Below are 90,868 nucleotides of genomic sequence, written 5' to 3' on the forward strand. Positions count from 1 at the left end.
GGTGGCGGCGGAGGTGGCGGCGGAGGGCGCTGACGGGAAAGGGGACGGGTGCAATTTCCTCTGGAAATTGCACCCGTCCCCAGCCGGCTAGCGCTTGCCGCCCAGCAGTCCGCCCAGCAGCCCGCGCAGGATCTGCCGGCCGATGCCGTTGGCCACCGTACGCGTGGCCGACTTGGCGGCGGCTTCGACCGCACCCTGGCGGCGCTTGGTGCCCCAGAGGAATTCCTCGAACCTGGATTTCTGCTCGGGCTCGGCTTTCGGCGCCGGGCCGCCTTGCTTCGCCGACGGCGTTGCGGTGGCGGCCGCCTGTTCGGCGCGCGCAGCCAGCATCTCGAAGGCCGACTCGCGATTCACCGCCGTGTCGTACCTTCCGCCCACCGGACTGCGTGAACGCACCAGCGCGCGCTCTTCGTCGGTGATCGCACCCATGCGGCAGCGCGGCGGGCAGATCAGAGCCCGTTCCACCGGCATCGGCACGGCCTTGGCCATCAGCATCGACACCAGCGCCTCGCCGACGCCGAGTTCGCCGATGGCCTTGGCGACGTCCACCTTCGGGTTCTGCACGAAGGTCTCGGCGGCCGCGCGCACGGCCTTCTGGTCGCGCGGGGTGAAGGCGCGCAGGGCGTGCTGGACCCGGTTGCCCAATTGGCCCAGCACTTCGTCGGGAATGTCGTCGGGATTCTGCGAGCAGAAATAGACGCCGACGCCCTTCGAACGGATCAGGCGCACCACCTGCTCGACGCGCTGGCGCAGCGCCGGCGGGCAGTCGTCGAACAGCAGGTGCGCTTCGTCAAAGAAGAACACCAGCTTCGGCACGTCCAGGTCGCCGACCTCGGGCAGCGTTTCAAACAGCTCGCTCAGCAGCCACAGCAGGAAGCTCGAATACAGGCGCGGGCGCAGGATCAGCTGGTCGGCCGCGATCAGGTTGATGACGCCGCGGCCGGACATGTCCTGGCGCATCAGGTCGGCCAGCTGCACGGCCGGTTCGCCGAAGAACTGCTTGCCACCGTCCTGCTCCAGGCGCAGCAGGGCGCGCTGGATGGCGCCGACCGACTGCGGGCTGACCAGGCCGTACTGTTTGGAGATCTCCGCGCGGTTCTCGGTGACGTGGTTGAGCAGGGCGCGCAGGTCGTCGAGGTCGAGCAGCAGCAGGCCATGGTCGTCGGCCAGCTTGAAGGCGATGTCCATCACCCCCGACTGGGTGTCGTTGAGTTCGAGCATGCGCGACATCAGCGGCGGCCCGACTTCCGACACGGTCGTGCGCAGCGGGTGTCCGAGCTTGCCGTACAGGTCCCAGAACACCACCGGGCTGGCTTCGTTCGTATAACCCTCGATGCCGATCTGCTGCACCCGCTGCGCGATCTTCTCGTTCATGGTGCCGGGCATCGCCAGGCCGGCGATGTCGCCCTTCACGTCGGCCATCACCACCGGCACGCCCAGGCGTGAGAAGCCTTCGGCCATCACCATCAGCGTGACCGACTTGCCGGTGCCGGTGGCGCCGGCGACCAGGCCGTGGCGGTTGCCGTACTTGCCAAGCAGGTGGACGGGCTGGTCGCCCTTGCCGATCAGGAAGTCGCTCATCCGGGTGGAGCTCCGCTGGGGGTTGGGTCGATTCTAGCCGCAGCCCGCGCCTTGCCGGCACGGCGCCCGGCCCGATAGGCTGCGCGCCTGATCCGCCTTGCCCGTGAGTCCCCGATGCCCCGTTCCCTGTTGCTGGCGGCTCTGCTGCTGTCGCTTTTCGCCGCCACCGACGCCGGGGCCAAGCGCACGCCCAAGCGGGTCGAAGTCCTGTACCAGGGGCTGGAGCAAGCCAGCGAGGCCTACCGTGCCGGCCTGGACCAGCTTCGCGCGGGCGAGACCGGGGCCGGCCGCGAGGCCATGCGCGAGGCCGCCGCGGCGCTGATGGACGGCGCCCGTCGCTGCGAGGACACGCGCGGCTGCGACGTCGAACGTTTCATCGGCGCCTATGACGCCCTGCTTCAACACGGCGCGACCCAGCTCGCCGGCGACGGCGAAGGGTTCGCCGCGCCGCGCGAGGCCGGTGCCAGCCAGGGCGAGGGCGGCGTGCTTGCGACCATGCCGGCTTCCGGCCGCGCGGTGGCGATGCTCAACGGCCGCGAGCTGCGCGAGGTGATCGAGCTCAACGAGCCGGTGCGTGCGGCCATGGCCGAGTGGCTGACGTGGATGCGCCCGCAGCTGATCACCAGCTGGGAGAACTACCAGCAGATGCGTTTCCTGATGTGGCCCGAATACGAACAGGCCGGCCTGCCCGAAGCGCTGCTGTTCGGCATCCTGGCCAAGGAATCCAACGGCCGCGTGCACGCGGTCTCGCGCGCGGGCGCCGCCGGGCCGATGCAGTTCATGCCGGCCACGGGCGCACGCTTCGGCCTGGGTTGGCGCGACGGCTTCGACACCCGCTACGACCCGCAGCTGGCCGCGCGCGCCAGCGTGCTGTATTTCAACGAACGTTTCGCCGAACTCGGCGACGACCTGGCCTTCGCGGTGGCCGCCTACAACGGCGGCGAGGGCAGGGCGCTGCGGCTCAAGCGCGAGGCCGGCGACAGGTCCTTCTGGGACCCGCAGGTCTACGGCCAGCTGCCGCCGGAAACCCGCGACTACGTGCCCTACGTGCTGGCCGCGGCCTGGCTGTTCCTGCACCCGGAGGAGTACGGCCTGCAGTTCCCGGCCGTGGACGGCGCCGCGACGGTGATGAAGCTGCAGGCCCCGGCCTCGATCTACCAGCTGTCGATCTGCCTGGGCGGCCCGCGCGATGGCTATTTCCGCGCCCTGCGCAACCTCAACCCGCGCTACGAACCGCACGCGGCGATCGCCGCCGGCACCGAGCTGCGCGTGCCCGTCGCCGTGCCGCCCGAGTACCAGGCCCATTGTGTCGCCGGGCCGCGCGCGCAGCTGGCGGCGAACCTGATGGCGGCCAGCAAGCCCACCGTCGTCGCGACCGCCACCCGCAAGCCGGAGCGCACCTACCGGGTGAAGTCGGGCGACACCCTCAGCGGCATCGCGCGCCGGCACGACTGCGAGGGCCCGGTCGCCCTGGCGAAGGCCAATGGGCTGCGGGCGCCCTACGTCATCCGCTCCGGCCAGCGCCTGAAGCTGGTCGGCTGCGGCTGAGGGCGCGGCCGGTTCACACGCGCGGCAACCGACGGCGCTAGGATCGGCTCAAAGACGCGGGGGACCCCCATGAGCCAGCGCCAGGATCCTGACGGCAGGCGCCTGCCGGTCAAGCTCGACAGCACCAGCAACGGCGAGTTCTCGCCGGTGCCGCTGGCGCCCGAACACCACCACGCCAATGCGCTGGCCCACGATCTGGCGGAACTGAATGCGCGCCGGCTCGGGGTGTCCCGGCGCAGCTTCCTGGTGTCTGCCTGCGGCGCCGCCAGCAGCCTGCTGGCGATGAACGCCGCCTACGCATCAGCCGGCAAACGCGGCGGTTTTTTCCAGGTCCCGGCCGAGGCGGCGCTGGAACCGGCCGCGGCCGAAGCAGCGGTTGCCGGCAACGAGTTCATCTTCGATGTGCAGGGTCATTTCGTGAATCCGACCGGTGCCTGGACCCGGGCGATTCCGGAGGGCGCCCGGCCGCTGTCGGGCTTCGGCACCGAGGGCTGCGCGGCGGCTTCGTTGGGCGGCCGGCTGGACCACCTGCAGTGCTTCGGCCCGGATGCCTTCCTGCGCGACATCTTCCTGGACTCCGACACCTCGCTGATGGTGCTCAGCTTCGTGCCGTCGACGCGCGAGGGCGAGCCGCTGACGATCGAAGAGGCGGCGGCGACGGCGGCGATCGTCGAGAAGATGGAGGGTACGCACCGGCTGTTCCTGCATGGGCGCGTGAACCCGAACCAGGCCGGCGACCTCGAGGACATGGACCGGTTGGCGGCGTCCTTCCCGATCAGCGCCTGGAAGACCTACACGCAGTGGGGCCCCAACGGCGAGCGCGGGTTCTGGATGGACGACGATGCCGGCCTGGCGATGATCGAGAAAGCGCGCAGGCTCGACATCCGCAACATCGCGATCCACAAGGGCCTGCCCTTCGGGCTGCGCAGCTACGAATACAGCACCTGTGCGGACGTCGGACGGGTGGCGAAGCGTTTTCCGGACGTCAATTTCCTGATCTACCACTCGGGTTTCGTCACCGACAAGGCGGAAGGTCCCTATGACCCGAAACGTGCCGACGGCATCGACGCGCTGGTGACGTCGGTTCGCGAGGCAGGGCTGGGCGAGGGCAGCAACGTGTATGCCGAGCTCGGCTCGACCTGGCGTTTCCTGATGCGCGATCCGGATTCGGCGGCGCATGCGCTGGGCAAGCTGCTGCTGCACCTGGGCGAGGACAACATCCTGTGGGGCACGGATTCGATCTGGTACGGCAGCCCGCAGGACCAGATCCAGGCGTTCCGGACCTTCCAGATCAGCGCGGAGCTGCGCGACAGGTACGGCTATCCGGAAATCACCCCGGCGATCCGGGCGAAGATCTTCGGCCTGAACGCACTGAAGATCTATCCGGTGGCCCGCGAGGTGCTGGACCGGCACCTGCGCGGCGACGCAGTGGCCCGGGCCCGCGAGAACTACCGCAACGACCCTGACCCGAGCTTCCTCACCCACGGCCCCCGCACCCGCCGCGAGTTCCTCAACTTCAAAGCCTGGGGCGGCTGAATCCCTGCCGCCTTTTCCCCTGATTTTGTCGGAGGGACTTCGGTCCCTGAGCTCCTGCCTTGCCCGCGTTCTGTAGGAGCGCCTTCAGGCGCGAATCTTTTGCCCTTGCCTTTCGGCAAGCAGTTCGGTCCGTGCTGAATTCGTCGGAGGCGCCGCCGCGCACGCTACGTCCTCGCCGCCCGGCCGGTCGCAAGCGTCATCCATGACCAGCTCACGGCCGGCCACTACGGACATCCTGTCCTCCGTTTCGTCGAGGACATAGCGTGCACGACGACGCTCCCACTTCTTCACGGGCCGCAGGTTGCAAGCCCGACGCTTTGCGTCGAAGAGCTTTGGCTTCGTCAATCGTCGGGGCGACTGCACGCTGCCTCCACCCGCGAAAGGGTCGCGAATCGCTCTGCTTGCCGAAGGGCAAGGGCAAAAGATTCGCGCCTGAAGGCGCTCCTGCAAAACGCAGGAGCGCCGGGGGAGGTCAGGACTGCAGGTCGTCCCAGCCGGGGCGGGGGGTGAAGCGGTCGCCGTGCCTGGCGGCCAGTTCCTGCAGGCGGGCCTTGAGCTTGGCCGCGCCGACCGCGCGGATGTGCTGGATCGGACCGCCGCGGAAGGGCGCGAAGCCGGTGCCGAAGATCACGCCCGCGTCCAGCAGGTCCGCGTCGGCGACCACCCCGTCGTGCAGGCAGCTCACCGCTTCGTTGAGCAGCGGCAGGATCAGGCGGTCCTCCAGGTCATCGGGCGCCGTGTAGTCGGCCGGCACCGGCGGTTTCACCGGCTTGCCGTCCTCCCACTTGTACAGGCCCTGGCCGTCCTTCTTGCCACGCTTGCCTTCTTCGACCTTGAACGCATCCGGAAGCGCCTGCCCGTGGAAGTCGGCCATGATCTTGCCAACCGAGGCGGCGACGTCGAGGCCGACGGTGTCCACCAGCTCGATCGGACCCATCGGCATGCCGAACTTCAGCGCCGCCTTGTCGATCACCGGGCCCGGGATTCCTTCCGAGAACGCGATGATCGCTTCCTGCATGTAGGGCGCCAGGATGCGGTTGACCAGGAAACCCGGCGTGCCCGCCACCGGCACCGGCAGCTTGTCGATCGCACGGCAGAAGGCCGCCAGGCGACGCTCGGTTTCTTCGGCCATGGCATCGTGCTGCACGATCTCGACCAGCGGCATCAGCGCCACCGGGTTGAAGTAGTGCAGGCCGGCGAAACGCGACGGGTCCTTGCGGCCCTCGCGCAGCTGCTCGAGCGGAATCGACGAGGTATTGCTGACCAGCAGCGCGCCCGGCTTCAGCGTCTCCTCGACCTTCGCGAACAGCGCTTGCTTGGCTTCCAGGTTTTCGAAGATCGCCTCGATCACCAGGTCGGCCTGGGCCACGCCCGCACCTTCCACGTCGGCCTTGAGGCGTTCGCTGGTGGCCTTGCGCCTGGCCTCGTCCTTGACCTTGCGCTCGAAGAGTTTGGCCGCGCGATCGAGCGCCGGCTGCACGTACTTCATCTCGCGGTCCTGCAGCGTCACCTCGAAGCCGCGCAGCGCGCACCAGGCAGCGATGTCGCCGCCCATCACGCCGGCGCCGATGACGTGCACCTTCTGGATGCCATGGTCTTTCCCGCCCAGGCTCTTGAGCCGGTCCATCAGGAAGAACACCCGCACCAGGTTATGCGCGGTCGGCGTGCCGGCCAGCTTCACCACCGACTTCGCCTCGGCCTTGAGCGCCGCGTGCACGCCCAGGCCGCCGCTGCGGCGCCAGGTGTCGATCAGTGCGTAGGGCGCCGGGTAGTGTTCCTTGCGCGCCTTGCGGGCGACCTGCTTGCGCATCTGCGGCGCCAGCAGCGCACGGGCCGGTCCGGTGTTCGTGGCCCAGGCCAGGAAACGCTGCTTGAACGGACGTTTGGTGCCGCGCTGGGCCAGCTTCACCGCCTCTTCGAGCAGCAGCGCCGGTTCGACCACCTTGTCCACCAGGCCCATGGCCCTGGCCGCCGACGCCGACAGGCTGCGGCCGGTCAGCATCAGGTCCATCGCCGCTGGCGCGCCGACCAGGCGCGGGGCGCGCACGCTGCCGCCCCAGCCGGGGTAGATGCCGAGCTTGATCTCAGGCAGGCCGATGCGGGTCTTTTCGTCGCGGCTGGCGATCCGGTAGCGGCAGGCCAGGGCGATCTCGGTACCGCCGCCCATGCAGTGGCCGTGGATCGCGGCGACGGTCGGGCAGCGCAGTTCGGCGAGTTTCTGGAACACCAGCTGGCCGTGACGGATCCAGGCTTCGGTCTGGCCCTTCGCGGCGATGTCCCCGAACCCTTTGATGTCGGCGCCGGGAATGAAGCCGGCGGCCTTGCCGGAAATGATCACCACGCCCTTGGGCGGCTCGAGCGCGATGCGCTCGACCATGGCCTCGAGTTCGTCGAGCACGGCGCGGCTGAGGGCATTGACGTTCTGGTCGGCGCGATTGAGCGTCAGCACCAGGATGCCGTCGGGGCGATTGTCGGCCTGCCAATGGGCGAGGCGAAGTCCGTCGAACATGGCGGGCTCCATACGTGGGAGTAGGGAAGGAAGCCCGTATCATCCCGGTGGGACCCCGGGGGGTCAACGCCGGTCGCGGGCCGGACGGAACTTTCCCGGGTTACGGATGTCCATGGAGCGGCCCGGATGGCCGCAGGAGCAGCGGCCCGGATGGGCGACAACGAACAGGACCTGGCCCTCGTCAAGCGTGTTCAGGCAGGCGACAACGCGGCGTTCGACCTTCTGGTGCGCAAGTACCAGCACCGGATCGGCGCCGTCATCTATCGCTTCGTGCCCGACCACGCCGAGGTCCAGGACATTGCCCAGGAGGCCTTCATCCGCGCCTATCGCGCGATGGCGGGCTTCCGTGGCGACGCCCAGTTCTATACCTGGCTCTACCGGATCGCCGTGAACACCGCCAAGAACCACCTCGCCGCCACCCGCCGCCGCCCGCCCACCGCCGACATCGCCGCGGAGGACGCCGAGCACCATGCCGGTGCCGGACGCCTGCACGACCACGACACCCCCGAGCACCAGCTGCTGCGCGAGGAAATCGAGCAGACGGTGACCGAGACCGTCGCCGGCCTGCCCGAGGAACTGCGCCAGGCCATCACCCTGCGCGAGGTGGACGGCCTGAGCTACGAAGAAATCGCCCAGCTGATGCAGTGCCCGATCGGCACCGTGCGTTCCCGGATTTTCCGCGCCCGCGAGGCCATCGATGCCCGCTTGCGCCCCCTGATGGATACAGAGCGAGTCCGCCCATGACCCCGCCCGACCAGAAACTGCTTGAAGACCTGTGCGCCTGGATCGACGGCGAACTGCCGCCGGACCAGGCCCGCTTCCTGGAGCGTCGCATCGCCAATGAACCGGCACTGCAGGCGCAGGTGGAGCGCTGGCAGCTCGCGTCGGCCAGCCTGCGCGGGCAGCCCCTGCGCCTGATGCCGGCGGGCATGGCGGAGCGCGTGGCCGCGGCGATTCGCGAAGAGCCGACCCGGCGCCCGGGCCATCGCTGGCCCTGGGCCGCGGGCATTGCGGCGGCGGTGCTGGGCCTGGCCCTGCTGCCGGGCCTGGTGGGGCAGGGCGGCTCGCCGGGCCTGCCGCCGGCGCCCGAGCTGGCGCGCAGCCAGGCGCCGCTGCCTCCCCTGGCCCTGGACGTACCGGTGGCCCGGGTTTCGCCGGTGCCGCGCCAGGACATCCGCGAACTGGCGGCCGGCATTGCCGACGAACCGTCTGCCCGCCCCTGGCCGCGATCGCCGCTGGAGCAGGGCGATCGCGCCGTGGCGTCCTACCTGGTCCGGCATAACGCCCTGATGGCCTCCGATGGCTTGGGCGGATTGCTGCCTTCCGTGGACGTCGTCGCCCACGGCCAGTCCGAGGCCGGGGCCGGCCGCGGGGACGGCGAACAAGACCGCCGGTGAAACGGGCCCTGCTGACCGCCACCCTGCTGCTGCTGGCGCCCGTCGCGCTGGCCTCGGCGGATGCCGCCGGCTGGCTGGCCCGGGTCGGGCCCGCGCTTCGCGGGCTCGACTACCAGGGCACGCTGGTGGTGGTGGCGGGCGGGCAGGTCGACACGCTGCGGGTTTTCCACCGGGTCGACGCGGGTCGCGAGCGCGAGCGCGTGGTCGCGCTGAGTGGTCCGCCGCGCGAAGTGATCCGCGACGGCAGCCGCGTCATGTGGATCGGCACCGGCAATGCCCCGGTCGCCTACGACATGGGGCAGGCGGGGCGCTGGAGCGAGGCGCTCGCCGTGTCCGAGGCCGCGGGGCTCGCCGGGTACCGCGCGCGACTGGGCAACGACGGCCGGGTCGCCGGCCATGCCGTGCAGCGCATCGACGTACTGGCCACCGATCGCTGGCGCTACGGCTACCGTCTGTGGCTCGAGAAGCGCAGCGGACTGCCGCTGCGCATGGACCTGCTCGACGGGGAGGGCCAGTCGATCGAACAGGTGGCCTTCACCGACATCCGCCTGGGCCGGCGGCCGGCCGATGCGGACCTGGTGCCTTCCGCCCCGGCTTCCGTGGAACCGGTTTCGAGCCTGCCGCCGGGCCGCAGCGTCCCCGCCCGCTGGAAGGTGCCGGTGCCACCGCCGGGCTTCCGGCTGCGCGCCGTGCGGCCCCTGCCCGACGAGGGGGCGCACCTGCTTTACAGCGACGGACTGGCCAGCGTGTCGGTCTACGTCGAACGCGTGGACCGCGGCCTGCGCGGGGAATCGCGCCGGCAGCGCGGCGCCGTCAACGTGCACTCGTTCTGGCTCGACGGCTGGCAGGTGCTGGCCATCGGCAAGGTGCCGGCGGCGACGGTGGACCGGTTCGCGCGCACCCTGAGGTCGGTGCCGGCGGATGGCTGAACGCGAGGCCGAGGTGGTCGGTGCCAGCGACCGGCGACTGTCGCTGCGCCTGCTCGGCAGTGCCTGCCACGGCTGCGCCGGCGGCTGCGGCGGGCGCTGCAGCCTGTTCGCCGGCGACGGTGGCGGGGATTTCGAACTCGAGGTCGACGACGTCGCCGGTTTTCCGCCCGGACGGCGCCTTCGCCTGCGACTGGACGACCAGGCCCTGCGCCAGGCCGCCTGGCGTGGCTACGGGCGCGTGCTCGCCGGCCTGCTCGCCGGTGCCGCGCTGGGCCAGGGGCTTGGGCTGGCCTGGGGACGCCACGCGGACCTGCTGACCCTGCTCGGCCTGCTGTCGGGAACTTTGCTGGTGGCGCGCTTTTCCAAGCCCCGCCTGCCCCGGCCCGAGATCCTCGCGGCCAGGGCCGAAAACCACTTTGATCCGGAAGGGAGAAACCGCCAATGAAAAACCCGATTCCGCGCGCCCTGGTCCTTGCGGCGGCGCTTGCGGCCGTGTCGCCTGGCCTGCTGGCGCAAACGCGTGATTCGGCGACCGCTGGCGAAACGACGCTGGAGGCGCCGGTCGTGAACCTGCCCGACTTCACCCGCCTGGTGGAGGCGGTCGGTCCGGCGGTGGTCAACATCGAGGCCACCAGCGGCGGCCGCGGTGGCGAGGACGACGAGCTGGCGCGCGAAGGTGCCGGGCCGACGCCCGAGCAGATGCCCGAGTTCTTCCGTCGCTTCTTCGGCCAGCCCGGCATGCCGGGCATGCCCGACCGTTCGCCGCGCGGCGGGATCTCGCAAGGCAGCGGCTTCATCATTTCCAGCGACGGCTACGTGCTGACCAACCACCATGTCGTCGACGGCGCCGACCGCATCATCGTGCGCCTGAGCGACCGCAACGAGCTCGTGGCTGAACTGGTCGGCTCCGATCCGCTGTCCGACGTCGCGCTGCTCAAGGTCGAAGGGCGTGGCCTGCCGGTGCTCAGGACCGGTGATTCGCGCAACCTCAAGGCCGGCCAGTGGGTGCTGGCGATCGGTTCGCCCTTCGGTTTCGAACATTCGGTCACCGCGGGCATCGTCAGCGGCGTCGGCCGGCGTTCGCTCGATCCGAGCCAGCAGTACGTGCCATTCATCCAGACCGACGTGGCGATCAACCGCGGCAATTCCGGCGGTCCGCTGCTCAACACCCGCGGCGAAGTCGTCGGCATCAACTCGCAGATCTTTTCCAACTCCGGCGGCTACATGGGCGTGAGCTTCGCGATCCCGATCGAGGTGGCGATGAACGCGGTGCGCCAGCTGCGCGAGACCGGCAAGGTGACCCGCGGCCAGCTCGGCGTGCGTATCCAGGACGTGGACCGCGAAAGGCTCAAGGAGCTGGGGCTGGACCGTCCCACCGGTGCCTTCGTCGATTCGGTCGAGAACGGCAGTGCCGCCGACAAGGCCGGCATCCGACCCGGTGACGTGATCACGCGCTTCAATGGCCGCGAAGTGCCGCGTTCGGCGTCGCTGCCGCCGATGGTCGGCGCGCTGCCGCCGGGCAGCCGCGCGACGGTGACGGTGGTGAGGGACGGCAAGGCGCGTGACCTGGTGGTCACCCTGTCGGCCCTGGACCTGGCGGCAGCCGGTGCGGCCGACCCGGCGGATCGTCCGGCGGCGCCGGACGCGGCGGCCAATCCGCTGGGCCTGGAGGTCGAGGCCCTGGACGCCGCGGCCCGCTCGGCGATGGGTCTCGGCGCGGGCGAGGGCGTGCTGCTGTCGCGCGTGACCGGCCTGGCCGCCCGCCAGGCCGGCCTGGCGCCTGGCGACGTGATCCTGCGGCTGGGCCAGCAGGACGTCGGCTCCGTGGCCGAGTTCGAAGCGGCGGCCAAGGGCCTCAAGACCGGCGACGAGGTCCGGCTGCTGGTCCGCAACGCCCGCAGCACCGGGTTCGTCAGCTTCGTGCTGCGCTGACGCCTTTGTCCCCCCGGCCGGCCCCCCGCGGGCCCGGCCGGGGGCGCTGTGCGATAATGGCCCGTTTATGGCCACGTACCGGTAACCCGACCGCCCCGCATGCAGCACATCCGCAATTTTTCCATCATCGCCCACGTGGACCACGGCAAGTCCACGCTCGCCGACCGCATCATCCAGCTGTGCGGCGGCCTGCAGGCGCGCGAGATGGAGGCCCAGGTGCTCGACTCGAATCCGATCGAGCGCGAGCGTGGCATCACCATCAAGGCGCAGTCCGTGTCGCTGCCCTATACCGCGAAGGACGGCGTCACCTACCAGCTCAACTTCATCGACACGCCGGGCCACGTGGACTTCAGCTATGAAGTCAGCCGCTCGCTGGCGGCCTGCGAGGGCGCACTGCTGGTGGTGGACGCGGCCCAGGGCGTCGAGGCGCAGTCGGTGGCCAACTGCTACACCGCGGTCGAACAGGGCCTGGAAGTGGTGCCGGTGCTCAACAAGATCGACCTGCCCACGGCCGACATCGACCGGGCCAAGGCCGAGATCGAGGCCGTGATCGGCATCGACGCCTCGGACGCGGTGGCGATCAGCGCCAAGACCGGCCTGAACGTGCAGGACGTGCTGGAGGCAATCGTCAAGCGCATCCCGCCGCCGAAGCCGCGCGACACCGACAAGCTGCAGGCGCTGATCATCGACTCGTGGTTCGACAACTACCTGGGCGTGGTTTCGCTGGTGCGCGTCATGCAGGGCGAGATCAAGCCCGGCGACAAGCTGCTGGTGATGTCCACCGGCCGCACCCACCAGGTCGACCAGGTCGGCGTGTTCACGCCCAAGCGCAAGCTGCTCGACAAGCTCGGCGCCGGCGAAGTGGGCTGGATCAATGCCTCGATCAAGGACGTGCACGGCGCGCCGGTCGGCGACACGGTCACGCTGGCCGGGGATCCGGCGCCGAAGCCGCTGCCGGGCTTCCAGGAAATGCAGCCGCGCGTTTTCGCCGGCCTGTTCCCAGTGGACGCCGACGACTACCCGTCGCTGCGCGAAGCGCTGGAAAAGCTGCGCCTCAACGACGCCGCGCTGCGCTTCGAGCCCGAGAGTTCGGAAGCCATGGGCTTCGGCTTCCGCTGCGGCTTCCTGGGCATGCTGCACATGGAAATCGTGCAGGAGCGCCTGGAGCGCGAGTACGACCTGAACCTGATCAGCACCGCGCCGACGGTCATCTACGAGGTGCTGGCCACCGACGGCAGCATCCTGCCGCTGGACAACCCGTCCAAGCTGCCGCCGGTCAACAAGATCGACGAGATCCGCGAGCCGATCATCCGCGCCAACATCCTCACGCCCGAGGAATACATCGGCAACATCATCAAGCTCTGCGAAGAGAAGCGCGGTCGCCAGATCGGCATCACCTACCTCGGTTCCCAGGTGCAGATCAGCTACGAGCTGCCGATGGCCGAGGTGGTGCTGGACTTCTTCGACCGGCTCAAGTCGGTGTCTCGCGGCTACGCCTCGCTGGACTACCACTTCGAGCGCTTCGAGGCGGGTCCGTTCGTGCGCCTGGACACGCTGATCAACGGCGACAAGGTCGATGCGCTGTCGCTGATCGTGCACCGCAGCCACGCCGACCGGCGCGGCCGCGAGCTGTGCGAAAAGATGCGCGAGCTCATTCCCCGGCAGATGTTCGACGTCGCCATCCAGGCCGCCATCGGCTCGCAGATCATCTCGCGCTCGACCGTCAAGGCCATGCGCAAGAACGTGCTGGCCAAGTGTTACGGCGGTGACGCCACCCGCAAGAAGAAGCTCCTTGAGAAGCAGAAGGAAGGCAAGAAGCGCATGAAGCAGGTGGGTCGGGTGGAAATCCCGCAGGAAGCGTTCCTGGCCGTGCTCCAGATGGACAACAAGTAGGCGGCCCCCGCCGCGAGGACTCCCGACGCGTGAAAATCGACCTTGCCCTGATCCTGACCTCCCTGGCCGCGCTGACCGGCCTGGTGTGGCTCATCGACCGCCTCGTCTTCGCCCCGAAGCGCCGCCTGATGCAGGGCGAAGGCGAGGAAGTGCACGAGCCGGTGCTGGTGGACTACGCCCGCCAGCTGTTCCCGATCATCTTCATCGTGCTGGTGCTGCGCAGCTTCCTGGCCGAACCCTTCCGCATCCCGTCCAGCTCGATGATGCCGACGCTGCTGGTCGGCGACTTCATCCTGGTCAACAAGTTCGCCTATGGCATCCGGTTGCCGGTGATCAACACCAAGATCGTCGAGGTCGGCTCCCCTGAGCGCGGCGACGTGGTGGTGTTCCGCTATCCGGGCATGGGGCCGGACGACCCGACGGCCGGCGCGGACTACATCAAGCGCATCGTTGGCCTGCCGGGCGACCAGATCACGTTCCGCGACCAGGTCCTGTACGTCAACGGCGAACCCGTGCCCAAGCAGGCCGCCGGGGTGTACGTCGGCTCGGGCCAGGGCCGGGCGATGACCGGCGCGACCCGGTTCGAGGTCGACCTCGACGGCCGAGTGCATGCCACCCTGGAAACCAGCCCGTTCTCCAGCCCCCGCGCCGAAGGCGTCTGGGAGGTGCCGGCCGGCCACTATTTCGCCATGGGCGACAACCGGGACCGCAGCGAGGACAGCCGCTACTGGGGCTTCGTCCCGGAGAAGAACCTCGTCGGCAGGGCGTTCGCGATCTGGCTCAACTGCGAGGGCTGGTTCTGCACCGGGGCGTTTGACTACACCCGGATTGGCGATACCATCCGCTGAATGGGGCAATCCCCGGGGGAGTGGACATGGTTAGCAAGCCGCGTGGCATGACATTGATGAGCTTCGTGATCGTCTTGGTGGTGGTGGGCTTCTTCGCCCTGGTCATCATGAAGCTGTTCCCGATGTACAGCGAGTACTACAACCTGACGAAGGTGATGGAGGAATACGCGGCGCAGCCGAACTCGGCCTCCAATTCTCCGCAGCAGCTGCAGAGTGAGCTCAACCGTCGCTTCGGCATCGCCTACATCGAATCGGTGGAGAAGGACGACATCAAGGTCATTCGCGACAAGGGCGTCAGCAAACTCAACATTGCCTACGAGAAGCGCGTCGCATTGTTCGGCAACCTCGACATCGTCGGCAAGTTCGACAAGACCGTGCAGCTCCAGGGCCGACCGGGCGAGTGACCGACCCGCTCGGCCACCGTTTCAGATCACCCGAACTGCTGCAACAGGCCCTCCGGCACCGCAGCGCCGGTTCGCCGCACAACGAGCGCCTGGAATTCCTCGGCGACGCCCTGCTCAACCTGGTCGTCGCCGAGGCGCTTTACGCACGCTGGCCCAAGGCCGACGAAGGCACGCTGACGCGCGCCCGCGCCAGCCTGGTGCGCGAGTCCTCGCTGGCCGAGCTGGCGCGCCGCCTGCAGCTGGGCGACCGGCTCGAGCTCGGGCCCGGCGAGATGAAGAGCGGCGGCCACCGCCGCGATTCGATCCTGGCCGACGCCGTCGAGGCCATCATCGGCGCCATCCATCTTGATGCCGGCTTCGAGGCCTGCCGGACCGCGGTGCTGGCCTGGTTCGAAACCTCGCTGGACGAACTGCCCACCGGCAAGGCCGAAAAAGACCCCAAGACCCGGCTGCAGGAATGGCTTCAGGGGCGCCAGCTGCCGCGCCCGAACTACCGCCTCATCGCCACCACCGGCGACGACCACGCGCGCGTCTTCCACGTCGCCTGCGAAACCACCGAACCCCCGCGCGAGGAAGAGGCCGAGGCCAGCTCCCTGCGTGCCGCCGAACAACTCGCCGCCGAACGCGTCCTGGCGACGCTGGAGCCCAAGTGACCCCCGCCGAATCCACTCCCTACCGTGCCGGCACCGTCGCCGTGCTCGGCCGCCCCAATGTCGGCAAGTCCACCCTGGTCAACGCCCTGGTCGGTGCCAAGGTCAGCATCGTCTCGCCGCGGCCCCAGACCACGCGCCACCGCCTGCTGGGCATCGCCAGCTTCGAGAACGGGCAGTTGCTGCTGGTCGACACCCCCGGCATCCACCGCGAACAGAAGCGGGCCATGAACCGCATGATGAACCGCGCCGCGCGCGGCGCCGTCGAGGGCGTCGATGCCGCCGCGCTGGTGATCGAGGCCGGCCGCTGGACCGAAGAGGACGCGCTCGCCTACGGCGCCCTGCATGCCGCCGGCGTGCCCGTCGCCCTGGTGGTCAACAAGGTCGACAAGATGGCGGACAAGACGGCGCTGCTGCCCTTCATCGCCGAGGTCACGCGCGAGCGCCTGTTCGCCTCGGTGCACCTGGTGTCCGCGCTCAAGTCCAAGGGTCTCGACGTCCTGGTCAAGGACCTGCTTTACCTGATGCCCGAGTCGGCGCCGCTGTACGGCGAAGATGAAATCACGGACCGCAGCGAGCGTTTCCTGGCCGGCGAACTGGTGCGCGAACAGCTGATGCTGCGCCTGGGCGAGGAGCTGCCGTATTCGACCACGGTGGAGATCGAGCGCTTCGAGGAAGACGGCGAGATGCTGCGCATCGCCGCCATCGTCTGGGTCGAGCGCGAGGGCCAGAAGCCCATCGTCATCGGCAAGGGCGGCGAACGCATGAAGGCCATCAGCACCGGCGCCCGCATCGGCATGGAGCGCCTGTTCGGCCGCAAGGTCTTCCTTGAGACCTGGTGCCGCGTGCGCGAGGGCTGGTCGGACGACGAGGCCGCGCTGCGGCGTTTCGGCTATTCGGACTGAACCATGCGCGTGCTCGCGCAGCCGGCCTTCGTGCTGCACGCGCGCCCCTGGCGCGAAACCAGCCTGATCGTGGAACTGCTGACCCGTGATCACGGCCGGGTCGGCGTGGTCGCGCGCGGCGTGCAGGGCGCCAGGCGCCATCCGCTGCGCGCCGCCCTGCAGCCGCTGCAGCAGCTTCGTGCAGATTTCCTGCCGCGCGGCGAACTGGCCCGGCTGCTGCAGGCCGAGGCCATTGACGCCGCGCCGCGCCTGGCCGGCGACGCGCTGATGGCCGCCTTCTACGTCAACGAACTCGTGCTGCGCCTGCTGCCGCGCAACGACCCGGCGCCCGAACTGTTCGAACGCTACGGCGAACTGCGTGCGCGGCTCGGCGAGAGTCCGGTCCTGGCCTGGGAGCTGCGGCGCTTCGAACGCGACCTGCTGGAACTGCTCGGTTACGGCCTGTCCTTCGAAGAAGGCGAGGACGGCGAACCGCTCGACCCGGCCGCGCGCTACCTGCTCGACGCCGAACGCGGTGCGCTGCGCGACCGCAGCCATGCGCCCGGATCGACCTCGGGCGCGGCACTGATGGCGCTGGCCCAGGACCGGCAGCCGCCGCCGGAGCAGTTGCAGGAACTGCGCGGCGCACTGCGCGGCGTGCTGGCCACCCACCTGGGCCCGACCGGGCTGAAGTCTTGGGGCCTGCTGTCCGAACTGGCGCGGTTGGGACGCGACTGAGCCCGCTCAGGCGCCGCCGAGCAGGCGGTCGCAGCACGCCTCGAAACGAAGCAGGGCAGGGGCATCCAGGGGCGCCGCGTGCAGGCTCCGGACCGCTGCCAGCAGGGGCAGGGCGCCGACGAAACCACAGCCGCCCTTGAGCCGGTGCAGGATGGCGCGGGCACCGGCTTCGTCGCCGGCCCGGCAGGCCTGAACCACCTGCCGTCGCTGGTCCGGAAGTTCTTCCAGGAACAGGTGGCGCAGTGTCTGCAGCGCGGCGGCCTGGCCGGCGACTGCGGCCAGGGCGGCGACCTCGTCCCAGGGCGGCAGCTGTTCCGGCGGCAGCAGCGCCGCGACGGCGGCGCGAAGTTCGGCCAGGGCCAGGGGTTTCGCCAGGATCCGCTGGAAACCGCGCGGCATCGCGTCCGGGTCGGCGCTCAGCGCCAGGGCCGGCGTGTGCAGCCCGCGGTCGCGCAGGCGGGCAAGGAGCTCATCGCCGCGCCCATCGGGAAGCTGCAGGTCGAACAGCCACAGGGCGTGCGTGCCTCGGGTTGCCAGCGCGTCGGCGTCGGCCACGTTGGTGGCCAGGTCCACGGCGGCCGGCAGCGGCAACAGGCCCGCCTGCAGCGCGGCCGCGCTGGCGGGGTCGTCTTCGAGCAGCAGCAGGCGCGGTGGCAAAGGCACTATGCTGGCCAGCATGCGGCGACCTTCCCGACTCGGCAAGTTCCTGTGCGGCGTGATGCTGGTGGCCGCGGTGCAAGCGGTGCCTGCCCGGGAGCTGCAGCTGCAGGTGGGCGCGGTGCGCAATGAAGCCGCCAGCCTAAGCGACGTCCGGGTCAGCCTGGACTGGCCGGACGGCGCGGCGACCGGTGAACTGGGCCTGGAAGCGGCGCGCCTGCAGGTGCCGTCGCTGGGCCAGGACCTGCGGGCGGTTCGCTGGCGCTGTCCGCTGGCGCGCGACGGGCAGGGCCAGTTGCGCTGCGAAGGGCCGGTGGCTGCGACGGGCGGCAGCGGTTCGCTGGCTGTGTCGTTCTCCGCGGCCAGCATCGACGCGGCGCTGGCGACGCAGGGCAGCGGCCTCGACTACGCCTGGCGCGCCGGCGCGCCCGACCGGCACCGGGTCGACCTTCGCGCGGTGCCCGTGGCCTGGCTGCGGGCCTTCCTGTCGACGCTGTGGGAAGACGGCCAGTGGACCGGTGGCCGCCTTGCCGGCAGCGTGACCGTGGTGACCGGCGATGCTCTCTCCGTCGATGCCGACCTCGCGCTCGCGGACGTGGGCCTGGAAACACCCGACGGCTGGCTGGCCGCCGCCGGCATGCAGGGCCGGCTGCAGGTGGATTACAACGGTGACGAACGACGGCCGCTGACCCGCGTCGCCTACACCGCGCGGGGCGGCGAGTTCCTCGTCGGCAACCTGTACGTGCCCCTGCCGGCGTCACCGGTCCAGGTGGACGTGGAGATGTCGCCGCGACCGGGCGGGGGCTGGGACCTGCCGGCCTTTTCCTGGCGGGACGAGGGCGTGCTGCGGGCCAGCGGCTCGGCGCGGCTGGGTGCCGGCAATGCGCCGACGGACCTCGACCTCAGGCTTGCCCTCGACGGGCTCGCGACCGCGCGCGAGCGCTACCTCAGCGGTTTCCTCGCGCCGGCCGGTTTTGCCGACCTGGTGCTCACCGGCGGACTGCAGGCGCGGCTTCGCCTCGTCGGTGGCGAGTGGCGCGCGATGTCGGTGGGCCTCGAACGCCTGAATGCCATCGACCCGCGCCAGCGCTTCACGCTGGCGGGCCTGCACGGCAACCTGCGCTGGAATGCCGGCGGCGAGGCCGCGCCCGGCGAGCTGGCCTGGGACAGCGCGGCGCTGTTCGGGATCGGACTCGGCCATGCCCGCCTGGGCTTCGACGGCGCCGGTGGCCAGCTGCAGCTGCGCGAGCCGGTGTCGGTCCCCGTGCTCGAGGGCCAGCTGCGCCTGGACCACCTGCGCTGGCAACCGCCCTCGGACGGGCAGGGCATCCGCTTTGCGCTGGGGGCGACCCTGCAGGACCTGGACCTGGGCAGCCTGTCCCAGCGCCTGGGCTGGCCGGACTTCGAGGGCAGCATCAGCGGCCGCATTCCGGCGGCCAGGTACCAGGACAACCGGCTGGCGCTGGACGGTGGACTGACCATGCAGCTGTTCGGAGGCTCGGTGGCCCTGTCGAGCCTGGAAATGGAGCGGCCCTTCGGCGTCGCGCCGACGCTGTCGGCAGACGTGGTGATCGAGGACATCGACCTCGAGCCGCTGACCGCCGCGTTCGGGTTTGGTTCGATCACCGGCCGGCTCGATGGCCGCATCGCCGGATTGCGCATGGTGGACTGGTCGCCGGTGGCCTTCGACGCCCGCCTGCAGTCGGATCCGGACTATCGCGGACGGCGACGGATCAGCCAGCGCGCGGTCGAGGACATTTCGAAGGTCGGCGGCGGTGGCGGGCTGATGGGCGGCCTGCAGGCGCAGGCCCTGCGGCTGTTCGACGACTTCCGCTACGCGCGCCTGGGCCTGGCCTGCCGGCTTCGCGACAACGTCTGCCAGATGGACGGCGTGGATTCAGCGGGTGATGGCTATACCATCGTGCAGGGAGCGGGCCTGCCACGCATCCAGGTGGTGGGCTTCCGCCGCCGCGTCGACTGGCCCACGCTGGTGGACCGCCTGAAGGCGGCCACCGAAGGGCAAACCCCGGTCATCCAATAGAGGACAAGACAATGGGCAAGAATCTCAAGCGGCGGCTGCTCGCGCCGATGCTGGCGCTGGCGGTGTTTGCGCTCGGTGCCTGCGTCACGATCAACGTCTACTTCCCGGCGGCCGAGGCCCAGCAGGCGGCCGAGGAATTCGTGGAAAAGGTGCTCGACGAGAAGGCCTCGGACGAGGGGAGTGAACCCCAGGCCTGGGTCCCGCCGGCGCGCCAGCGCTGGAGCCCGCTGAACCTGCTGGTTTCGCAGGCCCACGCTCAAGAGGCCGACATCACGATCCGCACGCCGGCCATCCAGGCGATCCAGGACCGCATGGCCGAACGCTTCCAGTCCGGACTGCGCCCGCATTTTGATACCGGCGCCCTGGGGTTCGGCAATGACGGCCTGGTGGTGCTTCGCGAGGCCGGCAAGGTGCCGCTGAAGGACCGGGTGGCGGTGAACCAGCTGGTGGCCGACGACAACCGCGACCGCAACGCCGTCTATCGCGAGATCGCGGTGGCCAATAACCACCCGGAGTGGGAAGACCAGATCCGCCAGACCTTCTCGCGCCAGTGGATCGCCAGCGCCCGCGCGGGCTGGTGGTACCAGGCCGCCGACGGTTCCTGGAAACAAAAGTAGGAGCGCCTTCAGGCGCGAATCCTTCCGGATCCGAGGGGTCCGGCAAGCACCCGGGGCGCGGATTTGCGACAATCCGCGCCCCTTTGTTTTCGGCATCACCCGTGGCCCGTACCCGTTTCAAGCAGCGTCCGCCCTTCGAAATCGAGATCACCGACCTGAGCCACGACGGCCGCGGGGTCGGCCACCGCGAGGGCAAGGCGATCTTCGTCACCGGCGCGCTGCCCGGCGAAACCGTGCGGGTCGAGCAGACCGGCCGCAACCGCCATTTCGACGAGGGCCGCACGCTCGAGCTGCTGGTCGCCTCGCCCGACCGCATCGAGCCGCGCTGCCCGCATTTCGGCACCTGCGCCGGCTGCGTGCTCCAGCACCTTGCCGAATCGCGCCAGATCGCCGCCAAACACGGCGTGCTGATGGACAACCTGCAGCGCATCGGCCACGTGGCCCCCGACCAGGTGCTCGAACCCCTGGTGGACGCCGCCTGGGGCTACCGGCGCAAGGGCCGCTTCTCGGTGCGCTTCGTGGAGAAGAAAGGCAAGACGGTCGTGGGCTTCCGGGAAAGCAACCCGCGCTTCGTCGCCGACCTGTCGGTCTGCCACACCGTCATCCCGGAAATCGGCGAGCGCCTGCCGGCGCTGTCGGCGCTGGTGGACAGCCTGGACGGCAAGCGCACGCTGCCGCAGATCGAGTTCATCGCCGGCGAACAGGGCGTGGCGCTGGTGTTCCGCCATCTCGAGCCGCTGTCGGCCGACGACCAGGCGCGCCTGGTGGCGTTCGCGAAGGAAACCGGATTCGCGGTGCTGCTGCAGCCGGGCGGCATCGACACGGTGAAGCCGCTTTGGCCGGAGCAGCTGGAGCTTTCCTTCGCGCTGCCCGACTTCGACCTGCACCTGGCCTTCCGGCCGCTGGACTTCATCCAGGTCAACGCCGGCCTGAACGACAAGATGATCCGGCGCGCGCTGGAGCTGCTCGATCCGCAGCCCGAAGACCGCGTGCTCGACCTGTTCTGCGGCCTGGGCAATTTCACGCTGCCGCTGGCGCGGCGCGCCGGCCACGTGGTCGGCGTCGAGGGTGACGCCGGGCTGGTGGCGCGCGCGCGCGAAAACGCCGACCGCAACCAGGTCGGCAACGTCGAGTTCCACGCCGCCGACCTCGCCAAGGACCTGGCCGGCGAGTCCTGGATGAAGGCCGGCTTCGACAAGCTGCTGCTCGACCCGCCGCGCGCCGGCGCCGCCGAGGTGCTCGCGCAGCTGCCGCTCAAGGGCATCCGTCGCATCGTCTACGTGTCCTGCCACCCGGGTTCGCTGGCGCGCGACGCCGGCTTCCTGGTGCGCGAGCGGGGTTACAGGCTCGTGGCGGCGGGTGCGATGGACATGTTCCCGCAGACCGCGCACGTCGAATCGATCGCGCTGTTCGAGAAATAGGCCATGGGCATCGAGATCGAACGCAAGTTCCTGGTCACCGACGAGCGCTGGCGCGAAGGCGCGACGCGCTCGGTGCGCATGGCCCAGGGCTACATCAACGACATGGCCGCGCTGCGCGACGCCCGGCAGAACGCCTCGGTGCGCGTGCGCATCGCCGGCGACGCCGCCTTCCTCAACCTCAAGTCGCGCGAGCCCGGCCACACCCGGCAGGAATTCGACTACGCCATCCCGGTGGCCGACGCCGAGGCGCTGCTGGCGCTGTGCGTGGGCGGGCGCATCGACAAGGTGCGGCACTACGTCGTGCACGCCGGCCACACCTGGGAAGTGGATGAGTTCGCCGGCGACAACGCCGGCCTGGTCGTGGCCGAGCTGGAACTTGCGTCCGCCGACGAAGCTTTCGAACGCCCCGCCTGGCTGGGCCGGGAAGTCACCGACGAGACCCGCTGGTACAACCTGGCGCTGGCCGAGCGCCCCTATTCGCGCTGGAACGCGCAGGAGAAAACCTGATGCTGGTGATTGGAATCGGCGGCCTGGCGCTGTCGGCTGAGGAACGGGAATGGCTGCAGGACCCGCGGGTGTCGGGCGTGATCCTGTTCAAGCGCAACTTCGAATCCCGCGCCCAGGCCGGCGAACTCTGCCAGGCCATCCGCGAGGCCGCGCCGCGTCCGCAGCTGCTGTGCGTGGACCAGGAAGGCGGGCGCGTGCAGCGTTTCCGCGAGGGTTATTCCGATTTGCCGGCGCTGGAAGGCTTCGGCCACCTGTACGCGACGGATCGGGACGCCGCGCTGGCCCTGGCCCGCGAGCACGCCTGGCTGATGGCCAGCGAGATCCTCGCCACCGGCCTGGACCTGAGCTTCGCGCCGGTCGTGGACCTGGGTCGCGGCAACCTGGCGATCGGCAACCGCGCCTTCCACGCCGAGCCGGGCATCGTCGCGGACTTCTGCCGCGCCTATGTCGCCGGCCTGCACGAAGCCGGCATGGCCGCGACCATCAAACACTTCCCGGGCCACGGCTCGGTGCTCGAGGACACGCACTTCGACGATGCCGTCGATCCGCGCCCGCTGGCTGACCTGCAGGCGCTGGACCTGGTGCCTTTCGCCGCCGGCATCGACGCCGGCGCCGAGGCGGTGATGATGGCGCACGTGAAGTACCCGGCGGTCGCGCCCGAACCGGCGGGTTATTCCCCGCGCTGGATCCGCGACATCCTGCGCCGCGACATGGGCTTTGGCGGCGTCGTCTTCAGCGACGACATCGGCATGGCCGCGGCCGAATCCGCCGGTGGCGTGAAGGCACGCATCGATGCCCACCTCGACGCCGGCTGCGACGCCGTGCTGGTGTGCACGCCGGCGCTGGTGGCCGATTCGCTGCAAGCGGTCGCCGATCGCGAGCCCGCGCCGGCCGGCCTGCTGGCGCCGCTGTTCGCGCGCCGGTTCCCGGCCTGGGAAACGCTGCTGGCGGAGCCGCGTTACGATGGGGCCCGCGCTGCGCTGCGAAGCATCGAGCAAGGAGTTGCCTGACATGTCCCACGACCTCGGGGCCGCGCTGGCCCGGTCCGACCTGCTGTTCGACCGGCAGGCGGTGCAAGCCGGCATCGAACGCATCGCCGGTGAAATCGACCAGGCCTATGCCGGCACACCCGGAGAGCGCCCGCTGCTGCTGACCGTGATGCACGGCGGCCTGCCGTTCGCCGCGCAGCTGGCGATGGCCATGAAGACGGACCTGCAGTTCGACTACCTTCACGCCACGCGCTACCGCGGCGCCACCCAGGGCAGCGGGCTGGAATGGCGGCACCGCCCGGCGACGCCGCTGCAGGGCCGGCGGGTGCTGGTGGCCGACGACATCCTCGACGAAGGCCATACGCTCAAGGCCATCCTCGACTGGTGCCAGGAGCAGGGGGCGGCCGAAACCCGGGTCGCGGTGATGGCGCTCAAGCGCCACGACCGCCGCGTCGCCGGCGTCGAGGCGCAGCACATCGCCGTCGAAGTGCCGGACCGCTACGTGTTCGGCTACGGCATGGATTATTACGAGCAGGGCCGCAACCTGCCGGGCATCTACGCGCTGAAGGATTGACCATGTCGGGCATCGACCTCGCCGTGATCGGCGGCACCGGCCTCTACCGACTCGCGGCGCTTGCCAACGTGCAGGCCGTCGAGGGCGACACACCCTACGGAGCGCCTTCCGGGCCCGTGCGCGTGGGATTGCTGGCAGGGCGCCGCGTGGCCTTCCTGGCCCGCCACGGCGAAGGCCATTCGCTGCCGCCACACCGGGTGAACTACCGCGCCAACCTGTGGCGGCTGAAGGATCTGGGCGCGTGCCGCGTGCTGGCCGTGAACACCGTCGGCGGCATCACCGACGCTTACGGTCCGCAGGTGCTGGGCCTGCCCGACCAGCTGATCGACTACACCTGGGGCCGCACCTCCAGCTTCTGGGACGGCGAGGGCGGCGAGGTGCTGCACGTGGACTTCGGCGACCCGTACACGCCGTCGCTGCGCGCCGACCTGCTGGCCGCGGCGAAGAAGGCCGGCGTCGCGCTGGTGGACGGCGGCTGTTACGGCGCCACCCAGGGACCGCGCCTGGAAACCCGCGCCGAAATCGCCCGCATGCGCCGCGACGGCTGCGACCTCGTCGGCATGACCGGCATGCCCGAAGCGGGGCTGGCCCGCGAGCTGGGCCTGGACTACGCCTGCCTGGCCATCGTCGCGAACTGGGCGGCGGGCTGCGGTGACGCCGCCGAGATCACGCTCGAGGAAGTGCTGGCCAACGTCGAGGTCGCCAGCGCCGGCCTGCCCGGCCTGCTCGAAGCCCTGCTGGGGTAATTGTCAGCCGTTTTGCCCTTGTTCATAATCGGGCCGTGCACGGGACCGAAACATCGGCACGCGGAGCACGACAGTTCCTACAGCATGTGAGGGCAAGACATGAGTTTCGGTACCGTGAAGTGGTTCAACGACGCCAAGGGTTTTGGGTTCATCGCCCCCGAAGACGGCAGCGCCGACGTGTTCGTGCACTATTCGGCCATCAGCTCGCAGGGATTCCGTTCCCTGCAGGAAGGCCAGCGGGTCAGCTTCGAGGTGGTGCAGGGCCCGAAGGGCTCGCAGGCGGCCAACGTCGTGCCGGCCTGAACCACGAGACAATGTTGCATCCGGAGCCCCGCCGAACGCGGGGCTTCGTTTTTAAGGGTGGCCATGAACCAGCTTGATATCGCCATCGTCGGTTATGGCAGCGGCGGCCAGGCCGCGGCCCTGGCGCTGTCGCGCGACGGCCACCGGGTGCAGGTGTTCGAGCAGGCGCCGGCGCTGCGGCCGGTCGGCGCCGGCTTCCTGCTCCAGCCCACGGGTCTGTCGGCGCTTTGGGAGCTGGGCCTGCTGGCGCCGGCGCTGGCCCTGGGCCGCCGGGTTGACCGCCTCTACGGTGAAAACGAAGCCGGCCGCGCGGTCATGGACATGGCCTACGCCGGCCTCGACCCACGCCTGTTCGGCCTGGGCCTGCAGCGCAACGCGCTGTTCGAACTTCTGCGCGACGCCTGGCCCGGCGCGGCCGGCGTGCACACCGGCGTGCGCATCCGCGCACTGGCACCGGGCGGTCGCGAACTGCTCGACGAGGCCGGGAGTCGGCACGGGCCCTACGACCTGATCGTGGCGGCCGATGGCGCCGCCTCCTGCCTGCGCAGCGCCGCAGGCGCGCCGCGGCTGGACCGGCCCTATCCCTGGGGCGCGCTGTGGTGCCTGCTGCCCGAAGGTGACTGGCCCTGGCGCGGCGAACTGCGGCAGCGCTATCGACGAGCCCGCGAAATGGCCGGCATGCTGCCTGTAGGCGCCCGCCCCGGCGATGCGACGCCACGCCTGAGCTTCTTCTGGAGCCTGCCGGCGGCGGCGCTGCCGGACTGGTCGCGCGAAGGGCTGCCGGCGTGGAAATCCCGGGCCACCGCGCTGTGGCCGGCGCTGGCCCCGATGCTCGAACCCATCGCGGACCCGGGCCAGCTGGCGCAGGCGCGTTACCGCGATGCGATTCCCGGCGCCTGGTCGCGCGGCCGCCTGGCCCTGCTCGGCGATGCCGCGCATGCGATGAGCCCGCAGCTGGGGCAGGGCGTGAACATGGCCCTGCTTGATGCCCTCGCCCTGCGCGACGCGCTGCGCGAAACCGCGAATGTCGAAGCCGCGCTGGCCGCCTACGGCGCCGGCCGGCGCCGGCACGTGGCGATCTACCAGTTCTGGAGCCGCTGGCTGACGCCGGTGTTCCAGTCCAAAGCCGACACCCTGGCCTGGCTGCGCGACCGCCTGTTCCTGCCGATGGGACGTCTGCCGGGCGGGCGCGGCCAGATGCTGCGCGTGCTCACCGGCACCCAGCGCGGCTGGCTGGGCCGCTACGGATTGCCGCCGGGTTTCCTCGACGCGCTGGACTGAACTCAGCCGGCCGCGGGACCGTGGTCGAACTGCAGGTGCGCCAGGTCGGCGTAAAGGCCGCCGCGCGCCAACAGTTCCGCATGCGTGCCCTGGGCGACGATGCGGCCCTGGTCCATCACCACGATGCGGTCGGCCTTGAGCACGGTCGCCAGGCGGTGCGCGATCACCAGGGTGGTGCGGCCGCGCATCAGGCGTTCGAGCGCCTGCTGCACGGCGCGTTCGCTCTGTGCATCGAGCGCGCTGGTGGCTTCGTCGAGCAGAAGCACCGGCGCGTCCTTGAGCAGGGCGCGGGCGATCGCCAGGCGCTGCTGCTGGCCACCGGAGAGGCGGGCGCCGCGTTCGCCCAGCTCACTGTCGTAGCCCTGCGGCAGCGCCGACAGGAACTCGTGCGCTTCGGCGCTGCGGGCGGCGGCTTCGATCTGGTCGTCGGTCGCCTCCAGGCGGCCGTAGCGGATGTTCTCGCGGGCGGTGGTGCCGAAGATCACCGGGTCCTGCGGCACCAGCGCGATCTGGGCGCGCAGCTGCACCGGCGCGATGTTCCGAAGGTCGTGGCCGTCGAGCGTGATCGAGCCGGCCTCGGGGTCGTGGAAACGCAGCAGCAGCTGCAGCACGGTGCTCTTGCCGGCGCCCGAGGGGCCGACCAGGGCCACGGTTTCGCCGGGCTGCAGCTCCAGGTCGAAATCCTCCAGCGCAGGGGCATCCGGGCGCGTGGGGTAGTGGAAACGAACGCCGCGCAGCGACAGGCGTCCCTGCACCGGCGTTGGCAGCGGTTCGGCGTGTTCGGGCACCGGCAGCACGGAGCGCTCGCCGAGCAGTTCGGAAATGCGCGCCATGCCGCCGGCGGCGCGCTGCACTTCGGTCCACACTTCCGCCAGCGCGCCGACCGAGCCGGCGCCGATCAGCGCGTACAGCACGAACTGGCCCAGCGTGCCTGCGGTCATCTCACCGGCGATGACGTCGCGGGCGCCGACCCAGAGCACCGCCGTGATCGAACCGAACACCAGCACGATGACGATGGCGGTCAGCGCCGCCTGCAGGCGGATGCGCTTGCGCGCCACGTCCAGCGCCAGCGCCACGGCCTGGGCGAAGCGGCCTGCCTCCCAGGATTCGCGGGCATAACTCTGCACCGTGTGCATCGCGCCCAAGGTTTCGCCGGCGCGGGCGTTGGCGTCGGCGACACGGTCCTGCGCAGCCTTGGCGACGCTGCGCACGCGCCGGCCGGAAAACGCCATCGGCAGCACGATCAGCGGGATGCCCAGCAGCACGAACAGCGCCAGCCGCGGACTGGTGACCGCCAGCATCACCGCGCTGCCCAGCACCGTGATGCCGCTGCGCAGCGCCACCGACATGCTCGAACCCACGACGCTGCGCAGCAGTTCGGCGTCGGCCGACAGCCGGGACAGCAGTTCGCCGGCGCGGGTGCGTTCGAAAAACGCCTGGTCGAGCGAAAGCAGATGCGCGTACAGCGCCCGCCGCAGGTCGGCGACCACGCGTTCGCCCAGCAGCGTGACGAAATAAAAGCGCGCCGCCGTCGCAAAGCCCAGGGCCACGGCCACGCCGAACAACAGCGCGAACCAGCGGTCGATTTCGCCGCCGGCGGTGAATCCCTGGTCGATCATGTATTTCACTGCCACCGGCAGCGCCAGCGTGGCGCTGGACGACAGCGCCAGCGCGCCCAGCCACGCGGCCACGAGGCCACGGTGTGGCCGCACGAAGGGCAGCAGCTCGCGCAGCGAATTGACGGGCGGCTTTTCGGCCGGGGTGTCGGTCATGCGGGCGGGGTCTCGTCGGTGCGCAGGCGGGCGTTGCCGCGACTGATGTCGCGCAGGCGCCGGGCCAGGGGATCGATAGTGTAGTCGGGCAGGCGCACCCGCAGGCGCAGGCCGGTTTCGTTGAAGGCCTCGCCGAGCTTTTCGCCGCCGAATTCGGCCAGCAGGCCGTGCACGGCGTTGGCCAGCTCGAAGCCGCAGGCCAGGTCGGCTTCAACCCAGGGCACCAGTTCGCGGCGCGCGGCCGTGCGCAGGCATTCCGCCGCGGCGCCGCCGTAGGCGCGCACCAGCCCGCCCACGCCCAGGTTGGTGCCGCCATACCAGCGGGTCACCACCACCATCACCTTGTCCACGCCCTGGCCTTCAATGGCGGCCAGGATCGGGCGGCCGGCGCTGCCGCCGGGTTCGCCGTCGTCGGAGGACCGGTAGTCAGCGCCGATGCGGTAGGCCCAGCAGTTGTGCGTGGCCTGCGGGTCGGCGACCTCGTGCAGGAAGGCCAGCGCGGCTTCGGCTGACTCCACCGGTGCGGCGCGGGCCAGGAAACGGCTGCGTTTGGCCTCCAGCTCGAAGGTGGCCGGGCCGGCAAGCGTCTGCGCCACGGTCACGACCGGAATGCGGCCAGGTCGGGCGGCACCATGACGTCGGGATGGGCGCGTTCGAAGCGCTGCAGGCTGGCGCGGGCGCCGGCCCGGTCGCCCTGGCGGACGCGCTCGCGGATGCGTTCGAGCCAGTCGTCGGCGCCGAGGCGCGCGTCCTCGTCCACCGGCGGCAGCACGTCGTCCTGGCTGAAGGCAGCAGGTGGTGCGGCGCCGGCGGCATCGGCGGCTTCCTGCACGGGCGTGCCGCGGGCTTCAGATGGGCTCGCCTGGGCGCGAGCGCGCTCGGCGGCTGCAGAGCTTTCCAGTGAACGGGCTTCATCAGCCAGCGAGCGCGCAGCGGCGGCTTCGGCTTCGCGAATCGGCTCGGGAGCGACCGCGCGTGGCGGAGCCCGGGGAACCGGGGGAGCCGGGGGGGCAGCCGGGGGCGGGGGCGGCGGTGATGCCGGCAAGCGCCGGGCCGGGGATTCCTGCGGCTTGGCCTGCGGGGCCGGCGCGTCGGCCGTCACGCCCTCCGGCTGGGCGTCGTGCGAGGGCTGCAGCTGCAGGCCGATGCCCACGGCCAGCACCGCGGCGGCGGCCGTGCCCAGCGCCCAGCCGGGCAGGCCACGGCGCCGGTGGGTTTGCGAGGGTGCGGTGGCGTTGCGGGCCGCCGCGAGGATGGCGGCGTCCACCGGCGGCGAAGGCTCGTTGCCCGGCAGGGCGCGAAGGACCCGGGCCAGGGCGACTTCATCGTCCTGGAGCGGGTCCTTGCGCGGGTCCTGCGGGTGGTTCATGCCGATCGTTCAATCCTGGCTGATGGAGGGCGTGGGGTCGCGTCCGGGCGCCAGCGAGCGCGCCTGCGCCACCAGCTGCAGGAACTCGCCGCGATACCCCCAGGGGTCGTCGCCGCGGGCGCCGCGGGCCAGGACTTCGACCTGGTCCCAGCTGAAGCCCGCCATGTTACGCCCCCCGCGCAGCAGGTCGGCGTAGGCGGCGACCGCCGCCGCGAAGCGCAGGCTTTCGCCGGCCTGCCGGCGCAGGTCCTGGCGGCGGATCGGCTGTTCGACCAGCACGCTTTGCGACTGGCCGGGTTGCTTGTAGCGCAGCTTCAGGAAAGCGATCTCGCCGCTGCCGGCGGCCGGCGAGGCGGGCGCGGCATAACGCAGGGCGTCGCTCGATTCGCAGCCCATGCCGACCAGGCACAGTTCGTAAAGCGCGGTGACGTCGTGCCCGGCGCCGATCTCGCCGGCGTCGACCTGGTCGTTGTTGAAGTCCTCGCGCTCCAGCTGGCGGTTTTCGTAGCCGATGAGGCGATATTCGGCGACCTGTGCGGGATTGAATTCGACCTGGATCTTCACGTCGCTGGCGATGGTCAGCAGCGTTGAGCCCATTTCCTCGACCAGCACCTTGCGGCCTTCCATCAGGTTGTCGATGTAGGCGTGGTTGCCGTCGCCGACGTCGGCCAGTTTTTCCGCCAGCGCGTCGTTGTAGTTGCCCTGTCCGAAGCCCAGGGTGGTGAGTGCGACGCCGGCCTTGCGGCCCGCCTCGACCTTGGTTTCCAGCGCGCGCGGGTCGAAGATGCCGACGTTGAAATCACCGTCGGTGGCCAGGATCACCCGGTTGACGCCGCCTTCGACGAAACCCTGCCGGGCCATCGCATAGGCCAGGTCGATGCCTTCGCCGCCGTTGGTCGAGCCGCCGGCCTCGAGCTGGCCCAGCGCGGCCAGGATCTCGCCGTGGCGGTCGCCCGGGGTCGGCGGCAGCACCAGGCCGGCGCTGCCGGCATACACCACGATCGACACCCGGTCCTGCGCGCGCAGGCGCGGCACCAGCTGCCGGAAACTTTCCTTGAGCAGGGGCAGCTTGTCGGGCGAGTTCATCGAACCGGAGGTGTCGATCAGGAACACCAGGTTGCTGGCCGGGATCTGCTCGCGCGCCACCTCGTACCCCTTCAGGCCCACCTGCATCAGCACGCGCTTGCCGTCCCACGGCGCTGGCGCAAGTTCCGTGCTGACGCGGAAGGGCTGGCGGCGGTCGGTGGGCGCGGGATAGCCGTAGTCGAAGTAATTGATCATCTCCTCGACCCGCACCGCGTCGCGTGGCGGCAGCCTGCCCTGGGCCAGCATGCGCCGAACGTTGCTGTAGCTGCCGGTGTCGACGTCGATCGAGAAGGTCGAGACCGGCTGCTCGGCGGTGCGCCGGATGCCGTTGTCCTCGAAGGCGGCGTAGTTTTCGGTGTTGCGCTCGACCGGGGGCCGCGGCATCGGCATGTAGGCCACCGGCGGCGCTGCCGGTGCGGCGGCGACCGGCGGGGCCATCATCCGGCTGCCGGTGACTTGAACGGACTCGAGCGTTGCGCGCTCGCTTTGCTCCTCGCGGGCTTTTTCCCGGGCGTCCGCGGCGTGACTGGCGCCGTCGTCGGCGCGGTGGGCGCAGCCGGCGGCGATGGCGAGGGCGAGGGCGGTGACGGCGATCTGGCGCATGGGGTGGCTCCGGTTGGTTAGGGCGAGGTTTCCAACGGGCGGGTGGACGGAACGGGGTTGCACGCTCATGGCCGCAGCCTCGTGCGCAGCTTGTCCATGGCGTAACGCAGGCGGGATTTGACGGTTTCCCGGCCGACGCCGGTGATTTCCCCGATCTCCTCCAGGCTCAGCTCCTGCTCGAGCCTGAGCAGCAGGACTTCGCGCTGGTCCGGCGGCAGTTCCTCGAGCGCCAGCTGCAGGCGACGGCGTTCCTCGAAGGCCGAAAGCCGGCGCTCGGGCGTGTCCGGATCGGGCAGGCGTTCGGCCAGTTCACGGGCGTCGCCCGGCGCATCGGGGCGGTGCGATTTGGCGCGCCAGTGGTCGGTCAGGCGGTTGTGCGCGACCTGGTACAGCCAGGTGCTGAACTTCGCCTCGGGCCGGTAGCGCTCGCGGGCCGCGATGACCCGCTGCCAGACATCCTGGAACAGTTCCTCGGCCAGGCTGGCGTCGCGGAGCTGGCGCTGCAGGTGCCGGAACAGCCCAAGCCGGTGGCGCGCGTAGAGGATTTCGAACGCGCCGGCGTCACCGGCACCGAAGGCCAGCATCAGTTCCTCGTCGGTGGGCTCGCCCTGCATGGCCTGAGGGTACGGTCTTTCCCGGAGCGGGTGAAGCGCGTCCGGACGGGTTCATGGCCGGCGTTGTACATTGCCGTGATGGCTGCCCGGGAAACCAATTCCGACAAATTCCTTGCCGACGGTGCCGGGCCGGCCGGCAGCTGGCTGCGGCCGGGAAGGCCCCTTTTCGTGGGGCTGGTGGTGCTGGCTCTGGGCATGTATTTCAGCATCAGCACGGCGCGGCTCGAGCGCGAGCGCTACCTGAGCGAGCGCCAGTCGGGGGTGCAGCGCGACCTCTCCGACTTCCGCGCCCAGCTCGAAACCCAGGTTTATGCCCATGTCGGGCTGGTGCGTGGCCTGGCGGTGCAGGTGGTTCGCCAGGAGGGCATTTCCGACGCCGAGTTCAAGGCCATCGCCGCCGAACTGATGCGTGGCCAGCCGCAGATCCTCAACCTGAGCATGGCCCCGGGTTTCGTCGTTTCCGCGGTCCACCCCGAGCAGGGCAACGAAGCCGCGATTGGCCTTGACCTGCTGGCCGACCCGGTGCAGAAGCACGCGACCCTGCGCGCGATCCGCGAGGACGGCCCGCTGCTGGCCGGGCCTTTCGACCTGCGGCAGGGGGGCCGGGCACTGGCGATCCGCATCCCGCTGTGGGTGGAACGCGAAGGCGTGCCGCGGCTGTGGGGTGCGGTCAGCCTGGTGCTCGACCACGAACAGGTGATGCGCGACGCCGGCATCCTCGCGCTGGAGAAGGACCTGCGCCTGAGCATCGTCGGCCGCGACGCCGCCGGGCCGGGCGGCGACATCATCCGCGGGGCGCGCCTCCCGGCTTCGGCCGATGCCGTGCGGGTGCCGGCCTTCCTGCCCGGCGGCAGCTGGCTCATTTCCGCTGTACCGCAGGAAGGCTGGGACGCGCGCGCCTGGTGGCAGATGCCGGGCTTTCCGATCCGCCTGGGCCTGAGCCTGCTGGCGGCGCTGGCGACCACGCGCATCCTGCACGACCGCCAGCGCATCCGGCGCCTGGCCGGCCGCGACGCCCTGACCAACCTGCCCAACCGTCGCCTGGCCCTGCACAACCTGGGCCGGATGATCGCGCGCGGACGCCGGGGCGACACCCGCTTCGCGCTGCTCAGCTTCGACCTGGACGGCTTCAAGCCGGTCAACGACACCTATGGCCACGCCGCCGGCGACCTGCTGCTGGCGGAAATCGGCAGCAGGCTCAGCGATTCGGTGCGTCCCGGCGACCTGGTGGCGCGCATGGGCGGCGACGAATTCCTGGTGATCGTGGCGATCCAGAACGGCGACGACGAGGCCTGGCTGCGTTCGGTGGCGGCCCGCGTCCAGGCGGCGATAAGCCGCCCGGTGGCGATCGACGGGCATTGGGTGGTGGTCGGCGCCAGCATCGGCATCGCCCGTTTTCCGGAGGACGGCGATGATTCCGAGAGCCTGCTCAGGCGCGCGGACGAGGCGATGTACCGGGCCAAACACGGGCGGGCGTCCGGCGTCGAGTTCGCCGGGGCGCCGTTGCCGGGGCAGGCCCCGGCCACCGGCGATTAGTCGCGGCGGCGCTGCACCGTCAGGTCGAGATGGCCGTCGGCGAGCCGGGCGCGGACCTGCTCACCCTCGCGGGCGTCGCTGGCCCGGCGCAGTACCTGGCCGTCCTGGTCGAAGACGATGGCGTAACCGCGGCCCAGGGTGGCCAGCGGGCTGACGCTTTCGAGCGCCCTTGCCAGTCCGCGCAGCTGCAGCCGGCGTGGTTCGACCAGTCGCGCGGGCAGGGCCCCCAGCGCCCGCTCGAGCAGGGCCAGGCGGTGCCGGTGGGCTTCCAGGCGGCGCCGTGGGTGGGCCTGGTCCAGGCGTCGCAGCAGGCGCGAAAGGCGCTCGCTGCGGCGGGCCGTCGGCGCCTGCCAGGCCTGGCCAAGGCGATGGCGCAGCGCATCGAGCCGGTTGCGGCCACGTTCGAGCCGCAGCTGCGGGCGCAGGGCCTGCAGCTTCAGGAAGGCCTGGTCGACGCGCTGGGCCTGCGCGCCCAGGACGCGGGCGAGCAGGGCATCAAAGCGCTGCCGGTCGCGGCGCAGGCGCCCGGCCAGCTCGCCCCGGTCGGGCACCAGCAGCTCGGCGGCGGCCGAAGGCGTCGGCGCGCGCAGGTCAGCCGCGAAGTCGGCCAGGCTGACGTCCACTTCATGGCCGATCGCGGCCACCACCGGCACCGGCGAGGCGACGATGGCGCGGGCCAGGGCTTCGTCGTTGAAGGCCCACAGGTCTTCCAGCGAACCGCCGCCGCGGGTGAGCAGGATCAGGTCGTAACGACCGCTACGCCCGGCCCGCTGCAGCATGTCCAGGATCTGCGCGGCGGCGTCGTCGCCCTGCACGGGCACCGGCAGCACCTCGACCTCGAGCAGCGGGAATCGCCGCCCCAGCACGCTGAGCACGTCGCGGACCGCCGCGCCGCGCGGCGAAGTGATCACCGCCAGCCGGCGGGTGAAGGCGGGCAGGGCACGTTTGCGGGCGGTGTCGAACAAGCCTTCGGCGGCCAGCCGGGCCTTGAGCTCCTCGAAGGCCCGGCGCAGGGCGCCTTCACCGGCTTCTTCCAGGTGCTCGAGCACCAGCTGGTAGTCGCCGCGCGCTTCATAAAGCGTAAGCCGGCCCCGGGCCAGCACCAGCATGCCGTCGCGCGGGGCGAAGCGCAGGCGCGCGGCGTTGGACCGGAACAGGGCGCAGCGGACCTGGGCGCGGGCGTCCTTGAGCGTGAAATAGGCGTGTCCCGAGGCCGGTCGTGAGAAGTTGCTGATCTCGCCCTCGACCCAGACCTGCGGGAAGCTGCCTTCGAGCAGGTCACGCGCCAGCGCATTGAGCTGGGACGGACGCAGGACCTGGCGTTCGCGGGCTAGGCTGGACATGGCTCGGACCGGGGACGGCCCCACAGGATACCCGCTGCCGTTGAACCGGGGGGTGGGGCCGGCCCGCGGCCCGGTCTAAACTGTGCGCGCCACGAGGAATCCGAATGAGCGAAAGCTACCGCCGCCTGTGCCAGGACCTGCCGCCCGCTGCCGGCGGCGCCGTGCGTTTCCCGGCCGACCCCAAGAAGGTGAAGGCCTGGGTTGCGGGCCTGCCCCGCGCCAACCCGCAGGCCGCCGAACAGGAGATCGCCCGGGCGCTGGATGGCCTGGCCGCCCAGCGGCTCGAGGGCGGACAGCGTTTTGCCGCGCTCGAGGAACTGCGCGCGACCACCCTCGAAGCCATCATTCTGCTCGAGCGCGGGTTTTCCGGCAGCTCCCTGCCGCTGCCCCCGGACAAGGCGAGGGCCGCCGCCGCCGCCGGCAAGTTCCACCTCGATCTGGCCGTGGGCTACCGGCAGGCGGTCTGCGAGCTCTGCGCGCCGTCCGGCAGCGTGCCTTTCCTGCGCGGGGGCAGCGTGCTGGCCGCGCTCGAACGTTCGGCCTGGCATTACGTCCGCGCACTGGCCATGGCCTGGCGGGTGTATCGCCCGGCGCCGGCCGGCGCCTGGCAGGGGCTGCACCGCCTGCACCGGTTTGCCGGCTCGCTCAAGCTCGAGCGCAAGCCGGTGGACGACAAGGCCGCGGGCGGCGCCCAGGACGTGCACACGCTCTACCTGCAGGCGCTGCTGATGGCCTCGGTGAATCCCTATGCGTTCGCGCAGGCCGAGCAGGACACGCTGTGGCCGGCGACCCGCGGTTATGCCGCGCGCTGTGCGCTGGTCGGCACCCAGCCGGAGGGCATCGCGCCGGTGGTCCCCGAGGACGCAGACCTGGGTCCCGGCGGTGCCGCCCGCGATGAAGCCCATTCCACCTGGCTCGACCTGGCGCCTTTCGCCGCCGACGTCGATCGCGCCCTCGAGCGCATCCGCGACGGCCAGGGCCAGCTGGCGCCGACGCCGGGACTGGCGGTGCCGGTGGGCAACGACCTGCTGATCCGCCTGCGCCGCGCCTTCGGGCAGATGGCCGCGCGCGGCCTCGTGCGCCTGCCGGCCGGGCATTCGCTGGACACCGTGCTCGGACTCAGCGGGCTGCACTACCTGCTGGCCGGCCAGCGTGATTTCGACACCTTCATGCGCCAGTCGGCCCAGGGCACGGTGCACGTGATCGCCGGTGCCGCCTGGACCCAGGGCAGCGCCAGCATGACCCGCGTGCCGCGTTTCACCGCACGCGTGCTCGACCAGAGCCTGGGCGGCTACCGCATGGCCTGGGACAGCGCCGAACAGGCCCGCGCCAAGGTCGGCGAGCTGGTCGGCCTGGGCTTCGGCGAGGACGGCGAGGATCCCGACTGGATGGTCGGCGTGATGCGCTGGCTGCGCTACGAGGCCGACGGCAGCCTGTCCGCCGGCGTCGAGCTGCTGTCTCGACGTTCAAGCCCGGTCGCCCTGCGCGTGGTCAGCGCCGACGGCGGCAGCCGGCAGATGCAGCGCGCGGTCGAGGTGTTTCCGATCGACGGCACGCCGGGCCGCTGTTTCGTCTGCAGTGCATCCATCGAATCGGGCAGCCGGGTCGAGGTGATCCACGACGCCGCCAGCCACATCCCCGACGTGGGCGTGCGCGGCCCGGACCTGCTCGAGGACGTCGAAGTTCTGCTCAACGCCGGCGACTACGTCCTGCTGGGCGAACGCCTGGCCGCGGAGCCCGGCGACAGCGAATCGCGCCAGGCGCGGGAGGGCGAGCCGGCATGAGCGAGGCGAAGGCGATGCCGCGGCGCGAAACCCGCGCCGTGGCGGTGGGCCAGGTGCGCATCGGCGGCGGTGCCCCGGTCGTGGTGCAGTCGATGACCAACACCGATACCGCCGACGTGAACGCGACGGTGAAGCAGGTTGCCGAACTCTGGCGCGCCGGCTCCGAGCTGGTGCGGGTGACGGTCAACAACCCCGAGTCCGCCGCCGCGGTGCCGCGCATCCGCGACAAGCTGGCGATGATGAACGTGCCGGTGCCGATCGTCGGTGACTTCCACTACAACGGCGACCGCCTGCTGGCCGCCGAACCCGCCTGCGCCGAGGCGCTGGCGAAGTACCGCATCAACCCGGGCAACGTCGGCTTCGGCAAGAAGCGCGACACCCAGTTCGCGGCGATCGTCGAGAAGGCCATCGAATACCGCAAGCCGGTGCGCATCGGCGTCAACTGGGGTTCGCTCGACCAGTCGCTGGCCGCGCGCCTGATGGACGAAAACGCCGCCCGTGCCGAACCCTGGGACGCCGCCCGCGTGCTGCGCGAAGCGCTGGTGGTGTCGGCGCTGGAATCGGCCGACCGCGCCGTCGAAATCGGCCTGGCGCGCGAATCCATCGTGCTCTCGGCCAAGGTCAGCGGCGTGCAGGAGCTGATCGCGGTCTATCGCGACCTGGCCGCACGCTCCGACTTCCCGCTGCACCTGGGCCTGACCGAAGCCGGCATGGGCAGCAAGGGCATTGTCGCCTCCGCGGCGGCGCTGGCGGTGCTGATGCAGGAAGGCATCGGCGACACCATCCGCATTTCCCTCACGCCCGAACCCGGCGCGGCGCGCACCCTGGAAGTGCAGGTGGCGCAGGAGCTGCTGCAGACGATGGGCCTGCGCGCGTTTACGCCGCTGGTCACCGCCTGCCCGGGCTGCGGCCGCACCACCAGCGAGTTTTTCCAGGTGCTGGCGCAGAAGGTCCAGGAACACGTGCGCGGGCAGATGCCGGTCTGGAAGCTCAAGTACCCGGGCGTCGAGAACCTGTCGCTGGCGGTGATGGGCTGCGTGGTCAACGGCCCGGGCGAATCGCGCCACGCCGACATCGGCATCTCGCTGCCGGGAACCGGCGAGGCGCCGTCGGCGCCGGTGTTCATCGACGGCGAGAAGGCCATGACCCTGCGCGGCGAGAACATCGCCGACGAGTTCGTCGGCGTCATCGACCAGTACGTGGCGCGGCGCTACGGCGGGGAAAGCGCCTGATCCGGCGCGAGCGCGTGCTGCACCACTGGGGCCGCCTGCTGGCCCATGCGCCCGCGCTCTGGCGCGGCACCCGTCGCCTGGTGCAGCGCCGCTGGCGCCGGCTGCTGCTGGCCTTCCTCGGCATCGCGCTGCCGCTGTCGGCCTTTTCCGAACTGGCGGAGGAAATCCACGAAGCCGACCCGCTGGGTTTCGACGAACCCCTACTGCGCTGGGCCGAAGCCAGTGCGTCGCCGTCCCTCGACCAGGCCATGCTGCTGGCCAGCCAGCTCGGCTACACCTGGGGCGTGGTGCCGCTGGCGGTGCTGGTGTTCGGTGGCCTGCTGCTGGCCGGCCGGATCCGGCGCGCGGTGTATTTCGGCCTGGCCGTGGGCGGCTCGGCGCTTCTGAACCTGGTGGCCAAGGCGGTGTTCGTGCGCGACCGCCCGGCGCTTTGGCTGTCGATCGCGCCCGAACACAGCTACAGCTTTCCCAGCGGCCACGCGATGGGCGCGATGAGCCTGGCCGCCGCCATCGTGCTGCTGCTGTGGTTCACGCGCTGGCGCTGGCCGGCGCTGCTGCTGGGCGCCGCGTTCACGGTGTGGGTGGGCGGCTCGAGGATCTACCTGGGCGTGCACTATCCGTCGGACATCCTCGCGGGTTGGACCGCGGCCCTGGCCTGGGTGTCGGCGGTCTACCTGCTGGTGCGGCCGAACCATCGCGGGCCGCGACCGGCTGCGCCGGCTGAAAGCTAGGGCTCGACGCAAACCCGGTTGCGACCCAGGTCCTTGGCCCGGTAGAGCGCGGCGTCGGCGGCCTGCATCAGCGGGCTGCGCTCGTCCCGCCCCGGGGCGAGGCTGGCGATGCCGATGCTGATCGTCAGCCGCTGCGGCTGGCCGCCAAGCACGAAGGGCGTTTCGGCGACGGCCTCGCGCAGGCGTTCGGCGAAGCTCCTGGCGGACTCGATGTCCGTTTCCGGAAGCATCACCGCGAACTCCTCGCCGCCGATGCGCGCCGCGATGTCCTCGCCGCGCACGAAGCCGCGCACGATGCCGGCCAGCTGGCGCAGCACGCCGTCGCCGGCGATGTGTCCGTACTGGTCGTTGACCGGCTTGAACAGGTCGACGTCGATGATGCACATCACCAGCGGGCGCCCGTGCCGGGTCGCGCGGGCGATCTCGCGGTCGACCGATTCGACGAAATGCCGGCGGTTGTAAAGCTCGGTGAGCGCATCGCGCGTCGCCAGCTGGTAGACCTCCTGGTGGTAGCGGGCCTCGACGCTGGAGTGGCTGATGAACTTCAGGATGCACTCGCCCAGCGTGATGTGGTCGCCATCGGCCAGCTCGACCTGGGTCACCGCCTTGTCGTTCACGCGGGTGCGGTTGGTGGCGCCCATGTCCGCGATGTAATACGTGTCGCCGTCGCGCCAGATCCGGCAGTGCCAGCGCGATACCGAATTGTGCGGGATGTGCAGGTCCGATTCCGGCGAGCGGCCGATGACCACCGGCGCCTCGCCCAGGTCGGCGCGCCGGCCAAGGCCTTCGCCGTGGATGACAACCACGCAGGCCGAACGCGGGGCCGGGCGTGCCGGGCCGTCGCTCAGCAGGGTGCGCTGGGTCGTGCAGATCTTCTCGGTCTGGCGCATGGGAGTCAGGCGGAAGGGCTGCCGCCGAGTTTAGCCGTTTGCCGGGGGCCATGTTCGACTGGGCTAAACTGCGCTGGCTTGAGGGGGAGGGCGCATGGGCGGGAGCACGGACGACGATCTGGCGGCGACCGAAGGGCTGCCGACGCGGGCGGGACCGGGCGGGCCGGCGGCGGACGGGGCGGCGCTGGCGCCGGGCTCGCTGCTTGGGCGCTACCGGGTGGAAGAGCTGCTCGGCCGCGGCGGCATGGGCGAGGTCTACCGGGCCGGCCAGCTCGAGCCGGTGCGCCGCACCGTCGCGATCAAGCTGCTGCACGCCCGCCGGCTCGACGCGCGCCTGCTGGCCTACTTCGAGGTCGAGCGCCAGATGCTGGCGCAGATGAAGCACCCGGCGATCGCCCAGGTCTACGACGCCGGCGCGACGTCCGAAGGCTACCCGTACTTCGTGATGGAGTTCATCGAGGGCAGCCCGCTCACCAGCTTCTGCGAGGATCGCCGCCTGCCGCTGCGCGAGCGGATCGAGCTTTTCATCCGTGTTTGCGAAGGCGTGCAGCACGCCCACCAGAAGGGCGTGATCCACCGGGACCTCAAGCCGGGCAACATCCTGGTGACCGAGGTCGACGGCCGGCCGCTGCCGAAGATCATCGATTTCGGCATCGCCACCGCGGCCCGCCGCTCGCTGGTGGTGGGCGAGCGCGCCGGCGAACTGGAACGGGCCGGCACGCCCGACTACATGAGCCCCGAACAGGCCGGGCTGGAAGGCGTCGAGGTCGACACCCGCTCCGACGTGTATTCACTGGGCGTGCTGTTGTACGAGCTGCTCGCCGGCCGCCGGCCCGGCGTCGGCGACGACACCGCCGGGGCGCAGCACACCGCCGACACCACGGTGCGGCCGCCTTCCGCGCAGATCGAAACCCTGGCGCCCGGCAATTCCGCCGCGCGGGCCAGCCAGCTGGGCCTGAGCCGGCCGCGGCTGCGCAAGGTGCTGCGCTCGGAGCTCGATTGGGTCGTGCTCAAGGCCATGCGCCACGACCGCGCCGACCGCTACAGTTCGGCCGCCGAACTGGCGCAGGAGCTGCGGCGTTTCCTGGATGACCTGCCGCTGCAGGCGGTGCCGCCGCGCCGGCGCTACGTGCTGGGCAAGTACCTGCGCCGCAACCGCCTGGCCTTCGCCGCCGCGGCCGCAGTCTCCGTCGCGGTGCTGGCGGGCCTGGGCCTTTCGCTTTACGGCCTGCAGCAGGCGCGCGAACAGCGCACCTTGGCGCAGCAGCGCAGTGCCGACCTCGAGCGCGTGGCTGCTTTCCAGCAGGCCATGCTCGAAGACATAGATATCGAAGCCATGGGCGTGGAGCTGGCGGGTGGCCTGCGTGAGCAGCTGATCGCCGCCGAGCCTTCGCGCGCCGGCGACGTCGGGCGCATGCTCGCCCAGGCCAGTCCTACCGACCTGGCGCGGCGCCTGCTGGCTAACCAGCTGCTGGCCGGCGCCGAAAGGGCGATAGACCGCGACTTCGCCGGCCAGCCGCTGCTGGCGGCGGACCTGCGCGAGTCGGTCGGCGACATCTATGCCGCGCTGGCGCTTCACGCCGAAGCGGAGCAGGCCTTCCAGGCCGTGGCGGACCGTCGCGAAGCCGGGCTTGGCGCCCGCGACCCGAAGACCCTGGATGCGCGCCGCAAGCAGCTGGCCTCGCAGGCCAACCGCGGCGACCTGGCCGGGGCGCTGGCCGCGCTCGAGGCGCTGGCGCCGGCGCTGGCCGGCATGGATCCCGCGGCCGAGCTGCCTGTCCAGCTCGAACTCAACATCGCCGGCACGATGGCGAGCCTGGGCCGCCTGCAGGAGGCGCGCGAGCGCCAGCAGGCGCTCTACGACCGGCTGCTGGCGGCGCGGGGCGCGGACGACCCGCAATCGATGTCCGTGCTCAACAACCTGGCCATCAGCCACGCCCGCACCGGCGACCAGCCGCGTGCCCGGAGCATCCTGGAAGACCTGTATCCGCGCCGCGCGCGCCTGCTGGGCGCCGAGCACGACGACACGCTGGCGACGATGGCCAACCTTGCGATCCTGCGGGTGATGTCCGGCGACATCGACGCCGCGCTGTCGCTGCAGCGCGAACTGGCCGAGGTGCATGCGCGCAAGCTGGGCCGTGAACACCCCTCCACGCTCGACCAGCGCAGCAACCTGGCGAACATGATCAACGACCTGGCCGGTCGCGAGGACGATCCTGCGCTGCGCGCCGAGGCGATCGCGGTCACCCGCGAGGTGCTGGAGGCGCGCGCCAGGGTGCTGGGGCCGGACTCCCGCGACGTGTTGCGCTCGCGCCTGAACCTCTCGGCGATGCTGGCCCGGGACGAGCAGTACGACGAGGCGCTGGCGCTCGAGCGCGAGGTCATCGGGGGGCGCCGTGCGCTGCTGGGTCCGGAACACCCGGACACGCTGTTCGTCGAGGTCAACCACCTGGGCACGCTGCTCAAGGCCGGTCGTGAAGACCTGTCGCTGGCGGGGTTGCCGGCGCTCAAGCCACGCGTGCTGGCCGTGCTTGGGGAGAAACATCCGCAGACCCACGCGCTGTTCAGGGTCGAAGCCGAGCTGCTGGCCGGGCTGGGCCGGCACGAGGCGGCCCGGAACGCCTACGCGGAAAGCTACCGGATGCGCCGCGAGGCGCTGGGCGAGAGACACCCGGAGACCTACGTGGCGGCCTGGCACCTGGCGGAGGCCGAGCGCAGTGCCGGCAACGCCGCCGCCGCGGAGGCCCTGCACGCCGCGGTCATCGCGCCGCTTCTGGCCACGCCCGAACAGGAACTCGACCCGGGCCAGCGCAGCGCGGCCACCCGCATCCGCCGGGCCATGGCCGGCGAGGACGACTGAGCGGGCTCAGCGCGGCGCCGGAGTTTCCGGATTGATTTCCGGGTCGGTCACCGCCTGCCGGGCCAGCCTGGCCTCGCGACGGGCGATGTAGACGTTCGAGCCGAAGATGATCGCCGCGCCGGCGATCGTCCAGCGGTCCAGGGTCTCGCCGAACAGCCACCAGCCGAAGGCGCCGACGACGACGATCTGCAGGAAGCTGATCGGCGTCAGCATCGAGGCGTCGCCCAGGCGCAGCGCGCGGGTCCAGAACATGTGCGCGATGCTGCCCAGCGATCCGGCCAGCACGATCCACAGCCAGGTGATGCCCACCGGCGTTTCCCAGACCATCAGCGCCGGCAGCAGCGACATCGGGATCCACAGCAGGGTCGTCCAGATGACGATGGCGTCGGGGTGTTCGGTGCGCGAGAGGAACTTGATGCTGATCGCGGCGCTGGCGCTGGCCACAGCCGCCAGCACGGCCACCAGGCTGGCCGCGGTGAAGGATTGGCCGAAGGGCTGCACGATCAGCATCACGCCCAGGAAGCCGACGATCACCGCCGTCCACCGGCGCGCCCGCACCACTTCGCCCAACACCAGCACGGCGGCGATGGTGACGAACAGCGGCGTCGAATACGACAGCGCGATCGCCTGCGCCAGCGGCAGGTTAACGATCGCCCAGAATCCGGCCAGCATGGACACCATGCCGATCGCGCAGCGTCCGAGGTAGAAACCCAGCTTGTCGGTGCGCAGCAGCGACGGACCGTGCCGGAACAGGATCGGCAGCAGGATCACGAAGCCGAAGAAGTTGCGGAAGAAGGCGATCTCGAACGGATGCAGCTGCGCCGAGGCCAGTCGGATGCAGACCGCCATCAGCCCGAACAGCACGGTCGACAGCGCCATCAGTCCGACGGCGCGGCCTACCTGGGAAGCCGGGGCGGCCGTGGTGTTCACCCCGCGTCGAAGCGGGCGCCGATGATGCGCGGCTCGGGTTCCAGCGCCACGCCGAAGCGTTCGCGCACCGACGCGGCGATGCGCCGCGCCAGGTCCAGCAGCTGCTGGCCGCTGGCCTTGCCGTGGTTCACCAGCACGAGCGCGTGCTGTTCGGCGACGCCGGCGTCGCCTTCGCGTTTGCCCTTCCAGCCGCAGGCCTCGATCAGCCAGGCGGCGGAGAGCTTGCGGCCGCCGTCGGGGCCGGGGAACACGGGCAGGGCGGGGTGGTCAGCCTTCAGCGCATCGGCAGTGGCCGCGTCCACCACCGGGTTCTTGAAGAAGCTGCCGGCATTGCCCAGCAGCGCCGGGTTGGGCAGCTTGCGGGTGCGGATGCGGCTGATCGCCTCGGCCACGTGCACGGCCCGCGGGGTGTCGACGCCCATGGCCGCGAGTTCCTCGCGCACGCCGGCGTAGTCGAGCCGCAGCTCGCGCTGGCGCGGCAGGCGCAGTTCCAGGGCGGTCACCACCCAGCGGTCGGCTTCGCGCTTGAACAGGCTGTCGCGGTAGCCGAAGCCGCAGTCGGCTGCCGGCAGTCGCTTGACCTGCCCGGTGTCGCGCTGGAAGGCCTCGACCGCTTCGACGAACTCACCGACCTCGACGCCGTAAGCGCCGATGTTCTGGATCGGCGCGGCGCCGACGGTGCCGGGAATCAGGGCCATGTTTTCCAGGCCGCACAGGCCGCGCGCCAGCGTCCAGGCGACCAGGTCGTTCCAGTTCATGCCGGCTTCGGCGCGCACCACCGCGCTGTCGCCGTCGTCGCGAACGATCGAGGCGCCGGCCATGGTCAGGCAGATCGCGACGCCCGGGAAATCACCGACGAAAAGCAGGTTGCTGCCTTCGCCGAGCACCAGCACCGGGCCTTCGCGCAGCATGGCGAATTCGAACAGTTCGCCCAGCGCGTCGGCGCGCGAGACGTCGGCCATCATCGCCGCGCGCGCAGGTACGCGGAAGGTGTTGCGGCCGGCCAGCGAAACATTGTCGGCCAGCTGGTAGCCGGTCACGCAACGCCCTCGCGGCGACGCCGGATCGACTGCACGCACTCGGCGATCAGTTCGGGCCCGCGATAGACCAGGCCGGTGTAGAACTGCACCATCAGCGCGCCGGCGGTGATCTTGCCGGCGGCGTCGGCACCGCTGAGGATGCCGCCGACGCCGATGATCGGAATCGAATCGTCCAGGCGCCCGCGCAGGCGACGCAGGACCGCGGTGGACTTGCCGTACAGCGGTGCGCCCGAGAGGCCGCCGGCCTCGTGGGCCAGCCTGTGGTTTTGCACGGGCAAGCGGTCGAGCGTGGTGTTGGTGGCGATGACGCCGTCCACCTTCATGTCGCTGAGCACGCGCGCGCAGGCGTCGACGTCGTCGTCGGACAGGTCGGGCGCCACCTTCACGAGCATCGGGACCCGCTTGCCGTGCCGGGCGCCGAATTTTTCCTGGGCCTCGCGCAGTTCGCCGACCAGGCGGCGCAGCTGCTGTTCTTCCTGCAGCTCGCGCAGCCCGGCGGTATTGGGCGAGGAAATGTTGATGGTGACGTAGTCGGCCAGCGGATAGACCCGTTCGAGGCAGTACAGGTAATCGTCCGCCGCGTCCTCGTTGTGGGTGTCCTTGTTCTTTCCGATGTTGATGCCCAGCAGGCCGTGGCGCCGGCGGGCGCGCGAGACGTTCTTCACCAGCGCGTCCACGCCCAGGTTGTTGAAGCCCAGGCGGTTGATGACGGCGTTGTGCTCAGGCAGGCGGAACATGCGCGGCCGCGGGTTGCCCTCCTGCGGACGCGGCGTGGTGGTGCCGACTTCGACGAAACCGAAGCCCAGCGCCAGCAGGGCATCGACATGGGCGCCGTCCTTGTCCAGCCCGGCGGCGCAGCCCACCGGATTGGGGAACACCAGCCCGAAGGCCTTGGTTGGCAGCGGTTTCGGCCGGGCCGCCAGCAGTGGGCTGGTGCCCGTGCGGTAGGCGGCCTCGATGGCACGCAGGCCCACGTCGTGGGCCCGTTCCGCGTCAAGGTGGAACAGGAAGGGTCGTGCCAGCGAGTACATGGAGCCGTCCCGTCAGAGCTGGCCGCTCAGGCCGAGCACGGCCGCCAGCCCGCCGAAGAACAGCACGATGGCCAGCACCGCGGCCACCGCGAGCGCGATCGTGATCCAGCCCAGCACGAGGCCGGCGATGGCCAGGCCGTCGCCCTCGAGCTGGCCATTGGATTGCCGGATCTCCGAACGGGCCATGTGGCCCGTGATGATGGCAACCAGGCTCCCCAGCAGCGGCAGGAAGGTCCAGCCCAGCAATCCGCAGACGAGGCTGGTGATCGCGAGGGCGCTGGTCTGGCGGGGAACCATGTTCATGGGCTTGGCCTCAGAGGTCGAACTTGATGCCCTGTGCGAGCGGCAGCGCGTCGGAGTAGTTGATGGTGTTGGTCTGGCGGCGCATGTAGACCTTCCACGCGTCGGAGCCGGATTCGCGGCCACCGCCGGTTTCCTTCTCGCCGCCGAAGGCGCCGCCGATCTCGGCGCCGGAGGTGCCGATGTTGACGTTGGCGATGCCGCAGTCCGAACCCCAGGCCGCCAGGAACTTCTCGGCCGCCTTCAGGTTCTGGGTGAAGATCGCCGACGACAGGCCCTGGGGCACGTCGTTCTGCATGGCGATGGCCTCGTCCAGGTCGGCGTAGGGCATGACGTAGAGGATCGGCGCGAAGGTTTCGTGCTGCACGATCTCGTCGCTGTTCTTCAGGCCGGTGATGATGGTCGGCAGCACGAAGTTGCCCGGGCGGTCGATCGCGGCACCGCCGGTTTCGACCTTGCCGCCGGCGGCCTGCGCCTTCTTAACCGCATCCAGGTAGGCCTGCACGCCGTCCTTGCTGTTGAGCGGGCCCATCAGGTTGGCCGGGTCGGTCGGGTCACCGATCTTCTTCTCGACCTGCTTGTAGCCGGCAACGAGCTTGGCCAGCACGTCGTCGAAGATCGATTCGTGGATGAAGACGCGGCGCGTGGTGGTGCAGCGCTGGCCGGCGGTGCCGACGGCGCCGAACACGATGGCCGGGATCGCCAGCTTCAGGTCGGCGCTGGCGTCGACGATCATGGCGTTGTTTCCGCCCAGTTCGAGCAGGCTGCGGCCCATGCGGCGCGCGACGCGCTCGCCGACGTGGCGACCGACCTTGGTCGAGCCGGTGAAGCTGATCAGCGGGATGCGCTTGTCGTCGACGAAGGCCTGGGCCAGGTCGGTGCCGCCGTCGTTGAACAGGAAGAAGATGTCCGGGAAGCCGCCCTTGCGCAGCGCTTCGTTGCAGATCTTCATCGAGGCGATCGCCGACAGCGGGGTCTTGGGCGAGGGCTTCCAGATGCAGATGTCGCCGCAGACGCCGGCGACGAAGGCATTCCAGGCCCACACGGCGACCGGGAAGTTGAAGGCCGAGATGATCCCGACGATGCCCAGCGGGTGGTACTGCTCGTACATGCGGTGGCCCGGGCGCTCGGAGTGCATGGTCAGGCCGTAGAGCTGGCGCGACAGGCCGACGGCGAATTCGCCGATGTCGATCATTTCCTGGACTTCGCCGTCGCCCTCGGGCTTGGACTTGCCCATTTCCAGCGCGACCAGCGAACCCAGCGCGTCCTTGTGCGTGCGCAGCGCGTCGGCGCACAGGCGGATGGCTTCGCCACGGCGCGGCGCCGGCGTGGTGCGCCAGACCTTGAACGCCGCCTGGGCGCGCTCGAGGATGGTGTCGTAATCGGCCTGCGAGGACGCGTAGACCTTGCCCAGCACCTCACCATTGCCCGGGTTCACCGGTTCGATGACGCCGGCATCGCGGGTCTGCGACCACTCGCCGTGGCCGAGATAGGTGCCGGATTCCTGGGCGGTCAGGCCGAGGGAGGTGAGGACTGCATGGGTCATTGTTTGCTCCAAGTACTGGGGCCGCAGCGCGGCCTTGGGAATGGCGACCCCGACACGATTCGAACGTGTGACCTTCCCCTTAGGAGGGGGATGCTCTATCCAGCTGAGCTACGGGGCCTTGCGGCCCGCCGGGGCGGGCCTGCGGATTAACCCCGGGATTGTCTCACGGGCGGGCGGGCGGGGGCCAACGCGGGGACGGGACGCGGGGACAAAAAGAAAGGGCCGGACATGGTCCGGCCCTTTCAGGAATCGTGGTGGAGAGGATGGGGATCGAACCCACGACCTCATCGATGCGAACGATGCGCTCTCCCAGCTGAGCTACCCCCCCACGGAAGGTCGGGAAATTATAGAGGCATGTGGCGGCGAAGGCTAGCCGTCGGCCAGCAGGGGTCCCAGCGCCGGTTCCAGCAGCTTGCGGCGCCAGCCCTCCAGGGCCGTCGGCCAGCCCCGGCCGGCGAGCAGTGCCTCCAGATGCTTGCGCGAACACAGGAGTCCTTCGGGAAGCCCGTGCTCCGCCGCCACTGCGGCGACGGCCTGTTGCAGGGCCTTGATGCGGGCCTTGTCCAGGCTGTCGCCCACGGCCAGCGGCAGCTCAAGTTCGCCGGCTTCGAGCGGGGCCGACAGCGTTTCCCAGAGTTCGCCGCGCGCCTTGCGCGGGGCCTTCGGGTGTCGGTCGAGCGTGGCGTGGAACTCCGACAGGCTGCGCGGCGGTCGCCGCGACAGTGCCACGGCCAGTTCATTGTCGAGCACCCAGGACTTGGGTTTGTCGCTGCGTCGCGCCTGCCCGTCGCGCCAGCGAAGCAGCCGGACCAGGCGCGCCTGGCCTTCCGCGTCCAGGCTCTGGGCGCTGCGAACGGCCAGGTGCGGCCAGGGCTCGTCCGAGTCGTCGGCGGCGCCTGCCAGGGCGCGTGCGGCGTCCTGCTGCAGCCAGTCGTGGCGGTTTCGCAGCGCCAGCTCGCGGTCGAGGAAGGCATGCAGGGCGTGCACGTGACGCACGTCATCCGCGGCGTATTCCTTCTGCGCATCGCTGAGCGGTCGACGCAGCCAGTCGGAGCGGGTTTCGCCCTTGGCCAGCTGCACGCCGGTCACCTGTTCCACCAGCTTCTGGTAGCCCAGGCCGGCGCCCAGGCCGCACATCGCGGCCGCCACCTGGGTGTCGAACAGAGGCGCGGGCAGGGCCGCGCAGCCGCGCTGCAGCGCCTGCAGGTCTTCGCTGGCGCTGTGCATCACCTTGGTGACCGCCGGATCCACCAGCAGCGGCCGCAGCGCCGCGTCCATGCCCGGCACCAGCGGGTCCACCAGCAGGATCTCGCCCGGGACGGCCAGCTGCACCAGGGCCAGCTGCGGGTAGTAGGTGCGTTCACGGATGAATTCGGTGTCCAGCGCCACCAGGGGCTGGCCTGCCCAGCGGGCGAGGCGGTCGGACAGGTCGTCGGGGCGGTCGATCCAGGAAGTCACGGGGGTCCATTTGGTTGCCAGGAGCCGGCACCTTAGCCTAAGTTCGGCTCGCCAGACCGAACCGAGGCCCCGGGGCGCAAGCGCCCGACCACGATGAGCAAGCACCTCAAAATCCTGCCGGTCGGGCTGCTGGCCGCCCTGCTGGCGGCGGCCTGCGGCGGCTCGCCGGAGCCGGGCGAAGCGGAGACCGGCGGCCAAGTTGCGCCGGTGACGGTGGACCCCGAGGACCTCGAGCGCGACGTCGTGCTGGCGCCGCGTGCGGAAGAGGCGCCGGTGCCCGCCTGGTCCCCGCGGATCGAGCCGGTGCCGCCGGGCGGCATCCGCAAGGCGCTGGCGGCCGCTGAAGACGCCGAGGAAGAAGGCCGGCTCTTCCTGGACACGCCCCCCGACTCCGTGGCCGTGACCGCGGTGTCCGCCGACGCTTCGGAACCGGTGGAGGATCCCGACGGGAATGCCGAACCCGAACCGGAACCGGCCGCCCTCGAACTCCTGCTCGGCGTGCTTGCCACCGAAGGCGACAACGCCGCCGCCCTGGCGGGCGTCGAGCGCATCCTGGCCGAACTGCAGCGGCGCGGCCGAATCGCGCTGTCGGAAGGCCGGTTCACCGATGCCGAGCAGGTCGAACGCGTCGCGGCCCGGGCCCAGCCGCAGCATCCGGACCTGGCCACCTACCGCGAAGCGCTGGCCGCTGCACGCCGGGCGCAGGAAGCCGTGCGCCTGGCCGAGGCGCGCGCCACCGCCAACCGCATCTTCAAGCCCGAAGGCGAGGGTGCGGTCGCGGCGTATCGCGAAGCGCTGCGCGCCTATCCGGACTACCTGCCCGCCAGCGACGGCCTGGCGCGACTGCAGGCCCGCCACCTGGACCGGGCGCTGGCCGCGGCGCAGAAGGGGGATTACCTCGCGTCCGAACGCCTGCAGGCCGAAGCCGGGCGCATCGTGCCCGATTCACCGGCGCTGCAGGACATGATCGTGCGCATCGTCGAGCTGCGGCAGGCGCGCACCGAGACCCTGCTGGCCCAGGGGCACGCGGCGGTGGACGCGCTCGACCTCGAACTCGCCGCACGCCGCCTGGCCGAGGCCGAACAGGTCTCGCTGCAGGCCCAGGGCCTGGACGGCCTGCGTGAACGCATCGAACTGGCCCGGCACTATGGCCATTTCCGCCCCGGCCAGGTTTTCCGCGAGCCCCTGGCGGCCGGCGGCGAGGCGCCGGAGATGATCGTGCTGGCCCATGGCAGCTTCCGGATGGGCTCGCCGGAAGACGAGGCGGGCCGATTCGACAACGAGGGACCGCAGCACGAAGTCGCGTTCGAGCGGGGCTTCGCGATCGCGCGCAATGAAACCACGGTGGCCGAGTTCCGCGCCTTCGTCGAAGCCAGCGGCCATCGTTCGCTGGCCTCGCGCCGCGGCCGTTCCACCGTCTACGACGAAAAGGGCGGGGTGATGGGCGAGCACGGCCGCGTCGACTGGCGCCGTGATTACGCCGGCGCGCCGGCGGATCCGACGCTGCCGGTGGTGCATGTCTCCTTCGACGACGCCCAGGCCTACGCGGCGTGGCTGTCGGCGCAGACCGGCCAGCGCTACCGGCTGCCCAGCGAAGCGGAGTTCGAATACGCGCTGCGCGCCGGCCGCGACGAAGCCTGGCCCTGGGGCAACGGCGCTCCGACCCGCGTGGTCGGCAACCTCACCGGCGACGGCGACGAGTCCCGGCTCAAGCGCCGCTGGGCCAATGCCATTCCCGGCTACAGCGACGGCTCCTGGGGGCCGGCGCCGGTGCGCAGCTATCCGGCGGAGGCCTTCGGTACCTACGACCTGGTCGGCAACGTCAGCGAATGGGTGCTCGACTGCTGGCACGACAGCTACCGGCGCGCACCGCGCGACGGCACGGCCTGGGTAAATCCCGGCTGCAGCGACCGGGTGATCCGCGGCGCGTCCTGGGCGAGTTCGCTTGATCGCGCGCGTTCGGCCTACCGCCAGTCCACGCCGGCCGACACCACCAATGCGCGACTTGGTTTCCGGGTGGTGCGCGAGCTCTAGCCTGCGTCCGGCGGGGCGGTGTTCAACGCGTACGCGGCTTGGTGCCGCGCGGCGTCTTTCGCGTCGGTGTGCTGCCGGTGCCCGAGCCCAGGCCCTGCTGGAACGAGCGCCAGAGGTCGAGGTTGCGTTCGGCCAGCTGGTTGAGAAGCGCCCAGGGCGCCTGGCCGACCAGGTTGCCGATCTGGCCGCGGATGTTCTGCTGCTGTTCCAGGAAGAACTGCAGGCTGCGCTCGAGGAAGTTGCCGAGGTGGCCCTGCATCGAATCACCGCGGAAGCGGATGACCTGGGTCAGGAGTTCGGTGGTGAAGATCGGCTGCCCGTGTTCCTCGTGTTCGGCGATGATCTGCATCAGCACCGGCCGGGTGATGTCGTTGCCGCTGCGTGCGTCGCGCACCACGAAAGCCTCGCCGTCGACGATCAGCTGGCGCACGTCTTCGAGCGTGACGTAGCTGGAGATCTCGGTGTCGTACAGGCGGCGGTTCGGGTACTTCTTGATGATGCGGACATGCGACATGCAGGGCACCGGAAGATCGCGACGACGGGCGGGTTCCGGAGCATCCCGCAGGCTTGGGCGTGATGCAAGCCGGCGGTGCGGCCTTCACTAGCCCTGCACGGCGGCGCGGTTGCCTTCAGGCGTAATGCGTCGGGCATCGAAGCTACGCAGGGCCGCTTCCAGCAGCCGCGCCGGCGGTCCGGATGCAGGCAGGCAGCGCGCCTCCTGGCCCAGGAAGCCCCAGGCGGCGCGCAGCGCCGGCGTCGGGTCGGCGTCGTCAACCGGGAGGGACGCCAGCGACTTGCCGAGCTTGCGGCCATCGGCGTCGCGAACCAGCGGCAGGTGCGCATAGGTCGGCGTTGGCAGCCCGAGGCGCCGCTGAAGGTGGATCTGCCGCGGAGTGGAGTCGAGCAGGTCGGCGCCGCGCACGATGTCGGTGATGCCCTGGGCGGCGTCGTCCACCACCACCGCCAGCTGGTAGGCCCAGTAGCCGTCGGCGCGCCGCAGCACCACGTCGCCGACGTCCCGGCCCAGGTCCTGGGTGAATTCGCCCTGGATGCGGTCGTGGAAGGCCAGCCGGCCTTCCGGAACGCGCAGCCGGATCGCCGGCTCGCGGCCAGGGCGCGGTCCGCCGAGGCAGCGGCGGTGCACGCCGCCGGCGGCTTCGAGTTCACTACGGCTGCAGTGGCAGGCGAAGGCATCGCCCGAGGCCAGCAGGGTGTCGAGCGCCGCGGCATAGGCTTCGCCGCGCGCGGACTGGAACCAGGGCGCCTCGTCCGGCACCAGGCCGAACGCGGCGAGGGTTGCGAGCTGTCGTCCGGCGGCGCCCGGAACTTCACGCGGCGGGTCGAGGTCTTCGATGCGGACCAGCCAACGGCCCCCGGCCTGGCGCGCGAACAGCCAGCTGCCCAGGGCCGCCACCAGCGAGCCGAAATGCAGCGGCCCGGTCGGCGAGGGGGCGAAGCGGCCGCGATAGGCGGGGTTGGTGGTCATCACCACTTGAATTTAACCATCACTGCGTACATTTAACCCCAGAACGGCGGCGCGGCCGCCACCCCCACGAGAGAAGCCCCCATGTTCAAGCGCGTCGCCCTGTTCCTTGCCACCAACCTCGCGGTGCTGGTCCTGCTGGGCATCGTGATGAGCGTGCTGCAGAACGTCTTCGGCATCAGCCTGGGCAACAACGGCGCCCTGCTGGTCTTCGCCGCCGTGTTCGGGTTCGGCGGCGCGTTCATTTCGCTGGCCATCTCAAAGTGGATGGCCAAGCGCACCACGGGCCTGCACCTGATCACCGAGCCGCGCAACGAAGGCGAGGCCTGGCTGCTGGCCACCGTGAAGCGGCAGGCGCAGGCCGCCGGCATCGCGATGCCGGAAGTGGGCATTTACGACGCACCCGAGATCAACGCCTTCGCCACCGGCCCGAGCCGCAACAATTCGCTGGTGGCGGTGTCCACCGGCCTGCTGCGGGCGATGAGCCGCGACGAGGCCGAGGCCGTGCTGGCCCACGAGGTCAGCCATGTCGCCAACGGCGACATGGTCACGATGGCGCTGATCCAGGGCGTGCTCAACACCTTCGTGATCTTCCTGTCGCGCATCGTCGGCCGGGTCATCGACGCCGCGCTCAGCGGCAACCGCGACGGCGGCACCGGGCCGTTCTACTTCATCACGGTGATCGTGCTGGACATCATCTTCGGCATGCTCGCCTCGGTGGTCGCGATGTGGTTCAGCCGCTGGCGCGAGTTCCGCGCCGACGAAGGCGGTGCCCGCCTGGCCGGCCGCGAGAAGATGATCGCGGCGCTCGAGCGCCTGTCGCAGACCTACGGCGAATCCACGCTGCCCAAGGAAGTGCGCGCCTTCGGCATTTCAGGAGCCGTCGGCCACGGCCTGCGCAAGCTGTTCATGACCCACCCGCCGCTGGCAGAGCGCATCAAGGCCCTTCGCGACATGCCGGCTACGCTGTAGCCGGCGGCGTCGCCCCGGGCGCGGGGCTCAGCCGAAGTCGTAGTTCATCTGCGGGCCGGGCGCGGCCAGGAAATTGCCTTCGACGAAGTCGACGCCCATGCCGAACAGCACGCTCATGGTGCTGGCGTCCGAGACGAACTCGGCGAGCGCAAGCTTGCCGGCCTCGTGGGCCTTGTGGACGATGTCGCGCACCTGCTTCTGCACGTCCGGGTTCTTGCCCAGCTCGGTGATGAAGCTGCGGTCGATCTTCAGGATGGCCGGGTCGAAATGGGTGAGCATCTGGAACGAGTTCAGGCCGGTGCCGAACTGTTCCAGCGCGACCCGGCAGCCCACGGCCGACACCGCCTTCTGGAAGGACTGCAGCGACTTGAGGTGGGTGAAAACCTTCGATTCCGGGATCTGCAGCACCAGCCGCTCGCCGGCCACGCGGTGGGCCTTGAGCTGTTCGGCGATGTGGTTTTCCAGGCCGCCCTCGACCAGCGAGGCCGGGGTGATCTTGACGAAAAGGTTGGTGACCTTGCCGGCCTGGGCACGTTCGGCGATGACGCCGATGGCATGGGTGATCACCCAGCGGTCGATGTCGTCGAGCAGGCCGTGCTCCTCGGCGATGGCCAGGTAGGTCATCGGCGGGATCACTTCGCCGCCCTGGCCCTTCATGCGCAGGTAGACGTCGTAGTTCTCTTCCTCGGCGCCGGTCAGGCTGATGATCGGCTGGTAGTGCAGGACGAACTGGTCGTTGGCCAGGGCTTCGCGGATGCGCTGCACCCAGGCCTGGATGCGCTCTTCCTCGGCGCGGTCGCGCGCGGCCGGGTCGAAGATCTCGATGCGGTTGCCACCCATGCCTTCGCAGGCGGCCAGGCACTGGCTGGACTTGGCCATCACCTGGGTCACCGAGGCGATGCGCTCGCCGATCTGCACGCCGCCGATGCTGACGCTGAGGTTCACCGAACGTTCGCCCAGCTCGAGTATGTGGTCCTTGAAGGCTTCGCGGATGCGGTCGGCCTGGGCCTGGCTCTGGGTGTGGTCGTGCGCCTGGCACAGCACCGCGAACCCGTGGTCGCTCATGCGCGCCACGAGGGTCTCCGGGTCGAGGGCGCCCTTGAGGCGTTCGGCCACGCCCTTGATCAGGTCGTCGGCCGATGCCAGGCCGATCTCGGCCAGCAGGTTCTCGTAGTGGTCCGGCTCCATCAGCAGCAGTGCCTGCTTGTCCTTGCCCTCGGTGGCGCGCATCACCGCGGCCTCGAGTTCGGTCATGAAGTGCTGGCGGTTGAACAGGCCGGTCAGCGAGTCGCGCTGGCGCAGCGAATCGAGCTCGGCGGCCATGTCCGCGTCGACCGTCTGCTGGCGGAAGACGATCTGCAGGCAGCTCTCGCCTTCGTAGGTGGCCGGGGTGAATTCCATCACCGCATCGAAGGTGCTGCCGTCGGTGCGCTGGGCCTGCAGCTCGAGCTGGCGCGGCGGCGCCTCGCCCTTGCTCATCTTCTTCAGGACCTGGCGGAAATTGTCGGCGTGCTGGGGCGCGATCAGGTCGAGCACCGTCAGGCCTTCGATTTCCTCGAAGTCCTCGAAGCCGAACATCTCCAGGTAGGCGTCGTTGGCCCGGATGTGCATGCCCTCGTGCACGTAGGCAATCGGGTCGCGCGAGGAGGCGATCAGCGCGTCGCAGCGGCGCTCGGTTTCGCGCAGGGCGGCTTCGAGGTGGCGAAGTCCGCGCCGGGCCTGCAGCGCGGAGAATTCGGAGCGGACGACGGCCTGCATGTGTTCGGCGCGGCCGCGGATGGCGACGTCGCGGGTGCCCGCGGCCAGCGCCGCCAGCGCCACTTTTTCATCGAGCGTGGTGACCGAGGCGATCACCGGGATGTCCTTGCCGGTGGCCGTGACGCGCTCGAGCACCGTGGCCAGCGGCAGGTAGTCGGCCTCGAAGGCAGCGACGACGATGTCGATGCTCTGCTTGCCGAGCAATTCGACGAGTTCGTCCTCGGATTCCGGGCGCTGCGGACGCACCGCCATGCCGCCGTTGCGCAGGTGGCTGATGATTTGTTCGGCGTCGTCCAGGCGGTCTTCGACCAGGAGCAAACGGATCACGGCATCCTGCTGTGCCATCCAGGGGCACTCCTTTACGCATCAATGGCTTGCACGGGGGGATTGAGACAATACCAGAATGCCGGCGGAGGCAACATCCTGTCCCAATGGACGGGTCGAACGCTTACAAGGGGGTCTTGGCGGGAGCGCCGGCGACCTCGCGCACAAGCCGTGGCACGAGATAGCCGGGCAGGCTGGCGGCCAGTTCCCCGTGCAGGAACCGGGCCCGCTCGTCGGGGACCTCGAAATGGGCCGTGCCCGCGACGCGGTCGAGCTGGTGCAGGTAGTAGGGCAGGGTGCCGGCGGCAAACAGGCGTTCGGACAGGTCGGCCAGGGCCGGGAGCGAATCGTTGACCCCGCGCAGCAGCACCGCCTGGTTGAGCAGGTGCACTCCCGCGCCGCGCAGTCGGGCCAGGGCCGCGGCGACCGCTTCGTCGATCTCGTTGCCATGGTTGGCGTGCACGACCATCACCACCGGCCAGGGCAGACTGGCCAGCCAGGCCAGCAGTTCTTCGTCGACGCGTTCAGGCAGGACCACCGGCAAGCGGGTATGCAGGCGCAGGCGGCGCACGTGCGGCAGGCCGGCAAGGGCCCGGGTGAACTCGGCGAGCTTGGCCGTCGACAGCGACAGCGGGTCGCCTCCCGACAGCAACACTTCGCTGACGCTGGTGTCCGCCGCGAGGTAGTCCAGGGCTTCGCGCCAGCCCCCCGCGGCGGCGGTCTGTTCGGCGTAGGGGTAGTGCCTGCGGAAGCAGTAGCGGCAATGCACGGCGCAGCTGCCGGTGGCCACCAGCAGCACCCGGCCGCGGTATTTGTGGATGACCCCGGTGCCGCCGCTGGCGGCCAGGTCGCCGACCGCGTCCGTCCCGAACCCCGGCAAGACCCGGTCCTCGTCGTCCAGGGGCAGGACCTGGCGCAGCAGGGGGTCGTGGGGGTCGCCGCGGCGCATCCTGTCGACGAAGCCACGCGGCACCCGCAGCGGGAAGCCGGTCATCGCTCCGGGCGACAGGCGCCCGGCCAGCTCCGGCAGCCCCAGCAGGCCAAGCAGTTCGGCCGGGTCGCGGATCGCATCGCGCCACAGCTGCTGCCACCGCGCGGACGGGGCCGGCGGGACGGGCTGCAGGGCAGGGGCAGGGGCAGGTATCATATTCGGCTTCACCCATTGTAACCGGGACACCCAGGAGCAACGCATGGCCAGCTATGGCATGAACGACGTCAAGAACGGCATGAAGATCATCGTCAACGGCGAGCCGTGCGTGATCACCGACACCGAGTACGTCAAGCCGGGCAAGGGCCAGGCCTTCACCCGCATCAAGTACCGCTTCATCAAGTCTGGCCGCACGGTCGAGCTGACCATGAAGGCCACCGACAGCCTCGAGGCCGCCGACGTGGTCGATACCGACATGCGCTTCCTGTACGCGGACGGCGAGTTCTGGCACTTCATGGACCCCGACACCTTCGAGCAGGTGCAGTGCGACGAAGCCGGCATCGGCGAGACGAAGAACTACCTCAAGGGCGAGGAAGACTGCGTGGTCACGCTGTGGAACGGCACGCCGATTTCCGTGCAGGCGCCGAACTTCGTCGAGCTCAAGATCGTCGAGACCGACCCGGGCGTGCGCGGCGACACCTCGGGCGGCGGCGGCAAGCCGGCCAAGCTCGAGACCGGCGCCGTGGTCCGCGTGCCGCTGTTCGTCAACCAGGACGAAGTCATCAAGGTCGACACCCGCTCCGGCGAATACGTCTCCCGGGTGAAGTGACCGGATGACCACGAGCACCGCCCCGCAGGCCTGCGACCTGCTGATCGAAGCCGGCTGGGTGGTCCCGGTCGAGCCCGCCGGCGTGGTGCTTGAAGACCACGCCGTCGCCATCCGCGACGGCCGCATCCTGGCCGTGCTGCCGCGCGAGCAGGCGCGGGCACGATTCAGCGCCGCCGAGGTGGTGTCACGGCCCGAGGCCGCGCTGATCCCGGGCCTGGTCAACAGCCACTGCCACAATCCGATGACGCTGCTGCGCGGCGTCGCCGACGACCTGCCGCTGATGACCTGGCTGCAGGAGCACATCTGGCCGGTGGAAGGGCAGGTGATCGGCCCCGAGTTCGTCGCCGACGGCATCGAACTGGCCGTGGCCGAGATGCTGCGCGGCGGCACCACCGCCTGCGCCGAGAACTACTTCTTCCCGGACGTGCAGGCCAGCACCTACTCGCGCCTGGGCTTCCGCGCCCTGGTCGGCCTGCCGGTCATCGATTTCCCGACCGCCTGGGCCCGCACCCAGGACGAATATTTCGACAAGGGCCTGGAAGTGCACGACAACTGGCGGCGCGACCCGTTGGTGTCGCTGTGTTTCGTGCCGCATGCGCCGTACACCGTCAACGATGCGGCCTTCGAACGCATCCGCATGCTGGCCGACCAGCTCGACCTGGTCGTGCACTGCCATATCCACGAGGCCGCGCAAGAGAACATCGACGCGATGAAGGCGCACGGCATGCGCCAGCTGGCCCGCCTCGACCGCCTGGGCCTGGTCAACGACCGGCTGATGGCCGTGCACATGACCGACCTCACCGACGCCGAGATCGCGCTGTGCGCCGAGCGCGGCGTGTCGGTGGTGCACTGCCCGGAATCGAACCTCAAGCTGGCTTCGGGCTTCTGCCCGGTGGCGAAGCTGCAGAAGGCGGGCGTGAACCTCGGCATCGCCACCGACGGCTGCGCCAGCAACAACGACCTGGACATGTTCGGCGAGATGCGCACCGCGGCGCTGCTGGCCAAGGGCGTGTCCGGCGATGCCTCGGCGCTGGACGCCGCCAGCGCGCTGCGCGCGGCCACGCTCGGCAGCGCCCGCGCGATGGGCCTGGGCGACAGCATCGGTTCGATCGAACCGGGCAAGCTGGCCGACCTGGCCTGCGTCGACCTGTCGCCGCTGGAAACCCAGCCGCTGCACAACGTGATTTCGCAGCTGGTCTACGCCGCCGGCCGCCAACAGGTGTCCGACGTCTGGATCGCTGGCAAGGCGCGCCTGGCCGGCGGCAAGCTGCTGGACCTGGACACCGACGCCATCCGCGCCAAGGCCCGGCGCTGGCGCGAGCGCATCGCCGGCCTGCGGGGTGGCGCATGAACACCGCGGGCGCCAACGTTTCCCAGGCCGAAATCGACAAGTTCGGCGCGCTGGCACGCCGCTGGTGGGATCCGCAGGGTCCGCAGCGGCCGCTGCACGAACTCAACCCGGCGCGCCTGGGTTACGTCGAAAAGCAGGTTCCGCTGGCCGGCGCCCGCGTGCTGGATGTCGGCTGCGGCGGCGGCCTGCTCAGCGAAGCGATGGCAGCCCATGGCGCGCAGGTAACGGCGCTCGACCTCGCGCCCGGGCTGATTGAAGTCGCCCGCCTGCACCTGCTCGAATCCGGCCTGCAGGTCGACTACCGCCTGCAGTCGGTGGAGTCGCTGGCCGATGAAATGCCCGGCAGCTTCGATGCGATCACCTGCATGGAGATGCTCGAACACGTGCCCGACCCGGGCTCGGTGCTGCGCGCCTGCGCAAAGCTGCTCAGGCCCGGCGGCGTGCTGCTGCTGTCGACGCTCAACCGCACGCCGGCCGCGTTCGCGCTGGCCATCGTCGGCGCCGAGTACGTGGCCCGGCTGCTGCCGCGCGGCACCCACGACTACAAGCAGTTCATCAAGCCATCCGAACTCGGCGCATGGCTGCGCGCCGCCGGCCTGTCGCTGCAGGACGTCTCCGGCCTGGCCTACGACCCGGTGCGCCGCAAGGCCTGGGTGGGCGGGCCGACCGCGGTGAACTACCTTGCCAGCGCGGTGAAACCCGGATGAGCAAGACGCCGGCGGTCGTGCTGTTCGACCTCGACGGCACCCTGGTGGACAGCGCCCCGGACCTGGCGATGGCCGCCAACCGGGTGCTGGCCGACCACGGCCGCCCGCCGGTGGCCTACGAACGCCTGCGCCAGGTCGTTTCCAAGGGCGGCCGGGCGATGCTGGCGGTGACCTTCCCGGACCTGACTGACGAGCAGCGCGAACCGCTGCTGCCGGTGTTCCTGCGTTATTACGGTGAAGCGCTGGCGGTGCACAGCACGCTCTTCGATGGCGTCGATGCCTTGCTCGCGGCGCTCGACGCGCGCGGCCTGCGCTGGGGCATCGTCACCAACAAGCCCGAGGGCCTGGCCCGCGGCGTGGTCGAAGGCTTCGGCTGGCGCCAGCGCTGCGCGGTGCTGGTCGGCGGCGATACGCTGCCCACGCGCAAGCCCGACCCGGCGCCGCTGCTGCACGCCTGCCGCCAGTTGGGCGTGACGCCCGGTGACGTCCTGTACGTCGGCGACGACCTGCGCGACGTGCAGGCCGCGAACGCCGCCGGCATGCCCTGCGTGGCGGCGCTGTGGGGCTATCGCGAGGATGGCGACGATCCGATGCGCTGGCAGGCCGCGTTCGTCGCCGCCCATGCCAGCGAGGTGCTGGAGCACCTGCCGTGAGCGCGCCGCGCGGTGAGGCCATCGAACACTTCGTGGCGAAGTGGCAGCGGCGTGAGCCCGAGATGGCGCAGGCCGAGGTGTTCTGCCCGCCCGCGCTGCGCCCCCGCTACCGCGCCTGGGGCAGCCTGCTGCATGAACTGCGCGAGTCGGCGTTCGAACTGAGCGACCCGCGCGTGGCCGAGGTCAAGACCCAGTGGTGGGCCGAAGAGTTGCTGGGTCTGGCCGAGGGACGCAGTCGCCACCCGGTCACCGCGCCGCTGGCCGGCGTGCCCGCGAACTGGCCTGCACTCGTGCATGCGCTGGTGGCGCTGCCGGCGTCCGACGCCCGGCCCGGCGACACCGGCGCCGCGCTGGCACGTTTCGGCGCCCTGGCCGCCGCCATCGCCGATACCGAAGCCCGCCTGTTCGAACACCCCGCGGGCGGGCGGGATGCCGACGCCGTCGCCGTGCACCTGCTGCTGCACCGCCTGCCCGAAGGCCTGGCCGCCGACGACCAGGCCGGGCTGCCGATGAACCTGCTGGCGCGGCACGGCCTGACCGCCGCCCAGGTGGCGGCCGGGCAGGGCGACCCGCTGCTTCGCGACTGGGCCACCGCGCTGCTGGCGGCGCTGCCGCTGCCGGCCAGCCATCCGGGCCTGTATCGCCGGCTGCGCGCCGGCTTCGACCGGGCCCGCCTGGCGCGCCTGGCCGCGGGGCGCGGTTTCGATCCGCCTGGCCCCTTCGTCACCCTGCTGCGCGCCTGGCGCCTCGCGCGGCGGGCCTGAAATGCAACGTTGCGTCTTTCGTGCCCGATAGGCCCCGCAACTTGACGTAGCCTGCACCGCACCCCACCTAGCTTGTCTGCGACACCGATAAGGAGAGCCACCTTGGCCCCGAGCAATCTCGAGAACACCGCCCGCGTCCTGCCCGACGTGGCCAATCAACCCCGCGTCGCCCTCGCCGGCGCGCTGGACTGGGTGGGCATGGGCGAGATCGAGATGCCGGTCAGCCTGGCCGGCGAGAACGGGCGCCAGGCCACCGCCGCGGCGCGCGTCAATGCCTTCGTGAACCTGGCCCAGCCCGACGTGCGCGGCATCCACATGTCGCGGCTGTACCTGCACGTGGACAAGATGCTTTCCAGCGAACCGGCGACGCCGGCCTCGCTGCGCCGCCTGCTTAAGGATTTCCTCGATTCGCACGCCGGCCTGTCCGACCGGGCGATGGTCAGCCTGCGCTTCGAACACATGGTGCGCCGCCAGGCGCTCGCCAGCGACAACAGCGGCTGGAAGGCCTACCCGGTGACGATCACCGCGGTGATGGACCGCGGCCACTTCGCGCTGGAGCTGGGCCTGTCGGTGGCGTACTCGAGCACCTGCCCGTGTTCGGCGGCGCTGGCCCGCCAGCTGATCCAGGAGCAGTTCGAAGCCGATTTCGCCGCCGGCAAGCCGGTCGAGCGCGAGGCCGTGCTGGCCTGGCTGGGCACCGAACAGGGCATCCGCGCCACGCCGCACAGCCAGCGCAGCCATGCCGAGGTGAAGCTGCGCCTGGTGCCCTCGTTCCAGGACTTCCCGATCATCGAGGTGATCGACCGCATCGAAGCCGCGCTCAAGACCCCGGTGCAGACGGCGGTCAAGCGCGTGGACGAACAGGCCTTCGCGCTGCTCAACGGCCAGAACCTGATGTTCTGCGAAGACGCCGCGCGGCGCATCAAGTCGGCGCTGCAGGACGACGAGCGCATCAGCGACTTCTGGCTGCGCGCCTCGCACCTGGAAAGCCTGCACCCGCACGATGCGGTCGCGGTGGCCACCAAGGGCGTGGCCGGCGGTTATTCGGCGCTGCCCGAGGGCCTGGCGCCGCGCTGAGGCAGCGCCGCCCCTTCCCGGGAATCCCTGCCGCTAGCCGCAGTCGAGGCCGGCCGTCCGCCCCAGGCGTTCGAGGTTGAGCACCTGGGTGCCGTCGGTGCCGTCGAGTTCGGCGACAGCGGTTTCGCAGTTGACGAAGGTGATCCGCGCCTGGCCCCAGGTCGGGCGCTGGATCGCGCCCGGGTCGAGGCCGTTGAAGCGCCCGCCCACGGTTTCGTACATCTCGAAAACCACCTCTTGGTTGAAGTCCCAGGCACCGTCGCGCTGGCCGACCAGGAAGAAGTTGCTGCCGTCGTCGTGGTGGCCGTAGAAGAACACCAGCGCGGTGTTGCCGTTGATCCAGTGCAGCTCGAAGCCCTGGCCGGACGTGGCCGGCTCGAACCAGGCGCCGATCAGGCCGCGCATGTCGCCGATCGCCTGGGTAGTGCTGCCGACCCGGAAGTCATGGCGCTTGGTTTCGCCTTCGAAGCTGGCCTCGAAGGTCCACAGGCCGTGTGGCGCATCGGCCGGGATCGTGTTGTTCCAGTACCAGTAACTGGCGTTGTAGAACGGCGGCGCGCCGGCGTCGGCGGAATCGAAGCTCCAGGACTGGAACACGCTGCGGTCGGGCCGCAGCACCCGCAGCTGCGTCACCTGTCCGCGACCCTGGTCGCGGTAGGCGGCCATCAGGGTGATCGGGTCGCCCGGCTGGAAATGATCCTTGTAGCGCGGGGTGTCCGTGCCCGGCTGCGTGATCGCGCCGTTCGGACAGGTGGCCAGCTGCGGCGCCGCGCTGTGCGTGGACACCTGGTTCAGCGCTGAATCCCGGTAGGGACGCTGGCTGGCCCAGGCGGTCGGCGCGGCGTTGCAGGCGCCGGTGTGCGGTTCGATCACGGCGGCACCGGCCGTTTCGTTGGCGCGCAGCTCCAGGTGCAGGTGCGGGCCCGTCGAGATGCCCGAGCTGCCGACCTTGCCCAGGGCTTCGCCGGCGGCGATGGCGCTGCCGATCGGACGCGTGGTCACCGACCCCTGCTTGAGGTGCAGGTAGCGCGCCACGGTGCCGTCGCCGTGGCGGATGACCACGTAGTTGGGGGTGTCGGGCGCGTTCATCGAGCACGAGCGGTCGTTGTTGCCGTCGCCGCGCGCCACCAGGATGCCGGGCGCCACGGCCAGCACGTCGACCGCGCCCTGGTCCATCAGCTGCCAGCCGAAGGGCCAGGTGAAGTAGTCGATGCCGCGGTGGTTGTAGCCGCCGGCGGTGTCGTAGCTGCGGGTGCCGCAGCTGAAGTCGCGGACCTGGTTGGGAAAGGCCGGCTCGAGGTCGACGAAATTCGAGATGCCGTGCAGGTCGGTGCCGGCGCCGTCCACCGGGCCCAGCGGCCAGCCAAGGCCGGACACCTTCGGCGTGCCCGCCGGCAGCCGGCCCTGCTTCTGCAGCATCGCCATGTTCGCCTGCACTTCTTCGGCGAGGCGCTGGTCGAGGGCCGGCGAGACGTGGTCGGCGTGTTCGCTGCCCTGCACGGCATGGCCGCCGTCGGGTCGGATCGCGTGCGCCGGCAGCGCAAGGCCCAGGGCGATCAGCAGGCCCAGGGCGGTCCGGGCGGGCAGGTTGGCAGGCACTCGTTGCATCGTTGCTCTCCGGTGGAATCTGCGCCCGCAGCATGCCAGCGGCGGGGCGCGGTTGCAGCCTCAGTGGCAGTCCAGTCCGTCGGTGCGGCCAAGGCGTTCGAGGCTGAGTACCTGGCTGCCGTCCGCGCCGTCGAGTTCGGCGACGGCGGTTTCGCAGTTGACGAAGGTGATCCGCGCCTGGCCCCAGGTCGGGCGCTGGATTGCGCCCGGGTCGAGGCCGTTGAAGCGTCCGCCCACGGTTTCGTACATCTCGAAAACCACCTCCTGGTTGAAGTCCCAGGCGCCGTCGCGCTGGCCGACCAGGAAGAAGTTGCTGCCGTCGTCGTGGTGGCCGTAGAAGAACACCAGCGCGGTCGTGTCGTTGATCCACTGCAGCTCCAGGCCCTGGCCGGCGGTGGCCGGATCGAACCAGGCGCCGATCAGGCCGCGCATGTCGCCGATCGCCTGCGTGCTGTCGCCAACCCGGAAGGCATGCCGCAGGGTCTTGCCGGCGAAGCTGGCCTCGTAGGTCCACAGTCCGTGCGCGGCGTCGGCCGGCAGCGCATGCGTCCAGAGCCAGTAGCCGGCCACGACGTGCTGGCTGGTCACCTCGGGGTCGTCCGCGCTGTCGAACTGCCAGTCGCGGAACACCTGCCCCCTGGCATCGATCACGCGGAAGCGGCTGGCCTCGCCGCGCGGCAGGTCGCGGTAGGCCGCCAGGAAGGTCACGGCCTGGCCGCCGAGGAACTGGTCGCGGAAATGCGGGGTCTCGACGGTGTCCGGGCAGGTCGGGAAGGTCGGCTCCGCCGAATGCGTGGAAATGCGGGTGAGCAGCGGTTCGCGGTAGGGGCGCTGGCTGGCCCAGCCGAGGCTGCCGGTATTGCAGGCGCCCTGGTGGGCTTCGATCACCGGCGCATTGACGTGGTTGCTTGCACGCAGTTCGAAATGCAGGTGGGGCATGCGGGAAATGCCCGAGCTGCCGACCTTGCCGATCACCTCGCCGGCGGCGATGGCGCTGCCGATCGGACGCGTGGTGACCGAGCCGCGCTTCATGTGCAGGTAGCGGGCGATGCTGCCGTCGGCGTGCAGCACGATGGCGTAGTTGGCGTCATCCGGGCCGTTCCAGTCGCAGGAGCGGTCGTGCGCGCCGTCGCGGGTCTCGATCAGCACGCCGGGTGCGGCTGCGCGGATGTCCACGGGCGCCGCGTCCATCAGGTGCCAGGGGAAGGGCCAGGGCAGGTAGTCGATGCCGCGGTGGTTGTAGCCGGCGGCGGTGTCGTAGCTGCGGGTGCCGCAGGTGTAGTCCCTGACCCGGTTGGGAAAGGCGGGATCCAGGTCGACGAAGCCCGTGGTTGCATGCCATTCCGCACCGGGCCCCGCGCCTGGCCCCATCGGCCAGGCCAGGGCCGGAACCGCGCTCTTTGCGGCAGGCGGGAGCCGACCCTCGCGGCGGAGCGCGTCGATGTTGCGATCCACGGCTTCCACCAGGCGGCGGTCGAACTCCGGAGACACCTGGTCGGCGGCGGCCGGGTGTTCGAGCACCACGCGACCCTGGGGCGCAGCGGCAGCGGCGGGCAGGCAAAGCACCAGTAAAAGGCCGGCCAGCATGCCGCGGGCGGGCAGGGAGCCGAGGGCGGCGCTCATGGCGCCGGCCACTTTGCCAGTACCGCCCGCGGATCGACGCGCACGCCGAACCAGTTCATGCCCCAGTGCATGTGCGGCCCGGTGGCGCGGCCGGTGGCACCGACCTGGCCGATCACCTGGCCGGCCTCGACCCGGTCGCCCACGGCAACGTCAAGCTTGCTCAGGTGCAGGAAATTGGAGCTGACCCCGTGCCCGTGGTCGAGCAGCACGGTGCCTCCCGTGAGGTACAGGCCCGGGTCGGCGAACGTCACCACGCCGGCCGCGGGCGCGCGGATCGGCGTGCCGGTCGGGGCGGCGACGTCCAGGCCCGAATGCGGCGAGCGCGGCGTCCCGTTGTAGATGCGCTGGCTTCCGTAGACGCCGCTGATGCGGCCCTGCAGGGGCCAGCGGAAGCCTTCGGCGAAGTCGCTGCGGCCGTCGTCGCGCTCCCGGGCGGCCACCACCTTCGCCTGTTCGCGGGCGATGCGGGCGGCGATGGCGGGATCGGGCGTGACCGTCTGCTGCGGCACGCCGTCGACGCGCTCGATCTTCCATTCGCGGCCGGCCACCGGCCGCATCACGGTCTCCAGGCGTCCGTCGGGCAGCTTCACCAGCAGGCTGACCGGCCCGGCCTCGTCGCGGCCCAGGCCAAACACGAACCGGCCCTGCCCGTCCACGCGCAGGCTGCGGTCGCCGTAGACCACTTCGCTGCCGGGCTGGGTGCGGCCGACGACGAGATCGCCCTGGGCGAGGTGGTCGGGCAGGTGCACGGATTCGCCGGCCGAGGCGCCTGCCAGCAGCGGCAGCAGCAGGTTCCAGATCACCGCGGGCACCCTGCGGGCCTGGCGGGGGAAGCGGGCAGGGGCGGCAGGAGGCTCATTCGGGTCCTTTTTTGTTCCAGGTTTCAGGCACGGGGTCGGGCCCGCCGGGGTGCAGGGGGTGGCACTTGCCGATGCGCTTGGCGCCCAGCCAGCTGCCGCGCAGCACGCCGAAGCGTTCGATCGCCTCCATCGTGTAGCTCGAGCAGCTGGGATAAAAACGGCAGCGCTGGCCGAGAAGGGGGCTGATGGCCACTTTGTAGCCGCGCAGGAGGAGGAGGACGGGTTTTTTCACTGATTGCGCCGGCGGGGCCGTCGGCATAAGGTTGCCGCTGGAGAAGGACTAGGCTATAACACGCCGCCTTCGAGCCTCAAGGAAAGAGAGGAATCGCCCTAGTGGCCGTCAAGAAAACCATCAAGAAGGCCGGCAAGCCGGCCGCCAAGAAGCCCGCCAAGGCGGCCAAATCCGCAAAGCCCGCCAGGAAGCCGGCGGCAAAGGCCAAAGCGCCTGCGAAACCCGTGAAAAAGACCGCCAAGCCGGCTGCGAAGCCGGTCCGGAAGGCGGCTGCCAAGCCGTCTCCGGTCAAGAAGGCGGTCGCCAAGGTGGCCAAGAAGGCTGTCAAGGCGGTCAAGAAAGTCGTCAAGGCCGTCAAGCCGGCGGCCAAGGCGGTGAAGAAGGCAGCGCCCAAGGCGTCGGCCAAGCCGGCTGCGAAGGCGGTGCCCAAAGCGGCTGCGAAGCCGGCGGCCAAACCTGCGCCGAAGCCTGCACCGAAGCCGGTCGCCAAGGCGGCCAAGCCGGTCACCAAGGCCGCTCCGGCGCCTGCGCCGGTGGCCAGGCCGGCGGTCAAGCGCAGCGGCGGCGTCGTGGCGGGTTACGTCAAGCCGGCGACCCCGCGTCCCGAGCGCATCAAGCCGGCGACGGCGCGCACCGTGCGGGTGGACCTGCCGGCGGGCTACAAGCCCAGCGCGAAAGAGGAATACATGGGTCCGATGCACCTGGAATACTTCCGCCAGCGCCTGCTGCAGTGGAAGGACGACCTGGTCGAGGAGTCCAAGCAGACCATCGAGAACCTCAAGGAAGAGGTGCGCGACGTCGGCGACGAAGCCGAGCGCGCCAGCCGCGAGTCCGAAAACAGCCTGGAACTGCGCACCCGCGACCGCTACCGCAAGCTGATCAGCAAGATCGACAGCACGCTCAAGCGCATCGAGGACGGCAGCTACGGTTACTGCGTGGACACCGGCGAGGAAATCGGCCTCGAGCGCCTCGAAGCCCGCCTCACCGCGGAACGCACCATCGACGCGCAGGAACGCTGGGAACATCGCCAGAAGCAGATGGGCGAATAAACCCCGGTAACGTCGTTCATGAAAAAGCCCCGGGAAACCGGGGCTTTTTTTGTTCACCGTGGGAGGGACTTCAGTCCGGAAAAGCTTCGGGACTGAAGTCCCTCCCACAGCTTCAGTCGTAGAAGCGCCAGTCGGCGCGCAGCTCCCCGGCGGGCACTTCGCCGGACAACCGTGCGCGCACAGCGGCGACGGGCATGGGGCCGCCCATCAGGATGGCGTCGTGGAACTGGCGTTCGGTCATCTTTCCCGAAACGACAAACTCTTCGTGCAGGGCGCGGAACTGCAGGCCGCCGATCATGTAGGCAATCTGGTACAGCGGACCGTAGTCGCCGGCGAAGCTGCGGCGCACTTCGGCGCGGGCGTTTTCGCGTTCGTGCCCGACCCGTTCAACCAGCAGGTCGACGGCTTCGTCCGGCGTCATCTTGCCCAGGTGGAAACCCAGCGAGAACAGGATGCGGGCGGCGCGGTGGCTGCGCCAGAACAGCATGCCGATCTTGTCCTCGGGCGTTTTCGCGAAGCCGCGGTCCCACAGGCGGAATTCCCAGTACAGCGCCCAGCCTTCCGTCCAGAACGGCGTGTCGAACAGTTCGCGGTGGGTCTGGTAGCGCGAGTTGTAGAAGTACTGCAGGTGGTGGCCCGGGATCAGTTCGTGGTGCACCACCGCCCGCGAGAAGTGGCGGTTGTTGCCGCGCAGGGCCATCAGCTTCTTTTCGTGCGGCATGGTGTCGGTGGGGTAGGCCACCCAGACGTCCTGGCCACCGAGGAAAAACGGCGCCGTCAGCTGGTATTCCGGCGTGAGCATGGTCATGCGCCAGTCGCGCTTGGCCAGTTCGGGCACGGTGACCAGGTCGTTGGCGACCAGGTAATTGATGGCTTCGTCGGCCAGTTCGACCACCAGTTTCGGCTGGTCGCCGGGCGCCGGGTGGCGGGACTTCACCTGTTCCAGCGCAGCCTTCCAATCGGTCGCGCCCATGTCGGCGGCGGCCTTCGCCAGCTCGGCTTCGCACCAGGCAAGCTCGCGCTCGGCCAGGTCCATCAGCTGCTCGGGTGTGTACGGAATCAGCTCGTGCTGCAGGCCGGCCAGCAGCGCGTCGCGGCCGATCGGGTCGCCGATGATGGTTTCCGGGTCGCTTGCGCCGGCGAGCTTGTCGCGCAGCAGCCTGGCGTGGGCCTCGAGCTGCTTGTCCAGCGCCTCGTAGGGCTGCCGGGTCCACCAGGTGAAGTCCGGGTCGTAGCCGGCGTGGAAGCCGTGCCATTCCTTCAGGTCCGCGCGCACGCCGTCGAGCAGGCCGGCGGCGCGGTAGGCCAGGATGGGCGAGGTGCCCAGCGCCCCGGGATCGTCTTCAAGGCGCGCACCCAGCTCGGCCAGCTGCCGGCGGGTCCTGTCGAGCGTGGCGGCGCTGCTGCGGCCGTCCGGGTATTCCAGGGCGCGGCGGGCCTCGGCCAGCGCGACCAGGTCGGCGACGCCGGGCAGCAGCACGGCCGCATCGGTGAAACGGCCGCGGCGGAAGTCCAGCTGCTGCAGGCGGTAGGCGAGGTCGCGGCGAAACAGCGCGTGGTCGAGCCGGTCCTCGGCGGACAGGCCCGAAGCGTCGATTTCCGCCAGGCGCTGCTGCCAGTCGCCGTACAGGCGGCGCAGCGCGGCCTCGCGGCGGGTGCCGGCCGTGGTGTCGTGTACGCGTTCGAGGCTGGCCAGGTCGGCGCGGAAGCGGGCGACGACCGGCGCCATCACCTGCTGCTGCACCGGCATCATCGCTAGTGGCGGCGCCAGGCTGGGGCTGGCGCCCGCGAGGGCCGGGAAGGCAAGGGCGGCGGCCAGGCAGCTGGCGAGCAGGCGGCGGTGCGGCATGGAAACTCCTGGGCTCAGTCCGGCGCGTGCCGGCGGGCGGTGTCCTGGATGAACTGCAGCAGCGCGACAAGGCCGTTGCTGCGCGTCGGCGAGAGATGCTTGGAAAGGCCGATGCCGGCGATGTAGTCGGGCGTCGTCGCCAGGATTTCCGCGGCGCTCCGCCCCGAGTACACGCGCAGGGCCAGGTAGACCAGGCCCGAGACGATGCTCGAATCGCTGGTGGCCTTGAACACCAGTTCGTCCGCGCCGCCCTCGGCGACGATCCAGACCAGGGACTGGCAGCCGTGCAGGCGGTTCTCTTCGGTTTTCCACTCGTCGGGGAAGGGCGGCAGCTTGCGCCCGAGATCGATTAGGTACTGGTATCGCTCGGACCAGTCGCCGAAAAACGAAAACTCATCGACGATGGCGGCCTGGGCCTCGGCGGCGGTGGCTTCGGTCGGCTGCATCAGGCGCGCCTCCAGCGCACGCCCTGGGGCGTGTCCTCGAGCAGGATGCCTTCTTCGGCCAGTTGCCGGCGGATGCCGTCGGCGCGCACGAAGTCGCGCGAGGCCTTGGCGGCATTGCGTTCTTCGACCAGGGCCTGGATGCGGGCGTCGTCGCCGGCTTCGGTGCCGCGGTTGAACCAGGCTTCCGGCGCCTGCTGCAGCAGGCCCAGCAGCAGGCCGGCGCCGAGCAGCTCGGCCTTGAGGCTGGCGCGGGCGATCGGCGATTCGGCCTTGCGGGCTTCGCCGGCGATGCGCGACAGCTCGGCCAGGGCCGCCGGGGTGTTGAGGTCGTCGCACAGGGCCGATTCCACCGCCACCGGCACGATCGGCTCCGTCGCCGGCACGCCGGCGAGGTCGCGCAGGGTGCCGTAGAGGCGGTCAAGCGTGCGCACGCTCTGTTCGATGACCGCGTCCGACCATTCCAGCGGTTGCCGGTAATGCGCCGAAAGCAGCGCGTAGCGAAGCGCTTCCGGCGGGTGCTGGTCCAGCAGGTCGTGCACCAGCGCGACGTTGCCCAGCGACTTGGACATCTTGGCGCCGCCGAAGTTGAGCAGGCCGTTGTGCAGCCAGAATCGTGCGAACACCCTGCCGCCGTGGGCGCAGGTGGACTGCGCCACTTCGTTTTCATGGTGGGGGAACTGCAGGTCGACGCCGCCGCCGTGGATGTCGATGGTGTCGCCCAGGTGGGCTTCCGCCATCGCCGAGCATTCGATGTGCCAGCCCGGGCGGCCGACGCCCCAGGGCGAGTCCCAGCCGGGCAGGTCGGGCGTGGAAGGCTTCCAGAGCACGAAATCGCCGGGGTCGCGCTTGTAGGGCGCCACGTCCACGCGCGCGCCGGCCAGCATTTCCTCCGGGTCCCGGCCCGAGAGGCGGCCGTAGTCGGCGAAGCTGCTGACCGAGAACAAAACGTGGCCCTCGGCGGCGTAGGCGTGGCCCGAGTCGATCAGCCGCTCGATCATCGCGATGATGTGCGGGATGTGCGCGGTGGCGTGCGGGGTCAGGTCGGGGGGCTCGACGCCCAGCCGGGCCATGTCCTCGGCATAGGCCTGGGCGAAGCGGCCGGTGATTGCCGAAATCGGCACGCCCTGGTCGCGGGCTGCCTGGTTGATCTTGTCGTCGACGTCGGTGATGTTGCGGGCGTAGACCAGCCGGCCATAGCGGCGGCGCAGGAGGTTGGCGAGCACGCCGAAGACGACGGGCGGCCGGGCATTGCCGATGTGCACGTAGTTGTAGACCGTCGGCCCGCAGACATACATGGTGACCCGTTCAGGATCCTGGGGCTCGAAAACCTCCAGCTGGCGGGTCAGGGTGTTGTAGAGACGCAGTTCCATGGCGGGGCGGGCAGTCAAAGTCCGGAGTCTACCAACGGATGGCCCCCGTTTAACGAAAATCTTAGGCCAGGGTTCAGCGTCGGGATGCTTGAATCCGCGGGTCCGTCCGGAGAGTTTCCATGTCGTTTGCCCTGCGCCTGCTTCCCCTGCTGGCCCTCGCTGCCGCGCCCGCGCTGGCCCAGTACCCGTCCGAGCCTTACGAAGACGAGCAGTACGACCAGTACGAGGCCCCGTCCGTTCCCGAAAACGTGAGCTACGGCTACGCCCAGGTCCTGCGCGCGGACGAAGTCGTGGAGATCGTGCGTACGCGCACGCCGGAAGAGCGCTGCGACGGGGTTGAATACCGCCAGTCGGGCCAGACCACCGGCGGGACCGTGATTGGCGCCCTGGTGGGCGCCGCCATCGGCAACCAGGTCGGCAAGGGCAATGGCCGCAAGGCGGCCACGGTGGCCGGCGCGGTCGCCGGCGGCGCCATCGGCAACAACATCGCGCGCGAAAAGGCCGAGGCCGAGGCCCGCGGCTGCCGCATCGTCGAGGTCGAGCGCGAGGAGCGCCAGGTGGTCGGCTACGACGTCGAATACATGTACAAGGGCGAAAAGTACATGTCGCGCCTGCCCTACGACCCGGGCAACCGCCTGCGCATCCGCGTGGCGGTCACCCCGGACGAGACCGGCTACGCCCGCTGAGTTGCGGCCGCCCCGGCCCCCCGGCATACTCCCGCCCCATGACCTGCACCGCGCCCACCGCCGCCGTGATGACCTCCGCCTGGATGGCGGCGGGCATGACCTCGCGTGCGCGCCGACCGGAAGCCCAACTTTCCGCTGGGTAGCCGGGGGCGTTTGCCTGTCCGCTGATGAAAGCCCAGCCCCGTGCTGGGCTTTTTCGTTTCCGATTCCCTGATTTTCCCTTCCACCGACCGCCAGGACCCACCCCATGAAGCATTTCCTGAACACCCAGGACTGGAGCCGCGCCGAACTCGACGCGGTGCTGGCCCAGGCCGCCGCCTTCAAGCGCGGGGAGGCCGGGCGCCAGCTGGCCGGCAAGTCGATCGCGCTGGTGTTCTTCAACCCCTCGCTGCGCACGCGCACCAGCTTCGAGATCGGCGCCTTCCAGCTGGGCGGGCATGCGGTGGTGCTGCAGCCGGGCAAGGACGCCTGGCCGATCGAGTTCGAGCTCGGCACGGTGATGGACGGCGAGGCCGAGGAGCACATCGCCGAAGTCGCCCGCGTGCTGTCGCGCTACGTGGACCTGGTGGCGGTGCGCGCCTTCCCGAAGTTCCAGGACTGGTCGGTGGACCGGCAGGACAAGGTGCTGCGCAGCTTCGCCAGGTATTCGACGGTGCCGGTGATCAACCTCGAGACGATCACCCACCCCTGCCAGGAGCTGGCGCACGCGCTGGCGCTGCAGACCCACTTCGGCAGCACCGACCTGCGCGGCAAGAAGTTCGTGCTGACCTGGACCTACCACCCCAAGCCGCTGAACACGGCCGTGGCCAACTCGGCGCTGACCATCGCCACGCGCCTGGGCATGGACGTGACCCTGCTGTGTCCGACGCCCGACTACGCGCTGGACGAGCGTTACCTGGGCTGGGCCCGCGACAACGTGGCTGAAAGCGGCGGTTCGTTCCGGATGAGCCATGACATCGAGTCTGCCTACACCGGCGCCGACGTCGTGTACGCCAAGAGCTGGGGCGCGATTCCGTATTTCGGCCGCTGGGAGCAGGAAAAGCCCATCCGCGAGGCGCACAAACACTTCATCGTCGACGAGGCCAAGATGGCGATGACCAACAACGGCGTCTTCAGCCACTGCCTGCCGCTGCGTCGCAACGTGAAGGCGACCGACGCGGTGATGGATTCGCCGCAGTGCATCGCCATCGAAGAGGCCGAGAACCGGCTGCATGTGCAGAAGGCCGTGATGGCCAAGCTGGCCAACCAATAATTTCCCTGGAAACCGACATGACCGACAAACACATCGTCCTCGCCTTTTCCGGCGGCCTCGACACCAGCTTCTGCATTCCCTGGCTGCAGGAGCGCGGCTGGGCCGTGCACACCGTCTTCGCGGACACCGGCGGCGTGGATGCCGAAGAACGCGCCTACATCGAAGCCCGCGCGGCCGAGCTGGGTGCCGCCAGCCACGTCACCGTCGACGGCGGCCCTGCGATCTGGGACGGCTTCGTCAAACCCTTCGTGATGGCCGGCGAGGGCTACCAGGGCCAGTACCCGCTGCTGGTGTCGGACCGCTACCTGATCGTTGATGCGTCCCTGAAGCGCGCCGCCGAGCTGGGCACGCGCGCGATCGCCCACGGCTGCACCGGCATGGGCAACGACCAGGTGCGTTTCGACCTGGCGGTGAAGGCGGCGGGTGACTACCAGATAATCGCGCCGATCCGCGAGATCCAGAAGGAGCACACCCAGACCCGCGCCTACGAACAGGCGTACCTGGAAGAACGCGGCTTTGAAGTGCGCGCCAAGCAGAAGAGCTACACGATCAACGAGAACCTGCTGGGCGTGACGCTGTCGGGCGGCGAGATCGATCGCTGGGAAGTGCCGGGCGAGGGCGCCCGCGGCTGGTGCGCGCCGCGCGTCGAGTGGCCAGCCGAGGCCCTGCAGGTCACGGTCACGTTCAAGGACGGCGAAGCCGTAGCGCTGGACGGCGAGGCCATGCCCGGCGCAAAGCTGCTGGCGACCTTGAACGGCCTGTTCGCCAAATACGGCGTCGGCCGCGGCATGTACACCGGCGACACCACGATCGGCCTCAAGGGCCGGATCATCTACGAAGCCCCCGGTCTGGCCGCGCTGCTGGCCGCGCACCGCGCGCTCGAAGAAGCGGTGCTGACCAAACACCAGAACCGCTTCAAACCCGACGTCGCCCGCAAGTGGGTGGAACTGGTGTACGAAGGTTTCTACAACGACCCGCTGAAAGCCGACCTCGAAGCCTTCCTGGCCTCGAGCCAGCGCTGCGTCAACGGCGAGGTGGTCATCCAGACCCAGGGTGGCAAGGTCGACGCCGTCGCCGTGCGCAGTCCGCACCTGCTGCACGCCAAGGGCGCCACCTACGCCCAGTCCGCCGACTGGGGCGTGGAAGAGGCCGAGGGTTTCATTCGCCTGTTCGGCATGTCCAGCACCCTGTGGGCCGAAATCAACCGCAAATGACCACCGAACCTGTAGGAGCGCCTTCAGGCGCGAATCTTCTGACTTTGCCCCTGGCAAAGAACCGCTTCGCGCCTGAAGGCGCTCCTACAGCGAAGCGCACAGCCATCCGGGAACCGACATGCTGCAAGACGTCCTGAAGCACCTCGAAGCCCTCGTGGGCTTCGACACCCGCAACCCGCCGCGTGCCATCGGCACCGGCGGCATCTTCGACTACCTGCGCGCGCAGCTGCCGGGCTTCGAGGTGCGGGTGACCGACCACGGCGCCGGTGCGGTGTCGATGCTGGCCGTGCGCGGGAACCCGAAGCGCGTGTTCAACGTGCACCTGGACACGGTGCCCGCATCACCGGACTGGAGCGCCGACCCGCACACGCTGCGTGTCACGCAGGACAAGGCCATCGGCTTGGGCGCCTGCGACATCAAGGGCGCCGCCGCCGGCCTGGTCGCCGCTGCCAATGCGACGAAGGGCGACGCCGCCTTCCTGTTCAGCAGCGACGAAGAAGCCAACGACGCCCGCTGCATCGCCGCCTTCCTGGCCAGTGAGCATGGCTTCAAGGAGGCGATCATCGCCGAGCCGACGCTGTGCGAAGCCGTGCTGGCCCACCGCGGCATCAGCTCGGTGCTGATGCGCTTCAAGGGCCAGGCCGGCCACGCCTCGGGCGCCGATGCCTTCGAGCTGAGCGCCGTGCACCAGGCCATGCGCTGGGGCACCAGAGCCCTGGACCACGCCAGGGCCCAGTCGCATGCGCGCTTTGGTGGCCTCACCGGCCTGCGCTTCAACATCGGCCGGGTCGAGGGTGGCATCAAGGCCAACATGATCGCGCCGGCGGCCGAGGTGCGCTTCGGCTTCCGGCCGCTGCCTTCGATGGACATGGACGCCCTGCACGGGCAGTTCCGGGAGATGGCCGATCCCAAGGCCCTGGCCCACTATGAAGAAACCTTCCGCGGCCCCTCGCTGCCGGCCGGCGACATCGCCCGCGCCGAGGAAAAGCGCCTGGCCGCCCGCGACCTCGCCGACGAACTGGGCCTGCCGATCGGCAATGCCGTCGATTTCTGGACCGAAGCCTCGCTGTTCTCGGCCGCCGGGCTCACCGCTTTCGTTTACGGCCCCGGCGACATCGCCCAGGCCCACACCGCCGACGAATGGGTGGCGCTCGATCAGCTCGCCACCGCCGCCACCACCTACACCCGCCTGCTGGAGCAAACCGCGTGACCGAGATGCGCACCACGATCGTCCGGCTGCTGTCGAACATGGCCAGCGCCAAGGAGATCCAGCAGTACCTCAAGCGCTTTTCCCAGGTGGACGCCGCGCGCTTCGCCGTGGTGAAGGTGGGCGGCGCGATCCTGCGCGACGAGCTCGACGCGCTGGTGTCCTCGCTGTCCTTCCTGCAGCAGGTGGGCCTGACGCCGATCGTCATCCACGGCGCCGGCCCGCAGCTGGACGAGGAAATGACCGCCGCCGGCATTGGCAAGAAGGTCGTGGACGGCCTGCGCGTGACCGACAGCGAGGGCCTCGCGATCGTTCGCCGCGTCGCCCAGCGCGAAAACCTGCGCCTGGTCGAGGCCCTGCAGGCCCAGGGCGTGCGCGCCACGTCCATCACCGCCGGCGTTTTCGAGTGCGATTTCCTCGACCAGGCGAAGTTCGGCCTGGTCGGGCAGGTGCAGCGCGTGGACGACGCCGGCATCCAGGCGGCGATCAAGGTCGGCTCGATCCCGGTGATCGCCTCGCTGGGCGAAACCACCGGCGGCCAGATCCTCAACGTTAACGCCGACTGGGCCGCCAACGACCTGGTGAAGGCGCTGCAGCCCTACAAGATCATCTTCCTTACCGGCACCGGCGGCCTGCTCGACGGCGACGGCGACGTGATCGACTCGATCAACCTGAGCACCGAATACGACGACCTGCTGGCCCAGCCCTGGCTGCACTCGGGCATGCGGGTGAAGATCGAGCAGATCCACGACCTGCTGATGCAGCTGCCGCTGTCGAGCTCGGTATCGATCACCCGGCCCGACCAGCTGGCCAAGGAACTGTTCACCCACCGCGGATCGGGCACCCTGGTGCGCCGCGGCGAGCAGGTGCGCAAGGTCACGCGCTGGGACGAACTGGACCTGGAACGCCTGCGCGTCCTGGTCGAGCGCGGCTTCGGCCGCAAGCTGGCGCCGGATTATTTCGAGAAAACCCCGCTGCTGAAGGCCTTCGTCAGCGAACACTACCGCGCCGCGCTGCTGATCACCGAAGAGGACGGCCTGCCGCACCTGGACAAGTTCGCCGTCAGCGACGATGCGCAGGGCGAGGGACTGGGCCGCGCCGCCTGGCAGGTGATGCGCGCGGACACGCCCCGGCTGTTCTGGCGCGCCCGCAACGGCAACCCGGTGAACGACTTCTACTTCGACGAGGCCGACGGCTGCCTGAAAGGCGAGCAGTGGAACGTGTTCTGGTACGGCCTGGAGGGCTGGGACCAGATACGCTACGCCGTGGAACATTGCCTGGCGCGTCCCGCCACCCTGAAGGGCTGACATGCAGAATCTGCACTGGACGATCCCCCCGATCCTCGAAGGCCACCACGTCACCCTCGAGCCGCTGCAGCCGCACCACGGCGACGACCTGCTCGCCGCGGCCGCCGACGGCGAGCTGTGGAACCTGTGGTACACCAGCGTGCCGAACACGGAAAGCATCCGCGGCTACATGGCCCGCGCCATGGCCGACCGTGAAGCCGGCACCGCCATGCCCTTCCTTGTGCGCGACGCCGCCGGCGAGCCGGTAGGCAGCACGCGTTTCTTCCGCATGGATCCGGTGATCCCCAGCCTGGAGATCGGCTTTACCTGGTATTCGGCCCGCGTGCAGCGCAGCGCGCTGAACACCGAGGCCAAGCGCCTGCTGCTGGGCCACGCCTTCGACGCGATGGGCTGCAGCGTGGTCGAACTGCGCACGCACGTGATGAACCACCGTTCGCGCGCCGCGATCGAACGCCTGGGCGCGCACTTCGACGGCATCCTGCGCCGGCAGATGCGCATGCCCGACGGCCACCTGCGCGACACCGCGGTGTATTCGATCCTCGATACCGAATGGCCGATCGTTCGACGCGGCCTGGATTTCAAGCTCGAACACGGGGGCCGGGCATGAGCGAGCGGATTTCCCTGGGGCTGGTCGGTGCCCGCGGCTACGTAGGCGCCGAGCTGATCAAACTGGTGGCGGCGCATCCACGCTTCGAGCTGGGCTTCGTGTCTTCGCGCGAGCGCGACGGCCAGCGCCTGGCCGACCACGAAGCCGCCTACACCGGCGATCTTCGCTACACCAACCTCGGCCCCGACGCCGTGGCCGGGCAGGGCGTCGATGCCCTGGTGCTGGCCCTGCCCAACGGCATGGCCGCCGCCTTCACCGCCGCGCTGGACTGGGATGGCAAGGACGCGGTGGTCGTGGACCTCTCGGCCGATTTCCGCTTCGACGACGGCTGGCATTACGGCCTTCCCGAGCTCACCCGCCACCAGGCCGGCGGCGCCCGCCGCATCAGCAACCCCGGCTGTTACGCCACCGCGATGCAGCTGGCCGTGGCGCCGATGCGCGACGCGCTGGCCGGGCCGGTGCAGTGTTTCGGCGTCTCCGGGTACTCAGGCGCCGGCACCAGCGCGTCGGACAAGAACGATCCGGACAAGCTGCGCGACAACCTGATGCCCTATGCGCTGGTGAACCACATCCACGAGCGCGAAGTGGGCCGCCAGCTGGGCCACGCGGTGGAGTTCATGCCGCACGTGGCGCCGCATTTCCGCGGCATCACGATGACCGCCAACCTGCACCTGGAGCGCACCTTCGCCCTCGACGAAGTGAAACAGCGCTACCGCGACGCCTACGACGCCGAGCCGCTGGTGACCGTGGTGGACGAAGCGCCCTGGGTCAGCCGTATCGCCGGCCGGCACGGCGCCGAGGTCGGCGGTTTTACGCTGTCGGCCGATGGCCGGCGGCTGGTGGTGGTGTCGACCCTGGACAACCTGCTCAAGGGCGCCGCCACCCAGGCCCTGCAGAACCTCAACCTGGCCTTCGCCCTGCCCGAAACCCTGGGGATCCCGACATGAGCGACCTGCTGTGGCAAAAACCCGGCGTGAAAGTGGACCCGCGCATCCAGGCCTTCCTGGCTGGCGACGACGTGGTGCTGGACCGCGAATTCATCCAGGACGACATCACCGCCTCGGCCGCGCACGCCCGCGGGCTGGCGCGCATCGGCATCCTTACTTCTTCGGAGTGTGATGACCTCTGCCGCGAACTGGACGCCCTTTCCGAAGACCTGAAGTCCGGCGCCTTCGTGCTGGACGATCGTTTCGAAGACGGCCATTCGGCGATCGAATCACGCCTGATCGAACGGCTCGGCGACACCGGCCGCAGGATCCACACCGGACGCAGCCGCAACGACCAGGTGCTGGTGGCCACGCGCCTGTGGCTCAAGCGCAAGCTCGGCGAACTGCAGGCCCTGTGCCGGGAAACCGCCGAAGTCTGCCTGCAGCGCGCCGAGGCCGAGGCCATCGCGATGCCCGGCTTCACCCACCTGCAGCGCGCCGTGGTGTCGTCCACCGCGATGTGGTGGGCCGGCTTCGCCGAGGCCTTCATCGACAACGCCGTGCGCGCCGGGCAGGCGCACGACTGGATCGACGCCAACCCGCTGGGCACGGCGGCGGGCTACGGCGTGAACCTGCCGCTGGACCGCGAGGGCAGCACCGCGGAGCTGGGTTTCGCCCGCATGCAGGTCAGCCCCCTTTATGCCCAGCTGAGCCGCGGCAAGTTCGAGATCGCCGCCGTCGACGCGCTGGGCGCCGCCGCGCTGGACCTGCGCCGCCTGGCCTGGGACCTGAGCCTGTTCACGACGGCCGAGTTCGGTTTCGTCAGCCTGCCGGCGCAGTACACCACCGGCAGTTCGATCATGCCGAACAAGCGCAATCCCGATCTGGTGGAACTGCTGCGTGCGACCTACGCCAGCGTCGCGGCGTCGCGCACCGAGCTCGAGCAGCTGCTGTCCTTGCCCAGTGGTTACCACCGTGACCTTCAGTTCACCAAGGGCGCGCTGTTCCATGCCTTCGGGCGTGGACTGGGTGCGATGGCGCTGCTGCCGGACCTGCTGCGTGGCCTGGCCTGGAACACCGACCGGCTCGCCGGTGCCTTCGACGAGGGCATGTATGCGACCGACAAGGCGGTCGAGCTGGCACTGGCCGGTTTGCCTTTCCGGGAAGCCTACCGGCAGGCGGCGGCCGAGCCGCTGCCGAAGGCCGGGGCGGATGCGCAGGCGAGCCTGGCTGCCCGGGTGTCGCCGGGCGGGGCGGGCAACCTGCAGCTGGCGCCACTGAAGCAGCGTCTCCAGGCGATCCCGGCGTCCGGCCGAACGCCCTGACTCGCCCTGTTTACCGGAGAAGCAGGCCTGCTTTCCAAGCGCCGGAAAGACAGAGGGCCCGCTTGCGCGGGCCCTCCGGGGAACGATCTGCCGCGTCGGATCAGAGCGCGACGGTGATGGTGGCCGAGCAGCTGTTCGTGCCGGCATTGCACACCTGGTAGCTCGCCGAAGTGGCGCCCAGGTTCTCGCTGAAGCTGCCGGAATTGCTGGTCGTGGTGATCTTGCTGCCGTTGCGGAAGATGTCCACCGTCGCGCCGCCACCATTCCAGGACAGGCTGTACTTGTAGTTCTTGCCCTTCCTGCTCACCGAGCCGCTGAGGCTTTCCGGTGCGCCCGCGGGCGGCGGCTCGCTGCCACCGCCACAGCCGTTCGCCACCAGGTAGTCGCTTGCCGCCTTGGCCTTGACGATGCCGTAGCCGAAGTAGACGTCCGGGCCGGGAGCGCCGGCGTCGTGGGCCGAGGCCTTGAGCGCGTCCCGGATCTCAGTGCCGGTGCAGGTCGGATGGTTGGACCACACGAGGGCCGCGACGCCGGACACGCCGGGCGTGGCCATCGAGGTGCCGCTCATGTAGCCGTAATCGCTGGCGCCGATGCTGACCGAGGCGGTGGACGCACCGACCAGCAAACTGCGGTCCTCAAGCGCGGCGCCGACCGCCGGGATCGAGGTGGTGTTGGTGGTGCCGAGGGTTCCGAACAGCATGCCGGCTTCGTTGTTGATGATGATCGCGCCGATGCCGCCGGAGTTTTCGCAGTTCTTCACCTTGTCGTGGAAGGAGATATTGCCTCGGTCGATCACGCAGACCCTGCCGGCCGCACCGGCGGCCGTCGATTCGGCGGTGCCCATGAAGAAGGTGGCGCCGGACGCGGAGCCCGTGTTCTCCATCGCGGACGACGCATAACCCACGCCGTTGGCTTCGAGCGCCGAAAGCGTGGCGCCACCGGTCGGATAGGTGGACAGCGTGTCCACGCCGCCGGCGGTCGCCTCCACGCAGTAGCCATCGTGGGTTTCGGTGCTGGCATTCTTGCCGCGACCCGTCGAGACCGTGCAGCCCGGGAACTGCGAGAAGTCGGCGATCTGATTGTTGGCGTCGTTGGCGCCGATCATCATTACCGACTTGTAGCCGGCCGGGTAGGAACGCACGTTGTTGCCATCGTTGCCGGCCGCGGCGATCACCAGGCCGCCACTGGCGGTGAACTGGTCGAAGGCGCTCTGCTCGGTGCTGTTGGCGCCGCCGCCACCGAGGCTCATCGAGATGATCTTCGCGCCGGCCTCCGAGCACTTGGAAGCCGCATGGGCCAGGTCGGACGAATAGCCCCAGCCCGCGTCGTTGAAGACCTTGACGATGTGCAGCGGGTTGCCGGGCGCCATGCCGACGACGCCGAAGCCGTTGTCGAGCGCGGCGATGGTGCCGGCGACGTGGGTGCCGTGCGGGCCGCCGTCCCGGAACCAGTCGCCGGTGCCGCTGTCGTTGCTGCCGGTGATGTTGCTGTCCGAGAAGTCCATGTTCGGACCGCCCGTCTCGCCTTGGTCCGCATACGCCAGGCCGGAATCGATGACGCAGACCGTCTTGGCGCTGGCCAGGTTCAGCGCGACCTGGTTCGCCTGCGACTGGTAGATCGCGTAGGGCGTCAGCTGGGTGGTGGTCGGATCACCGGCGTCGTCGTTGTAGATGGCCATCGGGAAACGCGGATGGTCCTGCTCGACGTATTCGATGTTCGGATTGTTGCGCAGGCCGTTGAGAGCGGCGGCGGGCACCGACACAGCCATCGCGTTCATGCCCGAGATCTTCAGCTTGACGCTGCCGCCGGAGGCGCGGACGGCGTTTTCGACATTGCCGCGGGCGCCATCCTTGAACTTGACGATGTAACGGTCGGCGTCCGGCTGGGTGGCCAGGGCCGCGCCCGAGAAAGCGATTGCGACGGCAGTGCAAAGCAGGTTGCGGGTCAGCTTGTTCACTAAAGTCCTCCACTGGACAGGGGCGCGGCGGAGGCAGAACTGTGCTGCCAGTCGCATTAAGTGAGCCGACGCTAGCAGGATTTAAGCGGCATTCATATACAGGCGGCCAGCCGCCTGTCGGATTTCCCGGGAGCCGGCGCCGGACCGGAGCGAAGGCGTGGATTACGCTGATTTGGGGTGGCGCAGGACCCTCAGCGACACCGCCAGCACCAGGGCCGCCCCCGCCCCCAGTACGGCCCACAGCAGCCAGCGCTGCCAGTCCTCGCCCCGCTTTGGCATCAGCGCCTGCTCGCCGCCGGCCTGCATCTTCATGCCCAGCGTCGCGGGCGAGGGTGGCTTGCCCGAGGCCTCGATCGCCGCCTTCACCGGATAGTCCTCGCGCTCGGCGCGCACGCTGCCGGCAGCCAGGGTGTAGGGGGCCGGGCCCTGGGCCAGCAGCACGAACCGCTCCGGGCGATAGGCCAGGAGGAGTTTCGGCGGCTTCTTCAGCGCCGGCTGGGTGGTGAGGCGCCATTCCCGGTCGCGCCGGGGGTCGATCCGGGGCGGGATGTGGCGGACTTCGTCCTGGCCGCTGCCCAGGCGGAAGACGGTGAAGTTCGCGACCGGGCGCCACCAGTCTTCGCCGGGATTCCTGGCGCCAACCTGGGCGGCGGCCACGGAGTTGGCGTCGGCCAGGGTCAGGTCCACCTGTTCGACGGCGATCGGGCCGGGACTGCTGTAGTCGTAAACGCCAGGTTCCTCGCCGACGCTGACGCCTTCGAGTTCCAGCCGTTTCCATTCGCGGCCGTCGCCGGCATCGACGCGACGTTCGCCCTTGAGGGCGGCCAGCGCGGGCCAGTTGCCGTCGCCCTCGATGGCCAGGCGCAGGTAGCGGGCCTGGGTGGCCGGGAATTCCAGCTGCAGGCGCTCGATGCGCAGGCCGTTGTCGTCCAGCGCCAGCAGCGGCTGGCCGCTGCCGATCCGCTGCCATTCCACGAGGTCGTCCGAGGCGCTGATGCGTACGCGCAGGTTGACCGGCAGGGCCGCCGATTCTGCCAGTTCAACGTGCAGCACCGACACGGCTGGCGGATTGTGGCCGCGGTCGACCAGCAGGTCGTGGCCGGCGTCGGGGGGCGGCACGCCCTCGGCGGTGCGCAGCTCGAGGCCGAGCAGGTTGCCGTCGGCGTCGCGCTCCAGGCGCAGGGCCAGGCTGTCGGGCTGGCCGGGTTCGGGCAGGGGCACCCGCAGCCAGGGCAGCGGGTCGTGCTCTTCGTCTTCGCGGGCTTCGGCCGGCCAGGGCGCGAAGGGCACCGGATCGCCGCTGGCGTTGAACGCGGCGAGGTCGCGCAGGTCGCCGCGGGTCACGTGCTGCAGCACCTCGGCGTCGAGTTCGAGCACGTGCGCGGCGCCGTCGCCCTCGGTCTGGACCGGCCACTGCCAGGCGTAGTCCTGGGGCGACGCCGCGCGGACGTGACTGGCCAGCGCGGTGGCCAGGATGGCGGCGATCAACAGGGAAGGACGCATGCGTTTACTCCGGACGACGGGGTGGGGTGGGGGCGATGCGACCGACCACGATCAGCAGCAGGCCCACGACCACGAAGGAGACAATGCCGGCGATGTTGCCGACGAACTGGCGGTCCACGACCAGCAGCTTCAGCAGCACCACGCCCAGCAGCCCGGCGCCGAGCCACCACAGCGCGCGGTCGCGACGGCGCGAGCCCAGCACCCAGGCGGCGACGCCGGCGACGCACCAGGCCACCGTCAGGCTGGCCTGCGCGACCGTTTCACCGAGCAGGCCGGGTGACCAGGGCAGGCCGCCGAGCTGGTGGCAGGCGCGCAGTACGCTCATCGACAGCAGGAACAGCGCCGCGCCGGCCCAGGCCAGCCAGCCCAGGCGATGCGGGTCGGTGTGCGAACGCAGCCACATCGCCGCCACCAGCAGGCCAAGCAACAGCGACAGCTCGAGCGGATTGAGCAGCGGCAGCCAGGGGAGGGGCGCGCTGTCGCCGGGCAGGACGTTGCCGAACAGCCATCCCAGGCCCAGGCCCAGGCCGGCCATCACCAGCCAGGCCGGGCGCCAGCGCGGGAACTGGTCGGCCACCGGCCAGCCCGCAATCGCGGGGCGTTTCCAGGCCAGCGCGAACAGCACCGCCAGCGGTGCCAGCACTGCCGGCAGCAGCCAGCCGTCGGCCAGGCTGGCGCGGTCGGCCAGCACCCGCAGCAGGGTGATGCCCGCCGCCAGCGCGACCGTGACCAGCCAGGCCAGGTGGGCGAACATCAGGCCCAGCGAACGCGGCGTGCGCAATGCCCGCAGCGTGACCAGCGCGGCGGCCAGCAGGGGCCACCACAGCAGCAGCGGCCAGTCGAACAGCGTCGTCTCGGAGTGGTCCTGCGAGACCAGCGACAGCGGCAGCAGCATCACCACCGACGCGGCAACCGGCCAGGACAGGCGCGGCCAGGCCAGCGGCCCGCGCAGCACCGCCGCCAGGGCGGCGGTCAGGAGGCAGAAGCCGGCGTAATACAGCGCGTCGAAATGCGGGAACAGGTTCACCTCGATCTCGCGCACGCCCAGCAGCACCCACCAGGCGAGGCCCGCCAGGAACAGCAGCACCTGCAGGACACGTCCGGCGCCGGCGCGCATGTACAGGAACGAAGCCGCGAGCCAGCCGAAGGCCAGCAGGCCCAGGTTCATCGCATGGCCGTTGATCAGGAAGCGGTCTTCCCAATCCAGGTTCCATTCGAAAAGGCTCACTAACCAGGCGCCGCTGGCCAGCACCAGCAGCACCAGGCCGCTCCAGCGCGTCAGGCGGCGCCCCTGGCGCAGGCCCAGCCAGACCATGCCCAGGCCCTGCAGCGCCCAGGCCGCGGAGGTCCAGCGCGCATCGAGCGCCAGCGGGATCGCCAGCGTCGCGAACACCACGCCCATGCCGGCCGCGCTCTGCGCGAGGTCGCGCAGGCGCGAATTGCGCGTGGCCCACACCGCCAGGCCGGCGAAGATCGCCGCCACGACCACGGCGCTGGTGGCCAGGCCGAAGCGGTCGCCTTCGAGCAGGCCCACCTGCATCGGGAAGGCCAGCAGCGGCGTGCCGAACAGCAGGGTGCCGTCGACCTTGCCGTTCTTCTGGCGTCCGGCCAGCGCGTACAGCACCGGGATGGCGACATAGAACAGGAAGAACAGCACCAGGAAGGGTTCGACGCTGGCGAAGAGTTCGGGCCGGTAATACTTCGCGCCCCAGACGCCGCCGATCGCGAAGGTGAAGACGAAGCCCACCAGGTTCAGCGCCCGCCAGGCCTTCTTCCAGGCGATGGCGAACACCGCGGCGTTGAGCACGGCGTAATAACTGAACAGCGCGACGTGGTTGCCGCTGCCGGTGGAAAGCAGCACCGGCGCCAGGTAACCGCCGATGAAACCGAGCACGGCCAGGGCCGGCGCATCCTGTTTCACCGCCAGCACGCTGGCGCCGGCGACCAGGACCACCACCAGCACGAACGCCGGCATGGCCCCCAGCACCTCGTAGTTGCGGAAGGCCGCGAACACAACCAGCAGCAGGATGCCGATCGCGCCGCCCTGCAGGCTCAGGCCGAAGGCCGGGCGTTCGGCGGCGTTGCGCAGGCCCCAGACGAGCAGGGCGATCGCGGCGGCGGCGATGCCGGCCAGGCGCAGCTCGATCGGCACCACCAGCCAGCCGGCGTCGGCGGCGTACTTGATGCCGGCGGCGACGCCGAACAACAGTACCAGCACGCCCAGCTTCACCGGCACGTTGCCCTCGAACAGCCAGGCCTTGGCAGCGAGCAATGCGCGGGTGATGGGGTCGGGTTCGGCGGGCCTGGCGGGCGGGGCCGACGCTTCGATGCGCGGTGCGGGCGCGGCCGCCGCTGCCGCCCCCGCTGCCGGGCGGGCAGGGGCAGGCTCGGGCCGCAGGGGCTCCGGCCGTTCGGGAACCGGGGGTGGCATCGGCGCCGGGGAAGCCGGACCGGGTCGGGGCACGACGGTGGCCGGGTCCGGCCCAGGGGCGGCCACCGGGCCGGACCTGGCCTGGGCCGCCGCCGCCTGGCCGCGCAGGACCATTACCTGCTGTTCAAGCAGGCCGACCCGCCGCCGCAGCAGGAGCAGGCTGCCGGACAGAAGGCCCAGGCCACCGCCCGCCAGGAAGCCGAAGAACATGCGGCTCTCGTCGGCGATCAGCGCACCCAGCAATGCTCCCACGAACCCCAGGATCCAACCCATTCGCGTCCCCCTGCGTGCAATCGGTCGAGTGTAACCAACCGCTCGTTCCACGGGGCCGGCCCCGCGTCTGCCAAATGCGTCACATTTTGACGCTGTGGCGCGCGGGTCGGCGTCTGGATGCCCGGCTGCGCTGCAAAAGCGGCGTCACAGAAGTGCAACAAGGAATGGCACGGTAATTGCTTCTGTCCCTGGGACAACTTCGGGGTGCTCTTAATGCTGGATCAATCCCAGGCGCACGCCCCTTGCGAGGGCGACGCCGGTGACACGTTGCAGGGTGGCGATTCGCCGCCGGCGCCGCGGCGCGGGGGCTTCTACCTGCCGGTACCGGCCAAGTTCGCCTTGGTGCTGGCGCTGGCCGCCGCCTGGACGGCGGCCAGTGTCTGGCTCTCGCTCCCGTGGCTGCGCGAACTCAGCCTGCTGGCGGGCCTGCCGCTGGCGCTGGTCGCCATCGGTTTCATCGCCTACGTGCCCGGCTTCATGAATGCGTTCCTGATCGGTTCGATCCTCAGCGACCGCCGTCCCGAGAGGCGCATGGTCATCCACTATCCGAAGGTGGATGTGCTGGTGGCCTGCTACAACGAAGGCCAGAACATCGCCGACACCCTGGCCAGCCTGGCGGTGCAGGACTACCCCGGCCTCGTCCGCGTCACGGTCATCGACGACGGGTCCACGGACGACACGCTGGCCCTGGCAAGGGCCGAAACCCGGCGCCTGGCGAACCGGACCGTGGAGATGCGGGTCATCGCCATGCCGCGCAACGGCGGCAAGGCCCGCGCGCTCAACCACGGCCTGGCGCAAACCTCGGCCGGCCTGGTGATCACCGTCGACGGCGACTCCTACCTGCGCGCCGACGCCATCCGCAAGCTGGTCGAACGCTTCCTGTCCGATCCGCCCGATACCGTGGCGGTGGCGGGCGCCGTGCTGGTGCGCAACTCCCGGCATAACTGGCTGACCCGCGCGCAGGAATGGGACTATTTCCACGGCATCGCGGCCGTCAAGCGCGTGCAGAGCATGTACCACGGCACCCTGGTCGCGCAGGGCGCCTTCTCGCTGTACTCCCGGACCGCGCTGGAACAGGTGGGCGGTTGGCCGGAATGCGTGGGCGAAGACATCGTCGTGTCCTGGGCGCTGCTCGGGACCGGGGCGCGCATTGGCTACTGCGAGGAGGCCTGCCTGTTCACCAAGGTGCCCGATCGCCTGGTGCAGTTTTCCCGCCAGCGCCAGCGCTGGTCGCGCGGGCTGATGGAGGCCTTCGCGCGCCACGGCCGGCTACTGTTCAAGCCACGCCTGAGCACGCTTTTCATCTGGTGGAACCTGCTGTTCGTGCCAATGGACCTCGTCTATACGCTGGTGTTCATCCCGGGCGTGGTCGCGGCCTTGTTCGGCTACTACTGGATCGTCGGCATCATGACCTTGCTGGTGCTTCCGCTGGCGGCGATCTGGAACGGCATCATCTTTCGCGTCCAGCGTCGCATGCTCAACCGCCAGGGCATGAGGGTGCGCCGCAATATCGCCGGCTTCCTGGTTTATTCGCTGTGCTACACCGCCATCCTGCAGCCGGTTTGCGTCATGGGCTACGCCGCGGAAGTCCTGCGCCTGCGCAAGACCTGGGGGACCAAATGAGCCGCCGCGTCCACGCCGTGCTGGCGACGGCATTGCTCGCGGCGCTCCCGGTCCTGGCGCAGGCCTCAGGTCCGGCGCTGCGGGCCGAGGGCTTCGGCTCGTCTGATTCCGACGGCAACGACGTTTGGCGTGCCTCGCTGGGCTGGGATGTCTCGCGCCGGGACATCGAACACTGGTGGGGCATGCGCGTCGAGCATGCCCGTTTCTCGGGCACGGGCTGGGACCATCAGGAACAGCGCCTGTTCGTGCGCGCCGCCGGCGGCGAGGGCGGCTGGCGCTGGCAGGGCGAGGCCGGCAGCAATGGCCACGACCTGCTGGGCAGCGCCAGCGTTTACAGCACCGACGAGAAGCGCAAGGAATTTTTCCTCGAGCGCGACGTGCTCGAAACCCGCCAGGGCGTCGGGCAAGGCCTGGTCCATACGTTCGCCGGCGCCGCCATCGACTGGCCGCTGTCCGGGCGCTGGACCGCCACCGGCCTGGCCGGCCTGCAGGATTTCGGCGGCGCCAACCTGCGCCGGCACCTGCGCGCCAACCTAGTCTATGCGCTGGTGCCGGAGCAGGGCCTGAGCCTGCAGCTGCGCCTGCGCCAGTTCAACGACAGCGACCCGGGAGAAGCCGACTACTTCGCGCCGGGCCGCTACCGCCAGGCTCTGGGGGTGGTGTCCGTGCGTCGCTTCTTCGGCGGCGGCTACCAGCTGCGGGCGACCGCCGGCTATGGCCGCCAGGACTTCACGGGCGTCGGCAGCCAGCCTTCGCGCCTGCTGGAGCTGGATTTCCAGACCCCGAAGGACCGGGGCCACTTTCTCCGGGTCGTCGCCGGATACTCCGACGCGCCGGGCAACGGTGCCAGCCAGGGCGCGGGCTACCGTTACCGCTACGCGCGGGTCGAGGGCGTCTGGGCGTTCTGATCCGGGGCAGCCGCGGGGCGGGCAGGGCGCGGGACAAAAAAAGGGCTGCCCGCGGGCAGCCCTTCTTGCGATCGATGGTCGGGGAGACAGGATTTGAACCTGCGACTTCTACGTCCCGAACGTAGCGCTCTACCAGGCTGAGCTACACCCCGAGGGATCGAGCCGGCAATTCTAGGGACTTGCGTCGGTTTCGGCAAGCCCGGCGTTGCAGGCGGGGGCGCAGGGCGCGCCTGAAAGCCCGCAGCCGCTAGAATGCCGGGGTTCGCCCTGGAGTCGCCTGCCTTGATCAAGCCCCGCACCACGCCCGGGGTCATGGAGCTGCTGCCCCGTGACCAGATTGCCTTCCAGCGCATGCTGGACGTCATCCGCCGCAACTATGAACGCTTCGGCTTCTTGCCGGTGGAAACGCCGGTGTTCGAGCTGTCCGAGGTGCTGCTGACCAAAACCGGCGGCGAAACCGAGCGACAGGTGTATTTCGTGCAGTCCACCGGTGCCCTGAGCAATGCCGTCGAAAGCGGGGGCGGCCAGCCCGAACTGGCGCTGCGCTTCGACCTCACCGTGCCGCTGGCCCGCTACGTGGCCCAGCACGAACACGACCTGGCCTTCCCGTTCCGTCGCTACCAGATCCAGCGCGTGTACCGCGGCGAACGCGCCCAGCGCGGCCGCTTCCGCGAGTTCTACCAGTGCGACATCGACGTGATCGGCAAGGACACGCTGAGCGTGCGCCACGACGCCGAGATGCCGGCGGTCATCCACGCGGTGTTCTCCGAGCTAGGGGTGGGCGACTTCACCATCCAGTTGAACAACCGCAAGCTGCTGCGCGGTTTCTTCGAAGGCCTGGGCATTGCCGAAGGCGAGCGCCAGGCGCTGGTACTGCGCGAGATCGACAAGCTCGACAAGCGCGGCGCCGACGCGGTTCGCGCCACGCTGACCGGCCCGGATTTCCAGCTGGCCGACGACGTCGCCGACAGGATCATGGCCTTTGTGCAGGTGCGTTCGACCTCGCACGCCGACGCGCTGGCACGCCTGGACGCGCTGGGCACCGGCAATCCAACCCTGGCCGAGGGAGTGGCCGAGCTGCGCGAGGTCATCGAGCTGCTCAAGGCCCAGGGCGTGCCGGAAACCGACTACGCGGTGAACTTCTCCATCGCCCGCGGCCTCGATTACTACACCGGTACCGTGTACGAGACTACGCTCGACGACCACCCGCAGATCGGTTCGGTCTGCTCGGGCGGCCGCTACGAGAACCTCGCCAGCCACTACACGAAGTCGAAGCTGCCGGGCGTGGGCATCTCCATCGGCGCCACCCGCCTGTTCTTCCAGCTGCGCGAGGCCGGCATCCTGTCGGGCGGGGAAAGTTCGGTCGACGTCATGGTCGGCCTGATGGACGAAGAGCGCCTGGCCGATTCGCTCGACATCGCCCGCCAGCTGCGCGGCGCCGGCATCAACGCCGAAGTGCAGATGGAAGGCAAGAAGCTGGCCAAACAGTTCCAGTACGCCGACAAGGCCGGCATCCGCTTCGTGGTGCTCTACGGCGAGGACGAGGCGGCGCGCAACGTCGTCACGGTGAAGGACCTGCGCGCCAAGGAGCAGTTCGAGGTCGCCCGCGACGACCTGGCCAGGACCCTGCGCGTGGAGATCGAGCAGCAGCGCGCGATGGGAGGCGTCTGACATGAAGCCGATCACGCTCGACGGCCGCAGCCTCAACCGCGCCCAGGTCGCCGAGATCGCGCACGGCGCTCCGGTCACGCTCGACGCCGGCCAGATGCAGGCGGTGCAGCGCGCCGCCGATTTCCTGGCCGACCAGGTCAAGAAGCAGGAGCCGATCTACGGCGTGTCCACCGGCTTTGGCTCCAACGCCGACAAGCTGCTGGGCTCGCGCCGCGTGCGCCACGGCATGCCGGGCGCCGCCGAGACCGATGAAACCGTGCTCGAGGAACTGCAGCGCAACCTGATCGTCACCCACGCCGTCTGCGTCGGCGAGCCGTTCGCGCCCGACGTCGTGCGCGCGATGCTGGCGATCCGCATCAACACGCTGATGATGGGCCACTCGGGCATCCGCCCGCAGGTGCTTGAAGCGCTGGCGGCGATGCTCAATGCCGGCATCGTGCCGGTGGTGCCGCGCAAGGGCAGCGTCGGCGCCAGCGGCGACCTCGCGCCGCTGTCGCACCTGGCCATCGTGCTGCTCGGCGGCGGCGAAGCCTTCTACGACGGCGAGCGCATCGCCGGTGCCGAGGCGCTGGCCCGTGCAGGGCTCGCCCCGGTGACGCTGTCGCACAAGGAAGGCCTGGCGCTGAACAACGGCACCGCGCAGATGCTGGCGACCGCCGTGCTGGCGATTGAAAAGCTCGAGGACCTGCTCGACACCGCCGACCTGGCGGCGGCGATGACGCTCGACGCCTTCGCCGGCCGCCTGCGCGCCTTCGACCCACACGTGCACGCGCTGCGCCCGCACCCGGGCCAGGTGCACGTGGCCGGCCAGCTGCGCCGCCTGCTGGCCGGCTCGACGCTGTCGGACATCGCCTACCACCTGGTGCCGAAGTTCCGATCCTGGTTGCCGGAAAGCTGGGCCGACCCGGAACAGCAGGCCCTGGGCTTCGACATCGGCTGGGACTGGGTGCCGCTGACCCAGCGCCACGGCCGCGAGCGTTTCTACCAGCGTTTCCGGCCGTTCCGCGGCGGCAAGAAACACCAGCCGCAGGACAGCTACTCGCTGCGCTGCATCCCGCAGGTGCACGGCGCCGTGCGCGATGCGCTGGAACAAGCCAAGCGGGTCGTGGACATCGAACTCAACGCCGTCACCGACAACCCGCTGCTGTTCCCGGGCCTGGAAGGCGCAAAGGAAATCGAAGACCAGGTCGTCTCCGCCGGCCACTTCCACGGCATGCCGCTGGCGCTGGCGATGAGCTACCTCAAGGCCGCGATCCCGGTGCTGGCCTCCATCTCCGAGCGGCGCCTTAACAAGCTGGTCGACCCGGCCACCAACGACGGCCTGCCGGCCTTCCTGATCGGCAACGAGGACGGTACCGAAAGCGGTTTCATGATCGTGCAGTACACCGCGGCCGCGCTGGTGAACGACCTGGCCAGCCGCGCGCACCCGGCCAGCGTGTATTCGATCCCGACCTCGGCCAATGCCGAGGACCACGTGTCCATGGGCGCCAACGAAGGCCGGCACGTGCTGGAAATGGTGGACGACCTGGCCCACGTGCTGGCGCTGGAGCTCTACACCGCCGCCCAGGCCCTGGACTACCGCCGGGACATGATCAACGCCGCCCGCGCCCTGGCGCGTTCCTCCGACGCCGAAGGGCTGGCGGTGAAAGTGCAGGGCGCGCCGCTGCCCGGCCATGCCGACCGGGCGCCGTTCCTGGAAGAGGTCGAGGGCCTGCGCCGCGAGCTGGCCGAGTCGGCCGAGTTCGAACCGGGTGTCGCCGTGCGTGCCGCCTGGGCTGCGCTGCGCGAGGCCATCCCCTTCATGCCGCGCGACCGCGCGATGGACGGCGACGTCGCGACGGCCGTGCAGCTGGTGAAGCAGGGCCGGCTGCTGACCGCCGCCCGCCACTCCCTGCTCTGACCTGTAGGAGCGCCTTCAGGCGCGAATCCTTTATTTGCCAACCGCCAAGGT

Annotated in this window: 78 protein-coding genes and 3 tRNA genes; 48 read left to right on the forward strand and 33 right to left on the reverse strand. The window is 70.1% G+C overall.

Translation table 11 applies throughout. The annotated features are described in order from the left end of the window. Positions 1-87 precede the first annotated feature (87 nt). Positions 88-1,581, reverse strand: a complete 1,494-nt coding sequence (locus ACE3TE_RS07450) for a helicase HerA-like domain-containing protein (protein ID WP_374603652.1) — start codon at positions 1,579-1,581, stop codon at positions 88-90. Between the two features lie 114 nt (positions 1,582-1,695). Here ACE3TE_RS07450 and ACE3TE_RS07455 point away from each other — a divergent pair, with 114 nt between their 5' ends. Both ACE3TE_RS07455 and ACE3TE_RS07460 read left to right on the forward strand, forming a co-directional pair. After that, positions 1,696-3,129 carry a transglycosylase SLT domain-containing protein gene (locus tag ACE3TE_RS07455; RefSeq protein ID WP_374603654.1) on the forward strand — a complete coding sequence of 478 codons (1,434 nt, stop codon included), beginning with the start codon at positions 1,696-1,698 and terminating at the stop codon, positions 3,127-3,129. 69 nt (positions 3,130-3,198) lie between these two features. Further along, positions 3,199-4,665 carry an amidohydrolase family protein gene (locus ACE3TE_RS07460; RefSeq protein WP_374603656.1) on the forward strand — a complete coding sequence of 489 codons (1,467 nt, stop codon included), beginning with the start codon at positions 3,199-3,201 and terminating at the stop codon, positions 4,663-4,665. 472 nt (positions 4,666-5,137) lie between these two features. Here the strand turns inward: ACE3TE_RS07460 and ACE3TE_RS07465 are convergent, their stop codons facing one another. Further along, positions 5,138-7,174 (reverse strand): 3-hydroxyacyl-CoA dehydrogenase NAD-binding domain-containing protein, encoded by a 2,037-nt coding sequence (locus ACE3TE_RS07465; protein ID WP_374603658.1) that lies wholly within the window; start codon positions 7,172-7,174, stop codon positions 5,138-5,140. A 150-nt stretch (positions 7,175-7,324) separates the two neighbouring features. Here ACE3TE_RS07465 and rpoE point away from each other — a divergent pair, with 150 nt between their 5' ends. From rpoE to recO, 11 genes are all read left to right on the forward strand, one after another. Then, on the forward strand, positions 7,325-7,918 hold the full coding sequence (rpoE, locus tag ACE3TE_RS07470) for an RNA polymerase sigma factor RpoE (protein ID WP_374603660.1): 594 nt from the start codon (positions 7,325-7,327) through the stop codon (positions 7,916-7,918). Then, on the forward strand, positions 7,915-8,571 hold the full coding sequence (locus tag ACE3TE_RS07475) for an RseA family anti-sigma factor (RefSeq protein WP_374603662.1): 657 nt from the start codon (positions 7,915-7,917) through the stop codon (positions 8,569-8,571). The genes rpoE and ACE3TE_RS07475 overlap by 4 nt, the downstream gene beginning before the upstream one ends. Beyond that, entirely contained in the window at positions 8,568-9,500 is a 933-nt protein-coding gene (locus tag ACE3TE_RS07480; protein WP_374603664.1) for a MucB/RseB C-terminal domain-containing protein, read from the forward strand. Before ACE3TE_RS07475 ends, ACE3TE_RS07480 begins: the two co-directional genes overlap by 4 nt. Further along, on the forward strand, positions 9,493-9,945 hold the full coding sequence (locus tag ACE3TE_RS07485; protein ID WP_374603666.1) for a SoxR reducing system RseC family protein: 453 nt from the start codon (positions 9,493-9,495) through the stop codon (positions 9,943-9,945). The genes ACE3TE_RS07480 and ACE3TE_RS07485 overlap by 8 nt, the downstream gene beginning before the upstream one ends. Then, a complete protein-coding gene (locus ACE3TE_RS07490; RefSeq protein WP_374603668.1) occupies positions 9,942-11,432 on the forward strand; it encodes a Do family serine endopeptidase in 1,491 nt (496 codons plus the stop codon). Before ACE3TE_RS07485 ends, ACE3TE_RS07490 begins: the two co-directional genes overlap by 4 nt. 99 nt (positions 11,433-11,531) lie before the next feature. Next, on the forward strand, positions 11,532-13,325 hold the full coding sequence (gene lepA, locus ACE3TE_RS07495) for a translation elongation factor 4 (protein WP_374603670.1): 1,794 nt from the start codon (positions 11,532-11,534) through the stop codon (positions 13,323-13,325). 35 nt (positions 13,326-13,360) lie between these two features. Beyond that, positions 13,361-14,173 carry a signal peptidase I gene (gene lepB, locus ACE3TE_RS07500; protein ID WP_374603792.1) on the forward strand — a complete coding sequence of 271 codons (813 nt, stop codon included), beginning with the start codon at positions 13,361-13,363 and terminating at the stop codon, positions 14,171-14,173. Between the two features lie 26 nt (positions 14,174-14,199). Beyond that, positions 14,200-14,577 carry a DUF4845 domain-containing protein gene (locus ACE3TE_RS07505; RefSeq protein ID WP_374603672.1) on the forward strand — a complete coding sequence of 126 codons (378 nt, stop codon included), beginning with the start codon at positions 14,200-14,202 and terminating at the stop codon, positions 14,575-14,577. Beyond that, positions 14,574-15,230 carry a ribonuclease III gene (gene rnc, locus ACE3TE_RS07510; RefSeq protein WP_374603674.1) on the forward strand — a complete coding sequence of 219 codons (657 nt, stop codon included), beginning with the start codon at positions 14,574-14,576 and terminating at the stop codon, positions 15,228-15,230. The genes ACE3TE_RS07505 and rnc overlap by 4 nt, the downstream gene beginning before the upstream one ends. Beyond that, a complete protein-coding gene (gene era, locus ACE3TE_RS07515) occupies positions 15,227-16,132 on the forward strand; it encodes a GTPase Era (protein ID WP_374603676.1) in 906 nt (301 codons plus the stop codon). The genes rnc and era overlap by 4 nt, the downstream gene beginning before the upstream one ends. 3 nt (positions 16,133-16,135) lie before the next feature. After that, on the forward strand, positions 16,136-16,849 hold the full coding sequence (gene recO, locus ACE3TE_RS07520; protein WP_374603678.1) for a DNA repair protein RecO: 714 nt from the start codon (positions 16,136-16,138) through the stop codon (positions 16,847-16,849). A 6-nt stretch (positions 16,850-16,855) separates the two neighbouring features. On the opposite strand, the gene ACE3TE_RS07525 is transcribed toward recO, so the two are convergent. Continuing rightward, entirely contained in the window at positions 16,856-17,527 is a 672-nt protein-coding gene (locus tag ACE3TE_RS07525) for a response regulator (protein ID WP_374603680.1), read from the reverse strand. Here ACE3TE_RS07525 and ACE3TE_RS07530 point away from each other — a divergent pair. The 9 genes from ACE3TE_RS07530 (at position 17,526) to ACE3TE_RS07570 (ending at position 25,985) form a co-directional block, all read left to right on the forward strand. Continuing rightward, positions 17,526-19,547, forward strand: a complete 2,022-nt coding sequence (locus ACE3TE_RS07530; RefSeq protein ID WP_374603681.1) for a hypothetical protein — start codon at positions 17,526-17,528, stop codon at positions 19,545-19,547. The genes ACE3TE_RS07525 and ACE3TE_RS07530 overlap by 2 nt on opposite strands. 11 nt (positions 19,548-19,558) lie before the next feature. Continuing rightward, positions 19,559-20,164 (forward strand): YdbL family protein, encoded by a 606-nt coding sequence (locus ACE3TE_RS07535; protein WP_374603683.1) that lies wholly within the window; start codon positions 19,559-19,561, stop codon positions 20,162-20,164. A gap of 101 nt (positions 20,165-20,265) precedes the next feature. Then, positions 20,266-21,585 carry a 23S rRNA (uracil(1939)-C(5))-methyltransferase RlmD gene (rlmD, locus tag ACE3TE_RS07540; RefSeq protein WP_374603685.1) on the forward strand — a complete coding sequence of 440 codons (1,320 nt, stop codon included), beginning with the start codon at positions 20,266-20,268 and terminating at the stop codon, positions 21,583-21,585. 3 nt (positions 21,586-21,588) lie between these two features. Further along, complete coding sequence (locus tag ACE3TE_RS07545; protein WP_374603687.1) at positions 21,589-22,092, forward strand: CYTH domain-containing protein; 504 nt, start codon at positions 21,589-21,591, stop codon at positions 22,090-22,092. Beyond that, the gene (gene nagZ, locus ACE3TE_RS07550; protein ID WP_374603689.1) at positions 22,092-23,102 is read left to right on the forward strand and encodes a beta-N-acetylhexosaminidase; all 1,011 of its coding nucleotides are present in this window, start codon (positions 22,092-22,094) and stop codon (positions 23,100-23,102) included. Before ACE3TE_RS07545 ends, nagZ begins: the two co-directional genes overlap by 1 nt. 1 nt (position 23,103) lies before the next feature. Beyond that, positions 23,104-23,655, forward strand: coding sequence for a hypoxanthine-guanine phosphoribosyltransferase (locus tag ACE3TE_RS07555; RefSeq protein WP_374603691.1), 552 nt, complete (start codon positions 23,104-23,106; stop codon positions 23,653-23,655). Positions 23,656-23,657: 2 nt separating this feature from the next. Next, entirely contained in the window at positions 23,658-24,401 is a 744-nt protein-coding gene (locus ACE3TE_RS07560) for an S-methyl-5'-thioinosine phosphorylase (protein WP_374603693.1), read from the forward strand. A gap of 99 nt (positions 24,402-24,500) precedes the next feature. Next, complete coding sequence (locus ACE3TE_RS07565) at positions 24,501-24,704, forward strand: cold-shock protein (protein ID WP_374603695.1); 204 nt, start codon at positions 24,501-24,503, stop codon at positions 24,702-24,704. Between the two features lie 63 nt (positions 24,705-24,767). Further along, entirely contained in the window at positions 24,768-25,985 is a 1,218-nt protein-coding gene (locus ACE3TE_RS07570) for an FAD-dependent oxidoreductase (RefSeq protein ID WP_374603697.1), read from the forward strand. Positions 25,986-25,987: 2 nt separating this feature from the next. Here ACE3TE_RS07570 and ACE3TE_RS07575 read toward each other — a convergent pair whose 3' ends face one another. The 5 genes from ACE3TE_RS07575 to ACE3TE_RS07595 form a co-directional block, all read right to left on the reverse strand. Beyond that, on the reverse strand, positions 25,988-27,757 hold the full coding sequence (locus tag ACE3TE_RS07575; RefSeq protein WP_374603699.1) for an ABC transporter transmembrane domain-containing protein: 1,770 nt from the start codon (positions 27,755-27,757) through the stop codon (positions 25,988-25,990). Next, a complete protein-coding gene (locus tag ACE3TE_RS07580) occupies positions 27,754-28,353 on the reverse strand; it encodes a YigZ family protein (RefSeq protein ID WP_374603794.1) in 600 nt (199 codons plus the stop codon). Before ACE3TE_RS07580 ends, ACE3TE_RS07575 begins: the two co-directional genes overlap by 4 nt. A 2-nt stretch (positions 28,354-28,355) precedes the next feature. Then, a complete protein-coding gene (locus ACE3TE_RS07585) occupies positions 28,356-29,126 on the reverse strand; it encodes a hypothetical protein (RefSeq protein ID WP_374603700.1) in 771 nt (256 codons plus the stop codon). A 9-nt stretch (positions 29,127-29,135) separates the two neighbouring features. Further along, entirely contained in the window at positions 29,136-30,815 is a 1,680-nt protein-coding gene (locus ACE3TE_RS07590; protein WP_374603702.1) for a von Willebrand factor type A domain-containing protein, read from the reverse strand. A 65-nt stretch (positions 30,816-30,880) separates the two neighbouring features. Then, positions 30,881-31,429 (reverse strand): RNA polymerase sigma factor, encoded by a 549-nt coding sequence (locus tag ACE3TE_RS07595; RefSeq protein ID WP_374603704.1) that lies wholly within the window; start codon positions 31,427-31,429, stop codon positions 30,881-30,883. 78 nt (positions 31,430-31,507) lie between these two features. On the opposite strand from ACE3TE_RS07595, the gene ACE3TE_RS07600 reads away from it, so the two are divergent. Further along, entirely contained in the window at positions 31,508-32,965 is a 1,458-nt protein-coding gene (locus ACE3TE_RS07600; protein ID WP_374603707.1) for a diguanylate cyclase domain-containing protein, read from the forward strand. On the opposite strand, the gene xseA is transcribed toward ACE3TE_RS07600, so the two are convergent. After that, positions 32,962-34,308: an exodeoxyribonuclease VII large subunit gene (gene xseA / locus ACE3TE_RS07605; protein ID WP_374603709.1), complete on the reverse strand. Its 1,347-nt coding sequence runs from the start codon at positions 34,306-34,308 to the stop codon at positions 32,962-32,964. The genes ACE3TE_RS07600 and xseA overlap by 4 nt on opposite strands. Positions 34,309-34,412: 104 nt before the next feature. Here xseA and ACE3TE_RS07610 point away from each other — a divergent pair, with 104 nt between their 5' ends. From ACE3TE_RS07610 to ACE3TE_RS07620, 3 genes are read left to right on the forward strand one after another with little or no spacing between them, the layout of a single operon-like run. Further along, complete coding sequence (locus ACE3TE_RS07610) at positions 34,413-36,092, forward strand: hypothetical protein (RefSeq protein WP_374603711.1); 1,680 nt, start codon at positions 34,413-34,415, stop codon at positions 36,090-36,092. Then, positions 36,089-37,324, forward strand: a complete 1,236-nt coding sequence (ispG, locus tag ACE3TE_RS07615; protein ID WP_374603713.1) for a flavodoxin-dependent (E)-4-hydroxy-3-methylbut-2-enyl-diphosphate synthase — start codon at positions 36,089-36,091, stop codon at positions 37,322-37,324. The genes ACE3TE_RS07610 and ispG overlap by 4 nt, the downstream gene beginning before the upstream one ends. A gap of 14 nt (positions 37,325-37,338) precedes the next feature. Continuing rightward, entirely contained in the window at positions 37,339-38,055 is a 717-nt protein-coding gene (locus ACE3TE_RS07620) for a phosphatase PAP2 family protein (protein WP_374603715.1), read from the forward strand. On the opposite strand, the gene ACE3TE_RS07625 is transcribed toward ACE3TE_RS07620, so the two are convergent. Continuing rightward, positions 38,052-38,945 carry a diguanylate cyclase gene (locus ACE3TE_RS07625; protein WP_374603717.1) on the reverse strand — a complete coding sequence of 298 codons (894 nt, stop codon included), beginning with the start codon at positions 38,943-38,945 and terminating at the stop codon, positions 38,052-38,054. The genes ACE3TE_RS07620 and ACE3TE_RS07625 overlap by 4 nt on opposite strands. Positions 38,946-39,039: 94 nt before the next feature. Between ACE3TE_RS07625 and ACE3TE_RS07630 the strand changes: the two genes are divergently transcribed. Then, the gene (locus ACE3TE_RS07630; RefSeq protein WP_374603719.1) at positions 39,040-41,805 is read left to right on the forward strand and encodes a protein kinase; all 2,766 of its coding nucleotides are present in this window, start codon (positions 39,040-39,042) and stop codon (positions 41,803-41,805) included. A 6-nt stretch (positions 41,806-41,811) separates the two neighbouring features. Here the strand turns inward: ACE3TE_RS07630 and ACE3TE_RS07635 are convergent, their stop codons facing one another. From ACE3TE_RS07635 to rnd, 8 genes are all read right to left on the reverse strand, one after another. After that, positions 41,812-42,684, reverse strand: a complete 873-nt coding sequence (locus ACE3TE_RS07635; protein WP_374603721.1) for a DMT family transporter — start codon at positions 42,682-42,684, stop codon at positions 41,812-41,814. Between the two features lie 47 nt (positions 42,685-42,731). Continuing rightward, positions 42,732-43,775: a UDP-N-acetylmuramate dehydrogenase gene (murB, locus tag ACE3TE_RS07640; protein WP_374603723.1), complete on the reverse strand. Its 1,044-nt coding sequence runs from the start codon at positions 43,773-43,775 to the stop codon at positions 42,732-42,734. Continuing rightward, positions 43,772-44,806, reverse strand: a complete 1,035-nt coding sequence (locus ACE3TE_RS07645) for a quinone-dependent dihydroorotate dehydrogenase (RefSeq protein ID WP_374603725.1) — start codon at positions 44,804-44,806, stop codon at positions 43,772-43,774. The genes murB and ACE3TE_RS07645 overlap by 4 nt, the downstream gene beginning before the upstream one ends. A gap of 12 nt (positions 44,807-44,818) precedes the next feature. After that, positions 44,819-45,109, reverse strand: a complete 291-nt coding sequence (locus ACE3TE_RS07650; RefSeq protein ID WP_374603727.1) for a DUF4190 domain-containing protein — start codon at positions 45,107-45,109, stop codon at positions 44,819-44,821. Between the two features lie 10 nt (positions 45,110-45,119). Then, a complete protein-coding gene (locus tag ACE3TE_RS07655) occupies positions 45,120-46,652 on the reverse strand; it encodes an aldehyde dehydrogenase family protein (protein WP_374603729.1) in 1,533 nt (510 codons plus the stop codon). Between the two features lie 41 nt (positions 46,653-46,693). Further along, positions 46,694-46,770: transfer RNA gene (locus ACE3TE_RS07660), tRNA-Arg, on the reverse strand. Between the two features lie 134 nt (positions 46,771-46,904). Continuing rightward, positions 46,905-46,980: transfer RNA gene (locus tag ACE3TE_RS07665), tRNA-Ala, on the reverse strand. 41 nt (positions 46,981-47,021) lie between these two features. Next, positions 47,022-48,110, reverse strand: coding sequence for a ribonuclease D (gene rnd / locus ACE3TE_RS07670; RefSeq protein ID WP_374603731.1), 1,089 nt, complete (start codon positions 48,108-48,110; stop codon positions 47,022-47,024). Positions 48,111-48,203: 93 nt separating this feature from the next. Here rnd and ACE3TE_RS07675 point away from each other — a divergent pair, with 93 nt between their 5' ends. After that, positions 48,204-50,144 carry an SUMF1/EgtB/PvdO family nonheme iron enzyme gene (locus ACE3TE_RS07675; RefSeq protein ID WP_374603732.1) on the forward strand — a complete coding sequence of 647 codons (1,941 nt, stop codon included), beginning with the start codon at positions 48,204-48,206 and terminating at the stop codon, positions 50,142-50,144. Between the two features lie 22 nt (positions 50,145-50,166). Here ACE3TE_RS07675 and phaR read toward each other — a convergent pair whose 3' ends face one another. Then, positions 50,167-50,658 (reverse strand): polyhydroxyalkanoate synthesis repressor PhaR, encoded by a 492-nt coding sequence (gene phaR, locus ACE3TE_RS07680; RefSeq protein WP_374603734.1) that lies wholly within the window; start codon positions 50,656-50,658, stop codon positions 50,167-50,169. Between the two features lie 87 nt (positions 50,659-50,745). Continuing rightward, entirely contained in the window at positions 50,746-51,630 is an 885-nt protein-coding gene (gene gluQRS / locus ACE3TE_RS07685; protein WP_374603736.1) for a tRNA glutamyl-Q(34) synthetase GluQRS, read from the reverse strand. An 81-nt stretch (positions 51,631-51,711) separates the two neighbouring features. Between gluQRS and htpX the strand changes: the two genes are divergently transcribed. Beyond that, entirely contained in the window at positions 51,712-52,599 is an 888-nt protein-coding gene (gene htpX, locus ACE3TE_RS07690) for a protease HtpX (protein ID WP_374603738.1), read from the forward strand. A 27-nt stretch (positions 52,600-52,626) separates the two neighbouring features. On the opposite strand, the gene ACE3TE_RS07695 is transcribed toward htpX, so the two are convergent. Both ACE3TE_RS07695 and epmB read right to left on the reverse strand, forming a co-directional pair. After that, positions 52,627-54,702: an EAL domain-containing protein gene (locus ACE3TE_RS07695; protein WP_374603739.1), complete on the reverse strand. Its 2,076-nt coding sequence runs from the start codon at positions 54,700-54,702 to the stop codon at positions 52,627-52,629. Positions 54,703-54,805: 103 nt separating this feature from the next. Continuing rightward, positions 54,806-55,828 (reverse strand): EF-P beta-lysylation protein EpmB, encoded by a 1,023-nt coding sequence (epmB, locus tag ACE3TE_RS07700; protein WP_374603741.1) that lies wholly within the window; start codon positions 55,826-55,828, stop codon positions 54,806-54,808. A gap of 43 nt (positions 55,829-55,871) precedes the next feature. Between epmB and efp the strand changes: the two genes are divergently transcribed. The 6 genes from efp (at position 55,872) to folE2 (ending at position 60,990) form a co-directional block, all read left to right on the forward strand. Next, on the forward strand, positions 55,872-56,438 hold the full coding sequence (efp, locus tag ACE3TE_RS07705) for an elongation factor P (protein ID WP_374603743.1): 567 nt from the start codon (positions 55,872-55,874) through the stop codon (positions 56,436-56,438). A gap of 4 nt (positions 56,439-56,442) precedes the next feature. Next, positions 56,443-57,789 (forward strand): TRZ/ATZ family hydrolase, encoded by a 1,347-nt coding sequence (locus ACE3TE_RS07710; RefSeq protein WP_374603745.1) that lies wholly within the window; start codon positions 56,443-56,445, stop codon positions 57,787-57,789. Continuing rightward, positions 57,786-58,496, forward strand: a complete 711-nt coding sequence (ubiG, locus tag ACE3TE_RS07715) for a bifunctional 2-polyprenyl-6-hydroxyphenol methylase/3-demethylubiquinol 3-O-methyltransferase UbiG (protein ID WP_374603747.1) — start codon at positions 57,786-57,788, stop codon at positions 58,494-58,496. The genes ACE3TE_RS07710 and ubiG overlap by 4 nt, the downstream gene beginning before the upstream one ends. Then, the gene (gph, locus tag ACE3TE_RS07720) at positions 58,493-59,149 is read left to right on the forward strand and encodes a phosphoglycolate phosphatase (RefSeq protein WP_374603749.1); all 657 of its coding nucleotides are present in this window, start codon (positions 58,493-58,495) and stop codon (positions 59,147-59,149) included. The genes ubiG and gph overlap by 4 nt, the downstream gene beginning before the upstream one ends. Further along, positions 59,146-59,913, forward strand: a complete 768-nt coding sequence (locus tag ACE3TE_RS07725; RefSeq protein ID WP_374603751.1) for a hypothetical protein — start codon at positions 59,146-59,148, stop codon at positions 59,911-59,913. The genes gph and ACE3TE_RS07725 overlap by 4 nt, the downstream gene beginning before the upstream one ends. Positions 59,914-60,015: 102 nt before the next feature. After that, entirely contained in the window at positions 60,016-60,990 is a 975-nt protein-coding gene (gene folE2, locus ACE3TE_RS07730; protein WP_374603753.1) for a GTP cyclohydrolase FolE2, read from the forward strand. A 33-nt stretch (positions 60,991-61,023) separates the two neighbouring features. Here the strand turns inward: folE2 and ACE3TE_RS07735 are convergent, their stop codons facing one another. Genes ACE3TE_RS07735 through yidD form a run of 4 tightly spaced genes read right to left on the reverse strand, consistent with a single transcriptional unit; the run spans position 61,024 to position 65,340 of the window. Next, positions 61,024-62,598, reverse strand: a complete 1,575-nt coding sequence (locus ACE3TE_RS07735; RefSeq protein ID WP_374603755.1) for a peptidoglycan DD-metalloendopeptidase family protein — start codon at positions 62,596-62,598, stop codon at positions 61,024-61,026. Between the two features lie 60 nt (positions 62,599-62,658). Then, positions 62,659-64,221, reverse strand: a complete 1,563-nt coding sequence (locus ACE3TE_RS07740) for a M23 family metallopeptidase (RefSeq protein ID WP_374603757.1) — start codon at positions 64,219-64,221, stop codon at positions 62,659-62,661. Beyond that, a complete protein-coding gene (locus tag ACE3TE_RS07745; RefSeq protein ID WP_374603758.1) occupies positions 64,218-65,033 on the reverse strand; it encodes a M23 family metallopeptidase in 816 nt (271 codons plus the stop codon). Before ACE3TE_RS07745 ends, ACE3TE_RS07740 begins: the two co-directional genes overlap by 4 nt. 43 nt (positions 65,034-65,076) lie before the next feature. Further along, complete coding sequence (yidD, locus tag ACE3TE_RS07750) at positions 65,077-65,340, reverse strand: membrane protein insertion efficiency factor YidD (protein WP_374603760.1); 264 nt, start codon at positions 65,338-65,340, stop codon at positions 65,077-65,079. 65 nt (positions 65,341-65,405) lie between these two features. Between yidD and dksA the strand changes: the two genes are divergently transcribed. Then, positions 65,406-66,362: an RNA polymerase-binding protein DksA gene (dksA, locus tag ACE3TE_RS07755; RefSeq protein ID WP_374603796.1), complete on the forward strand. Its 957-nt coding sequence runs from the start codon at positions 65,406-65,408 to the stop codon at positions 66,360-66,362. Between the two features lie 112 nt (positions 66,363-66,474). Here dksA and ACE3TE_RS07760 read toward each other — a convergent pair whose 3' ends face one another. Genes ACE3TE_RS07760 through cysS form a run of 3 tightly spaced genes read right to left on the reverse strand, consistent with a single transcriptional unit; the run spans position 66,475 to position 70,027 of the window. After that, complete coding sequence (locus ACE3TE_RS07760) at positions 66,475-68,211, reverse strand: DUF885 family protein (protein ID WP_374603762.1); 1,737 nt, start codon at positions 68,209-68,211, stop codon at positions 66,475-66,477. A 14-nt stretch (positions 68,212-68,225) separates the two neighbouring features. Continuing rightward, a complete protein-coding gene (locus tag ACE3TE_RS07765; RefSeq protein WP_374603764.1) occupies positions 68,226-68,657 on the reverse strand; it encodes a SufE family protein in 432 nt (143 codons plus the stop codon). Beyond that, a complete protein-coding gene (gene cysS, locus ACE3TE_RS07770; RefSeq protein ID WP_374603798.1) occupies positions 68,657-70,027 on the reverse strand; it encodes a cysteine--tRNA ligase in 1,371 nt (456 codons plus the stop codon). The genes ACE3TE_RS07765 and cysS overlap by 1 nt, the downstream gene beginning before the upstream one ends. Before the next feature lie 119 nt (positions 70,028-70,146). Between cysS and ACE3TE_RS07775 the strand changes: the two genes are divergently transcribed. The 8 genes from ACE3TE_RS07775 to argH all read left to right on the forward strand — a co-directional run bounded on the left by ACE3TE_RS07775 (position 70,147) and on the right by argH (position 78,551). Beyond that, positions 70,147-70,713, forward strand: coding sequence for a glycine zipper 2TM domain-containing protein (locus ACE3TE_RS07775; RefSeq protein WP_374603766.1), 567 nt, complete (start codon positions 70,147-70,149; stop codon positions 70,711-70,713). Positions 70,714-70,960: 247 nt separating this feature from the next. Then, positions 70,961-71,965, forward strand: a complete 1,005-nt coding sequence (locus ACE3TE_RS07780; protein ID WP_374603768.1) for an N-acetylornithine carbamoyltransferase — start codon at positions 70,961-70,963, stop codon at positions 71,963-71,965. Positions 71,966-71,982: 17 nt separating this feature from the next. After that, on the forward strand, positions 71,983-73,179 hold the full coding sequence (locus tag ACE3TE_RS07785; RefSeq protein WP_374603770.1) for an argininosuccinate synthase: 1,197 nt from the start codon (positions 71,983-71,985) through the stop codon (positions 73,177-73,179). 118 nt (positions 73,180-73,297) lie between these two features. Next, positions 73,298-74,389 (forward strand): acetylornithine deacetylase, encoded by a 1,092-nt coding sequence (locus tag ACE3TE_RS07790; RefSeq protein WP_374603771.1) that lies wholly within the window; start codon positions 73,298-73,300, stop codon positions 74,387-74,389. Between the two features lie 5 nt (positions 74,390-74,394). Further along, positions 74,395-75,693: an acetylglutamate kinase gene (locus ACE3TE_RS07795; protein WP_374603800.1), complete on the forward strand. Its 1,299-nt coding sequence runs from the start codon at positions 74,395-74,397 to the stop codon at positions 75,691-75,693. 1 nt (position 75,694) lies between these two features. Continuing rightward, entirely contained in the window at positions 75,695-76,300 is a 606-nt protein-coding gene (locus tag ACE3TE_RS07800) for a GNAT family N-acetyltransferase (protein WP_374603773.1), read from the forward strand. Next, positions 76,297-77,247 carry an N-acetyl-gamma-glutamyl-phosphate reductase gene (argC, locus tag ACE3TE_RS07805; protein WP_374603775.1) on the forward strand — a complete coding sequence of 317 codons (951 nt, stop codon included), beginning with the start codon at positions 76,297-76,299 and terminating at the stop codon, positions 77,245-77,247. Before ACE3TE_RS07800 ends, argC begins: the two co-directional genes overlap by 4 nt. Then, entirely contained in the window at positions 77,244-78,551 is a 1,308-nt protein-coding gene (gene argH, locus ACE3TE_RS07810) for an argininosuccinate lyase (protein ID WP_374603776.1), read from the forward strand. Before argC ends, argH begins: the two co-directional genes overlap by 4 nt. A 100-nt stretch (positions 78,552-78,651) precedes the next feature. Here argH and ACE3TE_RS07815 read toward each other — a convergent pair whose 3' ends face one another. The 3 genes from ACE3TE_RS07815 to ACE3TE_RS07825 all read right to left on the reverse strand — a co-directional run bounded on the left by ACE3TE_RS07815 (position 78,652) and on the right by ACE3TE_RS07825 (position 84,715). After that, the gene (locus ACE3TE_RS07815) at positions 78,652-80,508 is read right to left on the reverse strand and encodes a S8 family serine peptidase (protein ID WP_374603778.1); all 1,857 of its coding nucleotides are present in this window, start codon (positions 80,506-80,508) and stop codon (positions 78,652-78,654) included. 162 nt (positions 80,509-80,670) lie between these two features. Further along, on the reverse strand, positions 80,671-82,011 hold the full coding sequence (locus ACE3TE_RS07820) for a DUF3999 domain-containing protein (RefSeq protein WP_374603780.1): 1,341 nt from the start codon (positions 82,009-82,011) through the stop codon (positions 80,671-80,673). Positions 82,012-82,015: 4 nt separating this feature from the next. Next, positions 82,016-84,715 (reverse strand): DUF2339 domain-containing protein, encoded by a 2,700-nt coding sequence (locus ACE3TE_RS07825; RefSeq protein WP_374603782.1) that lies wholly within the window; start codon positions 84,713-84,715, stop codon positions 82,016-82,018. Positions 84,716-84,928: 213 nt separating this feature from the next. Here ACE3TE_RS07825 and ACE3TE_RS07830 point away from each other — a divergent pair, with 213 nt between their 5' ends. Both ACE3TE_RS07830 and ACE3TE_RS07835 read left to right on the forward strand, forming a co-directional pair. Beyond that, positions 84,929-86,338 carry a glycosyltransferase gene (locus tag ACE3TE_RS07830; RefSeq protein ID WP_374603784.1) on the forward strand — a complete coding sequence of 470 codons (1,410 nt, stop codon included), beginning with the start codon at positions 84,929-84,931 and terminating at the stop codon, positions 86,336-86,338. Further along, positions 86,335-87,246, forward strand: a complete 912-nt coding sequence (locus tag ACE3TE_RS07835) for a hypothetical protein (RefSeq protein ID WP_374603786.1) — start codon at positions 86,335-86,337, stop codon at positions 87,244-87,246. The genes ACE3TE_RS07830 and ACE3TE_RS07835 overlap by 4 nt, the downstream gene beginning before the upstream one ends. A 75-nt stretch (positions 87,247-87,321) precedes the next feature. On the opposite strand, the gene ACE3TE_RS07840 is transcribed toward ACE3TE_RS07835, so the two are convergent. Then, positions 87,322-87,398, reverse strand: a tRNA-Pro gene (locus tag ACE3TE_RS07840). A gap of 130 nt (positions 87,399-87,528) precedes the next feature. Here ACE3TE_RS07840 and hisS point away from each other — a divergent pair. Beyond that, on the forward strand, positions 87,529-88,917 hold the full coding sequence (gene hisS / locus ACE3TE_RS07845; protein WP_374603788.1) for a histidine--tRNA ligase: 1,389 nt from the start codon (positions 87,529-87,531) through the stop codon (positions 88,915-88,917). A gap of 1 nt (position 88,918) precedes the next feature. Continuing rightward, positions 88,919-90,817, forward strand: a complete 1,899-nt coding sequence (hutH, locus tag ACE3TE_RS07850) for a histidine ammonia-lyase (protein ID WP_374603790.1) — start codon at positions 88,919-88,921, stop codon at positions 90,815-90,817. The last annotated feature ends 51 nt before the right edge of the window (positions 90,818-90,868 follow it).

Origin of the sequence: Arenimonas sp., assembly GCF_041919775.1 — a bacterium.
Lineage (GTDB): Bacteria > Pseudomonadota > Gammaproteobacteria > Xanthomonadales > Xanthomonadaceae > Arenimonas.

What these genes read in the sequence shown, in the direction of transcription:
- ACE3TE_RS07450 (WP_374603652.1), bottom strand. Translation starts at nt 1,581, where the DNA reads ATGAGCGACTTCCTGATCGGCAAGGGCGACCAGCCCGTCCACCTGCTT.
- ACE3TE_RS07455 (WP_374603654.1), top strand. Translation starts at nt 1,696, where the DNA reads ATGCCCCGTTCCCTGTTGCTGGCGGCTCTGCTGCTGTCGCTTTTCGCC.
- ACE3TE_RS07460 (WP_374603656.1), top strand. Translation starts at nt 3,199, where the DNA reads ATGAGCCAGCGCCAGGATCCTGACGGCAGGCGCCTGCCGGTCAAGCTC.
- ACE3TE_RS07465 (WP_374603658.1), bottom strand. Translation starts at nt 7,174, where the DNA reads ATGTTCGACGGACTTCGCCTCGCCCATTGGCAGGCCGACAATCGCCCC.
- rpoE (WP_374603660.1), top strand. Translation starts at nt 7,325, where the DNA reads ATGGGCGACAACGAACAGGACCTGGCCCTCGTCAAGCGTGTTCAGGCA.
- ACE3TE_RS07475 (WP_374603662.1), top strand. Translation starts at nt 7,915, where the DNA reads ATGACCCCGCCCGACCAGAAACTGCTTGAAGACCTGTGCGCCTGGATC.
- ACE3TE_RS07485 (WP_374603666.1), top strand. Translation starts at nt 9,493, where the DNA reads ATGGCTGAACGCGAGGCCGAGGTGGTCGGTGCCAGCGACCGGCGACTG.
- ACE3TE_RS07490 (WP_374603668.1), top strand. Translation starts at nt 9,942, where the DNA reads ATGAAAAACCCGATTCCGCGCGCCCTGGTCCTTGCGGCGGCGCTTGCG.
- lepA (WP_374603670.1), top strand. Translation starts at nt 11,532, where the DNA reads ATGCAGCACATCCGCAATTTTTCCATCATCGCCCACGTGGACCACGGC.
- ACE3TE_RS07505 (WP_374603672.1), top strand. Translation starts at nt 14,200, where the DNA reads ATGGTTAGCAAGCCGCGTGGCATGACATTGATGAGCTTCGTGATCGTC.
- recO (WP_374603678.1), top strand. Translation starts at nt 16,136, where the DNA reads ATGCGCGTGCTCGCGCAGCCGGCCTTCGTGCTGCACGCGCGCCCCTGG.
- ACE3TE_RS07530 (WP_374603681.1), top strand. Translation starts at nt 17,526, where the DNA reads ATGCGGCGACCTTCCCGACTCGGCAAGTTCCTGTGCGGCGTGATGCTG.
- ACE3TE_RS07525 (WP_374603680.1), bottom strand. Translation starts at nt 17,527, where the DNA reads ATGCTGGCCAGCATAGTGCCTTTGCCACCGCGCCTGCTGCTGCTCGAA.
- ACE3TE_RS07535 (WP_374603683.1), top strand. Translation starts at nt 19,559, where the DNA reads ATGGGCAAGAATCTCAAGCGGCGGCTGCTCGCGCCGATGCTGGCGCTG.
- ACE3TE_RS07545 (WP_374603687.1), top strand. Translation starts at nt 21,589, where the DNA reads ATGGGCATCGAGATCGAACGCAAGTTCCTGGTCACCGACGAGCGCTGG.
- nagZ (WP_374603689.1), top strand. Translation starts at nt 22,092, where the DNA reads ATGCTGGTGATTGGAATCGGCGGCCTGGCGCTGTCGGCTGAGGAACGG.
- ACE3TE_RS07555 (WP_374603691.1), top strand. Translation starts at nt 23,104, where the DNA reads ATGTCCCACGACCTCGGGGCCGCGCTGGCCCGGTCCGACCTGCTGTTC.
- ACE3TE_RS07560 (WP_374603693.1), top strand. Translation starts at nt 23,658, where the DNA reads ATGTCGGGCATCGACCTCGCCGTGATCGGCGGCACCGGCCTCTACCGA.
- ACE3TE_RS07565 (WP_374603695.1), top strand. Translation starts at nt 24,501, where the DNA reads ATGAGTTTCGGTACCGTGAAGTGGTTCAACGACGCCAAGGGTTTTGGG.
- ACE3TE_RS07570 (WP_374603697.1), top strand. Translation starts at nt 24,768, where the DNA reads ATGAACCAGCTTGATATCGCCATCGTCGGTTATGGCAGCGGCGGCCAG.
- ACE3TE_RS07575 (WP_374603699.1), bottom strand. Translation starts at nt 27,757, where the DNA reads ATGACCGACACCCCGGCCGAAAAGCCGCCCGTCAATTCGCTGCGCGAG.
- ACE3TE_RS07585 (WP_374603700.1), bottom strand. Translation starts at nt 29,126, where the DNA reads ATGAACCACCCGCAGGACCCGCGCAAGGACCCGCTCCAGGACGATGAA.
- ACE3TE_RS07590 (WP_374603702.1), bottom strand. Translation starts at nt 30,815, where the DNA reads ATGCGCCAGATCGCCGTCACCGCCCTCGCCCTCGCCATCGCCGCCGGC.
- ACE3TE_RS07595 (WP_374603704.1), bottom strand. Translation starts at nt 31,429, where the DNA reads ATGCAGGGCGAGCCCACCGACGAGGAACTGATGCTGGCCTTCGGTGCC.
- ACE3TE_RS07600 (WP_374603707.1), top strand. Translation starts at nt 31,508, where the DNA reads ATGGCTGCCCGGGAAACCAATTCCGACAAATTCCTTGCCGACGGTGCC.
- xseA (WP_374603709.1), bottom strand. Translation starts at nt 34,308, where the DNA reads ATGTCCAGCCTAGCCCGCGAACGCCAGGTCCTGCGTCCGTCCCAGCTC.
- ACE3TE_RS07610 (WP_374603711.1), top strand. Translation starts at nt 34,413, where the DNA reads ATGAGCGAAAGCTACCGCCGCCTGTGCCAGGACCTGCCGCCCGCTGCC.
- ispG (WP_374603713.1), top strand. Translation starts at nt 36,089, where the DNA reads ATGAGCGAGGCGAAGGCGATGCCGCGGCGCGAAACCCGCGCCGTGGCG.
- ACE3TE_RS07625 (WP_374603717.1), bottom strand. Translation starts at nt 38,945, where the DNA reads ATGCGCCAGACCGAGAAGATCTGCACGACCCAGCGCACCCTGCTGAGC.
- ACE3TE_RS07630 (WP_374603719.1), top strand. Translation starts at nt 39,040, where the DNA reads ATGGGCGGGAGCACGGACGACGATCTGGCGGCGACCGAAGGGCTGCCG.
- ACE3TE_RS07635 (WP_374603721.1), bottom strand. Translation starts at nt 42,684, where the DNA reads ATGGCGCTGTCGACCGTGCTGTTCGGGCTGATGGCGGTCTGCATCCGA.
- ACE3TE_RS07645 (WP_374603725.1), bottom strand. Translation starts at nt 44,806, where the DNA reads ATGTACTCGCTGGCACGACCCTTCCTGTTCCACCTTGACGCGGAACGG.
- ACE3TE_RS07650 (WP_374603727.1), bottom strand. Translation starts at nt 45,109, where the DNA reads ATGAACATGGTTCCCCGCCAGACCAGCGCCCTCGCGATCACCAGCCTC.
- ACE3TE_RS07655 (WP_374603729.1), bottom strand. Translation starts at nt 46,652, where the DNA reads ATGACCCATGCAGTCCTCACCTCCCTCGGCCTGACCGCCCAGGAATCC.
- ACE3TE_RS07675 (WP_374603732.1), top strand. Translation starts at nt 48,204, where the DNA reads ATGAGCAAGCACCTCAAAATCCTGCCGGTCGGGCTGCTGGCCGCCCTG.
- phaR (WP_374603734.1), bottom strand. Translation starts at nt 50,658, where the DNA reads ATGTCGCATGTCCGCATCATCAAGAAGTACCCGAACCGCCGCCTGTAC.
- gluQRS (WP_374603736.1), bottom strand. Translation starts at nt 51,630, where the DNA reads ATGACCACCAACCCCGCCTATCGCGGCCGCTTCGCCCCCTCGCCGACC.
- htpX (WP_374603738.1), top strand. Translation starts at nt 51,712, where the DNA reads ATGTTCAAGCGCGTCGCCCTGTTCCTTGCCACCAACCTCGCGGTGCTG.
- ACE3TE_RS07695 (WP_374603739.1), bottom strand. Translation starts at nt 54,702, where the DNA reads ATGGCACAGCAGGATGCCGTGATCCGTTTGCTCCTGGTCGAAGACCGC.
- epmB (WP_374603741.1), bottom strand. Translation starts at nt 55,828, where the DNA reads ATGATACCTGCCCCTGCCCCTGCCCTGCAGCCCGTCCCGCCGGCCCCG.
- efp (WP_374603743.1), top strand. Translation starts at nt 55,872, where the DNA reads ATGGCCAGCTATGGCATGAACGACGTCAAGAACGGCATGAAGATCATC.
- ACE3TE_RS07710 (WP_374603745.1), top strand. Translation starts at nt 56,443, where the DNA reads ATGACCACGAGCACCGCCCCGCAGGCCTGCGACCTGCTGATCGAAGCC.
- ubiG (WP_374603747.1), top strand. Translation starts at nt 57,786, where the DNA reads ATGAACACCGCGGGCGCCAACGTTTCCCAGGCCGAAATCGACAAGTTC.
- gph (WP_374603749.1), top strand. Translation starts at nt 58,493, where the DNA reads ATGAGCAAGACGCCGGCGGTCGTGCTGTTCGACCTCGACGGCACCCTG.
- ACE3TE_RS07735 (WP_374603755.1), bottom strand. Translation starts at nt 62,598, where the DNA reads ATGCAACGAGTGCCTGCCAACCTGCCCGCCCGGACCGCCCTGGGCCTG.
- ACE3TE_RS07740 (WP_374603757.1), bottom strand. Translation starts at nt 64,221, where the DNA reads ATGAGCGCCGCCCTCGGCTCCCTGCCCGCCCGCGGCATGCTGGCCGGC.
- yidD (WP_374603760.1), bottom strand. Translation starts at nt 65,340, where the DNA reads ATGCCGACGGCCCCGCCGGCGCAATCAGTGAAAAAACCCGTCCTCCTC.
- ACE3TE_RS07760 (WP_374603762.1), bottom strand. Translation starts at nt 68,211, where the DNA reads ATGCCGCACCGCCGCCTGCTCGCCAGCTGCCTGGCCGCCGCCCTTGCC.
- ACE3TE_RS07765 (WP_374603764.1), bottom strand. Translation starts at nt 68,657, where the DNA reads ATGCAGCCGACCGAAGCCACCGCCGCCGAGGCCCAGGCCGCCATCGTC.
- cysS (WP_374603798.1), bottom strand. Translation starts at nt 70,027, where the DNA reads ATGGAACTGCGTCTCTACAACACCCTGACCCGCCAGCTGGAGGTTTTC.
- ACE3TE_RS07775 (WP_374603766.1), top strand. Translation starts at nt 70,147, where the DNA reads ATGTCGTTTGCCCTGCGCCTGCTTCCCCTGCTGGCCCTCGCTGCCGCG.
- ACE3TE_RS07780 (WP_374603768.1), top strand. Translation starts at nt 70,961, where the DNA reads ATGAAGCATTTCCTGAACACCCAGGACTGGAGCCGCGCCGAACTCGAC.
- ACE3TE_RS07785 (WP_374603770.1), top strand. Translation starts at nt 71,983, where the DNA reads ATGACCGACAAACACATCGTCCTCGCCTTTTCCGGCGGCCTCGACACC.
- ACE3TE_RS07790 (WP_374603771.1), top strand. Translation starts at nt 73,298, where the DNA reads ATGCTGCAAGACGTCCTGAAGCACCTCGAAGCCCTCGTGGGCTTCGAC.
- ACE3TE_RS07795 (WP_374603800.1), top strand. Translation starts at nt 74,395, where the DNA reads ATGCGCACCACGATCGTCCGGCTGCTGTCGAACATGGCCAGCGCCAAG.
- ACE3TE_RS07800 (WP_374603773.1), top strand. Translation starts at nt 75,695, where the DNA reads ATGCAGAATCTGCACTGGACGATCCCCCCGATCCTCGAAGGCCACCAC.
- argC (WP_374603775.1), top strand. Translation starts at nt 76,297, where the DNA reads ATGAGCGAGCGGATTTCCCTGGGGCTGGTCGGTGCCCGCGGCTACGTA.
- argH (WP_374603776.1), top strand. Translation starts at nt 77,244, where the DNA reads ATGAGCGACCTGCTGTGGCAAAAACCCGGCGTGAAAGTGGACCCGCGC.
- ACE3TE_RS07820 (WP_374603780.1), bottom strand. Translation starts at nt 82,011, where the DNA reads ATGCGTCCTTCCCTGTTGATCGCCGCCATCCTGGCCACCGCGCTGGCC.
- ACE3TE_RS07825 (WP_374603782.1), bottom strand. Translation starts at nt 84,715, where the DNA reads ATGGGTTGGATCCTGGGGTTCGTGGGAGCATTGCTGGGTGCGCTGATC.
- ACE3TE_RS07830 (WP_374603784.1), top strand. Translation starts at nt 84,929, where the DNA reads ATGCTGGATCAATCCCAGGCGCACGCCCCTTGCGAGGGCGACGCCGGT.
- ACE3TE_RS07835 (WP_374603786.1), top strand. Translation starts at nt 86,335, where the DNA reads ATGAGCCGCCGCGTCCACGCCGTGCTGGCGACGGCATTGCTCGCGGCG.
- hutH (WP_374603790.1), top strand. Translation starts at nt 88,919, where the DNA reads ATGAAGCCGATCACGCTCGACGGCCGCAGCCTCAACCGCGCCCAGGTC.